Below are 114502 nucleotides of genomic sequence, written 5' to 3' on the forward strand. Positions count from 1 at the left end.
CCCCGATGTGGCTGCCAAGTTCAACCTCGAGGTTGCCGCGAACTGAGTTCGCTGAGAACCACCCCCGTGTTCGACACGGGGGTGGTTTCTCGTTGCCATTTCACGGCCGATTTCGCGATAACTGACCGATAGCCGAAGATCGCTCCCGTGCAGGTCACCGGAGGCGGCCGACGGTCGGCAATCCGCTGACCTCCCGTTATTCGACCTGTGGATGGTTGCGGAAACCGACCGGCAGATTTGTGACTCCAGTCATAGCCTGCACCATCGCTGTTTACCCAACACGCCCGGCCGTTCACCTTGACCGACACGCCGGAACTTCTTTCATCCACAGGTGGAGAGTTGGGTAAAACGGGGCCTAGCAGGGCGTTCCACCGCACTGACCTGGGTTTTCCCCACGTTTTCCACAGGAGCTGCACAACACTGGGTGAACTACCCCCAAGTTATCCACAGTTGTGTGCACATATCGGGTTGGCGGCGCCCGGAAACGTCGCTTAGGTTCGTCGCATCGCCCTGCGCGCGGCCCCGGGAATCACGCAGGCAACCGATTGCTGACATCCGTGTCGGTGCCCGGGAGTACAACGAGTTCATCGATGTGAAACCCCCGGTTCTGCGGGCAGAGAGGACGGTCGATTCTGGTGACTACCACCGGTGACCGCGCGCATACGGACTTCCCGCCCGAGCCCCCCGGCGAGGACTTCGGCCGCCAGCCCCCGCACGACATGGCCGCGGAGCAGTCCGTCCTCGGCGGCATGCTGCTGAGCAAGGACGCCATCGCCGACGTGGTCGAGGTGCTGCGCCCCGGCGACTTCTACCGCCCCGCCCACCAGGCCGTCTACGACACCATCCTCGACCTGTACGGCCGCGGCGAACCCGCCGACCCCGTCACCGTCGCGGCCGGTCTCGACCGCCGCGGCGAGCTCAAGCGCATCGGCGGCCCGCCGTACCTGGTCACCCTGACCCAGACCGTGCCCACCGCGGCCAATGCCGGCTACTACGCCGAGATCGTCGCCGAGAAGGCCATCCTGCGCCGCCTCGTCGAAGCGGGCACCCGCATCGTCCAGTTCGGCTACGCCGGCGCCGACGGCCAGGACGTCGCCGAGGTCGTCGACCGCGCCCAGGCCGAGATCTACGAGGTCACCGAGCGCCGCACCACCGAGGACTTCACCCCACTGGAAGAACTCCTCCAGCCCACCATGGACGAGATCGACTCCATCGCCTCCCGCGGCGGCATCTCCCTCGGCGTCCCCACCGGCTTCACCGAACTCGACGAACTCACCAACGGCCTCCACGCGGGCCAGATGATCATCGTCGCGGCCCGCCCCGGTGTCGGTAAGGCGCTGGCGCTGGACACCCCGCTGCCGACGCCGACCGGGTGGACGACGATGGGCGAGGTCCGCGTCGGTGACGAACTGCTCGACGCCGACGGTCACCCCACGCGGGTGGTCGCGGCTACCGAGGTCATGACCGACCGGCCCTGCTACGAAGTCGAATTCTCCGACGGGACAGTGCTCGTCGCCGACGAGCAGCACCAGTGGCTCACCGACACCCGGGAATCCCGGCGTTCCGCGCAGGAAGCGGCAGCGGGCCGACCGCGGCGCCATCCGGTCGCCCCCGGGGTTCGCACCACCGCCGACATCGCGAACACGCTGCGCTGCACGACCGCGGACCGGCGACTCAACCACTCGGTCACCAACACCCGGCCGCTACAGCTGCCGACGAGGGACCTGCTGGTCCCGCCGTACACCCTCGGCGCCTGGCTCGGCGACGGCACCTCCGCGGCCGCGCAGCTCACCTGCTTCGACCCGGAGATCGTCGCGCGGATCGAGGGCGAAGGCATCGTCACGACGCCCTCGCCGTCCGCGCCCGGCCGCTACCAGCTGACGCTGCCCGCCCCCGAACCGGTGCGGTCGCGTACCTGCGTCGTATGCGGTGACGAGTTCGTACCGTTCACCAGTGAGGTCCGCACCTGCGGCCGTTCCTGCGGTGGGAAAGCGCGATTCGTTTCCGAGCCCGTCCCGGCACCGACCTGCGCCGAGTGCGGGGGTCCGTCGATCGGCCTGCGGCTGTGCCAGGCATGCCGGAACTCGGTGGGCAGTGTGCAGGCGCGGCTGCGCACCCTCTCGGTACTGGGCGACAAGCACATCCCGGTCGAATACCTGCGCGCTTCGGAAGTGCAGCGCCGGGCGCTGCTGGCCGGGCTGCTCGACACCGACGGGACCGTCACGCACGGCGGGTCCGTGCAGTTCGCCGTCACCGACGAACGTCTGTTCCGCGATGTCGAGGAACTCGTCGTCAGCCTCGGTTACCGGTGCGGGGTCACCACCAGGCGGGTCCGCGGCCGGTCCGAACAGTCTTCGACCTGCTACACGCTCACCTTCGCCACCGACGACGAGGTCTTCGGCCTGTACCGCAAGGCGCTGCTGCACAAGGAGCGTCGCGCCTCACACAGCACCGCCCGGTCGGATGCGCGGTACATCGTCGATGTCCGCCGCATCGAATCCGTCCCGGTGCGCTGCGTCGAGGTCGACAACGCCGATCACCTGTATCTGGCAGGCCGCTCGATGGTGCCGACCCACAACTCCACGCTCGGTATGGATTTCATGCGGAGTTGCTCGATCAAGCATGGGATGGCGAGTGTCATCTTCTCGCTCGAGATGAGCCGGACCGAGATCGTCATGCGTCTGTTGTCGGCGGAGGCGAAGATCAAGCTCGGTGATATGCGGTCGGGGCGGATGAGTGACGACGACTGGACCAAGCTGGCTCGGCGGATGAGCGAGATCAGTGAGGCGCCGTTGTTCGTCGACGATTCGCCGAACCTGACCATGATGGAGATCCGGGCCAAGGCGCGACGGCTCAAGCAGCGGCACGATCTGAAACTCGTGGTGGTGGACTACCTCCAGCTGATGAGTTCGGGCAAGAAGGTCGAATCGCGACAGCAGGAAGTCTCGGAGTTCTCGCGACACCTCAAGCTGCTGGCCAAGGAACTCGAAGTTCCGGTGATCGCGATCTCGCAGCTGAACCGTGGTCCGGAGCAGCGAACCGACAAGCGCCCCATGGTGTCCGACCTCCGCGAGTCCGGCTCGCTCGAGCAGGACGCCGACATGGTCATCCTGCTGCACCGCCCCGACGCCTTCGAACGCGACGACCCCCGCGGTGGCGAGGCCGACCTCATCGTCGGCAAGCACCGTAACGGCCCCACCGCCACCATCACCGTCGCCCACCAGCTGCATTTGAGCCGTTTCGTGGACATGGCAAGGGGCTGACGCGGTGCCGCTCGCGGCAAAAGTTGGGACCGACGCGCAACATGTAGGGATGTTGGGACGCGAACCTGCGGTTCTGCAGGTCGATTACAGACGAGCGCAGATTCCAGGCGATGCCGCATGAGCCGGACGAAACTGGCCACCGCCTGCGTCGCAGCGATGGCAATCGCCGGTGCGGCCACTGGGTGTTCGAGCGACGAGCCGACGCCGGCCCCCACCTCGAAGACACCTGGCCCGATCGCGGTGCAGGTGCCATCACTGGTCACTCGCGTGAACCCGGGCAGGGAGCCAGTCACCTTCGACGCCTGCACGTCCTTCGATGACGACGCTGTCGTCCGTGCCGGATTCAATCCCCGCACCCGAGAGCGCGCCGACTTCATCGCCGACACCTACTCGGTGTTCGGGTGCAAGTTCAAGGACGTCCAGAACGGCCGACCTGCCAGGATCCTCACCATCGACATGAGCAACGTTCCACTCCACGAGCAGCCATACTTCGAGTCCGCGGTCGATCGCTTCACGATCGACGGCCGGGAAGCGATATCTATGAGCTGTCCGGTTCCATGAAATCCGGCTCGTGTTTCCTCGCCATGTCGAGCGATCGTGGTTCGGCCGGCGTCCACGTCGAAGCACCACCCGTCTTCCAAACAGGTGATCCGTGCGCCGAGATCAAGAAGATCGCAACGATTTACGCGGACGAGCTGCCAGGCTGACGATCTCGACACTGCACATCGGCTACATCAGATGTCGCCGTCATCCACCCCGTCGAGCACGGAAGTGCGCGCGAAATTCACTGCCGGGGGCTGACGCGGGCCGCGTTGGCTAGCGTGCCCGGTATGGAATCCGCTCCGGGGGTGCACGAGGTCTGTGATCGGTTCGTCGAGGAGTACGCGGCTGCCGATCCGGTGCAGGCGACGTTGTTCGGGACCGCCGGGTTTGAGGGTCGGCTGACCGACTATTCGCCTGTGGGCATCGTCTTCGGGCCGAGGTCGCCCGGAAGGCGCTGGGCAGCATGGCTGCGATCGAACCCGGCTCCGGCAGTGAGCGAGTCGCCAAGGCGGTGTTCTGTGAACGCCTGCGAACAGAACTCGAGGTGCAGGATGCCGGGCTGCGGGCTGCTTCGCTCAATGTGATCGCCAGTCCGGTGCAGGACATCCGGATGGTGTTCGATCTGATGGCCACCGAGTCGGCGGCGGACTGGGTGGTGATCGCCGCGCGGATGGGGCACGTGCCCGACGCTCTTCTCGGGGTGCGGGCTTCGCTGGTGGCGGCGGCCGAGGACGGCCGGGTCTCCGCGCGGCGGCAGCTCGACAAGACCGCCGAGCAGGCCGAGACGTGGGCGGGCCGCCGCGGCGAAGTCGGCTTCTTCACCGGCTTGATCGCAGCAGCTCGCGAAGTGGCGGGTGCGCCGCTGGACGAGCTGGAACGGTCTGCGCGGGCGGCCGATTCGGCCTACGGCGAGTTCGCCGAGTTCTTGCGGAACGAGCTGGCACCGCGTGCGCCCGCCGCGGACGCGGTGGGTGAGCGGACCTATCGGCTGTGGTCACGGTATTTCACCGGCGCCGATATCGATCCGCGGGACGCCTATGACTGGGGATGGCGCGAGTTCTCCAGGATCGAAGCCGAGATGCGCACCGTCGCCGCTCGGATCGCGCCGGGGAAGACCCCGGCCGAAACCGCGGCGGTGCTCGATGCCGACCCGAAGTACGCGGTGCACGGTGCGGCCGAGTTCGAAGCATGGTTGCAGCGCACCGCCGACGCGGCGCTGACGGCATTGCGCGGCACTCATTTCGACATTCCCGCGGCTGCGGGACCGCTGGAGTGCAAGATCGCGCCGCCGGGCGGGGGCGTCGGCGCCTACTATCTCGGGCCGAGCGAGGATCTGCGGCGGCCGGGACGCATGTGGTGGTCGGTGGAGGAGGGCAAGGAGCGGTTCAGCACCTGGCGGGAGGTCAGCGTCGTCTATCACGAGGGGGTGCCGGGGCATCATCTGCACGCGATCACCGTGCTCACGGCGGACGGGCTGAACAGGTATCAGCGCATGTTGTCGTTCGTCGACGGACACGGCGAGGGGTGGGCGCTCTACGCCGAGCGGCTCATGCGCGAACTCGGCTATCTGAGCGATGCCGGTGACCTGTTCGGGATGCTGACCGAACAATTGCTCCGTGCCGCACGGGTGATCGTGGATATCGGCATGCATCTGGAGTTGACGATTCCCGCGGGCACCGGCTTCCACGAGGGCGAACGGTGGACTCCCGAGCTCGGTCTGGAGTTCCTGTTGACCCGCGCCCTGACCGAACCGGCCAGGGCACGTTTCGAGATCGACCGCTATCTGGGCTGGCCGGGGCAGGCGCCCGCGTACAAATTGGGTGAGCGCGGATGGCTCGCCGCCCGCGAGGAGGCGCGGAGCCGTGCCGGGGAATCGTTCTCGCTGAAGGAATTCCACACCCGCGCGTTACGCATGGGCGGCATGGGGATGGATACGTTGCGCGCGCAGCTCGCCGCGAGCGAAGGCTGACGATCACCGGCCAGGCAGTCCGATCGCTACGATCACGTGGGAGGATCGGCCGGTTGCCGGTGACGGAAATCAGGGTGGGGATGAAAACGCTGTTCAGCCCGGTCGTGCCGGTGTATTGGATCGTGTCGGCGCTGGCCGCCGCGCTGTACTTCTCCGGCGTGCTCCGGGTCGCGATGATGCTCGCGCGGTGGGCGGACGAGTCCGTCGCGGTGGTGTTCGGGTTCCTGGGTGGGATGCTGTTCGCGCTGCTCACCTGGCCGCTGGTCCTCGCGATCGTCTGGCAGGCGCGGCGGGCGTATTTGCGCAGGACGGCCGCTTCGGTGATCGCGACGGTGACCGATTCCGGTCACCGGGTGACGCGCGCCAACAACAATCCGTTCGCCACTCATCGCGTGCATATCGAGGCGACGTTCACCCACCCGGAAACAGGGGCCGAACACCGGCTGCGAAAGCGATTCGCGTTGAACGAGTTCCGGCGCTCGACGGCGAAAGAGATGGTGCGGGACTACGCCGTCGGTGCTGAGATACCGGTGCTGGTGCGCGGGCGCGTCGCCGTATTCGATGTGCCGCAGCGGCCGCAGTGGGTCGACCTCTGGTGATTCCGCACTGGGCGCTCACCCGTTCGCGCGGCGGGCCAATTCGGCCCGCATTTGCAGGAATCGGAACAGGCCCGGCCTGCCGATGACGGCCTCGTAGCGATCGACGACCTCGTCCACGAAAGCGGGGACGTCGGCGGCCGGGAGGCGGGCGGTCCAGTCCGCGAAACCGACGGTGCACCAGCGGGTGAAGGCGTCGCGGGAGCCGAAGTCCCATTCCCGGTCGGTGACGGATCGCGCGGTGACTTCGAGGTCGGCGTTCGCCGCGATCGCGGGGAGCGCGTCGGGGTCGATGTGCACGTAGGGGCGCGGGAAATCGGTGAAGGCCGCCGACCACCGCGCGTCGGCGGTGACGGCCATCGCGACGGACTCGACGCTCGGGCGTCGGCCGGCGCAGACGTACTGCACCAGGACCCGTCCGCCGGGGGCGAGCGCGGCGGCGATGTGACGGTAGGCGGTCTCCTGGTCGACCACCCAGTGCAGGGCGTTGAACGAGACGACGAGATCGAATTCGTGGTCGAAGGCCATGGTCGTGACGTCGCCGACCTGGAAATCGACGTTCGTGAGCTGGTCGTCGGCGGTGCGGGCGACCTCGATCATCCGTGGCGACGGGTCGACGCCGAGCACGGAACCTTCGGGGACCCGGGTCGCGATCAGGCGCGACACGTAGCCGTCGCCGCACCCGACGTCGAGCACGCGCTCGGCACCCGCGACCGTGACCGACTCGACCGCCGCCGTCGCCATCGTCCGCTGGAGCGCGCTGATGTGGGCGTAGCCGGCGCCGTCCCAGTCGGCCATCGGCTACGACCCGCCCTGCGCGGGCGCGTCCTGCTTGACCGGCGGGGCGTCGTCGGGCGCGAGGTACGCGCCGATCTTGCGGAACAGCGCGTCACCGCCGTTGGCGTAGCCGCCGGTGGCGCTGAACGCCTCGGGCAGGAAGGTGACGGCGACCGCGATCGCGATCTTCTCCGACGGCAGGTAGGCGTTGACCGCGGCGCCGCCGTAGAACAGCGGGTTCTGGAAGGACCAGTCACCGGTGAGCCAGAGGCCGAGGCCGTAGGTCTGGAAATCGTCGAGCGGGCGGCAGTTGACGCAGCCGGGAACCGCCGTGGTCTTGCCGCGCAGGTCGGTGGTCGTCATCGCCCGGTAGGACTCGTCGGAGAGCAGTTCGCCGCTGCCGATGGCGACGGCGCTGCGTTCGAGGTCGTGGATATCGCTGGTCTGGATGGCGCCGTGGCTGATCGTCCACGACGGATTCCAGTAGGTCGACTCCTCGTAGAAGGGGACATCGGCGGGCAACGAGAAGTACTCGCGGCGCTCCGAGGTGAACGTGTGCAGGACCGGCTCGGGGATATAGGGGGTCAGATTCGGCACGGTGTTCTTCAGGTCGAGCGGGCCGAGCACCTTCTCCTGCAACGCATCCGCGAGCGACTTGCCGGTGACCTTCTCCAGCGCCAATCCGAGCAGGACGTAGTTGGTGTGCGCGTAGGCCCAGTTGGTTCCTGGTTCGAACCACAGGGGGTCGTCGATCGCGAGCGCGAGCTGGTCCTGGGTGGTCCACGCCTTGTACGGATCCGCGTAGGCGATCTCGGCGAATTTCTCGTTTCCGAGCACGAAATCGTGATAGCCCGAGGTCATCTGGGCCAGCTGTCGCAGATTCACGCGGTCGGCGTTGGGAATGTCGGGCAAGTATTTCGAGAGTTTGTCGTCGAGGCTCAGTTTTCCCTCGTCGGCCAGGATCAGCAGGAGCGTCGACACATAGGAGATCGCCACGGCGCCGTTGCGGAAATGCATGTCGGTGGTGGCGGGCACGCCGGTCATCGACTCGCCCCTGGCCGCGGTGACGATCTCCTTGCCGTCGATCGTCACGCGGACGATCACCGACTTGAGGTGCGCTTGCGCCATGTAGTCGTCGACGATCTTCATGATGGCATCGGCTCTGGCCGGGTCATCGCTGGAGAATGTCGGGCGGGCGGTCGCGGTCGAATCCGGCGCGGTGTCGTTCGACGAACACGCGGCCAGCAGACCCAGCGTGCAGACGAACACCAGAACATTCCGAGAAACCGACATTGGTCACCTTCCTGGGTACCTGGAAAATCCGCTTGTTCTGGTGTCCTCCGAAATGTGGTGCGAGCGAACAGCCAATTCTATGGCGACCGCGGCGCCGCGGCGAGACCCCGCGCGGCGCGGTGTCAGCGGGCGCGTCAGCCGGGTGTCAGGGCGGTGTCAGGGCGGCTCGCGACAGTAGTCGCAATCAACGAGCACGAACCGAGAGGGTGATCCCCAATGACCGCACGACACACGAACTCCACCGCCTGGACCGGCATGGTGGCCGTCGACGATACGGAGCTGGCCGTCACCGATACCGGCGGCGACGGGATCGCGGTGCTGTACCTGAACGGGCAGTTCGCCACCCAAGGCTACTGGCGCAAGACCATCGCCGAACTGGGACCGGGGTTCCGGCACATCACCTTCGACGAGCGGGCGCGTGGCAAGAAGTCGAAGCTGTCCGCCGACTACTCCTTCGAGGCCGCCGTGCGTGATGTCGACGCGGTGCTGGCGGCCAGGGGCGTGGAGCGGGCGCTGGTGGTCGGCTGGTCCTACGGCGCCGTCGTCGGCGCGCACTGGGCCGAGCGGAACCCGGAGCGGGCCATCGGCGCGGTGCTGGTCGACGGCGCCTTCCCGTACGACTGGCTCGACGACGCCATGGAGGAGCGGATCCGGACGCTGTTCAAGCGGCTGAGCTGGTTCATGCCGCTGATGCGCCCGACCGGCCTGGCCCCGCGGATGACGGCGGCGCAGCAGGCCGAGAGCAATATCGAGCTGGGCAAGCTGTCGCGGACCAGCGAGCTGGGTCCGGTGCTGGACGCGATCACCGTGCCGGTGCGCTACGTGGTGGCCTCGGGCACCTCGTTCGGCAGCAAGCGCGACGAGCAGGAGAAGATCCGCAGCGGACTCGACGCGGCGACCACCCGCAATCCGAACATCCGGATCGGCGCGAAGGTGCCGAGCAATCACGGTGCCATCCTGCGCAAGGACTTCCGGGCCATCGCGGACTCGGTGCGCGAGGTCGCGGAACTGGACGGGTGACAAGGACGGGATGCGGTGATCTAGTCACAGGTATGACCGCACTACTGCACCAACGGTTCGGCGAGCTCCGCGACACCCTGCCGCACCTGCGACTCGGCACCGGACCGACCCCGTTGCGCCCGCTGCCCGAACTCGCCGTCGGCCGAGCCCAGCTGTGGCTCGCGGACGACGGCGAGTTCGGCGAGGGCGGGTGGGGCGGGAACAAGATCCGCAAGCTCGAATGGCTGCTGCCCGATGCCCGCAGGCGGGGGCGTCGCACGATCCTCACCGTCGGCGGGCTCGGGACGAACTGGGGCTTGGCGACCGCGCTGTACGCCAGGGAGCACGGACTGCGTACCGCACTCGCGCTGGTCGATCAGCCCATCGACGACCATGTGCGCGCCCAGCTGGCGCGGCTCGAACGCAGCGGGGCCACCCTGCATTTCACCCACACCAAGGCGCGCACGATCGCCGCGGTGCCGTACCTGCTGGCACGGCACTCGTCGGGTGGCAAGCCGCCGTACCTGCTGCCCGCGGGTGGGTCGTCGACGGTCGGGGTGCTCGGCTATGTCGAGGCGGCGCTGGAACTCGCCGATCAGGTGGCCGCGGGGGTGGTGCCGGAGCCGACGCACATCGTCACCGCGATCGGTTCGGGCGGGACGGCCGCCGGGCTGCTGCTCGGACTCGAGCTGGCGGGGCTGTCGACGCGGGTGGTCGGCGTGGTCGTCAACGATCAGCTCCGGCTCGACGCGAAGACCCTGCTGCGCTCGGCCCGGCGGACCGCGGCGCTGCTGCGGGCGCGCGGTGCGCGGCTGCCGGAGCTGACGCTGTCCGCCGACCGCTTGATCCTCGTCGAGGACCAGCTCGGCGCCGGCTACGGCCACCCCACCGCGCAGGGCGCGCGGGCCGAGGCGCTGGCCGCCGAGGCCGGCTTGCACCTCGAACCCGTCTACACCGCGAAGGCGATGGCCGCGACGCTCGCGCTCGATGCCGACGGCGCGCTCGGGGACGGCGTCGTGGTGTTCCTCAATACCAACGGACCTCGCTGAGACGCCTAAGTGAACGGCTCCTACCAGCACGAAGTCCGGGAGCCGGGCCGGATGCCCCTGGAATCAGGGGCAACTGATTCCTGTTCGCGGCAGTAACGATCTTCCGAGGTGGGACGACAAAGGTCGTGACAAACGGCCCGTCGGGGGGCCTGCCCACCTGTAGGTCATTCGAACGGGATCACACCATGAATCTGCGCGAGTTCCTTGCGAAACATCGCATCGCTTCGGCTGTCGCCGCACCGGCGGCGCTGGGTGTCGCGGCCATCGTCGCCGCGTCGTTCGCGGTGACGTCGCAGCCCGAGTCCCCCTCCTACCAGCTGACCACCTCGGTGACCGAGTGCCGCGAGATGGTGACCATCTCGGTGGCGGGCCGCAACGACACCCCCGTCGAGGGGACGACGGCGATGCTGCTCGACGCGAACGGCAACCCGCTGCCCGCGGCGCTGTCGGGCGATCACAGCAGTGTGTGGGTCGACCCGGTGGTCAACGCCCCGCGCGACGACCTCGCCGAGGGCCAGTACGCGGCCATCTACATCGCCTACCCGGCGGACATGCGGACCTACGAGGACGCGGTCAACCAGGGCGTGGCCAACACCCAGCAGGTGATGCGCGAGATCTCCGCCGCCTGCCCGGACACCAAGTTCTCCATCGTCGGCTACAGCGAGGGCGCCGACGTGGTGCGCCGCGTCGCCGAGGGCATCGGCAACGACAACCCCGCCGACGGCTACTCGGTGGTCGACCCCGACGACGTGCTCGGCGTGGTGATGTTCGCCGACGCCGGTCGCAAGGCCGGGGAAGGCCCGTTCATCGGCGCCGAGGACCCCTTCGCCAACCCGGACGGCTTCGACCAGAAGTACCAGAACGGGACCAAGCCGGTCTCGGGTCAGGGCGTGACCACCGGCGGCGGCTTCGGCGCGCTGAACGGCAAGATCGCCTCGTTCTGCTCCGAGGGCGACCTCACCTGCGCGGCGCCGGAGAACATCTCGCTGCTCCAGCTGGCCGCCAATGTCGGACGGCAGATCAACGTCGACGACCTGCAGCGCGACGGCCTGACCCCGGCCACCGGCCAGGACATGGCCTTCACCCTCGGCCGGATCGCGATGGCCGCCTTCTCCGACATCGCCGCCAACCCGAACTGGATGGCCAGCGACGAGACCTTCCTCGACGTGCTGCTGAAGGTGTCGGACCCGGACTACAAGCCGGGTGAGACGAAGGCACCGGCCAAGGCCGACACCATCGCGGCCGAGCAGGTCTCGCCGCTGGCGTACCTGCCGCAGAAGGTGTTCAACGAGATCGTCGGGCTGATCGTGACGAACCAGAACACCATCCCGGTGGCGATGAGCGACCCGTACCAGCTGACGCTCGGCCCGAACGGCACCGGTCATCACTTCGACTACTGGCGTGATTCCGACGCCGCCAACGGCAAGCCGATGACCTCGGCCGAGTACGCCGCGGCGTGGCTGACCCACCTGGCCAAGCAGGCGCAGGCGGGCGAGACGGTGAACACCAAGTCGGCGCCGACCGATGCCGACGTGACCGCCGCGCTGGCCGCGCCGACCAAGCCGGCCACGACCACCACCGCGGCGGCGGCGAGTACCACCACGTCGAAGTCGGCGACCAGCACCGCCAAGACGACGACGCCGACCACCACCTCGTCGACCGGAACGACGACCGCGCCGAGCACCACGACGCCGTCGACCACCGCGCCGTCCACCACGACGCAGGCTCCGGAACCGGTGACCAACCAGGCCGAGGCCCCCGCGCCGAAGGCCACCACCACCACGGCGCCCGCGCCGACCACGACGGTGGCACCGACCACGACCGTCGCGCCGACGAGCACCACGACCACCACGGCGCCGGCGAACTGATCTGACCGGACGATCCCCGGTGGGCAGCGTTTTCGTTGCCCACCGGGGATTTTCGTGTCAGGAGGTGGGTTCGGCGACCGGTTCGGGGAGCGCGTCGCGCACCCGCGCGGTCCGCCGGGTGCCGATGATCGATCCGATGACGACCAGCGGGAATCCGATCGCCATGCCGATCGTCAGCGGTTCGCCCAGCGCCGCGACGCCGAGCACGATGGCGACGGCCGGATTGATGTAGGTGATGACGGTGGCGCGCGCAGGACCGACCTCGGCGATGAGCGCGAAGAAGACGAGAAACGCGGTGGCCGTGCAGATCACGGCCAGGCCGAGAATCGACCAGGCGGCGTCGGCGGGGATGTGGGCGGGCCAGGACGCGGCCGTGAACGGGGTGTAGACGAGGGCGGCGAGCAGCAGCGACGCGGTGACGACGCCGAGCGCGGGCAGGTCGGCGAGGGTGCGGTCGTAGATGATCGGGCCGATCGCGTAGCCGACCGTGGTCACCGCGACAGCGGTCAGCGCCATCGGGTCGGTCAGGTCGAGGTCGAGGCCGACCAGCGCGGCGACGCCGGCGAAGCCGATGAGCAGGCCGACGGTGCGGCGGCCGTCGAAGCGGTCGTGGCCGAGCAGGGTCACGATGACGATCGCGATCAGCGGCACCGCCGCGACGAGCAGGCCGACGGTGGAGCTGTGCAGAGTCTTCTCGGCGTAACCGAGCAGCACCCACGGGCCGACGATCTCGATCGCGGTGTAGGCCAGCAGCATTCGCCAGCGGGCGAGCACGCCACGGAAGGCGTTGGTGTACAGGGCGATCGGCAGCAGGAGCAGGCCGCCGATCGCGGTGCGCCCGAAGGCGACGACCACCGGGTCGATGCTCTCGACCGCGATCCGGATCATCGCGTAGGGCACGCCCCAGATCACGCCGAGCGCCAGGAACAGCACCCATCCGCGCTTACTCACCGATCACCACCGTTTCGTTCCGCGGCGAGGTCCACACTCGCCCGGGTCATCCTATGATTTGGCACGGTGGTCGGCCGAGTGGCCGGAGTGACATATTTCGTCAACATCCGGCCACCGCGACTAGACCGCGACGGGCTCCCGGACCGCGGGTGCCTTGGCGCGCGGGCCGCGGGTGGCCGCGATCAGGACGACCAGCCCGGTGGCGGCGAACCCGGCGCCGACCCACAGCGGCGAGACCCAGCCGAAGCCCGCGCCGATCGCCAGCCCCGACAGCCAGACGCCGAGGAAGTTGCCGACATTGAACGCGGCGATGTTCGCCGAGGACGCGAGCGTCGGCGCGGCGGCCGCGTGGTCGAGCACGCGCATCTGCAGGCCGGGCGTCGCGCCGAAGCCGAAGAAGCCCATGGCGGGCAGCAGCAGGAGCGCGGCGAGCTTGTGGTCGGCCAGCAGCGCGAAGGCGACCAGCGCGAGGCCGAGGGCCAGGGTGAGCGCGAGCAGGGTGCGGGTCAGCGCGCGGTCGGCCCAGCGGCCGCCGAACAGATTGCCGAAGAACAAGCCGACACCGAAGAGCACCAGCAGCCACGGGACGACACCGTCGGAGAACCCGGTGACCCGGGTGAGCAGCGGCTCGATGTACATGAACGCGCCGAACATGCCGCCGAAGACGAGCACGGTCATCGCCAGCGAGTACCAGACCTGACCGTTGCGGAACACCGCCAGCTCGGCCCGCAGATCCGGCCGCGCGCTCGCCGCGGGCGCGTCCGGGACCAGCGCGGTGATGCCGGCCAGCGCGACCAGCCCGACGACGGTGATCACCGCGAAGGTGGCCCGCCAGCCCCACTGCTGACCGATGAACGTGCCGAGCGGAACGCCGAGCACATTGGCGATGGTGAGCCCGCCGAACATGATCGAGATGGCGCCGGCCTTCTTCGCGGGCGCCACCAGCGAGGCCGCCAGCACCGCGCCGATACCGAAGAACGCGCCGTGCGCGAGCGCGGCGAGCACCCGTCCGCCGAGCAGCGCCGCGTAGCCGGGCGCCAGCGCCGAGGCGGCGTTGCCGACCGTGAACAGCACCATGAGCAGCTGCAATGCCCGCTTGGGCTGCCACCGGTTGACCACCGGGGTGAGCGCGAGCGCACCGACGACGACCGCCAGCGCGTAGCCGGAGATGAGATAGCCGGCGGTCGGCACGGAGACGCCCATGTCGTCGGCCACCGCCGAGAGCAGACCGGCGATGACGAACTCGGTGAGTCCGATGCCGAAGCCCCCGAGCGCGAGGGCGATGAGACCTAGTGGCATGTGAGCGCTTCCTTCCGTTCTACGCCGATATCACGCGTATGCAACTAACTCTAGGCGACGATAGTTGCACACGCGCTCTATTGCAACCGCCAGCTATACTCGGCCCATGGGTATTGCGGATGACGCCGTCGAGGTGCGGGCGACCGGCTGGCGCACCCTGGCCGCACTGCACGGGCACATCGAGAGCGCGCTGGAGCGCGAACTGGTGCGCGAGCACGAGCTGTCGGTCGTCGAATACACGGTCCTCGACGCGCTGGCCCGCCAGGACGGCTGGCACATGCGCATCTCGCAGTTGGCCCGCGCGGCGGCGCTGTCGGCCAGCGCGACCACCCGGCTGGTGAACCGGCTGGAGGATCGCGGCTTCCTGGTCCGGGTGCTGTGCGCGGACGACCGGCGCGGCATCTACACCGAGCTCACCGAAACCGGAAGGGCCGCCTACGAAAAGGCCCGCCCGACGCACGATCGGGTACTGGAACAAGCACTTTCGGACGCCGAGCAGATCCCCGAACTGGCGCCGCTCGTCGGCTTCCTGCACCGGGTTCCGGCACCCCGCTGACCGCGACACTCCGTACGACATCGCCAGGCAACGCGCCGATCATGGTGACTGTGCGGTGCCTCGGTGCAATGATCGGCGGGTGACTCAGTGGCTCCCACTCCTCGGTTCGCTCGTCGTCGCCGCCGCAGTTCTGGTCGGTGTCATCGCCAACAACCGCACCCACCGCGAGGGCATCGCGGCGGCCGACGAGCGCGGCAGGCAGGCACTCGACGCCGCGCAGCGCAATGTCGAGCTGTCGAACATGGTGGGTGACCAGCGCGATCACGAGGCGTGGCGCCGGGAGGCGGTGCTCGCCGCGGTCGCCGCCATCCTCGAGACCTCGGCCTCGGTGCGCGCCGATCTGACCAGCTGCGGGGAGTGGGACCTCGTCACTGCGGAGGAGATCGACGGCGTCGGCGCCCAGATCCACAAGGTGATCTGGGACCGCCCGACCGCCATGCTGACCCGGCTGCGAGTCGTGGCGCACCGCCGGATCCCGAACAAGTGCGAAGACCTGCTGCGCACCCTGACCGCCGCCCAGCACATCACCATGCAGCGGCTGAAGCTGCACATCGATGTGGAGGCCACGGTCGAGGAGCTGGAGGAGATGGCCTCGCTGTGGCAGAAGGCCATGCGGCACGCGGCCGAGCAGGAGCGGGCGCTGGTGGAGACGACCAGGGTCGAGCTCGGCATCGACATCGCCACCACGAAAGGCCCTGCGGTCGCGCCCGTTCCGGCCCCCGAGCCGCAGGTGGCCGAGCCGGTCGCCGAGCCCGTCGCGGAGACCGTCGCCGATGCGGCCGCCGAGCCGGTCGCCGAAACCTCCGTCGAGGAAGCGCCTTTCGAGCAGCCGGTCGAGGAGCACACCGCCGTGCTGCGCCTGGCCGACGCCGTCGAGCCCCCGGCCGAAGCCCGCCAGGCCGAGCCCGCGAAGGTCTGACCCGAACCCGGAAACACCGCCTGATCTGCGCGACCGTCCAGTTCGCTGGGTGGAGCGCACAACCGTGTCGGACGTGCGGCGGTGTCGCCGTTCACCTGACGCCGGCGGGATGGGGCAGGTAACTTGGGAGGCGGCACGTGATGCGTCACAGTGCCGACCCGACAGCGTGGTCGATCGTCTACAGACTTGCACCGAACCACTCTCGTCAGGGGGCGATCTGTTATGGAGTTCATCGCGCCGTTGGATGCGCTGTTCCTGCTCGCGGAATCCCGTGAGCACCCGATGCATGTGGGCTCACTGCAATTGTTCGAGCCGCCCGAGGACGCGGGGCCGGACTATCTGCGCGAGTTCCGCGAAATCTTGCTCGCCGACAAGACCTTTCGGCCGACCTTCCGCAAGCGCCCCGCCACCTGGCTCGGCGCACCGCAGCTGGCCTGGACCCAGGACGACGACGTCGACCTGGACTTCCACCTCCAGCGCAGCGCACTCCCAGCGCCGGGCCGGATCGAGCAGCTGCTCGACCACGCCTCGACCCTGCACAGCGCCCTGCTCGACCGACACCGCCCGATGTGGGAGATGCATTTCGTCGAGGGCCTGGCCGACGGCCGGTTCGCGCTCTACTCGAAGATGCACCACTCGCTGATCGACGGCGTCTCCGCGCAGCGATTACTGCGGCGCACGCTCACCACCGACCCCGTCGCGACCGAGATCAAGACGCCGTGGAACCTGCCGCGCAAGCAGCGGCCCGACGCGCCGCGCGAGCAGCGCTCCCGGCTGGGCGGACTGCTCGGCGGCCTCGGCTCGGCGGGTTCCTCGACCGCGGCGCTGATGAAGGCGACCCGCACCGGCCTGCTCCAGCAGCAGCTGACGCTGCCGTTCGAGGCGCCGCGCACGCTGTTCAACGTGCCGATCGGCGGCGCCCGCAAATGCGTGGTGCGCACCTGGTCGATGGACCGGGTGAAGCAGGTGAAGAAGGCGACCGGCACCACCGTCAACGATGTGGTGCTGGCGATGTCGGCCGGCGCGCTGCGCGCCTACCTGCTCGAGCGCGACGCCCTGCCGGACAAGCCGATGATCGCGATGGTGCCGATGTCGCTGCGCGACGAGGACGACACCGACACCCAGGGCGTGAAGATCGCGGCGCTGCTGTGCAATCTCGGCACCGATGTCGCCGATCCGCTGGAGCGGCTGCGAGTGGTGAGCGAGTCGACGCGGCGCAACAAGGAGGTCTACCGCTCGCTGACGCCCGCCCAGACACTCGCGGTCGCCGGGGTGATGCTGAGCCCGATGGCGGCGATGCTGCTGCCCGGCTTCGCCTCGATGGCGACGCCGCCGTTCAATATCGTCATCTCGAATGTGCCGGGCGCGCGTGAGCCGCTGTATTGGAACGGCGCGCGGCTGGACGCGAGTTATCCGCTGTCCATCCCGCTGGACGGCCAGGCCGTGAACATCACCCTCACCTCGAATGGCGACAATCTCGATTTCGGTTTGGTCGGCTGCCGCCGCACCCTGCCCGACCTGCATCGACTGCTCGATCACCTGGAGGATTCGCTGACCGAGCTGGAGGCCGCGGCGGCCTGAAAATTGGCCCTTATCGAGCAAAATAGAACGTGTTACAGTTCGGTATGCGTACCGAATTCTGCGAACAGCTCGGCATCGAGTTCCCCATCTTCGCCTTCACGCACTGCCGCGATGTCGTGGCAGCGGTGAGCAACGCGGGCGGACTCGGCGTGCTCGGCGCCGTCGGCTTCACCGCCGAACAGCTCGAAGTGGAGCTGGCCTGGCTCGACGAGCACGTCAACGGCATCTACGGCGTCGACCTGGTGATCCCGTCGAAGTACGAGGGCAAGGGCGTGGAAGGCCTGACCCCCGAACAGCTGGAAAAGCAGCTGGCGCAGATGGTTCCGCAGGGCCATCGCGACTTCGCGCAGAAGATCCTGGCCGACCACGGCGTGCCCGCGCTGCCCGACGGTGAGCACCACAACGAGCTGCTCGGCTGGACCGCGACCACCGCGGGCCCGCAGGTGGACGTGATCCTGAACCACCCGAAGGCGAAGCTGGTCGCGAACGCGCTCGGCACCCCGCCCGAGGATGTCGTCAAGCGCATCCAGGACTCCGGCCGGGTGATCGGCGCGCTCTGTGGTTCGGTCAAGCACGCGATGAACCACAAGGCGGCCGGGCTGGACTTCGTGGTCTGCCAGGGCACCGAGGGCGGCGGCCACTGCGGCGAGGTGTCCTCGCTGGTGCTGTGGCCGCAGGTGATCGAGGCGATCGGCGACACCCCGGTGCTGGCCGCCGGCGGTATCGGCAACGGCGCGCAGGTCGCGGCGGCGCTGGCGATGGGCGCGGCGGGCGCGTGGACCGGCTCGCTGTGGCTGACCGTCGAGGAGGCCAATGTGCCGCCCGCGCAGATGGACACCTACCTCGAGGCCACCAGCCACGACACCATCCGCTCGCGCTCCTGGACCGGCAAGCCCTGCCGCATGCTGCGCAACGACTGGACCGACGCGTGGGAGGACACCGAGAACCCCGACCCGCTGCCCATGCCGCTGCAGATGATGGTCGCCCTCGACGGCGTGAAGCGCGGCCACCGCTACCCCGAAGCGGCCAAGGATGTGAACTTCAACCCGGTCGGCCAGGTCGTCGGCATGATGAACAAGGTCGAGCGCAGCGCCGACGTGGTCAACCGGCTGGTCGAGGAGTACGTCACCGCCTACGACCGGCTGACCAAGCTCAACGGCTGAGCACCGGGGCTCGGGTAACCTTTCAGCTACCGGCTACCCGGCCCCGAAGAACACGACCCCGCACGCCCCGACCTCGCGGAGGGGCAGGCCGACGCAGTCGGCCGTCGCGGCCGTCCCGCCGGTCAGGCGCCATTGCCTGACCGGCGGGACACCAGGGGCCGCGACTCGAGCGCGTCGGCGCTCCGAAACACTGCGGCGGTGACATGGCTTCGGACGGCAAGAGTTCTTCCTGGACGGCGACGCGGCGCAGGGTCGCCCGCGCCATCGCCAGGGTCAGGGCCGACTACGCGGCGGGCGCGCCGTCACCACCGCATCCGGCCGAGCCACCGGTGCCCGCCGATCTGCTGATTCTGCTGTGCCGCATCGGCGTCGCGCTCGTCGGCGCGAGCGAGACCTCGGCGCGGGTGCAGGAGATCCTCGACAAGCTGTCCAGGCGCTACGGCACCGACAACATCCACTTCATGGTGCTGCCCACCGCGGTGTTCGTGCGGGTGCGCACCGCGGAGGGGTCCGCGATCGACATGCTCGACGCCTCGGTCGGCACCCTGCCGCTGGACCAGATCGCCGGGCTCTACCGGCTCATCGATCACATCGAGGCGGACGCGCCGCCGCCGCGGGACGCGGCGAGGGAACTCGACGCGATCCTGTCGGCGAAACCGGGCAGCCCGCCGTGGCTGATCCTGCTCGGCCAGGTGGTGCTGACCGTCGGACTCGGGATGATGCTCAATCCGGCGGCCAGGGCGCTGGTCGGATACGTGGTGCTCGGGCTGGTCGTCGGCGCGCTGACCCAGCTCGCCGACAAGGTCCGGCTGCTGTCACTGGCCCTGCCGGTGATCGCGGCGGCGCTGGTCGCGGTGCTGGCGTTCGGCTTCCCCGGCACGCTCTCGGGTGGGCAGCCCACCCAGTTGGTGATTCCGGCGATCGCCACGCTGCTGCCCGGCGCGATGCTCACCAACGGCACCATCGAGCTGGCGACCGGGTCGATGGTCGCGGGCGCGAGCCGGGTGGTCTACGGCATCAACATGCTGTTCCTGCTGGCCTTCGGGCTCTACGTGGGCATCAGCGTGCTCGGACCGCTGTCGAATCCGACGGTCAGCCAGGCCCAGCTGGGCTGGTGGGCGCCACTGATCGGGGTGCTGCTGATCGGCTTCGGGCACTCGTGGCGCTCGAGCGCGCCGCAGAACTCGGTGGGCTGGTTGCTGCTCGTCCTCTATGTCACCTACCTCGCCCAGTTCGTCGGCAAGACGCTGTCGGGGCCGCTCACGGGCGCCTTCCTCGGCGGCCTGATGGCGGTGCCCGCCGCCTACCTGATCCAGGGGCGCAAGCACGCGCCGCCGCGGCAGGTGGCGTTCCTGCCCGCGTTCTGGATGCTGGTACCCGGCGGCATCAGCCTGACGGGGGTGTCCGAGGTCGTCATGCACACCACCGGCACCACGGCCGCGAGTGGACTCGAGGTGGTGGTGTCCGCGCTTCTGTCGGTGATGTCGATCGCGCTCGGCGTGATGGTCGGCTCGGGTCTGTCCGCGACGCGCACCCCGAATGTGGGCCCGATCATCGATTCGATGCTGCCGCAGGGCAGGCACCTGCCCTGGCAGCATCAGGCCGAGGCCGCCGAGCGTTCCGACCCAGACAGCTGAGGCAATTCGGTCAGGCGGTGGCGGCCGTGGCGTCGGCCGGTGTCGCGCCGACGAGTTCGTCGAACCGGGCGATGACCTTCTCGTGGTAGAGCGCGAACAGGTCCTCGAACAGGGCCAGTTGCGCCTCGGTCGGGTCCGAGTCGGCGTCCCACACCGCGAGCAGCGCGCGCCAGACGAGCACGTGCAGATCGGCGGCGACGGCGAAGTAGGCGGCGACCGCCTCGGGCACCTCGACGACCATGTCGGCGACCGAGTTCAGCACGGCGCGTTGCATGCTCATCCCGAGCACGCCGAGCACCTTGCGCACCAGCGCGATCTCGGCGGTGATGATCCGGACGTGATCGGGCACGCTCTGCCGGGCCATCGCCTCGAGCTCGTCGACGGCCGCGGCCAGCTCGGCGGAGTCGAGGACCTTCTCGGCGGCGGTGTAGCCGAGCAACGCCTCGAGCACGATGCCGCGCTCCACCTCGACGATGTCGGTGAACATCTCCGCGGCGACGGCGGGCGCGGTGACGGAGAACCGGAACAGATGCCGGTAGACATCCATGCCGCCCTCCTCCCGGACGTCGCGGATGGTGAAGCCCTTGCCGCGGCGGGCCTCGACGAAGCCGTAGGACTCGAGCCGGCCCAGGGTGAGTTGCGCGGTGGCCCGGTTCATCCCGAACTCGTCGGCGACCTGGCGGACCGACGGCATCAGATCGCCGGGCCGGTACTCACCGGTCGCGACCCGGCGCGCCAATTCGTCGGCGACGTCGGCGACCACCGTCCGGGATCCCATCGAAACAACACCTCTCGGTCATCATCCGGCTACGTCCCAGACAGTTTATGCGCTCGAACCGCACCCCGCACGTACCAGCGGCGGCTGTGGGGCGGTTCACGTACGACGGCCGATCGTCGATTGGAACCGACCGTACGGCCTGATCGGCAAGCCACCGGCAACACCAGGAATAACCGATCGCACGCGAGCGCACCGGGCAAAACATCAGGCGCCACGGCCCCGCGTGGATCAGACAGCATTGCGCGCCACCATGATTGAATACGCCAGCAACTGGGGAGTTAAACATCTACTGGAGGTTGGCGTGAAAACCACTCGGCTCGCGACCACCGCCGCCGCCGGACTCGTCGTGCTCGCGGGCCTGTCCGGTTGTAGCGACAACAACGACGACCACGCCGCGCCCGCGACGAGCACGACGATGACGACGACCGCACCCACCACCACCCACGCGGACCCCACCGGCACCTCGATCGCGCCGCCGCCATCACCGAGCCCGACACCGTCGCCCGCCCCGGAACCGCCCCCGGTCACCACCACCAGCGATGTCGCGCCCACGCCGGCGCCACTGCCCGTGGACGTGGACTGCGGCCCGGTCACCGACGCGGGCGGGCACAGCCGCACCGTCATCGCGGTCGGCAACGCGGCGGGCCGTCCCGGCTGCACCGTGGCGATCAACGTGGCCACCAGCTACGTCACCACGATCAGCCCGTCGGATTCGGTCGTCGTCGACGGCTGGCAGTGCAACGCCCAGCCCGACGCCGCCACCCCGTCGGTGTGCACCAAGGACGGCCTGGTGATCGCCCTGCGCGCGGATTGATCGCTCAGATCATCTGCTTCTCGCCCATCCAGCGCATGATCGGCCAGCCGAGGGCGACGGGAATCCAGCAGGTCAGCACGCGGTAGAGCAGCACGGCGGGCACCGCGATCTCGGCGGGAACGCCGAAGGCGGCCAGACCACCGATCAACGCCGCCTCGACCGCGCCGACGCCACCCGGTGTCGGCGCGGCCGAGGCCAGTGTGCCACCGATCATGGTGACGATGGTGACCGCGACGAAATCGGTTCCGCCGCCGAAGGCCTCGACGCTGACCCACAGCGCCAGCGCCTGTCCGAGGGTGATCGCGCCGCAGCCGCCGACGATCATCGAGAACCGGACGGGATTGCGGGCCAGGTCGACGAGCTCGCCGAGGACCTCCTTGAGCTGCGGGCGCACCGACTGATTCACCCAGCGGCGCAGCGTCGGCACGAACATGAACGCGCCGATCAGGCCGACCCCGACGCCGGCGGCCAGGTACAGCACGGTCGCGTCCGGCACGATGTGCGCGAGGTTGGTCGACGTGCCCGCCACCACGCTGAAGATGACGAGCAGCACGAGATGGGTGATGACCTGCACCGATTGCTGTAGCGCCACCGCGGCGGTCGCCCGCATGGTCGTCATCCCGGCCTGCTGCAGGAACCGCACGCTCAGCGCCAGCCCACCGACGCCCGCGGGCGTCGTGGTCGCGACGAAGGTGTTGGCCAGCTGTTCCAGGAACAGGTCGCGGAACCGCACGACCCAGTCCGCGCAGGCGCCGAGCGCCACGGCCGCGCCGACATAGGTGAGCGCCGAGATCACCAGGCCGAGCAGCGCCCACCACCAGTTCAGCGTGCGCAGCTGGCTGAAGAAGGTCGGCACCTGGCTGAAGAACGGATACGCCACGTAGACCAGGGCGACCAGCAGCACCAGCTGGATGATCTGGTTGCGGGTGAAGCGGGTGAGCTGTTCGGGGCGGATCCGGTCGTGACCGGTCTGCTCGCGGATCTCCTCGCGCGCGGTCGCCATGACCTTGGTCCACTGCGGCACCGACTTGCGGATGCCGGTCGGCATGGCCGATTTGGTGAGGCGCCGGGCCGCGGTGATCACCGTGGCCTCGCCGAGCACCTCGATCGCCGCCGACACCGCCTCGTGCTTGCCGTAGAGCGAGGTCGTCGCGACCAGCAGCTGGGCGATGTCGGTCTGGCGCTGCGCGTCGGCCGCGCCGAACTCGGCGAAGGCGAAACCGCCGAACAGGGTGTCGCCCTGGTGGACTCGCACATTGTCGGGTTGCAGATCACCGAGGCTGATCTGGTTCTCGTGCAGGCGCAGCAGCGAACGCCACACCCCGGGCAGCACCTGCGCGGACAGCTTCCGGATCGGGGTGCCGTGCGGGACGGTGTGCGCGTACAGCATCCAGCCACGGTCCAGGCCGGCGACGGCGACCTGGTGACAGTCGGCCATGCCGAGGTCACCGATGGCGATGCCCATCAGCGCCCGGTGCTCCACCGCCCGATGCATCGAACCGTGCAGCGGCGCGGTCTCGCTGGAACGGAAGGTGATCCAGCGCCACAGCTGTCTGATCGCGCCGAAGCTGCGCTGATCGCGGCCGTACATCTCGACGACGATCTCGGACTCCGGCCCGTCGACCTCGGTCCCCAGCAGCAGCGGACCGCGCCCGGCGGGCCGGTCGACCCGGAAAGCCCGCACGGTATAGCCGCGCCGGGCCAGCACCCGCACCGCCGCTTCCAGCGGCACCTCCAGCGCCGGGGTGCCGACCAGCCAGACGATCACCGCGCCGACCAGCCAGCCGACCACCAGGCCGAGCATGGCCCGCGCGGGCACCACCGAGCTGACGACCAGGTGGATGGGCGCGAACATCAACAGCAGGAACCACATCCACCGTCGCGGCCGCGGCGGCAACCACGGACTGGAGACGGTGAGCATGGCCGCGAGCATCGCGATCCAACGCGGGTCGTCGAGGAACTGCGAGAGGAAGGTGTCGAAGCGATCCGGCACCGGCATATGCCATTTCGGCGTGGAGATCCCGGATCCGGTGATCGAGAGCGCGAGGACCGCGAACATCCCGGCCGCGGCGTAGCCGGCCAGCAGCTTCCACTGCCTGCGCAACACCAGTTCGATCAGGATCGCGAACGGCAGCGCGAGGATGAGCATGCCGTAGACCAGGTACACCAGGGTGGACTGATCCGGGCTGAGGAAGTCGACGATTCTGGACACCGAACGTTCCAGCGCCAACCACTCCGGCCGGGTGATCAGCGAGCCCGCGATCACCACACCGACCCCGAGCGCGGCCAGCACGACCCGGATGATGTCGCTGGTACGTCGGATCAGCGGCTGCAGGAGACTTCCCGTGACCGGGATCTCCCGACCGTCGACTCGCATGAGCCGCACGATACACACCGACACGCCGTCGACCCGCCGTGACATCGGCCCAATTCCCGGTCACGGTACACCGGGTGAAGCCCGTCACAGACCGTCACATCGCCGGTGCCCGATTCGTCCAGGAAGCAGGGAAACACTCACTCCGCCGGAAGGAACTCCCATGCAGGTTCTGCTCGCAGGCGCCACGGGCGCCATCGGTCGTCCGCTGATCCGCGCGCTGACCGCGAACGGGCACCAGGTCTCGGCCATCGTGCGCAGTCCCGGCGCCCATCCGCTGGTGCGCGAACTCGGCGCCGAGCCGGTCACCGCCGACGTGCTCGATCGCGACGGGCTGCTGCGCGCGCTCGACGGGACCGCGGCCGACGCCGTGATCCACGAGGCGACCGCGCTGCGCGATGCCAAGGTGCAGCGCCGGATTCCCGCCGACGACCCGACCGGTCTGCTGCGCACCGCCGGCACGGCCAATCTGCTCGCCGCGGCCGAGCTGGTCGGCGCGGGTCGCTTCGTCACCCAGTCGCTGATCCTCGGCTACGGCTACCTCGATCACGGTGACCGGCCGCTGACCGAGAGCGATCCGTTCGGGGTGTGCACCGGCGGCGTCGCCGACGAGGTGGTGCGCGCGACCGTCGCGGGCGAACAGCAGGTGCTCGAGACTCCGGGCGTGGACGGCATCGCGTTGCGGTACGGGCTGTTCTACGGACCCGGCGCGTTCAGCGACCTGTTCGCCGACATGATGCGCAAGCGCACGCCGGTCGGGCCGCTCGGGTCCGGCGGCGTCAACAGCTGGATCCACGTCGAGGACGCGGCCGCCGCGACCGTCGCCGCGCTCGAACGCGGCACCCCCGGCCGGGCCTACAACCTGGCCGACGACACCCCGATCACCTGGCGCGAATTCCTCACCGAGGTCGCCAGCAGCCACGGCACGCCCCGCCCGATCCGGCTGCCCGCGTGGCTGATCCGGCTGGCCGTGCCCTATATCGGGGCACTGATGACGGAGACGTCGATGCGGATCTCGAGCGCGCTGGCCCACGAGGAACTGGGCTGGCGGCCGCGCTACCCGAGCGTGGCCGCTGGATTGGCCGCACGCTGAGGTTCAGCGCGGCGCGCGGGCGGTGACGGCGGCGCGATCGTGGCCGGGGATCAGCTCGATGTCCGCGGGCAGCGCGTGCAGGCGGTGCAGGGTCTCGAAGGCGGCGTCGCGATCGTCGTCGAGCAGGTCGCCCGGCAGCGGGGCCTTCTCCCGCAGCAGCTCGACCTGCAGGGTGCTCCACACCGCGTCGCCCGCCAGCAGCACCCGCGACCCGTCGTCGACGGCGAGCAGCACCCCGATGCTGCCCGGCGTGTGCCCGGCCAGGTCGACCAGCACGACCGAGCCGTCACCGAACAGGTCGTGGCTGCGGGTGAAGGTGAGCACCGGCGGTCCGTCGAGGTCGTAGAGGTCGAAGACGCGACCGCGCAGCGGACCCCTGGCGACCCCGAGCGGGGCCTGCGATCCGCCCATCGCCCACTGGTATTCGACGCCGGGCACCCGGATCGGGACCCAGCCGGGCAGCTCGTAGAGCCCGGCGACGTGGTCCCAGTGCAGGTGCGTCGGCAGCACGAAATCGATGTCGGCGCCGGTCAGCTCGTGCGCGGCGAGCACCTCGCTCAGGCCGCGGACCGGCTGATCGGGCGCGACCAGCAGCGGGACGGGGAACGGCAGCTCGGGCAGCACCCGCTCGTGCACGCCCGCGCAGATCGCCGGATCGACCAGGAAGGTGGCCGACGGGTGCCGCACCAGGAAGGTCGACATGGTCAGCGGCGTCGACCGCAGCGTCCGCGCGCCCTCGGCGACGATCGCTGTGGGCGCGGACATCTCGGCCTGGACGAGCGCGGTGAGGGCGACGGTCGCGCGCGCCTTCGGCAGCGGCGCCGACTCGAGCGCGGCCAGGAACGCGTGGTCGGCGGCACGCGGCCACAGCAGCCGCGGCACCGTCGCGACGACAGCGACACAGCAGGCGAGAAGCGTCGATAACATCGTCCTGCGCTCACCCATAGTTGCCACCGTAGGCGATCGCCCACAACCCGACCACCGCGTACTTTTCGGGGCCCGGCGCCCGGATACCGATCGCGCAAACAAACGACAACATCCAGCGACTCTCCCGCTAACCGGACACCAGCGGCGGATGATGATTCGATGGCAGACCAAATCATCCAGGTGCAGTGGAAGGCCACCCCGGAGGAACACGACTACCCGGCCGCCGCCGACTATCTCGAGCTGCTCGGCGACGCGACGGTGGTCGAGGCGATCGTCGCCGATCTCCGCAGCGCGCCGGTGGTCGTGAAGAAGGCGAAGGACATTCTGCGCGCCTCCCAGCTCGAGGCCCTGACCCCGGACAACCCGCACGTGCGCAAGGACCTGCTCAAGATCAACGAGGGCAAGAAGCTCTCGCCGATCCTGCTGGTCCGCGGTGACTGCCGCAAGAACGTGCCGATGCTGATCGCCGACGGGTACCACCGGGTCTGCGCGCTCTACTTCGCCGACGAGAACGCCGAGATCCCCGCCAAGATCGCCGCGATGCCGTGACCTTCGCGACCCTGGCGCTGATCGTCGCGCTCGGGGTGATCGGGCCACTGCTCGCGCTGCCGAAGCGGCTGCATCTGCCGGTCATCCTGGGCGAACTGCTGGCCGGGATCATTTTCGGTACGACGGGTTTGCAGATCCTGGACGCGAGCGATCCGATCTTCATGTTCCTGGCCGACATGGGCTTCGCGCTGGTGATGTTCGCGGCGGGCACGCACGTCCCGGTGCGCGACCCCGCTGTGCGCGGCGCGCTCGGCGCGGGCGTGGTGCGGGCGGTGCTGGTCGGCGTCGTCGCCGCCGTCGCGGGCTGGGCCGTGGCACAGGCCTTCGGCATCGGCCACGCCGCGATCTACGCGGTGCTGATGGCGTCGTCCTCGGCGGCGATGGCGTTGCCGATCATCGACTCGCTGAAGCTGAGCGGGCCGCCGGTCCTCGCCCTCACCGCGCAGGTCGCCATCGCCGACACCGCCTGCATCGTCGCGTTGCCGCTGGTGATCGATCCGGACAACGCGCTGCGGGCCGCGATCGGCGCGGTGGTCGTCGCCGCCTGCGCCGGCGTGATGTTCCTGATCCTGCGGTATCTGGAGAAGACCGGCGCGCGGCGGCAGGTGCACGAGGTGTCGGAGGAGCGCAAGTTCACCCTCGAACTGCGGGTGAGCCTGGTGCTGGTCTTCCTGCTGTGCGGCGTGGCCAGCACGATGCACGTCTCGATCATGCTCGGCGGCTTCGCGGCCGGACTGGCGGTGGCGGGGATCGGCGAGCCGCGGCGAGTGGCCAAGCAGGTGTTCGCGATCAGCGACGGGCTGCTGGCGCCGCTGTTCTTCGTCTGGCTCGGGGCGCGGCTGGATCTGCGCGAGCTGGGCGAGCATCCGGAGTTGATCCTGCTCGGCCTCGTGCTCGGCGTCGGCGCGGTCGTGGTGCATTGGGCTGCGCGCCCGCTCGGTCAGCCGCTGGCCTACGGCACGTTGGCGGCGGCGCAGATCGGGGTGCCGGTCGCCGCGGTGACGGTGGGTAGTCAGCTGGGCGTGCTGGTGCCCGGCGAAGGGTCGGCGATCATGCTGGCCACCCTGTGCACGATCGGTCTCGCGACGATCGCGGCGAGCAGACTGGCGGCGAAGGCACCGCGTAGCGCTGAGTCAGAGTCGCGCTAGTCGGTACGGCCCATCAGTCGATCCGTTTCGCGGCGTTCGCGTTTCGTCGGCCTGCCCGCGCCGCGATCGCGCTGCGGGATCGAGGCGAGGACTTCCTTCGGCGGTGGCGGCGGGCTGCGGTCGATCATGCACTGCGCGGCGATCGGTGGTCCGACGCGCTTGTGGATGATGCGCTCGACCACCACGATGCGTTCGAGTCCGGCGTGCCGGATCCGCACCTCGTCGCCGAGCTTCACCTGCTGGGCGGGCTTGACGGTGACGCCGTTGATCCGCACGTGTCCGGCGCGGCAGGCTTCCGCCGCGGCCGAGCGCGTTTTGAACAATCGAACCGCCCAGGTCCAGGAGTCCACACGGGCCTGGGTGGTGGAACGTTGTTCTGCGGGGGTCACCCCTTAGACGATACGGCGAGCCGTGACGACGTCGTCGGCGCTGAGGTGGGTGTAGGACACCGGGGTGCCCGACTGCACCGCGTTCAGCAGCTGACCGTTGCCCGCGTAGATGCCGACGTGGCCGCCACCGTTGGTGATGACGATGTCACCGGCCTGCAGGTTGTCGAAGGACACCGGCGCGCCGACGTGCGACTGTTCGAAGCTGGTGCGCGGCAGTTCGATACCGGCCTGGCGGTACGCCCACTGCACGAGGCCGGAGCAGTCGAAGCTCGACGGGCCTGCGGCACCCCAGCTGTAGACCGCGCCGAGCTTGGTCCGCGCGGCGTCGAGCGCGACGTTGCCCGCCGACTGCTGCTGCTGGAAGGGGTTGTCGAAGGTGACGCTCGGCAGCTGCGGGGCGGCCTGGCCCTGCGGCGCGACCATCGCCTGAAGCTGCTTCTCCACCTGCTGCGCGGGCTGCTCGAGCTCCGGCGGCAGATCGAAGTTACCGAGGCCGGGAATGTTGATCGTGGCGGCCTGCGAGATCGCGGGCATCGCACCGGTCGTGGCGGCCACCGCACCCATGACGAGGGCACCCTTGACGGAATTCGGCAGACGAGAATCCCGCTGCAAGCTGTGTTTACCCACCGAGACGAGTCTCCCTCTTGCTGCTCCACCACCGGTCGTCGGAATCGCTTGGCGACGACAACTATTCGGCGGTGACTCAATGGCGCCGTTTCTCTGACGAAGCGACAGACTCCACTAAGTCACGAGAAGATTACGGCCTGTGATGGAAGCTGTCCAGCGAAGCACGCAAGTTGTTTTCCCGCATCCGCGAAAGCCCTGAACAAGAGCCTTCTCCCCGGCGTGTCGCCACGGGTCACGAGTCGTTACACCCGCGCGCCGATCGTTATCAGCGGTGTCCGTCGCGGCGGCCGAGCGCCCGTTCCAGCTCGGCGACGCGGGTGCGCGCGTCCGCTAGATCGACCTCCAGCCTGCCGACGGCGATCAGCAGCGGACCCAGCGCCATGGCCGACATCGTCTGCAGATCGTCGGCACCCGGCTCGGAGACGGCGGCGCGCAGGAACACCCGGATCGACTCGGTCAGGTGCGCGTCCGGTGGCAGCCGCAGCGCGTCGAGGTAGGCGGCCGTCGACGTCACCATCGGCTCACCGTGCGCGTTCCGCTGGGGTTCCTCGGCCATGCCGCTCCGTTCGCTGTCGACTCGATGTCTCCGGTTCGCTAGCAGTATCTAGGACACAGCCCAGAGTTACCGAGATTCCCCTGCCGATCCGCGCTACGGTTGTCCGGCATGGACCCCGTGCGCAATCCCTACGCTCCCGGCGCCGGCCAACGTCCACCCGAATTGGCCGGGCGCGATAAGCAACTCGCCGCCTTCGACATCGTGCTCGAGCGGGTGGCCAGGGGCAGGCCGGAGCGCAGCGTGATGCTCACCGGACTGCGCGGTGTCGGAAAGACCGTGCTGCTCAACCAGCTTCGTTCGGCGGCGATCTCGCGCGGCTGGGGCACCGGCAAGATCGAGGCGCGGCCGGACCAGGATCTGCGCAGGCCGCTGTCCTCGGCGCTGCACATGGCGGTGCGCGCGATCGCGATGGCGCATCGCAATCCCGAACACGTCGACGACTTCCTCGGCATCCTCAAGGCCTTCGCCCTGCGCGCCACCGCCGACAAGGGCATGCGCGAACGCTGGCAGCCCGGCATCGACGTGCCGGCGGTGACCGGCCGCGCCGATTCGGGCGATATCGAGATCGACCTGATCGAGCTGTTCAAGGAGGCGGCGGCGCTGGCCGCCGACATCGGCGTCGGGATCGGCATCTTCATCGACGAGATGCAGGATCTCGGCCCGGCCGATGTGTCGGCGATCTGCGGCGCCTGCCACGAGCTGAGCCAGGACGGCGCGCCGCTGATCGTCGTCGGCGCAGGGCTGCCGCATCTGCCCGCCGTGCTGTCGGCCTCCAAGAGCTATTCGGAGCGACTGTTCAGTTATCACCGCATCGACCGGCTCGACCGGCAGGCAGCCGACCTCGCGCTGATCGCCCCGGCCGAGCGCGAAGAGGTGAAGTTCACCGAGGACGCGCTCGACTCGCTCTACCAGAAGGCCGACGGCTACCCGTATTTCGTGCAGGCCTACGGCAAGGCGGCCTGGGACCAGGCACCGGACAGCCCGATCACCGCCGAGGACGTCGAGGTGGCCGCGCCCGCCGCGGAGGAGGAACTGGCGGTCGGGTTCTTCGGCTCCCGGTACGAACGCGCGACGCCCGCCGAGCGCGAGTACATGCGCGCGATGGCCGACCTGGCCGGCGACGACGGCCCGGTCGCCACCTCGGCGGTCGCCGCCGAGCTCGGCCGCAAGCCCGCCTCGGTCTCCCCCGCGCGCGACGGCCTGATCAAGAAGGGCCTGATCTACTCGGCCGAGCGCGGCACGATCGGGTTCACGGTCCCGCACTTCGGCCGGTATCTCCGGAGCGTATAGCTCTCTGCCGCTTTCTAGCAGTTTCGGCAGAAAGTCGAAGAGAACCCTGTCGACGATGATCTACGGATTTCTAGTCTGAGGACTAGAGACACGAAGAATCTCCTGCATAACGGCGAGAGGTCGCCCGGATTCGGTTGCGCATCGGCTGGATAACGCCAGGATTGGCGGGCTAACGGGCCGGAAATCAGAGTCGAAACACTCAGTACGCGGCCTACCTCCCCGGCGGGCCGCGGCCAGCGCTCCAGAACCGCGGGAGGCCGCTATGTCGAAGTCGTTCGCCACCACCGATCTCGTCGGCCGGCGCGCCACCGTCGTCACCGACGACGGTGTGCCGATCGCGGTCCGCACCTTCGGAGCCGCCGACGCCGCGCTGACCGTCGTCTTCGTCCACGGCCACTGCCTGCACACCGAGTCCTGGGCGTTCCTGCGCGAGCACCTGCTCCGGCACTGGGACGCCGAGACCAGGATGGTCTTCTACGACCACCGCGGCCACGGCGAATCCGGCCACGCCGACCACGCGACCTACACCATCGATCAGCTGGCCACCGACCTCGACGCGGTGCTGCGGGCGGTCGCGCCGACCGGACCGGTGGTGCTGGTCGGGCACTCGATGGGCGCGATGGTGCTGCTGGCCTACGCCCGGCTGTTCCCCGCGGCGATCGGCACCAGGGTCGCCGGGATCGGGCTGATCGCGGGCGCGGCGGGCGGGATCACCGAGGTCGGCCTCGGTCGGCTGCTCAACCGGCACGCCGTGGCCTCGCTCCAGCACGCGGTGCTGCGCGCGCCCCGGGTGATGCAGGCCTCGAAGCGCTTCTCGCGCTGGATCTTCGGGCCACTGATCCGCGAGGCGGCCACCGGGACGCGCCGGGTGAATCCCCGGGTCGCCGCGGTCGCGACCGCGATCCTGAACGAGACACCGCTGCTGACGATGTCGGGATTCCTCAGCTCGCTGCTGACCTTCGACGAGGCGCGCACCCTGGCCCGGCTGGGCGACCTGCCCGCGCTGGTACTGGCAGGCTCGGCCGATCTGATGGTGCCGTTCACCCACTCGGTGGTGCTTGCCTCGCAACTGGCGGGCGCCGAGCTGGTGCGGATCGAGGGGGCGGGACACAGCGTCATCCTCGAGCGCGCCGAGGAGGTCGCCGGGTCGATCGCGGCGCTCGTCGAACGTGCCGCGGCGGGGGTCCGCAAACACTACGCGGTCGCGGGCTGAGACCCGGAGTTACCGGACGGCAATCGCGCGATCCGGGCCAACTTCGGGCGCAAACCGAAAAGCTCGGTTATTGTGGTGGAGATCACGTTGTGTGGTGAGTCACACGGCTCGGTGCAGTGCGGCCCGGGAGTTCACGGGCATGCCAGGTGATCCGACGAGTCGGTATGCCCGCCATATACACAGGAGGTAACGATGACACGCAGCGATATCGCGGAACTGCGCTACGCGGTCGGTCAACTCCGGCAATCGATCGGCGCACTGCGCTCCAACTACGGCGACGCGGCCACCGTGCGCCGGCTGGAGAACGACCTGGAGCGGCTCGTCATCGATGCCGAGGAGTTCGAGCAGGCGCCACCGCCGGAGCTCGCCGTCCCACGCAGGTCCGAACCGATCTACGTACCGGACAGCAAGTCCGACGAGGCCGCCTGGATGGGCGCTCAGGACGAGGGCCTGGGTTTCCACTCCCGGCCGAGAACCAAGTAAATAGTCAGACCTGTTCACCGGCGCGGCGGTCCTGCCACCCAGGGTCGCCGCGCCGACCCCTGTCAGGCGCGATGCCTGCCGAACCGGCGCCCCGGACGGACCCCGTGGAACCTGGCACCGCGCGGGGTCTCGGTCGGCTCGTCGGAGTCGGCCGATTCGAACAGCGCCGCGATGCCATGGTCGTGGCCGAGCGCGATCGCCTCCAGGCCGTAGCGGCCGCCGGTGCGGCCCAGCTCGTGCAGCATCGTCGTCATGATCCGCAGGCCGGTGGCGCCGACCGGGTGCCCGAGGGCGATATCGGAGCCGTTCACATTCAGCCGGTCGTGCGGGTCGATCTCCCATTCGGTGGCCAGGGCGAGCACCTCCACCGCGTAGCCCTCGTTGATCTCGAGCAGGTCGACCTCGTCGAGCGAGCAGCCGGTGCGGGCCAGCAGCTTCGCCACCGCGGGCGCCGCGCCGAGCGCCGGGCCCTCGCTGTCGCAGCCCGCGGCGGCCCAGCCCGCCAGGAACGCCATCGGGATCAGGCCGAGGTCGGCCAACCGGTCCTCGGCGACGACCAGGCAGGCCGACGCGCCGAGCCGGTGCGTACTCATATTGCCCACAGTGACGACACCGTCGGCGAGCAGCGGCCGCAGCCCCGCCAGCGTGTGCGTCGACAGGTCGTCGCGCACGCCCTCGTCCCGGCGGATCTGATGCTCGAGCGACCCCGCGGCGACGCCGACCGGCACCACCTCGGCGCCGAACGCGCCCTGCCGCCAGGCCCGCGCCGCTTTCCGATGACTCGCCACGGCGAACTCGTCGGCGGCATTGCGGTCGATGCCGTAGTAGTGCGCCAGCCGTTCGGCGTTGTGCAGACCCTCCCGGCCGCCGGGCAGCCCGGCCCGCGCGGGCGCGCACTCGACGCCACCGGCCACCACCACATCGGCCGCGCCGGTCTGCACCATCATCGCCGCGGTGATCACCGCCTGTAAGCCGCTGCCACCGTGCCGGTCGGTGAGGAAACCGGGCACCGCGAACGGCAGCCCGGCACCGCGCGCGGCCAGCGCGCCGATCGCGGGCACGTCGGAGAGACCGCCGTCGACACAGGCCATCGCGACGTCCTCGATGCGTAGCGGGTCGATCCCCGAACGCTCGATCACGGCCGAGAGGACCGTGGTCGCCAACCACTCGGCGGGCATCCCGGACAGCGCACCGCCCTCCACGCCACTCGGCGTGCGGACGGGCGCCACGATCGCGGCTCTTCTCATCGTCACAGGGCACCACAGGTTTGTTGCACGGGCGTGACCGGCAGTCACGGGAGTTATTGCTGTGACAGAGATCACCGGAGGGTGAAACGGTCGGTTGAGTGAGACCCGGCTCGAGCGGCGAGAACACAGGCGTATGGTGCTCCACATCACAATCCATCGCGGTGGGGAATGATCAACCGCCGCACGGCCTAGATCAGCGAGGCATCCACCGTGAGTGCCGCACCGACCACCAGCCCGTCGTCCGGGACGGGCGTGTTCAGCAAGACGAGGGCCCGCATCGCCGCGCGGACCCTGCGCACCGACCGCTGGTGGCTGCCACCATTGCTCACCGCGATCGGGCTCGGCGCCTTCATCGTCTACGCGACGATCAGATCCTTTGTGCGCACGGCCTATTGGGTGCCGCAGTACCACTATCTGACGCCGTTCTACTCCCCCTGCCTGAGCGACTCCTGCGTCCCCGGCTCGAGCCACTTCGGCACCCCGTTCGGCGAGCTGCCGATGTGGATCCCGCTCGGCTTCGTGGTGCTGCCGTTCCTGCTCGGCTTCCGGCTGACCTGCTACTACTACCGCAAGGCCTACTACCGGTCGGTGTGGTTCTCCCCGCCCGCCTGCGCCGTCGCCGAACCGCACGCGCGCTACACCGGTGAGTCTCGGCTGCCGCTGATCATCCAGAACTCGCACCGCTACTTCTTCTATGTGGCGCTGGTGGTCTCGCTGATCAACACCTACGACGCGATCACCGCGTTCCACGGGGAGACCGGTGGCTTCGGCTTCGGCCTCGGCAACATCGTGCTGCTGGTCAACGTGATCCTGCTGTGGGCCTACACGCTGTCGTGCCACTCGTGCAGGCACATCGCGGGCGGCAGGCTCAAGCACTTCTCCGCCCATCCGGTGCGGTACTGGTTCTGGACCCAGGTCTCCAAGCTCAACACCCGCCACATGGCGCTGGCCTGGACCACCCTCGGCACCCTCGTGCTCACCGACTTCTACGTGATGCTGGTTGCCAGCCAGACCATTTCGGACCTGCGGTTCGTCAACTGAATCGCGTCGACTCCAGGAGCTAGTTCGAATGTCAGATGTGGAACGGCACGACTACGACGTCGTGGTGATCGGGGCGGGCGGCGCCGGGCTGCGCGCGGTGATAGAGGCCCGCGAACAAGGGCTCTCGGTCGCGGTGGTGTGCAAGTCGCTGTTCGGCAAGGCGCACACCGTGATGGCCGAGGGCGGCTGCGCGGCCTCGATGGGCAATGCCAACGAGAAGGACAGCTGGCAGACCCATTTCAAGGACACCATGCGCGGTGGCAAGTTCCTCAACAACTGGCGGATGGCCGAACTGCACGCGCAGGAGGCCCCCGACCGGGTGTGGGAGCTGGAAACCTATGGCGCGCTGTTCGATCGGACGCCGGACGGCCGGATCAGCCAGCGCAACTTCGGCGGTCACACCTACCCCCGGCTGGCCCACGTCGGCGACCGCACCGGCCTGGAACTCATCCGCACCATGCAGCAGAAGATCGTCTCGCTGCAGCAGGAGGACTTCGCGGCCACCGGTGACTACGAGGCCAGGATCAAGGTCTTCGCCGAGTGCACCATCACCGAGCTGCTCACCGACGGCGGCCGGATCGCGGGCGCCTTCGGCTACTGGCGCGAGTCCGGCGGCTTCGTCCTGTTCACCGCGCCCGCGATCGTGCTGGCCACCGGCGGTATCGGCAAGTCCTACAAGGTGACCTCGAACTCCTGGGAGTACACCGGCGACGGCCACGCGCTGGCGCTGCGCTCGGGCGCGACGCTGATCAACATGGAGTTCCTGCAGTTCCATCCGACCGGCATGGTCTGGCCGCCGAGTGTGAAGGGCATCCTCGTCACCGAGGGTGTGCGCGGCGACGGCGGCGTCCTGAAGAACTCCGACGGCAAGCGCTTCATGTTCGACTACATCCCGCCGGTGTTCAAGGGCCAGTACGCCGAGACCGAGGCCGAGGCCGATCAGTGGTTGCGCGACAACGACTCCGCGCGCCGCACCCCCGACCTGCTCCCCCGCGACGAGGTCGCCAGGGCGATCAACGAGGAGGTCAAGGCGGGACGCGGCACCGAGCACGGCGGCGTGTACCTCGACATCGCCTCCCGGATGTCCGCCGACGAGATCGTCCGCAGGCTGCCGTCGATGCACCACCAGTTCAAGGAACTGGCCGATGTCGACATCACCGCCGAGCCGATGGAAGTCGGCCCGACCTGCCACTACGTGATGGGCGGCATCGAGGTCGACCCCGACACCGGCGCCGCGGTGGTGCCCGGATTGTTCGCCGCCGGTGAGTGTTCCGGCGGCATGCACGGCTCGAACCGGCTCGGCGGCAACTCGCTGTCGGATCTGCTGGTGTTCGGCCGCCGGGCCGGACTCGGCGCGTCAGCCTACGTCCAGCAGCTCACCGACCGGCCCGCACCCGCCGAGACCGATATCGAGGCGGCGGCGAAAACCGCTCTCGCGCCGTTCGATCCGCCCGCCTCGGGCACGGGCGAGAACCCCTACACCCTGCACAGCGAGTTGCAACAGACGATGAACGACCTGGTCGGCATCATCCGCAAGGAACACGAGGTGCGCGAGGCGATCGAGAAGCTGGCGCAGCTGCGGGCCAGGTACGCCCAGGTGACCGTCGAGGGCAAACGGCCGTTCAACCCCGGCTGGCATCTGGCGCTCGACCTCGCCAACATGCTGCTGGTCAGCGAATGCGTCGCGGAGGCAGCGCTTTTGCGCACCGAGAGCCGCGGCGGCCACACCCGTGACGACCACCCCGGCATGAACCCGGACTGGCGCAACAAGCTGCTGGTCTGCGCGGTCGACCCGGCCACGCGGGATCGGCAGGTCCCGGCGGTCACCGTCACCCCGGCCGATCAGACACCGATGCGCGATGACCTGCTCGCCCTGTTCGAGCTGAGTGAACTCGAGAAGTACTACACCGAGCAGGAATTGGCCGAACATCCGGCGGCCGGCTCGACCGAAGGAAAGGCGTAGCGATGGGGTACGACGCCCGGTTCCGGGTCTGGCGCGGTGATCTCGACGGCGGTGGCCTGGAGGACTACACGGTGCTGGTGAACGAGGGCGAGGTGGTGCTCGACATCATCCATCGCCTGCAGGCCACCCAGGCACCCGACCTCGCGGTCCGCTGGAATTGCAAAGCGGGCAAATGCGGTTCGTGCTCGGCGGAGGTGAACGGCAGGCCGCGGTTGCTGTGCATGACGCGGATGTCGACTTTCACCCAGGACGAGGTGATCACGGTGACGCCGATGCGCACCTTCCCGATCATCAAGGATCTCGTCACCGACGTCTCGTTCAACTACGAGAAGGCCAGGGAAATCCCGTCTTTCACGCCACCGGCGGATCTGAAGCCCGGCGATTACCGGATGAAACAGGTCGATGTGGAGCGCTCGCAGGAGTTCCGCAAGTGCATCGAGTGTTTCCTGTGCCAGAACACCTGTCACGTGGTCCGCGATCACGAGGACAACAAACCGGCCTTCGCGGGCCCGCGCTATCTGATGCGCATCACCGAACTGGAGATGCACCCACTCGACACCGCCGATCGCCGTGAAATGGCACAGGAGGAAGCGGGTCTGAGCTATTGCAATATCACCAAATGCTGCACCGAGGTGTGCCCGGAACACATCAAGATCACCGACAACGCGCTCATTCCGTTGAAAGAGCGCGTTGTCGATCGCAAATACGACCCGATTGTCTGGCTCGGCAACAAACTGTTCCGCCGGTAGGCGGCGACGCCGCGGGGTACGTGCTCTGCGTACCCCGCGCGTCACTGTCTACAGCACGGCGACAGTCCCCATCGCGACCAGTCCGACCAGTAATCCGATGAACAGCGCCGAGAGAAACGAGCCGGTGAGCACATAGATCCCGATCGCCGACACCGCGAACAGCAGTATGACGATCAGGCGCTCGACCCCGTCCTCAGGCGCCAGCCTCCGGTACCGGGGCGGCATTTTCTTCAACCCTCGGTCCATATACCTGGGCTACCCGCCGTGTCTTGATCCAAACGTGATCAAGGGCGATCGAACTCGCCGTCGTGCACGCCCGCGGTGAACGCGGTCCACTCGCTCGGGGTGAAGATCAGCACCGGACCGTCGGGATTCTTGCCGTCGCGCAGCGCCACGTACCCGTCGGGCAGCATGGCGACCTCGACGCTGCTGCCCTCCCCCGCCGTCCCGGCGCGCAGCCAGGTCGCGCCGGTGGTGTCGATGGTGCGCTTGCTGTTCACCGCGCGCCCAGAGCGCAGGCGAACGCGCCGTTGTCGATGCCCTGGGTGAAGGCGTCCCAGCTCGGGCCGTCGAAGACCAGCGCGGGTCCCGCCGGGTTCTTGCTGTCGCGCACGCCGACGCGTCCGCCGAACAGGAACGCCACTTCGACGCAGTCCTTGCCGGCGCCGCTGCGCGTGCTCTTGAACCAGTGTGCGTCGACGAGATCGAAACTCATGCCACATACTCCTTCGCGACCTGCCGCAGCAGGTGTCTACTCGGTTGAATATCCAGCGCATGACGCTGGAGGCACTCGTGAGCCCGGTCGTACCTTCTGACATCCGCGCGTCGTTCCAGGTAGAGATCGCCGGTGAAGCCTTCGGCGTACACCACCGGTGGTTCGACCGGTTGCCCCTTGCTGTCGGTGCCGAACTCGAGAACCGTGAAAGGTCCGGTGGAGACTCCGAGTGGAACACCGGCGGCAAACGGCAGGATACGCAGTGTCACATTGCTTCGGGTGCTCGCGTCGGCAAGATGTCGCAACTGCGCAGCCATCACCTTTGCATCACCGACGATGCGATGCAATACCGATTCGTGCAGAACCACATCGATCTCGGCGGGCGAATGCTTGCGGGTGATCAATGCCTGCCGTTGCAGCCGTAACGCGACCCGGCGATCGAGCTCGTCGACCGAATCCTTGGGATAGCCCAGTTGATTCAGCGCACGCGCGTAGTCGGCCGTCTGGAGCAGACCGAGGACCAATTCGGACTGATAAGCCCGCAGCCGATGCGCCGAGGCCTCCAAACCCACATAGACATCGAAGTTTTCGGGAATCAGATCGCCGTAGGCGTGCCACCAGCTCTTGACGGCCGCCTGCTGCGCGAGGCCGGTCAGGCCCTCGGCGAGATCGTCCGGGATGCCGTAGATCCGGCACAGCTCGTGGATGTCGATCGTCCGGATCCGGTCGGCCTGGCCCTTTTCCAGGCGCTGCAACGTACTGGCGCCCCATTCCATCAACTTGGCGGCCTCGGCGATGGTCAGACCCGCCTGGGTCCGCCAGTCGCGCAGATAGCGGCCGAGCTGACGGCGCGGCAGCGTCGAGGAGACTCCTGCCGCCGGTCCACCCGCTCCGGTCGATGCGTTCGCTGCCACAGCCCCACTCCTTCTGTGCTCGCAACCCGCCACAGCCCACAGCCCCGCCTATGGCGGTGGATTTCGTCCACTATGGGGAATCCTGCACTCCCCGTTGGATGCCGTGCTGGGAATTCGCCGCTAAATATCGGGATCGGCGCGTACCGGCCGTTAGCCGAACGGTTGCGTGCTCTCCTGGAGACATGCAATTGAGCGATGTGAACATGCATATTGCCGCTGCACTACTCGGTTGCGGCACCGATCCGGGCCCGATGGACGCCGAACAAGCCCATGCCGCAATGCAATTGCACCTCGACTGCACGGTCGACGAGTGCCGGGTCCGCCGCAGGGCGCGCACCACCCTCGTCGACGCCGGGCACTGCGTGCTCGACCAGCGCGCGATCCGCTAGCGGTGCCGGTGGTCGGTGATCGGGGTGCGCGGCCCGAACTTCGGTTTGTGCGCCTGCCCGCTCAGCGCGAGCAGTCGCACCGCGCGGTAGCGATGCGGCCGTAGCGGTTCCAGGTACTCGATCATCGCGTCGTCGTCGATCGGCTCGCCGAGCAGGCTCCAGCCGACCGTGGCGGCGAGGTGGTAGTCCCCGACCGAGAGCGCGTCGGCGTCGCCGAAGGCGCGCTGCGCGGTCTCGGCAACCGTCCAGACACCGATGCCGGGCAGGCTGCGCAGCCGTCGCGCGGCCTCGGCGGGCGACAGCTCCGCGGTGCGTTCGATCGAGTCGGCCACCCTGGCCGCGCGCACGATGGTCTGCGCTCGCTGCGGGCCGACATTGGCCCGGTGGTACTTCCACGACGGGATGCGCCGCCAGGTCTCGGCGTCGGGGGCGACCATCAGCCCCGCCGGCGCGGGCCCCGGCGCCGCGGTGCCGAACTCGCGGACCAGGCTGCGCCAGGCCGCGAACGAGGACTTGGTGTGCACCTTCTGTTCGAGGATCGCGGGCACCAGCGATTCGAACACCAGCCCGGTCCGCAGCATCCGCAGGCCGGGCACCACGCGATGGGCTTCGACCAGCTTGGGATGCTCGGGCGCGAAGTCGGCCAGGTCTTCCTCGAGGCACAGCATGCGGTCCAGCCCGGCCAGGAACTCCGCCGCGCCGGGGCCCCAGGCGCGCGCGTGCGCGCCGTCGCGGCCGTCCTGGACGAGCCGATAGGTGACCACCCCGGTCGGCATCCGGGAGGCGTGCCAGTGCGCGCCCGCAGCGTCGACGTGGTGGCACGGATCGCCGCCACCGCGCCGCAGCGGCACGACGGTGAGCCCGACGTCGAATGGTCGGCTCGACCGGACGGTCCTGGACAGCCCGGCCGTCGTCAGGCCGGGGTCGAGGGTCTGATCGCGCACCAGACCATTGTGCGCGACTGCTATCGCGACGATGCCCATTCGTAATATTCGCCACGTTCACTGCGATGTAGGGCTTGTTGGCAAACAGCCGGCATCCCACAGATGCAGGAGGTACCCCGATGATCACGAACGCACTCAACTGGCTGCTGGCGGCGTGGGGCAGCGGATCGGCGGGCAGCTCGGGGTACCACATCGCGCCAGGCACCTTGCCCGGCGGTAGCTGAGGGTCGCCGGTCAGCCGCCGAGCAGGAACGTCGCCAGGGGCACTCCCCGGACGTTCGCCAGCTGCTCCGCCTGTGTTCGGCAGGAGAAGCCGTCCGCCAGGAACGTCGTCCCGTCAGGGGCGGCGCGCAGGGCTGGGAGCAGGGCACTCTCGGCGACCGCGACCGACACCTCGTAGTGCCCCTGCTGCATGCCGAAGTTGCCGGCCAGCCCGCAGCACCCGGCCAGCTCCTCGACGCTGACGTCCATCGCGGCCAGCAGCTCGCGCTCCGCCGCGAAGCCGCCGACGGCGTGCTGATGACAATGCGGCTGCACCACGACCCGCTCCCCGGTACGCCGTGGCGGCCGCCATCCGGGATGGTCGACCAAGACCTCCGCCAATGTCCGCACCGCGGCCGCGACCCGCGCCGCACGCGGATCGTCGGCCAGGAGCTCCGGCAGGTCGGCGCGGAGCGCGGCAGTGCAGGACGGTTCGAGCCCGACGACCAGTCCGCCCGCGGCCACGTGTTCGGCGAGCGCGTCCACCGTCTTGCGCAGCCGGGCGCGGGCGCCGTCGAGCTGTCCGGTGGTTATCCACGTCAGTCCACAGCAGACCCGGGCCGTGGGGATCCGCACCCGGTAGCCCAGCCCTTCGAGCAATACCGTCGCGGCGATCGCGTTCGCCGGATCGAAGGTGTCGGTGAACGAATCCACCCACAGCATCACCGTGCGATCGCGCACCGGCGAGAACTCGGTCGCAGCGTGCCCGATGTCGGCGGATCCGGCGGCAGCAGGCCCGGCAGCGACGAGCTCGGTGGTCGCGGACGGCGGTGCGTCGCCGGGGATGCGCGAGTTCGGCAGTAGGTGGTGGTGGCGGGTGCGGAACAGGGCCGTGGTGGCGAGGTCGGTGCGGTGGTTGCCGCCCATCTCCTGCCAGATGCGGCGGAACGGGGTCGGTGCGAGGGCGGGTGCCCCGCGGCGGGGATCGATGCCCGCCAGGCGCATGGCGGTTCGCCGGAGCAGGGGGCGGGCGGCGAGCCTGTTGGACAGACGTGGAAAGCGCTGGGCGACAGCCAACCAGCGGGGGAGCCGGCCGAGGATGTAGTGGTCGATGGGGCGGAGGCGGCCGCGGTAGCGGCGGTACAGGGTTTCGGACTTGTAGGTGGCCATGTCGACACCCGCCGGGCAGTCAGATCCACAGGCCTTGCAGGACAGGCACAGATCGAGCGATTCCTCGACCGCCGGTGCGCGCCAGTCGAGTTCGCCGCGCACGACCTCCTGGAGCACGCGAGCGCGGCCGCGAGTGCTGTCCTTCTCGTCCGAGGTCGCCAGATAGGACGGGCACATGAAGCCGCCCGAGGCGCGAGTGTCGGCGCGGCACTTGCCGATTCCCACACACCTGTGCACAGCTGTGGAGAGATCGCCGGCGTCGTCGGCCAACGCGAAACCGCCCGTCGACGTCAGCGGCCTGAGCCCGGCCACGCGCAGGTCGGTGTCCACCGGTGCCGGGGCGACGAGAACACCGGGGTTGAGCACGTCGTCGGGATCGAACAGCGCCTTGAAACCGGCGAAGGCGGCACGGGCGGCGGGGGAGTACATCACCGCGAGGAGTTCGGATCTGGCACGTCCGTCGCCGTGTTCGCCCGAGAGCGATCCACCGTGGCGCACCACGAGTTCGGCGGCGTCGAACAGGAAGGACCGGAAGCGCTGTGGCGCGTCGGCGATCGGGAAGTCGAGGCGGACGTGGATGCAGCCGTCGCCGATATGGCCGTACAGCAGCCCGTCGACCTCGTATTCCGCGGTGAGCGAGGCGAATTCGCGCAGATAGTCCCCGAGCTGGGCGGGCGGAACGGCGGCGTCCTCCCAGCCGGGCCAGGCCGGTCGGCCGTCCGGCGTGCGCCCCGCCAGACCGGCACCGTCGGCACGGATGCGCCAGAGTGCCGCCGCCACCGCTGGATCGGTGACGATGCGATGGTCGTCGGCGTTCGCCTCCCGGCACAGCCGCTCGGCCAGCGCGAACGCTTCCCCCGCGCTCGCCCCCGCCGTCTCGACGAACAGCCACCCGCGCCCGCGTGGCAACTCGGGCACGGTGCCGCGATGGGCGCGGACCCGGTCGACCAGACCGGCATCGATGCCTTCCACCGCGATCGGCCCGCAGCCGGTGACGGCGGCGACATCGTCTGCCGCCGTGGCGATATCGGGATAGCCGAGCACCGTCAGCACGGTGGCGGCGGGCAGCGGGGTGAGGTCGATCTCGGCATCGAGCAGTAGTCCACAGGTGCCCTCGGTGCCGACGAGTGCCTTCGCGATCGACGAACCGCGTTCCGGTAGCAGGTGTTCAAGTCCGTAGCCGGACGCCTGCCGATCGAATCGGCCCAGCTCGGTGCGCAGCACGGCGAGATTGGTCGTGGTGAACCCGGCCAGGCCGGGGACGACGCCTAGATCGTTGCCGAGCACCCGCTCGACGCCCGTCCCGTCGACGACGCGCAGCGACCGCACCCGATCGGAGGTGCGCCCCCAGGCCAGTGCGTGCGGTCCACACGCGTTGTTGCCGATCATCCCGCCCAGCGTGCAGCGGTCCTGGGTGGACGGGTCGGGCCCGAACCGCAGCCCGTCGGGCCGCAGTCGTCGTTGCAGGTCGGACAGCACGACCCCCGGCTGTACCAGGGCCGTGCGCGCCTCGGGATCGACCGCGAGCACGGCCCGCATATGCCTGCTGAAGTCGAGCACGATCCCGCGACCCACGGCATTGCCCGCCACCGAGGTGCCCGCCCCACGGGCGGTCACCGGCAGCCCGTGCTCGCGGGCGAAGACAACGGTCGCGACGACGTCGGCGTCGTGGCGGGGGAACACCACCAGCGTCGGCCGGACCCGGTAGTTGGAGGCGTCGGAGGCGTACTCGGCCCGGCGGCGGACCGACGCGTCGACCGCGCCGTCGACCCGGCCGCGCAGGGCATCGGCCAGCAGCTCCGCACTCCGGTCGTCGTCCACCCGACCAGCCTAATCAGCACCGGCGCACGGCTGAGCGAAGCCGGAGGGACGCCCTGTCCGGCCCACTTTCGCTGTCGGCGGAACGGGCGGCCCCAGGAAAGTATTTGCGATCAACCTTTGTTGAGGTTTTAGTGTCGGTGGGCAGGAGTTCGATGGGCGGGGAGCGAAGAGGAGTACGGCAGTGAGTATCGAATCGGTGGCCTACAGCCAGATGTACCGGCGGATGAACGCGCCCGAGGAGGAGCGGCCGTTCAGCCTGTCCACCGCGCGGCGCATTCTGCGTTTCGCCGAGGCGCACTGGCGCCGGATCTCGGCGTTCCTGCTGCTCAGCATCGTGGCCGCGGTGCTCGGCGTGGCGACGCCGGTGCTCGCCGGTCGCGTCGTCAACGACATCGTCGGCGGCTCGGCGCCGCGCACGGTGGTCCTGCTCGCCCTCGTCATCGCGGGCCTGGCGGTGCTCGACGCCGGGCTCGGCATCGTCATCCGGTGGCTGTCCGCCCGGATCGGCGAGGGCCTGATCCTGGACCTGCGCACCGCCGTGTTCGACCACGTGCAGAAGATGCCGGTCGCGTTCTTCACCCGCACCAGGACCGGCGCGCTGGTGAGCAGGCTCAACAGCGATGTGATCGGCGCGCAGCGCGCGTTCAGCGACACCCTGTCGGGCGTGGTCACCAACCTGGTCACGCTGGCGCTGACGCTGGCGGTCATGCTCAGCATCTCCTGGCAGATCACCCTGCTCGCGCTCGTGCTGCTGCCCGTGTTCGTGATCCCGGCGCGCCGGGCCGGTAACCGCCTGGCCGCCATGCAGCGCGAGGCCGCCCAGCTCAACGCGGCCATGAGCACCCAGATGACCGAGCGTTTCTCCGCGCCGGGCGCCACCCTGGTGAAGCTGTTCGGCAGGCCGAAGCAGGAGTCCACGGAGTTCGCCGTGCGCGCCACCCGGGTCCGCGACATCGGCGTGCGCACCGCCATGCTGCAGACCACCTTCGTCACCTCGCTCACCCTGGTCTCCGCGCTGGCCTTGGCCCTGGTCTACGGCCTCGGCGGCTGGTACGCGCTGCGGGGCAGCCTCGACGCCGGTTCGGTCGTCGCCCTGTCGCTGCTGCTGACCCGCCTCTACACCCCGCTCACCGCGCTGGCCAGCGCGCGCTTGGAGATCATGTCGGCGCTGGTGAGCTTCGAGCGCGTCTTCGAGGTGCTGGACCTGAAGCCGCTGATCGAGGACGCGCCCGGCGCGGCCCCGGTCGCGGACGGTCCGGTCGCGGTGGAGCTGGACGGGGTGAACTTCGGCTACCCCTCGGCCGACAAGGTGTCGCTGGCCTCACTGGAGGACGTGGCGACCCTGGACACCAGGGGCGGGGTCGAGGTGCTGCACGAGGTGTCGCTGCGCGCCGAGCCCGGTCAGCTGATCGCCCTGGTCGGCTCCTCGGGCGCGGGCAAATCGACCATCGCCCAGCTGGTTTCGCGCCTCTACGACGTCGACTCCGGCGCGGTCCGGCTCAACGGCACCGACGTGCGGGAGCTGACCACCGAGTCGATCCAGCGCACGGTCGGCCTGGTCACCCAGGACGGCCACCTGTTCCACGACACGATCCGCGCCAACCTGCTGCTGGCGCGGCCGGAGGCCACCGAGGACGAACTGTGGGACGCGCTGCGCCGGGCCCGCCTCGGCGAGCTGGTCGACTCGCTCACCGACGGCCTCGACACCGTCGTCGGCGAGCGCGGCTACCGGCTCTCCGGCGGTGAACGGCAGCGCCTGACCATCGCGCGGCTGCTGCTCAAGCAGCCCCGCGTGGTGATCCTCGACGAGGCCACCGCCTCGCTGGACTCCACCTCCGAAGCGGCGGTGCAGGAAGCGCTCACCGAGGCGCTGCAGGGCCGGACCGCCCTGGTGATCGCGCACCGGCTCTCCACGATCCGCTCCGCCGACCAGATCGTGGTGCTCGAGCAGGGCCGGATCGTCGAGCGCGGGACGCACGCCGACCTGCTCAACGCCGACGGCCGCTACGCCGAGCTCTACCGGACCCAGTTCGCCGAGGACCCGGTCGCCGTCACCACCGCGGCCTGACCAGCGCGCACGCCGGCCCCGCCCTCAGGCGGGGTCGGCGTGCCGCAGCGCGGTGACGATGGCCAGCGTCGGTGTCCGGCCCGCCTCGGTGTGGCTGAGCATCGCGTACTCGGCCAGCCGCTCGTCACCGGAGGAGATCGCCTCGATGAGATGGCGATGCTCGTCGCGCTGCTCCTCGGTGTCGCGGTCGGCGGTGAGGAAGAACAGCCAGGCCATCCGGGCCAGGATGGTGCGCATCAGCTGGGTGAGCAGACTGTTGCCGGACAGTTCGACGATCGCGCCGTGCAGTTTCGCGTTGGTCTCGGCGATCCGCAGCGGATCACGAGAGTCGGTGGCCACCTGGGCTTCTCGCAGCGCGGCCCGCAGCGGGGCGCTGTCGTGCCCCTGCCGGATGCGGGCGGCCGCGAGCCGGGCGCCGAGCGGTTCCAGCCCGATCCGCACGTCGAACAGTTCCTCGACGGCCGCGCGATCCCAGGAGCGGACGACCGCGCTGCGCCGGGGCAGCGCGCTGACGATGCCGTCGAATTCGAGCAGCGCCAGCGCCTCACGCACCGGCAGCCGCGAGGTGCCGAGCATGGCGGCGACGCGGGCCTCCGGTAACTTCTCGCCTTCCCGGTATACCCCGGTGATGATGTTGCGCCGAAGTTCGTCGTAGATCCGCCGGGTCTGGGAGGTGTCGTCGACGGCTTCCGCCGGGCGACGTTGGTCTCGGGCCACGGAGTTAGTCTACGAATATATCTTTGGTCGACTGTTATTTCGTCTGGTCACGCACCGGCGCACGCCATTCCGCCGCCGTATCCGCGTGCGGGCAATGACTGAAAAACACCTACTGACCACGAAATATATATCTTTTCGACCAGCCCCATCATTCACCGGACCGAAACGTGCGGAACACGAGCGGGATACACCCGAATCCAATTCTGTATACCGATTCATCATCGGCCACAGAGAGGATGCGAGTTGGCCGTCTATCTCCTCCGCCGCTTCGCGCAGGCGGTGATCACCGTTTTCGCCGTCATCTCGCTGGCGTTCCTGCTCGGCAGGCTGACCGGAAGTCCCGCCGCGTCGCTGCTGCCCGAGACCGCGAGCGAGGCCGACATCGCGGCGCTGAACCACGAACTCGGCTTCGACAAGCCACCGCTGACCCAGTTCCTCGACTACCTCACCGGCATCCTGACCGGCGATTTCGGCGACTCCTACCAGCAGACCGGTACTTCGTCGATGTCGCTGGTCCTGCAGCGCCTGCCCGCGTCCCTGCAATTGGGTGTCGCCGGCTTCGCGATCGGCCTTGCGCTGGCCTTCGCCGTAGTGCTCGCCGTTCATCTCAGTGGTCGCTGGTCGCTGCGCGGGGTCGCGCTCGGGATCGGCGCGGCCCGGCTCGCGGTGCCGGACTTCCTGTTCGGATTGCTGCTGGTCCTGGTGTTCTCGGTGACGCTGGGCTGGTTGCCGTCGCTGGCGGGTGCCGATCCGCTGGCGATCGTCATGCCCGCGGTGACCATCGCGACGGCGCAGTTCGTCGTCTACTCGCGGCTGCTGGACAACTCCCTGGTGTCGGAGAGCGCGCAGGACTACGTGCGCACCGCCTACGCGCGCGGCGAGCGCCGGTCGTCGGTGCTGCTGTGCGATGTGCTGCCCAACGCGCTGCTGCCGGTGCTCACCATCTCGGGAATCACGTTGGGCACCTTGCTCGGTGGTTTGGTCATCGTCGAAAACGTCTTCGCCTGGCCGGGTTTGGGTCAGTTGATGCTCGACGCGGTGTTCAACCGGGACTTCCCGGTGGTCCAGTCCGGGCTGGTGGTGATCGCGACGATCTTCGTGCTCGTCAATTTCGGCATCGACGTCCTCTACGGCGTCATCGATCCGAGGGCGAGGGTCCGGTGAGCCGTCCCCGTCACTTCGCCACACTCGCCGGCGGCACGATGATCCTGGCCGTCGTCCTGTTCTCCCTGCTCTATCCGCTGTTCCCCGGCTACGACCCGTACGCGCAGCAACTCGCGTCGGCGTTCGTGCGGCCGTTCACCGACGGGCACTACCCGCTCGGCACCGATTCGCTCGGCCGCGATCTGGCGAGCAGGCTGGCGCTGGCCGGGCGGATCACGCTCGGGCTGGTCCTGGTGATCGTGGTGGTCAACGCGCTGATCGGGATGGCGATCGGCACGGTGTCGGGCTACTTCCGCGGCGTCACCGACAACGTGCTGATGGGCATCGCCGACGTGCAGCTCGCGGTGCCGATGACGCTGGTGATCATGGCCGTGTCGGCCATTCGCGGCCCGAGTACCGCGCTGATGGCCACGATCCTCGGCGTCACCTTCTGGGTCGGCTACGCCAGGGTGGCGCGGTCGGTGGCGCTCGGGCTGTCCGGCCGGGACTTCGTGATCGCGCCCAAGCTGCTCGGCGCGCGGTCGGGCTGGGTGATGCGCAAGCACGTCCTCGGGCATGTCACCGCGCCGGTGCTGATCCTGGCCACCGCCGACCTCGGGAACGTGCTGATCATGATCTCGTCGTTCGACTATCTCGGCCTCGGCGTGCAGCCGCCGACGCCGAGCTGGGGCCTGATGATCACCGACGGGCAGAAGTACCTGCGCCAGGCCCCGTATCTGACGATCGTGCCCGCCGTCGCCCTGCTGCTCGTGATCGGCGGAACCCTGCTGGCCAGCAGGCGATTCACCGACGAGGGGCAGGGGCTGCGCCGGGTCAGGCGGGCTCCGCGCGGCCGTCGCGGCGCTCTCGTGAAGGAGGTTGCGGCATGAGCGCGCTGTTGGAGATCACCGATCTCACCGTGGGCTACACGACGGCCACGGGGGAGCGGGTCGTGCTCGTCGATTCGGTGAGCCTGGCCCTGGCCGAGGGCGAAGTGCTGTGTCTCGTCGGCGAATCCGGGTCCGGCAAGTCGGTGACCATGCTCGCCGTGCTCGGCCTGCTGCCAGCACCGCTGGAGATCTTCGCCGGCAGTGTGCGTTTCCGCGGCGCCGAGCTCGTCGGCGCCGACGACGAGACGCTGCGGCGGCTGCGCGGCGCCGAGCTCGGCATGGTCTTCCAGGACCCGATGACCACGCTCAATCCGGTCCGCCGGGTCGGCACCCAGATCGGTCGCGCGCTCGCGGTCCACCAGCGGCTCGACGCCACGACGCGCAAGCGGCGGGTCGTCGAACTGCTCGCCGCCGTCGGCATTCCGCAGCCGGCCGAGCGGGCGAAGGCCTACCCGCACCAGTGGTCGGGTGGCATGCGCCAGCGCGCGGTGATCGCCATGGCCATGGCCAACGATCCGGCGGTGCTCATCGCCGACGAGCCGACGACCGCCCTCGATGTGACCATCCAGGCCCAGCTCATGGAGGTGCTGGCGCAGGCCCGTGCCCGCAGCGGCGCGGCGATGGTGCTGATCACCCACGATCTCGGGCTGGTCGCCCAGTACGCCGATCGGGTGGCGATCATGTACGCGGGCCGGGTCGTCGAGTCCGGCACCGTCTGGCAGATCTTCGACGACGCCACCCACCCGTACACCCGCGGACTCCAACGCAGTCTGCTCGGGCAGTCCGGCAGCGCGCGTGCCTATGCCATTCCCGGCTCGCCGCCGTCGCCGACGCGACGTCCGGCCGGATGCGGCTTCGCCCCACGCTGCGAGTTCGCCGGGAAGACCGGCGAATGCGACACCACGGCACCGGTTCTCGTGCCGCTGGCCACCGGCCGCGCGGTGGCCTGTCCGCCTGCGGTCGAGTCCGTATCGATCGAACAGGACCTCTCCGCATGACGACGATCGACGAGCCCGAGGACGTGATCCGCGTCGACGGGCTGGAGGTGAGCTTCACCAGCAGGCGCGGGCTCCTCGGCAAGCGCAGGCTCCGCGCCCTCGACGGCGTGAGTTTCGCGGTGCGCCGCGGCGAGACCTTCGGCCTGGTCGGCGAATCCGGGGGCGGCAAGTCGACGCTGGTCCGCACGCTCTTCGGCATCAACACCCCGAGCGCGGGCTCGATCCGCGTCCTCGGCCACGACCTGGCGACCCTGCGCCCGCAGGCCAGGCGCGCGCTGCGCAACCGGGTGCAGCTGGTGTTCCAGGACCCGTACTCCTCCCTCGATCCCCGGATGACCGCGCACGACATCGTCGCCGAGCCGCTGCGGATCGCGGGCGGGTACCGCGAGGAGCGCGTGGTGGAACTGCTCGACCAGGTGGGCTTGGGCCGGGACGCGCTGGCGCGCAAGCCCGCCGAGTTCTCCGGCGGGCAGCGGCAGCGGCTCGGCATCGCCAGGGCGCTCGCCCCGGGACCGGAGGTGCTCGTCCTCGACGAACCCGTCTCCGCGCTGGACGCCTCGGTGCAGGCCCAGGTGATCAATCTGCTGCAGGACCTGCAGGAACAGCTCGGCCTGTCGTATCTGTTCATAGCCCACGATCTTTCGGTGGTGCGCCACCTGTCCGATCGGATCGCGGTGATGCACCTGGGCAAGCTCGTCGAGATCGGCCCGACCGAAGACGTGTTCACCGGCCCGGGGCACCCGTACACGCGGGCCCTGATCGCCTCGGCCCCCGTGCCCGACCCGCACCGGCGCCGCCGCGACACCGCGACGCTGGTGCGCGGCGAACTCCCCGATGCCGCAAACCCACCGAGCGGCTGCACCTTCCGCACCCGCTGCCCCCTGGCGACGCCCGAATGCGCCTCGCACGTACCGGAACTCGAACCACAGGGCCGCACCGACCATGTCGTGGCCTGCCTGCGCCCGCTGGCACGCCCGTCGAAAGGAAACCGATGAAACCGATCACCCGCGGTATGGCGACGGGGCTCGCCGTCCTCGCGTTCACCACCTTCACCCTCAGCGCCTGCGCACCGGCGGGCACCGATACCGCGTCGGCGAAGACGCTGGTCGTCGGCGCGGTGACCGAACCGACGGACGTCCCCGATCCGATCAGCGACGGCTCGCTGGCCGGCTACAACTACTACTTCGCGACCTTCGACCAGCTCGCCCGGTTCGACAGCGAAGGGGTGATCGGGCCGAAGCTGGCGACCGCGTGGGAGCACAACGCCGACTTCACCCAGTGGACGTTCACGATCCGCGACGACGTGAAGTTCCACAACGGTGAACCACTGAAAGCCTCCGACGTCGCGTTCACCTACAACAAGATCAAGGCCACCCCGACCGGCGATCCGGCCACCTACATGGAGATGTTCACCTCCGCCGCCGTCGGTCCCGGCAACACCGTGGTGTTCAGTCTCAATGCCCCGTTCTCCGCGTGGCCGACGATCACCACCGGCGTCTCGATCGTGCCCGAATCCGTCTACACCGCACTGGGTTCGGCCGGGTTCGCGGCCGCGCCGGTCGGTTCCGGGCCGTTCGTCTTCGATCACTACACGCGCGGCGTCGAATACGCCGTCAAGCGCAATCCGGACTACTGGGGCGAGAAGGCGGCGCTCGAGGCGGTCACCTTCAAGACGGTGGCCGACGCCGACGCCCGGCTCAACGGCGTGCAGTCCGGCAGCCTCGACATCGCGCTGATCGCGCCGAATCAGGTGTCGGCCGTCGACGGTGCCAAGAGCGTGCACATCGAGTCGCGGGTCTCCAACGGCGTCACCTTCCTCGGCATGAACGCCACGGCGGGTCCGCTGGCCGACCAGCGGGTCCGCGAGGCGATCGCGCTGTCGATCGATCGCGAGGGCATCGTGAAGACCCTGCTGGCGGGCCGCGCGACGGTCGACAACCAGCTGGTCGCCGAGAACGTCGGCGGGTTCGACCCGAAATACCCTGCGCCGGTGCGGGATACCGCCAAGGCCAAGCAGCTGCTGGCGGCGGCGGGATACCACGGCGCGCCGATCCCGTTCCAGTACGCGACGAACGGGCGCATCCCGCTGAGTTCGGAGATCGCGCAGGCGATCCAGGCCAACCTGGCCGAGGTCGGCATCACCATCACCCTGCAGGGCACCGATCAGAGCAGCCTGTCGCAGATGATCTACACCAAGAAGTCCGCCACCGGGATCTATCTCAACACCTACGCGCCGTCCACCATGGACGGTGACGCGCCCATCGCCTCGATGTTCGGCGGGCAGTGGAACGACTACGCGATGCTGCCGGAGACCCAGGCGCTGGTCGCCAAGACCCGGACCGTCGCCGGGCAGGCCAGAATCGACGTGTACCGCGAGCTGTTCACCCTCAACGACACGAAGGCGCTGCTGATCGGCCTGTACACACCCGACGCCAGCTATGCCGTCGATCCCGCGCTGCGGTGGAAGCCGAGGGCGGACGGGATGATCACCGTCGACGCCGCGACCTTCGGAAAGGACTGAGTCCATGGGAGATTCGCTGCTGCTCACCGACGTGCGCCCGTGGGGCGGCGACCCGGTGGACGTGCTCGTCGAGGACGGGGTGGTCGCCGCGGTGGCCGCCACCGGAACGACGACGACAGCGGCGGAGCGGGTCGACGGCGCGGGCAGGCTCGTCCTGCCCGCCCTGTCCGACGTGCATCTGCACCTGGATTCCAGTCGCCTCGGTCTGCCGTTCCGCGCGCAGACCGGGGCACCGGGCCGCTGGGGCCGGATCATGAACGACCGGGAGCATTGGCGAACGGCCGAGCGCTCGGTGACCGATCGGGCCTCGTTCACCCTCGCCGTCGCGGTCGCCAACGGCGCCACCAGGATTCGCAGTCACGCGCAGGTCGACGCCGACACCGGGCTCGCGAAGCTCGAGGGCGAGCTCGCGGCGCGGGAACGCTACGCCGCGGTCTGCGATGTGGAGATCGTGGCGTTCCCGCAGGTCGGCATTCTGCTCGAACCCGGTGTCGTCGACCTCATGGACGCGGCGCTGTCGGCCGGGGCCGACCTGGTCGGCGGGATGGACCCGTGCGAACTCGACCGCGATCCGGTGCGTCATCTCGACGCGGTGTTCGGGCTGGCCGAGAAGCATCAGGCCGGGATCGATATCCATCTGCACGAGGCAGGCGAGCTCGGGCTGTTCACGTTGTCGCTGATCAGCGAGCGGGTGCGGGCACTCGGGATGACCGGGCGGGTGACCGTCTCGCACGCGCGGTGTCTGGCGAGCGGCCTGCCCGGGGTGCCCGCGGCGATCGAGCGGCTGGCGGAGTTCGACATCGCCCTCACGCACGCGGCGGGCGCGCAGGGCTGGGCGCTGCCGCTGCTCGAGCTGGCCGCCGCCGGGGTGCGGGTCGGTGTCGGGATGGACGGACAGCGGGACTATTGGTCGCCGTACGGCAACGGCGACATGCTCGACCGCGCGTGGCAACTCGCGTTCGTCAACGGGTACGGCTCGGACCAGCATGTGGAACACGCGCTGGCCGTGGCGACCTGGGGCGGGGCGAGCGTGCTCGATCGAAGTCTGCGTCCACTCGATCTGCGCGACCCGCATCCCGGTTTCGCCGTCGGTGATCCGGCGGAGTTCTTCCTGGTCGACGCGGTGAGCCCGACCGCGGCCGTGATGGACCGGCCCGCCGCGCGGACCGTCATCCACCGGGGCGCCGTGGTCACGGTCGATACCGCGATCGAGGGTTTCGAGATCCCCGGCCGTTTCGGCGGAGCAGGGAGCTGACGATGCGACGCAATATCCGGGCACGGCATGTGCTGGCCTATTCGCCCGAAACCACCGATGCTGCCGACGGGCAACCGGACGCCCGGTCGGCGGGCGGGCGCAGGTCGCGCATCTGTGCCGCAGCGGCGGAAGCGGATTCGGCTGCCGGCTCGGCGGACGGGCACGTGCTGCTGACCGATGCCGAAGTAGTGGTGGAGGATTCGCGCATCGTGGCCGTCGGCCCGCGCGGGGCGGCGTCGGCCGACGAGGTGATCGAGCTCGGGAACGCACTGTTGCTGCCCGGTCTCATCGATCTCGACGCGCTCGCCGATATCGACCACACGATTCTGGATTCGTGGCAGTCGCGTGAGCTGGGCCTCGGCCTGCAATGGTCACGTGACTACGCAACGCATCGACGGCGGGCCGTGTTCGATGCCGAGGAGCGGGCGTTCATCCGCGAGTACAGCTTCGTCCAATTGTTGCTGCACGGAGTCACGACGGCGATGCCCATCGCCTCGGAGGTGCACAGCGACTGGGCCGAGACCTTCGACGATGCCGTCGCGATGGCGGAGGCGGCGCAGCGGCTCGGCCTGCGGGTGTACCTGGGGCCCGCGTATCGCTCCGGGGTCAATGTCGTTGACGCGGACGGCACCCGCTCCATCTACTGGAACGAGCGACTCGGCCGCGACGGATTCGACGGTGCGGCACGTTTTCTCGACTGGGCGGCCGAGCGCGGATCCGATCTCGTGCACGGCACGCTGCTCCCGTGCCGGATCGAGTCGCTGACCGAGGAGCTGATGCGGCGCACAGCCGAACTCGCGTCGGCGACCGGCGTCCTGGTCCGCCTGCACGCGCTCCAAGGGTTGCTCGAGCGCGAGTTCATCGTGGAGCGTTTCGCCGCACCACCGCTGGATGTGCTGGCGCTGACCGGTCTGCTCGGGCCGAATCTGCTTATCCCGCACGGTATCTACCTGGACGCACACCCCCGGGTCGACGCGGATACCGACGACGATCTGGCCACGCTGGCCGCGTCGGGAGCCGCGATCGTGCACTGTCCGCTCACCTCGGCCCGGCACGCGGCGGCCCTGGACACCTTCGACCGGTACCGCGCGGCGGGCGTGCGGATCGCCCTCGGCACCGATTCGTTCCCGCCGGATCTGGTGCGCGGCATCGACATCGGCGTCACCATCGCCAAACTGCTCACCCACCGGCTCGACGGCGCGACCTACGCCGACTACCTGACCGCGGCCACCCTCGGCGGCGCGGACGCGCTCCGGCGCCCCGACCTGGGCAGGCTCGCGGTCGGGGCGACCGCCGACCTGGTCGCCTTCCGGCTCGACGATCCGCGCGACGGCGTGCTCGACGATCCGATCCGCACCCTGTGCATGAACAGCACCGGGCGCGCGGCGGACTTCGCCATGGTGGCCGGGCGGATCACCCTGCGAGACGGGGTGATTCCCGGTATCGATCTGACGGCGATGACCCGCCGCGCGCAGGTCCTGTTCGATCGGATGCGCGAGGCGTACTCCGAGCGCGACTACCTGCGCAGACCCGCCGACGAGCTGTTCCCCGCGTCGTTCCCGGCGAAGTAGGCCGCGCGGCGGGCACCGATCAGAACTCGCCCGCGACGCCGATCACCGAGCGACCGGAGTGGGTGCCGTCCTTGATCGACTGCAGCACCGCGCCGACCTCGGTGATCGGGGCGAACGACTCGATCGTCGAGAGATGCTGTGGCCGCAGTTCCTTGCCGAGCGCGGTCCACAGCGCGCGCCGCTTCTCGATGGGCAGGAAGACCGAGTCGATGCCGAGCAGGCTGACCCCGCGCAGGATGAACGGCAGCACGGTGGCGGGCAGTTCGGCGCCACCGGTGAGGCCGCTGGCCGCGACGGCGCCGCCGTAGCCGATGGAGCTCAGGACGTGCGCCAGCGAAGCACCGCCGACGCTGTCCACCGCCGAGGCCCACTGCGCCTTGTTGAGCGGGCGCGGCTTGGCGTCCGGGTCGAGCGGGAGGCGGCCGATGACCTCGTTGGCGCCGAGCTCGGCGAGCAGGTCGCCCGCGTCGGTCTTGCCGGTGGAGGCGATGATCTCGAAGCCGAGGCCGGACAGGATGTCGATGGCGACGGTGCCGACACCGCCGGTCGCGCCGGTGACCAGGACCGCGCCGTCGTCGGGGGTCAGGCCGTTGTCGAGCAGGGCCTGCACGCTCATCGCCGCGGTGAAGCCCGCGGTGCCGATGGTGGCGGCGTCGCGGGTGTCCAGGCCGTCCAGGCGCACCACCCACTCGGCGGGCACGCGCGCGTACTCGGCGAAGCCACCGTTGCGGGAGACGCCGATCTCGTAGCCGTGCGCGATCACCTGGTCGCCCGGGGCGAAATCGTCGGACTCGGACGCGACCACCTCGCCGGTGAGGTCGATGCCGGGCACGATCGGATAGTTGCGCACCACGCCGCCGCGCGGGGTGATCGCCAGCAGATCCTTGTAGTTGGCGCTCGAGTAATGGACCTTGATCGTCACCTCGCCTTCGCCGAGGAAATCCTCCCCGACCTGCTCACGAGCGAGCACGATCCCACCGTCGGATTCACGGGCCACCATCGCGGAGTAATCCATGGGTTCGAGCATACGATCAACGGTCCGGCTCGGGCGGCAGGAGTTCGAGGCGAACGCCCAGCAGGCGGACGGGGCGGTCGAGGTCGAAGCGGTCGATGATGGCCAGGGCCGTGTGGACGATGGTGGCGATGTCGGAGGTCGGCTGGGGGAGTTTCTGCTGCTTGCTGCGGGTGTAGAAGGTCTTGGTGCGGACGGTGACCGCGACGCGGGTGCTGATGCGGTGGTGCTCGATCATCTCCTCGGCGACCTCGGTGGCCAGGCGGGCCACTTCGCGGCGGATCTCGTCGGGGTCGGTGAGATCGTGCGGGAAGGTCTCGGACTTGCTGCGGCCCACCGGGATGCGCGGGGTGGTCGAGAGCTCGGTGTCGCCCTTGCCGTGTCCGAGGACCCACAGGTAGGGGCCGGTGTTCGGGCCGAACTCGGCGGCCAGGCGCTGCCGGTCGGCGGTCATCAGGTCGGCGACGGTGACGATGCCGAGGTCGGCCATGCGCTTGGCGATCCGGGCGCCGACGCCCCACAGCGCGTCGGTGGGGCGGTGGCCCATCAGCTCGGCCCAGTTCGCGGCGGTCAGCTGGAACACCCCGGCCGCGGCGCCAGGATCGTGCTCGGGCTCGGCGGAGGTCTTGCCGGTCGACTTGGCGAACCCGGTGGCCAGTTTCGCGGTGAGCTTGTTGTCGCCGATGCCGACCGAGCAGGTCAGGCCGAGCGCGGTGATCGCGCGCCGGATCTCGGCGGCCAAGCGCCACGGATCGTCGTCGGTGGCGACGAAGGCCTCGTCCATGCCCCAGATCTCGACGGCGCCGGCGACCCGGCCCAGGGTCGCCATGATCTCGTCGGAGGCGACCTCGTAGGCGGCCATGTCGACCGGCAGGAAGACACCCTCCGGACACTTGCGCTGCGCCATCTTCAACGGCATGCCCGCGCGCACGCCGAAGGCCCTGGCCGGATAGGACGCGCAGGTGACGACCTTGCGCGGCTGCGCGGGATCGCCCTCGCCACCGACGATGACCGGCTGTCCGCGCAGCTCAGGACGACGCCGGAATTCCACCGCCGCCTGGAACTGGTCGAGATCGACATGCAGCAGCCACTGGGGCACGGTTGAAGTATTACCGCACGGTACCGACAAAACGGCGCAACCTTCGCACCCGGCGGTGCGGCACTGGCGTACTCGTCACTCACCTTCGGATGGCAATATCCGTAGCGCGCCAACCGATGTCACGACCGAGCTCGAAGAACGGAACACCCGATGCCGACCGAAGCCACCACCCTCGACCTCGACCTGGCCCGCCAGGTACTCGCCGCGCAACCGTTCGCCCGACTCGTCGGCACCGAACTCACGGAATTCGGGGACGGCGCGGCCACACTGGTGATCGAGATCCAGCCCGAGCACGGGCAGCAGTTCGGTTTCGTGCACGGTGGCGTGCTGGCCTACGCGGCCGACAACGCGCTCACCTTCGCCGCGGGCACCGTCCTCGGACCCAACGTGCTGACCGGCGGCTTCACCATCACCTACCTGCGCCCCGCCCTGGGCGAACGGCTGCGGGTGCACGCCACCGTGCTCGGCGCCACCCGTCGCCAGGCGGTCACCCACTGCGACGTCTACGCCGAGACCGAGGGCGAGGAGCCGATCCTGTGCGCGGTCGCGCAGGGCACGACGCGGCGGGTCGAGAAGGACCTCGAGCGGGTCGCCGAGGCGGGCGCCGACGAGGACACCGAGTTCGACGACGAGGACGGGTTCGACGAGGACGACCAGGACAGCTACGACACCGACCAGCTCGCAATCGTCACCGCGGTGCCCGAGGAAGCGCCCGCGCTGCCGCCCACGGTCAGCCGATAGCGATTCCGGACAGCGAACGGGCCGTGCACACGATGGTGTGCACGGCCCGTTCGGTTCGGTGGGTCAGGCGCTGACGGCGAAGCTGCCGTCGGCGGCCGGCTCGGCGACCGGCTCGATGGCGTAGGCCAGGATGTCGGCCACGTCGGCGACGGGACGGACGTCCAGGGCGGCCAGCACCTCGGCCGGGACCTCGTCGAGGTCCGGTTCGTTGCGGGCCGGGATGAAGACGGTCTTCAGTCCGGCGCGCTGGGCGGCGAGCAGCTTCTGCTTCACGCCGCCGATCGGCAGCACGCGGCCGTTCAGCGTGACCTCGCCGGTCATGCCGACATCACCGCGCACCTGACGGCCCAGCGCCAGCGACACCAGGGCGGTCACCATGGTGACACCCGCCGACGGTCCGTCCTTGGGCACCGCACCCGCCGGGAAGTGGATGTGGATGTTGCGGTCGAGGACCTTCGGCTCGATGCCGATCTCCGCCAGGTGCGAGCGCACGTAGGTCAGCGCGATCTGCGCCGATTCCTTCATGACATCGCCCAGCTGACCGGTCAGGGTCAGGGCGCGCTCGCCCTCGGCGGCGTTGGCCTCGATGTAGAGCACATCGCCACCGGCGCCGGTGACCGCCAGACCCGTCGCCACGCCGGGGACGGCGGTGCGTTCCACCGAGTCCGGGGTGAAGCGGGGACGGCCGAGGTAGTCGGTCAGGTTGTCGACGTCGACCACGAGATTCGTCGGCCGACCGGCAGGCTGTGGGCCGGACTCGATGTCGATGACGTTGTCGTAGCCGAGCCCGGGGTCGTACCCGAGCACGGCGCCCGCGCCGAGCGAGCCGTTGTCGACCAGCGTCTGCTCGTCCTGGCGGCCGGCGTCGCCCGCCACCAGGCGGGTCGCCGCCTTGCGCAAGGCTTTCGCCACCAGTCGCTCCATCTGGCGCACGCCCGCCTCGCGGGTGTAGTTCGCCGCGATCTCGCGCAGCGCCGCGTCGGTGATCGAGACCTCCTCGGCGGTCAGCGCGTTGCGTTCCAGCTGCCGGGGCACCAGGAAGTCGCGGGCGATGGCCACCTTGTCGGCCTCGGTGTAGCCGTCGACGGTGATGAGCTCCATCCGGTCCAGCAGCGGGCCGGGGATGGTGTCCATGACGTTGGCCGTCGCGATGAACAGCACGTTCGACAGGTCGAGGTCCAGGTCCAGGTAGTGATCGCGGAAGGTGTGGTTCTGCGCGGGGTCGAGGACCTCGAGCAGCGCCGCCGCCGGGTCACCGCGGAAGTCGGAGCCGACCTTGTCGATCTCGTCCAGCAGCACGACGGGATTCATCGACCCCGCCTCCTTCACCGCGCGCACGATCCGGCCGGGCAGCGCGCCCACGTAGGTGCGCCGATGGCCCCGGATCTCGGCCTCGTCGCGCACGCCACCGAGGGCGACGCGAACGAACTTGCGGCCCAGCGCCTTCGCGACCGACTCACCCAGCGAGGTCTTGCCGACACCGGGCGGACCGACCAGCACGAGCACCGCGCCCGAGCCACGTCCACCGACGACCTCGAGGCCGCGGGCGGCCCGGCGCGAACGCACCGCCAGGTACTCGACCATGCGGTCCTTCACCTCGTCCAGGCCGTGGTGATCGGCGTCGAGCACGGCGCGGGCGGCCGAGACATCGGTGCTGTCCTCGGTCTTCACCGTCCACGGCAGGTCGAGCACGGTGTCGAGCCAGGTGCGGATCCAGCCCGATTCCGGGCTCTGGTCGCTGGCCCGCTCCAGCCTGCCGACCTCGCGCAGCGCCTCGGCGCGCACGTTCTCGGGCAGGTCGGCGTTCTCCACGCGGGCGCGGTAGTCGTCGGCGCCGTCGGGTTCGTCCTCGCCGAGTTCCTTGCGGATGGCGTTGAGCTGCTGGCGCAACAGGAACTCGCGCTGGCTCTTCTCCATGCCCTCGCGGACGTCCTCGGAGATCTTGTCGGTGACCTCGACCTCGGCGATGTGCTCGGTGATCCACTCGATCTGCTTGGTCAGCCGGGTGACGACATCCGGGGTCTCGAGCAGTTCCCGTTTCTGCTCGTTGGACAGGTACGGCGCGTAGCCCGCCGTGTCGGCGATGGCGTCGGGGTTGTCGAGCTGGTTGACGATGTCGATGATCTGCCACGCCTCCCGACGCTGCAGCACCGCGACGACCAGCTTCTTGTATTCGGCGGCCAGCTCGGTGGTCCGCTCGTCGGGCGCCACCTCCTCGACCGGTTCGGCCTCCACCCACAGGGCGGCGCCGGGCCCGGTCACACCGTGCCCGATCCGCGCCCTGCGCTCGGCCTTCAATACGGCGGCGGGAGCGCCACCGCGCATGCGTCCGACCTGCTCGATCGAAGCGACGACGCCGTAGGAGGCGTACCCCTCGTCCAGCCGGGGCGCGACGAGCACGGCGCCGGTCTTCCCGGCCTGCGCGGCGTCGATGGCGGCCTGCGCGGATTCGTCCAATTCGATGGGCACGACCATGCCCGGCAGCACGATCGGATCGGTCAGGAACAGCACCGGCAGGTTCTGAGCTGTAGTCATGTCGACCCTTCCAAAGTTGAGCTTTGCTGACTCAACCCAGTCGGGTACCTGTTTGTTCCGGCCCGTGCCCCGGTTCACTGACGGCGAACATTCGACCGTCCCGACCAGGGCTTGTCCGGACTCCGCCCGGTGTGACAGCATCAGCGCCATGACTGATCGAATCGAGTCCCCCCGCGCCTGATGCGCGACGTGACCGGGACGGAATTGCCCGGATCGCCGATCTCCCTGTTCGACCACGCGATGCGTTTGCATCGAGAATCACCCGATGCGCCGCTGGAGCGGAGCGGAGATCCCTACCCGGATGAGTCGTGGCACGGGCGCGGGGACACACCACCCCGGCCGAAAGATCGACGGACCTTAGGTCTCGACCTCGCGGCCCTGCTCGACGCGCATTTCGCCGATCCCGCCAGCACGCCCGCCGACCTGGCCGACGCGTGTCATCGGGTGCACGTCCCGATGTTCCGGACCGAGCATGTGGTCGCCGCGGCCCGGCGGGTGGAGATCGAGCGGGCCCGCCAGACCGGCCGATGGCTCATCCGGCGGGGCACCGATCGCTGTGCGGTGACGATTGGACTGGCACTGCTCGAAACCGCGCCGGAGGACGGCGACATCCCGCTGTTGCAGACGATCGGGCTGCTGTCGGAGGGTTTCGGTCCGCTCGTGGTGGACACGATGGAGCGTTGCCGGGGCGCATTGTCCGGTCTGCTGTGGCTCGGTGACCGGGTCGATGGTTGGGGCCGCGTCACTGTCGTCAAAAAACTTTGCGCCGCATACGGTGTGCCCGCCCGGGATTGGCTGTTGCGGCGATCGTGCAACGGGGAGTACCACAACCAGTACTTCGCGGCTGAGGTCGCGATTGCGGCCGACCTCGCCGGCGCGATCACCGGCGACGACCCCGATCTCGACCTCGTCCACCACACCGGTGTTCTGTTGTCCGCGATGACCGACTGCGCGGGAACAGGTCTCACGCTCGACGAGTATCCGGCGGCGCCGAACGTCCTGTCGGCGCACTCGAAACACGCGGCACGCCTGACACCGACAACCCATCGCTACGGGAATCTGGCGAACCTCGCCGACTACCTCCGGCGGCCGTCGACACGGGAGTGGCGGGGCCGGGAGCAGGCGATCGACCGGTACCTCACCTTGCTGAACCAGCCGGAATGGGAAGCGACCGCGCGAACCGGCTTGGCGCGGGGCGATTTCCGGGTGCTGTGGCTGCGGCAGGCGGTCGGCGCGCGGCTCGACCTCGCACCCTTCACGTCATGACGGCGCCGGTTTCGCTGTTCGACCACGCGATGCGCCTGCATCGCGAGTCGCCGAACGCGCCGCTGCCGCAAGAGGGGTATCCCTTTCCCGACGATCCGTGGCACGGATTCGGCGCCACCCCTTCGCGTTCCGGGCATTGGAGAGCCGAGGGCATGGCGCTGGCCGCGCTGCTCGACGCGCATTTCGGTGACCCGGCACGGTCACCAGCCGACCTGGCCGCGGACTGCCACAGCGTGCACGTCCCGCCGTATCGGAACGAGCACGTGGTGGCCGCGGCGCTGCGGGTCGACGCCGAGCGGGTGCGGGCGACCGGGCGCTGGCTGGTGCGCCGGGGAACGGACCGGTGCGCGGTGTGGATCGGGCTCGCCCTGCTCGGCACCGTGCCCGACGACGCCGACATTCCGCTGTTGCAGACGATCGGGTTGCTGTCGGATGCCTTCTCGCGGTTGGCCGTCGACGCGTTGGCGCGGTGCCGGGACGGGACCGCCGCGCTGCTGTGGCTCGGCCCACGAGTCGACGAGTGGGGGCGGGAGATCGTGGTCGAGAAGCTGTGCGAGCACCGAGGTTCGACCGTCCGGGACTGGTTGTTGCGCAATTCGTGCCGGGGCAATTATCTCGACGGGTATGTCGCCGGGAAGGTCGCGATCGCGGCCGACCTCGCCACCGCGATCACCACCGACGACCCCGATCTCGACCTCGTCCACCACACCACCGTGCTGCTGTCGGCGATGACCTACTGCGCGGGAGCGGGTCTCACGCTCGACGAGTATCCGGCGGCGGCGCGGGTGCTCGACGCGCACTCGAGACAGGTCGCGCGCTTGGAGCCGTCGACCGATCGCTACCGGTACGTGGGCACCCTGGCCGACTACGTGCGGCGCGCGGAGCCTGCCGGGTGGGAGCGGATGAGCGAGCGCTATCTGGACCTGCTGAACCGGCCGGACTGGGCCGCGTACGCGCCGTGAAAACAACGCCGTCAAACAACGAAGCCTCCCCGGAGTGATCCGGGGAGGCCGCGTTGTGCAGGGGAACCGAGCTAGAGGTTCGTGGTACGGATCTGTTCGGTGGGCGGGTCGTAGGTGCGACGACCGGTGGAGCCACCCGAGCTCAGGACGCCGAGGACGGCGCCGGCGATGAGCAGGATCGCGCCCAGGATGCCCAGGATGATCGGCAGGGTCTTGCCGAACAGGTCGAGCTTGTCGAGGCTCTCCTGGGTGACGGCCATCTGCGCCTCGATGGTGTCCTCTTCGAAGACGAGGTGCGCCTTCAGCGCGGTGACGTCGACCTGGTTGGCGCTGCGGCCGTAGAACAGGTGCAGCTGCTCGCCGCCCTTGATGACCGCGCCGGTCCGCGGCTCCACCCACACCTCGCGGACGTTGGTGTAGAAGCGGAGCATGGTCACCTCGCCGTCGCCCTCGAGGCCCCACTTGGCCGCGGGCAGGGTCAGCTTGCTGGTCGCGGTCGGCGCGACGTCGTGCAGGCTGGTGACCGGGATGGACTGCCGGAACAGGTAGACCGGCATCCCGTTGATCTCCGTCTCCTCGACGAAATCGATCGGGAAGGTGGCGCGGGCGTTCAGGTCGAAGTACGGGTACGACTTCTTCTCGGTGCCGATCGGGAACCGGTACTGCAGGCCCTGGCGGTTGGTGGGATCGGCCACCGACGCACCGGACTTGTCGACGTTGACCGCGATCGAACCGTTGGGCGAGGTCGACACCGGCTCGCCGGTGAAGCGGTCGATGGTCACCCGGTCGACCTTCGCGTCGAGCACGCCGGCGTCGCCGTCGCGGTCGTCGCGGCGCAGGGTCTGGCCGGCCTGGACGGTCATCTCGTCGGCGCCGGACGGCTCCTGGACCGTGAGGAAGCGCTGCGAGGAGACGGGGACGTTGTCCACCTTGGCCGCGCCGTCGGGCGAGACCAGGGACTTCGAGTCGAGCACCATGCTGGGTTCACCCGGCACGCTCTTGGCGATCGTGGTGACCTCGAGGTCCAGCGGGGTCTTGGCGACCTTGTCCACGGTGTAGGTGGGGATCATGACAGCGGCGGCGAGCAGCAGCGCGCCGAGTCCGACGAGAATGCAGGCGATGAGCCTGCGCCCGTTGCTCATCGGCTGCCGTACTGCACGTTGCCCAGCACCGAGGAGCCGGGATCAGCGGTGGTCTCGGGAGCGGGGATCGAATTCTGTTGCGCGCCCGCGGTGATGCCGAGCACGGCAATCACCCCGAGGATCGCGCCGGCCAGGCCACTGACCAGGCCGGGGACGGCAAACTTCATTGAACGAAACTCCAATACGTGGCGTCGGCTCAGGCGACGGAGAAGAACCCGAGGGTCGGGGCGAACGAGCAGGTCCGGTCACCGTCGGCGGTGGTCGTGGTGAGCGAACCGGTGATCACCGCGGCGACCCGCCCCGCGCCGGTGTCGGCGATGGCGGACAGGGTGGCGGGCCCGTCCGGGTTGATCCCGGCCGCGGTGGTGAGCGGCTGGGTGCCCGTCCGCCGGTTGTCCAGGTTGATCCACTGCACCGTCATCGGCGGGTTCTGCACGACGGTCGGCGTCTTGGTACCCAGCGCGGTGAAGACGAAACCGGTCTGGCCCGCGGCGGGCCCTGGCGGCGGCAGCTCGGCCGGGCCGGGTACGGCCAGCGCGGTGCCGACGGAATCGGAGGTCGGGCCGATGCAGCCCTTACCGATGGTCGGGTAGAGGAACTGGGCGATCCGCGGGCCGTCGGACGGCGGGAGCTCGGGGCCGCCACCGCCGCTGCCGTCGAGGAAGGTGATGACCTTCTCGAGGGTCGCCTTGACCTGCGCGGGGATGCCGGGCGTCGCCAGCAGCACGCGGGCCTGAGCCAGGATCGCGGCCTGCGCGCCATCGGCGATGGGGGCGGGCGCGGAGATGGCGCTTACGATCGACGGTGCCAGCGCGGCCAGCGTCTCGGAGGGAACGTTCTCCGCGATCGCCGGGACGCTCGGCTGAGCCGCAGGCCGCGGGGCAGCCATGGTCGACGCCGGTGCGGCGAGTGAGGCACTCACCGCTAGTACGAGAGCGGACAATGCGGTCCGCGAGCCTCGGGTGCGCAGCACTGGTCAGCCGTCCTTCTTTGTGGGGATTGGTTGAAGCAGCCCGGAAATGTAAGTGTGATCCCGGGTTTCAGATACATTGGAGAGGTGACTACAGCGGACAGACGGTATGGGGGTCGTACAGTCGTCGCGCGTAAAGCCGAACGGCGCCAGCGGTTCCTGGAAGCAGCGACGCGAATCTTCGCCGAACGCGGGTACCCGACGTGCTCGCTCGCCGAGGTGTGCGCGGCGGCGGGCCTGTCCAAGCGGCAGTTCTACGAGGAGTTCGAGACCCGCGAGGACGTGCTCATCGCCGCCTACGACCGCATCCAGGACGACGCCGCGGCCGCGGTCGTCCAGGCGGTGGTCGCGCACACCGAACCGGAACCCGCGCTGCGGGCCGGCCTGGGGGCGTATCTGGAATCGCTCGGCTCCGACCCGTACCGCGCGCAGGTGGCGCTGATCGAGGTCGTCGGAGTCAGCGATCGGATGGAGAACCATCGCCGCACGCGCAGGCATGCCTGGTCGGCGCTGATCGAGACGGCGCTGGCGGCCAAGGGGGTGCGGCTGCGCGGCGACGCGGAGCTCACCACCGGCCTGCTCACCGGCGCGGTCAACGGCGTGGCCCACGAATGGCTGCTGCGCGAGTCGCGGCCACCGGTCGGCGAACTGGTCGACCTGCTGACCGCCGCCGCGCTCACGCTGGTCGACTGGGGCTGATTTCGGCGCAACCGTCGGGAGGGTGGCAACATCGCGCACTTGCCGCTCGCTCAACACACTCCCTCTCCGGACATTGTGAGACCGGACGGCTTCACAGTGTGGGACGAGAGTCTGGCATAGTAGTGACCCAGATAGCAACGGCTGGAAAGTTGAGATCGGTATCACCAGGGGTGATGTATTGGTCGAAGGTCCAGACAAGCTCGTGGTGGTAGTGAACCACCACCGGCCGCACACGGTGTCCGGTTCGCCGTTTCGCTCCCGTTTCGAACTGGTCGGCAAACGACCGGCAATCGCCATCGCGGGTGTCAGGACTTCCGCAGGAACCCGGTGATGGTGCCACCGAGCAACCCTGGCGTGCGGTAGGTGAGGGTGCCGTTCGCGCCCATGGTGACCGTCGAGGTCGCGCCGTCGTCCATACAGCCACTAGCGCTCTTGCCGGTGAGTTTCGCCCGGAGGACGAGGCCGTCGGTGGTGGCCTCGACCAGGGTTTCCGAGCGCTCGCAGCGCTCGCCGGAGAGCACGCCGGTATTCGACGCGGTGGCCACCTTCTGCCCGACCTTGCCGTCGTCGATGGTGAGGGTGATGTCGAACTGCACAGGCCCGTCGACAGCCCGCCCCTGCCAGCTCCCCACGAACGCGGCGGGGACGGTCGACACCGGCGCCCCGGTGGCGGGCGGGAGCTCGGAGCCTTGGTTGCTGGTGGAGATCGACGTCGAGTTCGCCGCGCTATTGCCGTCCGATCGGTCGCGCAGCTGGACGCCGATCAGGAACGCGCCCCCGGCGACCGCCAGCGCCACGACCACCGCCGCGGCCACCAGTGCGTTGCGCCCGCGGCGCGCGGGCGGGCGCAACGCCTGCCCGGGCGCGGGAGTACCGCCGGTGATGTCACCGGCGGGCCGACGGACCGTCGCGTACCCGGCCTGCGTCGGCCCACCGCCGGCAAAGGACGTGTGCCCGCCGAAGTTCGCAGCCGTGCCGGACAGCGGTGTCTGCCCGTTGAACCCCGACCCGGACCCTGGCAGCTGGGTTTGGCCGCCGAAGCCCGCAGTCATGCCAGGCGACGACGCCGGGCCAGCGACGCCCGCAGCCATCCCGGGCGACCACGCCGGTCCGCCGAAGCCCGCAGCGGCACCTGGCAGCGGTGTCTGCCCACCGGAGCCCGCGGTGCCGGGGAAGGATGCCTGGCCGCCGGTGTTCGACCATGTCGGGGGGAGCGCTGCGCCGGGTCCGACAGGTGGGTCGGCCGGGCCGGAGTCGAGGTCGAGCAGGGTGACCGCGCGCCTGCTGACGTCCTCGAGCACGGCGGGCGGGAGCCAGCCCGTGCGCTCGGGCAGGCCGATGGCGGTGAGCTCGGCGAGGACCTGCTGCGGGGTGGGGCGGACGGCGGGGTCCTTGGCGACGCAGGCGGCGACCAGCGGACGCAGGCGCGCGGGCACGCCCTCGAGGCGCGGTTCCTCGTAGACGATCCGAAACAGCATCTGCACGATCTCGGCGGTGCCGAACGGGCCGTGGCCGGAGGCGGCGAAGGTCAGCACGCCGCCGAGCGCGAACACATCGCACCCGGGGCCGAGCGGTTCGCCGGTGACCTGCTCCGGGCACATGAAACCCGGTGAGCCGATGACCTTTCCGGTGGTGGTGAGCGCGGTGTCCTCGACGGCGCGCGCGATCCCGAAGTCGACCACCTTGGGCCCGTCGACGGCCAGCAGCACATTCGACGGCTTCAGATCGCGATGCACGATGCCGACGCCGTGAATGGCCACCAGCGCCTCGGCCAGCCCGTGCCCGAGCGCGAGCAACGACGGTTCGGTGAAGGGCCCGAACCGCGACACCGCGTCCGAGAGCGCGAGTCCGGCGACGTAACCGGTGGCCAGCCACGGCGGATCGGCGTCGACATCGGCGTCCAGGACCGGCGCGGTGCAGGCACCGCCGACCCGCCGCGCGGCTGCCACCTCCCGGCGGAACCTGGCCCGGAATTCGGGGTCGCCCAGCAGATCCGGCCGGATCACCTTCACCGCGACCGTGCGGCCGCCCGCGTTGCGGCCCAGGTATACCTTGCCCATGCCGCCGGCGCCGAGGACGCCGAGCAGCCGGTACGCCCCGATCTGGCGTGGATCGTCGCTGCCGAGCGGTTGCATCGCGTGGAGTCCTTCGAATCAGCCGAGTCTGGAGCGGGTTTCGGTCAGCAGGTTGGTGAGCAGGCCGTAGGCGGGATGGGTGTCGTCGAGTTCGGCGACGGCACCGGCGAGGACCTTCTCGGCCTCGGCGGTCCGGTCGAGGTCGAGCAGGATCCTGGCCTGGTCGTAGTCGGCCCGCACCGCCCGATCGATGACGTCGATCGCGCGGAACCCGGCGGCGGCGGCTTCGGCGCGCGGGAGGGCGTCGGGGAAACGATAGGCGGCGTGCAGGATTCGGGCGGCATTGTGGTCGAGCCTGGCCCGGTGCCAGCACAGCAGATCGGCGTCCGGGCCGGTGGCGGCGAGCGCCGCCAGCGCCGCGTCGGCGACCTCGACGGCCGCGACCGCGCCCGCCGAATCACCGGACCAGTGCAGGGACAGCGCGGCGCTGTAGCGGCAGTAGGCGACCCGGATCGGATCGTCGACCCGCGCCGCCACCTCGGCGGCGAGGCGGTAGCGTTCGGCGGCCTCGGCGTCGCGGTCGAGCGCGTCGAGCAGGTCGGCGGTCTCGGCCAGGACATACGCCTCGTCACCGAGATCCTCGACGGACCGGTCTAATTCGATGATCGCGTCGTACACGGCGAGCGCCTGATCGGGCTCGCCGAGCGAGCGGTGCAGACCGGCCAGCAGGTAGCGGCAGCCACGGGCCGCGCCGCCCGCGCCCGCGCCGTCGAGCGCGGTGATCGCCGCTTCCGCCTGCTCGGCGGCATCGAGCAGCTGCCCGGTGGCCCGGTAGGCGATGGCCAGATCCCATTGCGCGTACGGCAGCTGGGGCAGCCCGGCGGGTGCGCCGATCGCGATGGCGGTGAGCAGCTCGCCGACGGCCTCGGCGGGACGCTCGAGGAGCAGCAGGAGATCGCCGCGACGGGCGAACAGGGCCGTCCGGAAACCGACGCGCGTGTCCGCGTCGAGCAGCGGCAGTGCCTCGTCGGTCGCGGCCAGCGCGGCGGCGAAATCACCGGCGGCCCGGTGGATTCCGGCCAGGTAGTACAGCGTGGTCGCGGCCCGGAACGGCAGATTCGCCCGGCGGTAGGCCGAGATCGCCGTCCGTGCCGCGACATCGGCGTCGTCGATCCGGGAGTTGTTCTCGGACAGGAAGAGCCGCTGCTTGGCGGCATCACCGATCAGCTCGTCGTCACCCGAGGCGGCGGCCTCGGCGTCGGCCCGGTCGAGCAGTTCGGGGAGTTCGGCGGCGGCATCGTCGGGCAGCAGGCCACGGTCGTACAGGTCGAGCAGACCGCCGGACAGCCGCAGCACGGCGTTGCCCCGGACCGCTGGATCGGCCGACGCGCCCAGGTGCGCGAGCGACGCGCGCAGCAGCGGTGTCGCTTCGGCGGGATCACCGTGTCTGCACAGGTGCACGCCGAGCCTGCCGAGACCGATCTGGCGGTATTCCTCGTCGCCGGCGGCGGTGTAGTGCTCGATCGCACGGCGCAGCAGGGATTCGGTCGCGAGACAGTCGTCGCCACGGGCGGACTCGCGCGCGAGCACGGCCGCGCGCCTGCCCGCCAGCAGCGGATCGGTGGGCTCGGCGGCCTCGGTCAGGCGCTGGATCAACGCCGTCACCTCGGTGGTGGCATCGCGCTGGAGGCCCGATTCGGCCCGTTCGATCAGCTCGGCGGTGGTCAGCGCGGGGAGTTCGATCGGGGCGGGCGCCTGCTCGACCGGCACCCGGTGCACCGCGGCGGCCGACAGCGGCAGCTGGTCGACGATCGGCGTGCTCGCCAGCACCGTGCGCACCAGCTCGGTCTGGTGGGTGGTGCCGTTGCGCCGGTCGAATCGCGCCGCGATCGCCAAGGCCTCGGCGGCCAGTTCCGCGTGCAGGGCGCGCGCGGTCGATTCGGCCGCGGGGCGGTCGAGATGCGCGGGCCGCCGGACGACGGTGTCGCCGTGGCCCGCGTCCTCGACGGTGCGCAGCAGCAGCGCGGCCGCGGCGGCGAAGTCCATGGCGGCGGACGGATTCGGCGACCGGTCGAGCCAGCCGAGATGCCGGTCGAGCAGTTCCAGGCCGCGGGCCTGGTTGCCGGACAGCGCGCAGAACTCGAGATGCGTGGCGATGGCGCTCACGTCCTGGGGTTTGGTGCGCAGCACCCGGTACGACCTGCGGTGCGCGTCGCGCGCGGCGTCGAGCTGGCCGGTGCGCAGGTAGGGCAGCAGCAGGGCGGTGAGGATCAGCTGGGGTTGCTCGTCGCAGTTCAGCTCGCCACGCAGGACCGGGGCGGCCAGTTCGACCGCCTCCGCGTCCCGACCCCGGCTCGCCAACCAGGTGACCTTGCCGGTCGGGTCGCATCCGGCGCAGTCGGAGTTCTCGTCGCGCGGTGTGGTGCACCATCTTTCGTACCAGCTCTCGGCCTCGGTCAGGTCGCCGAGATGCTTGGCCACGTAGTGCCGGTAGGCGTACACCGCCTGCGGACTCTGGCCCTCCACCCGGTAGCGCTGCTCCATCTGGTCGAGCGCGGCCAGTGCCCGATCCTTGGGCACCTCGGGGAAATTCGTCATCGCGCGCACCGCGAACTTGAAATCCCAGCGCAGCGATCCCGCCACCCAGTCGTCGTAGGCGCCGGGTTCCCGGTCGTAGTCGGCCAGGCAGCGGGCGAACGGGACGAACAGCTTGGCCGGGCTCATGCCCTGCGCGTAGGCGGCGATCAACCGCATCCGGGTGTTGAAGGCGATGTCGGTGTGCCCGCCCGCTTCGGCGTGTCGCAGGACCTGTTCCAGCAGTGCGTCTTTGGCGTCACCGTAGGGCATGTGACCGGCCTGGGCGAGCAGCCGCCACAGGTCGTCGGCGGACTCGGACATCAGAGCTCTCCCTGCGGATCGTGCACTGCCCAGTCGAGCAGCCCGACGAACGACTTGTTCAGCAGCGCGGTGTCGACCGGCCGCATCGGATGCTGGCCCTGGAGCAGCGCCTGGCTGTAGAGCGCCTCGACCGCCATGGTCACCAAGCGGGTGTCGGCGAGCCCGGCGATGCGGCGCACCAGCGGATTACGGTGATTGAGCACCAGCTGCGGCCGGTCGCCGTCCTGACCGGAATCGAAGGCGCCGAGCACATCGGCCCACAGCTCGTCGGCGACCTGGCGGGTGGCCCGCAGTTCGGCGCGATGCTGGGTGTCGCGGTCGAGCAGGTACAGCGCCGACAGCGACGGCGGATCGAACGTGCGCAGCGCGACCTCGCAGTCGAGCCGGTCGAGCACGCGCTGGGCGGTCGTGAGGAATGGCCGCAGCGCGAGTTCGGTGGCCGGGTCGACCAGGTCGAAGTGGGTCGCCAGGGCGGCGGTGTCCAGACGGGTCACCTGGATCTCGGGATCGAGCGCGGGCAGGCGCTCCAGGATCTCGGTGATGTAGGTGTAGCCGCCGTTCACCAGGCCGAGGCCCTGCGCGGCCGCCACCGCGCCGAGCTGGCGGAACTCCTCCACCGACGGCGTGTAGCGCATGCCACCGAACCGGCGGCGGAACTCCGCGAGCGGGATCTGCCCGGCATTGGTCTCCACCGGCAGCCAGCGGTCGACCAGCCGGAGCATGTCGTCGTCGTGCAGGGCCAGCGCCTTCACGCCCAGGTCGTGCACGCGCAGGAAGCGGGCGAGCGCGGCCGGGTCGGCGGTGGACAGCTCCACCAGCCAGTCCCTGATCTGCCCGCCGAGCGACTCCCTGGTGGATTCGAGCAGGTCGTCCTCGTACAGCGCCTCCCGGCTCGCGGTCGGCCGCAGCTCGGTGGTGTCGACGACGCAGCGCACGAAGAACGCCCAGTCGGGCAGCAGCCCGCTGACGCTCTCCGCCAGCAGCATCCGCTTGAGATACACCCGGTGCCCCGCCTTGGCCGCCGGGTTGACCGGCTGCGGGAGCACGAACGCCACCCCGGTGACACCGGATTCGGCACAGCTGAGATCGAAGGTGGCGAACGGCGTGAAGCCGAAGGTGTCCTCGGCGTAGGCGGCGAGCGCGGCCTTGCGGTCGTCGGGAGTGGGGTGGTTCGCCCGCCACGGCACCTCGGGCTCGGTGACCGAGCGCCCGTCGACGGTGACCTCGAACGGCAGCAGGCTGCCGAACAGGGCGGCCAGCTCGGTGACGGTGGCGCCGGTGAGCCACTGCTCGGCGCCGCGCCGGGGCGTCAGGATCACCGTGGTGCCCGGTTCCTCGCGTTCCCGCGAGGCGGGCTCGACCCGGTAGCGGCCGTCGGCGAAGCCGGTCCAGCGCACCGTCGGCCCGCCGCGCGCGGAGCGGGTGAGCACGGTGACCTCGTCGGCCACCAGGAAGCACGAGAGCAGGCCGATGCCGAACTGGCCGAGGAACTCGTGCCTGGCGAAGCCGAGATCGTCGCGTTTGCCGCTGCGGCCGATGGTGGCCAGGAAGGTGTGCACCTCGGCCTCGGTGAGCCCGATGCCGGTGTCGTGGATCCTGATGCTGCCGTCGCCGGTCCGGTCGGCGGTCTCGATCCGCACGCTGAGCTGCGCCGACGGGTCGAGCGTCCGGCGCGCGGTGCTCGCGTCGACGGCGTTCTGCATCAGCTCGCGCACGTACACCCGCGGACTGCCGTACAGGTGGTGACTGAGCAGGTCGACCACACCACGCAAATCGACCTGGAATACCTGTTCCACCACCGGTCCCCTCCGAGCACGAGCACTACTTGCCCGGCCACTGTAACCGCAACTTCGCACCGCGCACCGACCACGATGTCAGGGGCGTGACCTGCGTCAGCGGCGGTCGCGAGCGAGTTCGGTGCGGTTGGTGACACCCAGTTTGGCGAGGATGTTGCGGACGTGGGTTTCCACGGTGCGCTCGGAAAGAACCAAACGCGTGGCGATTTCGCGATTCGTCAGGCCCGCCGCCGCGAGATCGCGGACTTCCCGCTCGCGCGGCGTCAGGGGATCGGCGGACCGGGTGGCGGCGGCGATCCTGGTCAGCAGGGCGTCGGCGGTGGCCAGGCGGTACGGCATGCCGAGCCTGCGGAATCCGGCGGCCGCCCGCTCCGCTTCGGCGCGCGCGGCGGTGAAGTCGGCGCGGGCGAGCTGGGTGCGGGCCAGGCCGAGATGGCCCAGCGCGACGAAGGGCCGCGCGCCGATCCTGGCGTCCATCGCCAGACCGCGCCGGTACAGCTCGACGGCGGCGTCCAGGTGCCCGGCCACGCGGGCGTTGTCGGCGCGGACCCGGGCCAGCGAGCTGACGCAGATCAGCGCGCCGGTGCCGTCGGCGGAGTAGTACCGTTCCTGGCCCGCCAGGGCGCGGTAGACGCGGTCGGCGGTCTCGGCGTCGTCGAGGAGTTCGGCCACCAGGCCGACGCAGAACACGGTGCCCGCCCAGCGCGCGCCGACCTCGAGGGTGTCGGGAAGCTCGCGGAACGGCGCGAACAGGGCCGTGGCCTCGTCGACGTCACCGGCGAGCGCGTGCATCAGCGGTGCGAAGAGCTGGGCGATCGGAATCTTCGGGGCGAAGGACAGCGACTCGACCGCGGCGGTCAGCTCGGCGCGGTCGATGTGGCCGACGATCACCGCGTACATCCCACGGAACGCGTGATGCAGCCCGGCCAGCGAGAAGTCACCGATGGCCAGCGCCAGTTCATAGGCGGCGCTGTCGAATTCGAGGGCGGCGGCGAGCTCGCCGACGAGGACCGCGCGGGTGGCGCGCAGGCGCAGCAGGTGCCACCGGGCGATCGGCAGCCGACGGCGTTCGACCAGCAGCGCGATGTGGTCGAGGGCGCTGTCGAAGGCGGTGAGGTCGCCGCGTTGCAGGCTCGCGTCGGCGGTCCACACGTGTCCCCAGAGCTGGGCGAGCGGCTGTTCGGCGTCGACCGCGATCTCGATCGCCCTGGCGGCCAGGGTGGTTCGCTCGTCGAGGTAGTCGGGCGCGGCCAGGGACAGGTGGCGGGCGTGGATGGCGTCGAGCGCGACATCGGGGTCGGTGGAGTGGGCGGCGGCGCGCATGGCCTGCTCGGACAGCGTCCTGGCCGCCGCGCCCGCGCCGCGATCGGCGGCCGACAGGGCGTGCCTGGCCAGGATCCGGGCGATCAGGTCGTCGTGGGTGCCGGGTTCGAGCTGCCGTAAGGCGCTGGCGCACAGCTGGTCCAGCTGCGTCATCACCGTGGGCGTGGTGACGCCGTGCACCACGAGCGCGGCCTCGGCGAGCAGGTCGGGGCGGGCGGCCCGCTCGGCGACGGCGGCGGCCTGGACGCAGTGCTCGAGGCTGTCGGCGATCCGGCCCGCGGCGAACTCGTCGCCGGCGAGGTCGAGGAGCAGCTCGGCGCGGTCGGCCTCGGCGGCGGTGGCGCCCGCCGCGTCGATCGCCCACTGCCCGAACCGGATCGCCTCCGGGTAGGCCGCGGCGGCCCGTGCCGAGTGGGCCGCGCGCCGCGACCAGCGCAGGCCCGCCGGTGATTCGGCGCCTGCCGCCGCCTCGCGCCACTGCGTCGCGATCGCCCCGGCGACGACGGCGTCGGGGCCGCCACGCGCGGTCAGCGCTTCCGCCGCCACGCGGTGCAGGGCGGACCGGCGCGAGGGTGTCAGGTCGGCGTACACCGCGTCCCTGATCAGGGCGTGGGTGAAACCGGTCGTGCCGTCGTCGAAACGGCGGACGATGCCCGCCGCGGTCGCGGCGTCGATGGCCGCCGGCACCCGCGGGCACACCTGTGCCAGCAGGTCGGCGTCGATGCGTTCACCGAATACGGCGGCGGCACTGAGCACGTCGACGGTGTCCGGCGCGAGCCGGTCGAGCTGCGACAGCACCAAACGGCGCACCGCGGGTACGGACAGCACGTCGCCGTTGTCGGACTCGGCGGCACCGGATTCCAGGACGAGCCGGACCAGCAGCGGATTGCCGTCGGTGCGATCGCGCACCCGCGCGGCGAGGTCGGCGGACAGACCGCGCTGTTCGAGCCAGTAGCGCACCTCCGGCTCGGAAAGCCCCGGTACCGACAGTGATCGGGTATTCGGCAGCCGCAGCCACTCGGACTGGTGCCCGAGCAGGGTCGCCCCCGCCGGTTCGCGCGCCGTGCCGACGATGAGCAGCTCGGCGCGCGCCGTCTCGCCGGCGACGTGGGTGAGCAGCGCCAGCGAGGTCGGGTCGGCCCAGTGCAGATCCTCGAGCACGAGCAGCAGGCCGGTGCCCGCGGCCGCCGCGGTGAGCACGTCGACGACCTCGGTGCACATCCGGAAGCGCTGCGCGGCCGCACCGCCACCGGGTTCGCTGACCGTATCGAGGGCGGCGGCGAGTTCGGGCAGGTCGCGGGCGGCCCGGCGCCACGGCCACAGCGGCGGCATCCCGGCGTCGTCGAGCGCGTTGCCGCGCGCCACGCGCAGCCCCGACTCCGCGGCCAGCTCGACGGCGCGTTCCGCCAGCCACGACTTGCCGATCCCGGCCGCACCACCGACCAGCACGAACCGGCCTGCCCCCGAGGCGGCGGACAGCACCGCCGCGCGCAGCCGCGCGATCTCCTGATGCCGTCCGACGGCCGGAGTCTGCATCGCACAAGTATCGCGCCTACGGCGAAGTTCAGTACTGCGGATACGTACCGGCACTGATCCGGACGCGCCCGCGCGCGGCGATTCTTGAATCACCGAATTCCCCAGGTCAGGAGCTGAAAATCATGTACGCACACCTTGTCTGGTTCGACCGGCCGCGCACGGCGGGCGAACTGGCGGCCGCCGACTTCGCCGCCGCGAACCGCATCCGGCCCGCCCTGGCCACCGTGCCGGGCCTGCTCGAGTACTACGAACTGCGCCGCGCCGACGGCTCCGGCGTGGTGATCGGCATCGGCGAGTCCGAGGAAGCGCTGCACGCGGTGCGCGCGGCCATCCTCGCCACCGAGCTGCTGCCGGACGAGGACCCGGCGCTGCTGCCCGGGCCCGACCGGGTGGAGATCTACCCGGTGCTGCGGCACCACGACACCGCCGCCATCTACGCCGCGGGGGCGACGTCATGAACTGGATCATGCTGGGCGAGCGCGAGCGCACGGACTGGGTCGCCGCGCCGCGACGGTGCACCGCGCGGTTCCGGGTCGGCCACTTCGGGCGGCGGACCGTGCACGGGACGATGCCGGTGCTGGCCGGCCGGCTGACGGTCGGTCCCGCCGGGCAGCCCGAGACGGTCAGCGGGGTCGTCGACCTCGCCGCGGTCGACACCGGCAACGCCCGGCGCGATCGCGATCTGCGCAAGCCGGGGCTGCTGGATCTGGACCGGCACCCGCGGATGAACTTCGTCGCCGACGACATCACGGGCACCGACGGGGAGTGGCGCGTGGCGGGCGTGGCCACCGTCCGCGGCCGGGACATCCCGCTGGTCTTCACCGTCACCCGATTCGACCTGACCGCCGACACCGTGGCCGTCAGCGCGGAAGCCGTGCTCGACCGCAGGGCGATCGGGGTGAAAGCACCGGAATTCCTGATCGGGCGCTGGGTGACGATCGAGGTTCACGTGGTGCTGCGGCCGGGGTAGATACCGCCCTCCGCCGTTGACACCCCGTCGCGACCGGTCAGAATGTGATTGCCTTATCCTCACGTTCTTCACGTTCTTCGCGCGTCAGCACTAGGGGGCTCCACGATGACCACACTGGCCTCCGGACTCTTCATCGATTGGGAAGAGCTGACGGGGCAGTCGAAATTCGTGGTCGAACTGGTGAGCTTTCCGATCTTCTGCGCGGTGGCGGGCTGGCTCACCAACTGGACCGGCGTGCTCATGCTGTTCTGGCCGCTGCATTTCAAGGGCTTCCGGGTACCGATGCTGCACGTCCTGTATCCGTATCTGCCACGCCGGGTCCAGGTGCTGCCGACCTTCTCCGGTGACGGGCGCCAGCTCGGTTTCCAGGGCTTCATCCCCGCCCGCTCCGAGAAGATGGCGAGTATCTGCGTCGACAAGGCGCTGATGCGCATCGGCAGCCCGCGCGATTTCATCCATGAACTCGATCTGGACGGCATCGGCGACTATCTCGCCGAACGGGCCCGCGACCAGGTGCGGCCGATCGTCGACGAGATCATGTACCGGGAGAATCCCGATCTGTGGCGCTCGCTGCCACGACCGGTGAAGCAGGCCGTCTACCAGCGGGTCGACCGGCAGCTGCCCGCGCTGGGCAGGCGCGCGTTCGCGAGCCTCGGCGACAACATCGACCAGCTGCTCGACGTCAAGAACTTCGTGATCAGGTACCTGGAGAAGAACCCGACCATTCTCAAGGACCTCACCACCACCATCGCCGCGCCGGAACTGAAGTTCATGGTGCGGATCGGCCTGCTCGGCGCGCCGTTCGGCCTGGTGCTGGCGCTGTACCTGCACGTGCACTCGCAGATCCCGTTCTGGGGGCTGGTGCCCGCGTGGGTGATCGTGCTGCTGGCCTCGGCCGCGATCGGCGTCATCGTGAACGTCATCGCGATCAAGATGGTGTTCGAGCCGGGCGACCCGCAGCCGCGCTACAAGTACCTGTGGCGCCAGGCCCTGCTGGCCAAGCGGCAGCCGCAGGCGGCGACCGACCTCGCGCACATCCTGGCCTACCAGGTGCTGACCGTGGAGAACCTGTCCAACGAGCTGCTCGATGGGCCGAACGGCGACAAGACCAAGCAGTTGATCGAGCGGGTCGTCGCCGAGGAGATCCAGCACCAGCTCGGCCCGACCGCGTTCATGGTGCGCGCGGCGATCGGGCGGAAAGGGTACGACAACCTCGCCATCTCGGGCGCGGGCGCCGGCATGAGCCTCGCGCCGGAAATGGTCGACGACGAGAAGTTCGTGCTGGAGCAGGCGAAGAAGATCGACGAGTTCGCCGATCGCAAGCTGCAGAAACTCACGCCGGGCGAGTTCATGGAGATGTTCTATGCCGCGGTGGAGCAGGACGCGTGGCTGCTGTACCTGCACGGTGGTGCGCTGGGCGTCGTAGTCGGCGCGGTCCACCTCCTCATCTTCGGCTGGTAGCGGCAAATAACAAGCACGCGTGCTTGCATTTTTCTCGGGCCGCTGAGATTCTGGTGGCGAGGCGCACCTGTACCGGGTCGCGCCACGATCGGCAAGGGAACAGATGGCTGACCTCGCAGCGCTCCTCGACGACTTCGCCGCCGAATGCGCGGATCTGGAAAACCTGGTCGCACCGCTGACCTCCGCGCAGTGGCAGACCACCACCCCCTCGCCCGGCTGGGACATCACCACCCAGATCGCCCACCTGACCTGGACCGACGAAGTCTCCAAGCTGGCCGCCACCGACGGTGACACCTTCGCGAAGCTGCTGGCCGAGGCAGCGCCCAAGATGTTCACCTTCGTCGACGAGGCCGCCGAAGAGGTCGCGCAGACCCCGCCCGCCGAGTTGCTCGTGCGCTGGCGCTCGGGCCGCGCGGCCCTGATCGCCGCGCTGGCCGCCGTGCCCGCGGGCACCAAGCTGCCCTGGTTCGGCCCGCCGATGAGCCCGGCGTCGATGATCTCCGCGCGGATCATGGAGACCTGGGCGCACGGCCAGGACGTCGCCGACGCGCTCGGCGTCGAGCGCACGCCCACCGCCCGGCTGCGCACCGTCGCCCACATCAGCGTCCGCACCCGCAACTACGCCTACACGGTGCACGGGGAATCCGGTCCCGCCGAGGAATTCCGGGTGGAGCTGACCGCGCCCGACGGCAGCCTGTGGACCTGGGGTCCCGAGGACGCGAAACAGCGCGTCACCGGTCCGGCCGTCGACTTCTGCCTGGTCGCGACCCAGCGCAGGCACCGCGAGGACACCGCCCTGGTCACCGAGGGCCCCGACGCCGAACACTGGCTCGGCATCGCCCAGGCCTTCGCCGGTCCGCCCGGCGCGGGCCGCGAAGCAGGCCAGTTCGCCTGACCACACGTTTCGAACAGGCGAGCGTCAGTCTCTGAGCGCCATTCGTGCCGACTGCCCCGGACTTCGTTGGCCGGGGGTTGACCTCCGTGGCAGTCGTGAACGACGCTCGCCTGCTTCGGAGGGGTACCCCGCGGCGCGGTGTGAGAAACAACCGCGACCCCCGGGCACGGCGCTGACCCGCACTGATAGGTCGGTTGTCCAGATGTGGTCCTGATCTCACCGGCGCCGGTGCTAACAACAGCTAGCACCGGCGTACCGTGGAAATCAGCGCGTGGCTTTCAACGATGCGGGCCCCGTTCCCTCGGGTTCACCCACAGGTACAGGAAGGACCGCATCGTGACCGCTCACCGACCCGCTCAGATCGCGCGTCTGTCCGCCACCGTCATCGCCGGCGCCGCCAGCCTCTGCCTCACCGTCGCCGCGGGCGCCTACATCGTCAACCACATGCCCGAACTCGCGCCGCCGCGCGCCGACGACACCGCGGCCCCCGCCGTGCCGCCGGGCTCGGGCCACCACCGCCCCGCCTTCGCCGAGGACTCCGCGCCGCGCGCGACCAGCGATCTCGTCGAGCTCGCGATGTCGACCGAGCGCACGGTGCCCGCCGTGACCAGGACCCCGGTGACCGCACAGCAGTCGGGTGTCGGCGCGACCCCCGACAGCTCGGCGCTGGCCGGACGGCTCAAGATCGGCACCACCTACGTCGGGGCGCAGGTCGCGCCCGCGCGTACCGACACCATCGCCTTCACGGTGGACACCAACCTGGTGACGATCGCGTCGAAATACCTGGGCCTCACCGCCGACCCCGCCGGGGTGACCGCGCTGCGGACCGAACTCGACACCCGCCGCGGTGAACTGGTCTTCGTGCTCTCCGATCCCGGCCTCGGCAGCCACACGCTGCGCGTGGAACGGGTGCAGAAGCCGGGCACCGAGCCGGCGCCGGTCGAGTCGGCGCAGGCCGGCGACGAGACCGCCGCACCGACCACACCTGCCGACGAGGCGCCGACTACCGTCGGCGTGTGAGTTCTGGCGGCACCGGGCGCGGTGCGTACGACTTCTGCGTGCTCGGCGGCGGCATCGTCGGCGTGGCGACCGCGCATCGGCTGCTGACCACCCACCCCGGCGCGAGTCTGGTGCTGGTGGACAAGGAGTCGAGCCTCGGCGCCCATCAGACCGGGCACAACAGCGGCGTCATCCACTCCGGAATCTATTACCCACCCGACAGTTTGAAGGCCCGGCTGTGCCGCGCCGGCGCGCGGTGGACCAAGGAGTTCGCCGCCGCCAACGACATTCCGTTCGAGGTCTGCGGAAAGCTGCTGGTGGCCACCGATTCCGCCGAGCACGCGCGGATGCTCGACCTCTACGAGCGCTCCGTCGCCAACGGCGTCGAGGTGGAAGCGATCGACGCGGCCGAGCTGGTGCGCCGCGAGCCGAGGATCACCGGCGTCGGCGCGCTGTTCGTGCCAGCCACCGGCATCATCGACTACGCGAAGGTGACGGCCGCGCTCGCCGATCAGGTGGTGGCCATGGGCGGGCGGATCGCGCTCGACACCGTCGTCGAGGCGATCAGCGAAACCGATTCCGCCGTCACGATTTCCGGCCCGGCCGCGACGTTCACCGCGCGCACGCTGGTGGTCTGCGCCGGCTTGCAGGCCGACCGGATGGCGCGGATGGCGGGTATCCGCACCGACTTCCGCATCGTCCCGTTCCGCGGCGAGTACTACCGGCTGCCCGCCGAGCGCGCCGAGCTGGTGCGCACGCTGATCTACCCGGTGCCCGATCCCGCGCTGCCGTTCCTCGGCGTCCACCTCAGCCCGACCATCGACGGGGAGCTGACCGTCGGGCCGAACGCGGTGCTCGGGCTGGCCAGGGAGGGCTATCCCAAGGGCAGCGTGAACGTGCGGGACGCGGTCGACGTGCTGCGCTTCCCCGGCGTGCACCGGGTCGCCCGCACGCACCTGCGGACCGGGGCGCGCGAGCTGCGCAATTCGGTGTTCAAGCGGGGCTACCTCGCCGAATGCCGTCGCTACTGCCCGGAACTCACGACCGCGGATCTGCTGCCGCATCGCGCGGGCATCCGCGCGCAGGCCGTGCTGCGCGACGGCACCCTGGTACACGACTTCCTGATCGAGCGGACCCCGCGCTCGATCCACGTGCTCAACGCGCCCTCACCTGCGGCGACGTCGGCGATGCCGATCGCGGAGTACCTCGTCGACCAGCTCTGAGCGGCAATCCGGCAAATAAAGAGGATATTTGTAGTAATTTTGAGCCCATCCGTGATCAGGGAGGGCCGATGGGCCACATCAGGTATGCGTGTGACGTCGGCGCACCCGTCGACGCCGCCTTCGCCTACGCCGCGAACTTCCGCTTCGTCCCGGACTGGATGTCGGGTGTCACCGGCATCGAGCCGGACGGCGAACCCGACCAGGGCCTCGGCGCCGCCTTCGTGCTGAAAGTCCGGCTGTTCGGGGTGATTCCGCTGCGCTCGACCTGCGAGATCACCGAATATCGGCGCAACGCGGTGATCGGGTATACCCTGCGTGGGCGGGTATACGGAACCGTGACACTACGGTTCGATCCGCTCGGCTACGAACGGTCGGTGCTGACCTCCGAAGCCGACTATCCACCACCACGCGGTGTGTTCGGCCGCCTGTGCCACGGCCTCGTCGACGCGGTCGCGAGATCGGCACTGCGCCGGACGGAGTCGCGGTTGCGAAGGGAGATAGAGGCATTCCACGGTACCGATCTTGTCGGCCGCATCGCCTAGGGTGGCGGTCATGATCATCGTGAGCACCGACGGGTCCTGCCTGCGCAATCCCGGTGGTGCCATCGGCTGGGCCTGGGTGAACCACCAGGGCCCGGCGGACAGCGGGGGAGCGGCGACCGGCACCAACCAGATCGCCGAGCTCCGCGCCGTACTGGAAGCCATCCTCGCCCACCCCGGCGCCGAGCCGATGCTCATCGAGAGCGATTCGCTCTACGCCATCAAATGCGCCTCCGAGTGGATCACCGGCTGGCGGCGCAACGGCTGGCGCACCTCCACCGGTGGCGCGGTGAAGAACGTCGAGATCATCAAGCAGATCGATCGGGCCATCACGACCCGCGAGGGCCCGGTGCGTTTCCGCTGGGTCCGCGGGCACGTCGGTAACTATTTCAACGAACAGGCCGACACTCTGGCAGGCGCGGCCGCCCGCGAGGCCGCCGCCCGCCCGGCGCAAGTCGCCGAACCCACCAGACCGCGGACCACGGGGAAGCCGGTCGAGCCGGCGGCGCCGTCCGGGACACTCACCCTGTTCTGAGGCGCCGACGCGACCGGAGTTGGTCCGCACGAAAACGCCTCCGGCGGCAGAGTCGCTCTGCCGCCGGAGGCGTTCGGGATTACTCGTCGATCAGTTGCCCGGCGTCGGCGCGGGCGCCTGCGGGGTCGGCACGGTCTGGCCGGGGGCGCCGCCGCCGGGGACCTGGCTGCCGTTCTTGAGCAGCGGCGAGTCCAGCTTGCTGACCAGCCACTTGCCGTCGTCGGACTTCTCGAGGGTCATCTCGATGGCGAACATCATCCGGTCCGGTTCGGTCTGGGTGAAGTTGGTCCGGTACTGGGTCATGGTGACCATGGCCTTGACGTCCTCGGTGCTGCCCGAGATGTAGGCGCACTGCACGTCCTCGCCGCGGGACTTCACCTGGGCCTGGACCATCGCGCCCTTGAGCGCCTCGCTGGCGTCGCTGAATTCCTTCAGGTAGTCGCCGGTGGCCCCCGCCTTCATCGAGGCGATGTAGCCGTCGAGGTCCTTGGAGTAGTCGTAGTTGGCGAGGATGTTGCCGTAGTCGCAGGCCGCCTTCGTCGACTCCGCGATGGCGTCGAGCTTGTCGCCCTTGTCGCTGCTCTGCAGGAAGAACACCACGGCCGCGGTGGCCGCACCGAGAGCGACCACACCGGCCACACCGGCGGCGATCCAACCCGTCGAGCTCGATTTCCCGGCCGACGCGGGCGCCGGCGCCTGCGCTTCGGGCACGGTCGCCGCCTTCACCGTGGGGGCGTCCGTTTCGGGGGTGGCCGCGGCGCCCTTGACGGTCGCGTCGGCCTTGGCCAGATCGGGCTTATCCGCCGCGGCAGCTTCCTTCTTGCTCTCGGCGTCGTCGCTGGTCATCGAATCAATCCTGCTCTTTCCCGGCACACATATCGCACCGATATCCTTCGTGGGCCCGTGAGCCGGGCCACACGCTCTCCCCAGCGAGTATGCCCGGTCCGGTCCGCGAGGGACCGGGCCGGGCATCAACTCAGTTCACCGGGATGGGTGTCCGCTCGTTGGGATCGACACCGGGGGGCATCTGCGCGCCGTTGTTGGGCACGTTCGGACGCGGCGCGTTGGCCGACCCGCGGATCTGCTGATCGGCGGGCGGGTTCACGCAGTAGTTCCACTTCGGGATCGACCCGTCCTGGACTTCCTCGTTGCGGCGGTACTCGGTGGCGTAGTAGCACGTCGGCCGCGGCCAGATGTCGATGACGGTGTGGAACTCGCCGTCGTGGGCGGGCACCGCGATCGACTCCAGACCCAGCGCCAGCGACGGGAACAGCAGTCGCAGCGCGGGCTGACGCAGCTGCGCCGCCCTGGTGATGGCGACGAAGTTGGCCGCCAGACCGGTGATCGGGTCGGCCGTCTTGTCCAGCACCGCGCCGAGCGCCTCGAACTGCGCCGGCGCGTTGTCCAGCACGCTCTGCAGCTCGGCGTTGGCGTTGTTGAACTGGGTCAGCAGCGCGCCCGAGTTGCTGGTCAGGGTCTGCAGATCCGGCTGCGCGTGCGAGGTGGTCTCGGCGATCACCCGCAGGTTCGCGATGAGGTTCACCGTCTGCGGCAGCAGGTTGTCCAGACCCGCCACCACCAGGCTGACGCCGTTGATCAGGCCACGCAGCTGATCCGGGCCCGCGCCGAGCGCGGTGTCGAGCTCGGACAGGATCGTCTTGAACTGCTGCGGGTTGACCTGGGCGATCAGCGCGCTGGTGTCGTCGAGCACCGCCCACACCGGGGTGGGGGTCTTGATCTGCTCGGGGTTGTACTTGATCACCGCGCCGTCGCCGAGGAACGGGCCGACATCACTCTTCGGACGGAAGTCGATGTACTGCTCGCCCGCCGCCGACAGGGCCGCCACCTGGATCATGGTGTCGACCGGGATCTTGTAACTCTTGTCGATCTGCGCCTTGGCGGCGATCGACTGCCCCTGGTCGATCAGCTCGACCGAGGTGACCTTGCCGATCCGGTGCCCGCGCAGGGTCACGTCGTTGCCCGGCTGCAGACCACCCGACCGGTCCAGGTTGACCGTCACCGCGTACTCCGAGCGCAGCGGGTTCACCCGCATGACGTTGACCAGCAGGTAGGTGGCACCGACGATCAGCACCACGACCAGTGCGGCGTTGGCCAGCAGGATCTTGTTACCGAAGAACTTCTTCGCCTTGCTCATCGGTGGCCTCCCACTCGGCCCTGAACGATCTGCAGCACCTGGATGAAGGTGCCGACGAAGTCGTTCACGTCCTTCAGATCGGGGAACTTGCTGTTGGCCGGATCGGTGAGCAACCCGATGTCGAGGTTGGTCAGCGTCGCGTACGGCGCCAGCGACTTGCCCTGGAACGTGGCGTTCGCGCCGGGCCGGATCGCGTGCAGCTGATCCAGCACGTACCCGAAGTTGTCGCCGGAGGCCGCCAGCGCGGTCATCAGGTTGTCCAGGTTGGTGAGCAGCTCGGAGAGCTGATCGCCGGTGGTGTTGGAGTAGTCGCCGAGCGCGGCGCTGGCCGTGGCCACCTTGGTGAGCAGGTCACCGATCGCCTTGTTGTTCTCGGCGATGGCGCCGATGGCCTGCGGCAGGGTGTCGGCCACCTGACCCAGCTGGGTCTTGTTGTTCTCGATGGTGTTGGCGAGGGTGTTGAACTCGGTCAGCACCGTGTCGACCTTGGCGCTGTTGTTGTTCAATTCGCCGATGACACCGGTCATCTCGGTGATCAGGTGCGACAGGTTGCCGCCCTGCCCGTTGAGGATCGAGCCGAGTTCGGTGCCGAGCCGGCTGAGGCTGGCCACGCCGCCGCCGTTGAACAGCATCGACACCGAGATCAGCAGCTCTTCCACGGTGGCGCCCGCGGAGGTGTACTCGCGGGTGAGCGTGGCGCCGTCCTGCAGCGGCGCGCCCGTGGGAGCGCCGTTCTTCGGCTTGGACAGCGCGATGAAGACGTCACCGAGCGGAGTCGCCTGACGCAGCTCGGCCGTGCTGCCCTGGGGCAGCACGATGTCCTTGCTGATCTGCATGTCGACCTTGGCCTGGAAGTTCTTGGTGGAGATGCCGGAGACCACCCCGACATCGGAACCACCGATCTTCACCTTCGCCTGATCGGGCAGGTTCAGCGCGTTGTCGAACTCCGCGTGGATCGTGTAGGTGTCGCCTTCGGCGCCCGGCTTGGGCAGCGGCAGATCCTCCACGGTGAATCCACACCCGGAGGTGATCGCCACGGTGGCCGTCGCGGCCGCGGCGACCAGCGCGCGGCGGGCTTTCATCGTCATACGTAGGGTCATTTCGTCAGTCCGAGCAGTGCGGCGGTGAGCCCGTAGTCGGGGCCGAAGTCCTGCATGTTCCCGGAGCGGCAGCCGTCGGACTTCATCTGGATCCGCTCACAGAAGACGCTGATCATCTCGCCGGAGAGGGCGGTACCGATCAGGCCGTGCAGGCGGACGAAGCGGCCTTCCTTGTTCATCGCGCCGTCGATGTTCTGCATCAGCAGCGGCACGATGTCGACGATCTCGACCATCGCGCCCGAGTTGGCGCGCAGCTGGTTGGTGACGTTGGTCAGACCGGTCAGCGAGGTCTCCAGCTCGTCGGCGTGCTCGCCGAACATCGTGGAGGTGTTGGCCAGGAACGCGTTCAGCTGATCCAGCGTGGCTTGCAGGCCGGGGGCCTGTTCGGCCAGCAGGCCCGACATGGCGGTGACCCGGTTGCTGAAGTCGCGCACCGACTGGTCGTTGTCGGCCAGCATCGTCGTCAGCTCGTTGAGCTTGATGATGATGTTGGAGATGGCGTCCTTGTTGTCGACACCGATCTTCAGCGCGCTCGACAGGGCGTCGAGGGTTTCGCGGATCTTCTGGCCGTTGCCGTTGAGCACCGGGTAGAGCACCCGGCCCGAGAGCGGGCCGAGTCCTTCCTGGCCCTCTTCCGGCTTGAGCGAGGCGGAGAACTGGTCGATGGTCTTGATCATCGTGTCCAGCTCGACCGGGGTCCTGGTGCGCGCCTTGGGCAGGTGCTCACCGGACTTCATCGACTCACCACCGGTGAAGGGCGGGGTGATCTCGATGTGGCGGTCGGTCACGATCGAGGGGGAGATGATCGCCGCGATCGCTTCCTTGGGGATCTTCACGCCGCCGTCGATGGTCATGTGGACCTCGACGTAGGTGCCCTTGGGGATGATCTTGTCGACCTTGCCGACCGCCAGGCCCAGGACCATGACGTCGTTGCCCTCGTACATGCCTGCGATGTTCTCGAAGTCGGCCGTGATCTTGGTCGACATGCCGAGCGCGTCGTTCACCTGATTGGGCAGCAGCGAGCAGCTGCCCAGGGTCAAGGCGGTGGCGCCGATCATGAGCGATCGGGCCAGCGTCTTGCCGCCGCGGAATCTCGAGGTCAGTTTCATCCTGCGCACCCCTGAATCACCTGAACGAAGCACAGCCAGTTGTCGGGGAACAGCCACGGCAGCGAGACGTCGCCGTAGTTGCCGTTGCCGAGCGCGTTGTTGAAGTAGCGCGCGGTCGGCTGCCCGATCTGCAGCAGCCGGTCGAGGTTGTCCTTGTTCTTCTGCAGACCCTCGGCCATGGTGTTGAGCTGACCGATGGTGCCGCCGAACTGGTTACCGTTCTCGGCGCCGATCTCCTCCAGCTGACGGGTCAGCGTGGCGATGTTGTCGAGCAGCTGCCGCAGCAGGTTCTGCCGCTCCATCACCCGGTTGGCGATGGCCTCGCCCTGGGTGATGACCAGCAGGATCGAGTTGCGGTTGTCGGCCAGCAGCTGGGTGACCCGGTTGAGGTCCTTCAGCAGGCTGTCGACCTCGCTCTTGCGCCGGTCGACGACCTTGGCCAGAGCGCCGACACTGTCGATCGCCTGGGCGACGAGCTGCGGCGAGTCACCGAGCTGGCTGTTGATCGTGTTGAGCGAGGCGGCCAGCTTCTTGGTGTCGAGTTCCTCGAACTTGGGCGTACCGACCTGCACGACATCGGCGATGTTGTACGGCACGTCGGTGTTGGAGCGCGGGATGGTCTTGTTCTTCAGACCCGACCCGTCGCCCGGCTGCAGGTCGACGTAGCGCGCGCCGAGCAGCGTGGCCATCTTGATCGCGGCGTGCGCGTCGGGGCCGAACTTCAGCGACTTGTCGACATCGAGGGTGATCACCACGTGATCGCCCTCGATCTTGGCGCCGGTGACCGTGCCGACCTGCACACCCGAGACCGCGACCTTGTCGCCGGTCTTGATGCCGGCGGCCTGCACGAACTCCGCTTCGATCGACTGCCTGCCGATCCCGATGAACTGGTAGACCGTCGAGCCGACCAGCAGCAGCACGATGACCAGCGAGCCGATCACACCGAGCCAGAAGTTGCGGTTGCCCAGGAAGGTCTTCTTGAGCTTGCTCATCTGCAGACCTCCGAGTGGGAGGTGCCACCGATCTGGCTGAACAGACCGCGCGGGAAGAGCACCCCGTAGAGCGAGACGTCGAGACTGCACAGGTAGGCGTTGGCGTGCGTGCCCTCGGAGGTCATCCGGCCCAGGTCGGCGAGCATCGACGGCATGTCGATCGCGGCCTGGTCGAGCTTGGCGCCGTTGGCCAGCAGCAGGTTCAGCGCCGCGGTGGTCGAGTTCTGCGCCGCCGACAGCTTCGGCTGGATCTTGCCGACCATGCCGACCAGCGAGGTCGTCGCGTCGGCCAGGGTGGCCGTGGACGCCTGCAGCGACTGACCCTGTTCGTAGAGCCCGCCGATCAGCGCCCGGGTCTGGGTCACCAGGGTCTCCAATTCATCCCCTCGCTTGGCCAACCCGGCCATCACGCCGGACAGGTTGGTGATCACGTCGGAGAGAATCGCGTCCCGACGCTGGAAATCCGTGGCCAGCTGCGCGGCCTGGACGATGAAGGACGACAGCGAGACACCGTCACCCTGCAGCGCCTGGATCAGCGTCTCCGACATGGCGTTGACCTCGGCCGGCTCCAGCGCCTGGAACAGCGGCTGGAAACCGTTGAGCAGCGCGGAGATGTCGAACGAGGGCTCGGTGCGGTCGATCGGGATGACCGAACCGCTCTTCAGCTCCTGCGGGCTCGGCGCCGAGCCCGGGGTCAGCGCGACGTAGCGCTGGCCGATCAGGTTCTGGTAGCGGACAAGGGCTTTGGTGTCGTCGAAGACCGTCTGGTCGCTCTGCACGATGAACGACACCTTGGCGTCGTTCTTGCCGTCGAGCTCGATCTTCTCGACCTTGCCGACGCGCACGCCCGCCATGCGGACGTCGTCGCCGGGGCGCAGGCCCAGGACATCGGTGAAGATCGCGGTGTACTTGCGGGTGTCTCCGTCGACCGTGCGGGCGAGCGTATTCCACACGACCACGATGACCAGCATGGAAACGATCGCGAAGATACTGAACCCGATCAGTGGCTTGCGGATGCTCATGCGCCACCCCCGTTTTCGGACACTTGCAGGGTTCCGCCCTTCAGAATCGGACCGAGCAGCAGGAATTCGGATGCCGTCGGCTTACGCCCCAGCAGTTGAGTCATCGCCGCTTCGCCCTGGTAGGAGATCGGCTTGGCGGCCGGGGCCACCGCCGGCTGCGGTGCGTCGGCCGGGGCAGCGGGACCGGCGGCGGGCGCGGGGGCGCCGCCACCGAGCAGACCCGGCAGGCCCGGGATCTGGATCGAGGGCACCAGGCCCTCGAGCGGCGTACCGGCGAACGGCTTGACCTCGGTGCCGTTGGCGGTCTGCATCGGCGCGAGGCCCGGCGTGGTGAGGCCAGGGATGGCGGGCATGCCGGGGATCGCGACCAGCGGCGGCAGGCCGGCGGCCGACGCCAGCGCCTTCGGGCGCACGCTCTCCGGCATCGGCGGGAGGCTGACCTCGGCGGGCGCGGTGAAGCAGCTCGGGCCGAGCAGCTCGCCGTAGCGTGGGCAGTTCGCGACGGTGTTCGGCTTGTACGGGGTGAAGGTGATGCCCGCGTTCCAGACCATCTGCTTGGACGGACCACCGTGCATGGTGGTGTTCAGCGCCGCCAGCGACGGACCGAAGACCTCGAAGGTCTTGGTGATCGAGCTCGGATCGGCGGCCAGCGCGCCCAGGGTCGCGTTCATCCCGACGGTGACTTCCTTGCCGACATCGGGGTTGGTCGCGAACAGGTCGTTCACCTGGTCGGTGGTGGCGCTCGCACCGGCCAGCAGCGCGATCAGCTGATCCCGCTTGGTGGCGATGGTGTTGGCGGTCTGCACCGAGCTGCCGAGCACGTCGAGCAGTTCGGGCGCCGACTGGTTGAGCGCGTGCGCCGAGGCCGCGAAGTTGTCGAGCATGCCGCCCAGGTTCGGGCCGGCGTCGGCGACGGTGGTGAGCCAGTGGTCGAGGCGCTGGATGGTGGAGCCGGGGACCCGGCCGCTGCCGTCGAGCGCCTGGGTCAGGGTGCCGAGCACCCGGCCCAGCTGCACCGGGTCGACCTCGTTGAGGATGTCGCGCACCGTGGTGAGCGTGTCCTGCAGCGCGATCGTGCCCTGGCTGGTGTCCTCGGGGATCTGCGAACCCTCGTGCAGGTACTGATCGGACGCGCCGTTGAAGACCAGCTCGACCGAGGTGACGGCGAACAGGTTGCTCGGCACGACGCGAGCGGTGACGTTGGACGGGATGTCGCCGGCGAACTCGGGCTTGAGCTCGATGTTCACCTTCTGGGTTGCGCCCTTGTCGGTGATCTCGACGTCCTTGACGGCGCCGACGAGCACGCCGCGGAACTTCACATCGGCGTCCGAGGGGAGGCCGTCACCGGTGGTCGTCAGGTTGGCGGCCACGTTGACCTTGGGCACGAAGTAGCCCTGGTACCTCGCCATCAGGAACCCGAGGATCACCGCGAAGACGATGACGCCACAGGTACCGGCGATGTACAGCTGTTTCATCGTGGGACCGCGCCCACTGGGATCGATGATCATCGCGCGCCTACCCCGAGATCCGGATTCCGGGGTTGACGCCCCAGATCGCCAAAGTCATGAACAGGTCGGCGAACACGACCAGGATGATGCACATCTTGATCGCGCGGCCGGCCGCGACGCCGACGCCCTCGGGACCACCCGAGGCGAAGAAGCCGTAGTAGCACTGGATGAACGTCGTGATCATGACGAACACGACCGCCTTGAGCAGCGAGTACAGCACGTCGGTCGGTACCAGGAATTGGTAGAAGTAGTGCGAGTAGGTACCGGCCGCGGTGCCACCTATCAGCTGGACCGTGATCGAGCAGGACACGTAGGCCATCACCAGGCCGATGCAGTACAGCGGCACGATCGCGATGACCGCGGCCATCATCCGGGTGCTGACCAGGTAGGGCAGCGGCCGGATGGCGATCGAGTCGAGCGCGTCGATCTCCTCGGAGATGCGCATGGCGCCGAGCTGGGCGGTGAATCGACAGCCCGCCTGTGCCGCGAACGCCAGCGCCGCCAGCAGCGGGCCGAGCTCGCGGGTGGTGGCGAAGGCCGAGATGGCACCGGTGATCGGGCTCAGGCCGAGTAGGTTCAGCGAGGTGTGACCCTGGATGGCGACCGTCATGCCGCCGAAGGCGCTGATGATCAGGATGACGCCGATGGTGCCACCACCGACGACGATGTTGCCGTTACCCCAGGTGACGTCGGAGAGCAGCCGCCAGACTTCCTTCGGGTACTGCTTGAAGGCCAGCGGAATCGAGCCGACGGAACGCAGGAAGAAGAAGACCTGGTGACCGAGCCGCGCGAGCAGATCGATGGGCGCCTTGCCGACCGCCTTGAGCTGGCGCAGCGGCCGCAGCAGCGGGGGTACATACGTTGATGACATGGCTCAGACCACCTGTGGGGGGAAGACTGCGGCGTAGATCTGGGTGATCGCCACGTTGACACCGAGCAGCATCACCATGGAGCTGACCACCGCCGAGTTCACCGCGTTGGCGACGCCACCCGGGCCGCCGCGGGCGTTCAGGCCGGAGTCGCAGGCGATGATCGCGGCGATGATGCCGAAGATCACCGACTTGAGCAGCGCCACCGCGAGGTCGCGGGTGACCGCGAACGAGGCGAAGGTGCTCATGTAGGAGCCGGGGGTACCCGCCTGGGCGAAGATGTTGAACATGTAGCCGGTGATGAAGCCGACGAAGACGACGAAGCCGCAGAGCAGGAAGCTGACGATCATCGCGGCGCCGAGCCGGGGGGCGACCAGCCTGCGCAGCGGATCGACGCCCATCACCTTCATGGCGTCGATCTCTTCACGGATGGTGCGCGAGCCGAGGTCGGCGCAGACCGCCGAGCCGACCGCGCCGGCGATCATGATCGAGGTGACCAGTGGCGCGCCCTGCTGGATGATGCCGAGGCCGTTCGCCGCGCCGATGAACGAGGTCGCGCCGACCTGACCGGCGACCGCGCCGACCTGGATGGAGACGATCACCGCGATCGGGATGGCCACGAGCAGGGTAGGCGCAGCGGCCACGTTGGCCATGAACGCGCATTGCCGGACGAACTCGTCGAAGGGGAAGCGGCGACGGAAGATCGCGACGATCAACTCCGTGATCGCTTCGAAACCCATCGTGATCTGTCGACCGAAGGTCTCGAGTGACTTCTTCGGATGGTCGTCCCAAAGGCCCTTGGTCCGGTCGACAGCTTCGCTGACTCGTGAACGGGCGGGTGGACTCTCGGTCGACTGCACTGCTTTTACCCCTCTCGACGCCAGGTCATCAACACCCCGACGACTTGTTTGCTTGACGCACCTTACTACGGAGTAGCGCAGAACACACCACCGACATGTGAGCGCTGTCATAGACAGAGGTCACTGTCCAGAACAGCTATGAGTCCTGCCATGTCGGACCATACAGCCCACAATTGTGGCGGTATCGGCGATTGCGTCGGATGTCGTTTTCCCCCTGGATTCCCAGCACTGGCGGCTGCGCCGAATAAATATTGCGGAAAACTGTCATTCATAACGAACCCCCCGACCGAATACTCCGGTAGATCACAGACCGATGGCATAACTGGACAATTGATCATTCCATTGATAGATATCAGCTATCGCCAAGAAGTGCGGCGTGGGCGGGGCGCGCCCGGGACGGAATACAGGCACGATAGGCAGAGCGAATTGATATCGTGCGGGCTTCCGACGTCTGGAGGGACATGTTCACCACACTCGCCAAGGTGGCCAACGCCGCCTTCGCCGTCGCCCTCGGTGCAGCACTGCTCGGCACCGGCGCGGGCGCTTCGCAGGCTCAACCCGGCCCACCGGTGATCGGCGGCGGCTCCGGAATCGTCATCGACAGCATGTTCGAGTGCACCGTCACCACGGTCGGCTACGACGGTGCGGGCAGACTCGTCGGACTGACCGCCGGCCACTGCGGCGACGCGGGCGCGAGCGTCACCGCCGAGGTGGACCGTGGCTATGGCGAGATCGGCCGGTTCGCCTACAGCAACTCCGAACTCGACTACGCGATCATCGAGTTCACGCCGGGGCGGATCATCCCGGTCAACCGGATCGGCAACGTCACCATCACCGGCATCGGCGGGCCCGCCCAGTTCCCGACGATCGTCTGCAAGGAAGGCCGGACCACCGGCAACACCTGCGGCATCACCTGGGGTGACGTCTTCCAGACCAACACCGAGACCTGGGCCCAGATGTGTGTGATCGAAGGCGATTCCGGTGCGCCGGTGGTCGTCGGCTCGACCCTGGTCGGCATGGTGAACGCCTACCTGGCCGTGGCCTGCTTCGGTCCCGAGGTCGGCACGAACATGAGCGCGATCATGAACGACGTCAATGGCCGCGGCGGCGTCGGCGCGGGATTCCATCCCATCTAGCCCGCCTGTTCGGATCGCCGGAAGCACTGCGGGTCGCGTGGATTCACCTCCACGCGGCCCGCTTCATTTCTGTCCGAGGGGCGCCAGCGCCGGACCGTCGGCGCCCGCGCAGTGCGGCAGGCAATCGACCCGGTCGGGTTCCGGCGCGCGACGCGGGACCCGCAGCAGCACTCCCGCCACGACCGCCCCGACCAGCAGCAGCGCCGCGCACCAGCGCATCGCGGTGTCGAAGCCGGCGGCGAAGGCGACCGGATCGTCGAAAGCGCCGGCCAGGCCCGCCAGCCCGGGCAGCGCGGCGACGGCCAGCAGCTGCGCGGTCCTGGCGACGGCGTTGTTGACCCCGGAGGCGATGCCCGCGTCGGCGGTCGGCACCGCGGCCAGCACCGCGCCGGTCAGCGGCGCGACCATGATCGAGAGCCCGAGCCCGAAGATCAGCACGCCGGGCAGGACATCGGTGAGATAGTTCGCGTCGGCCCCGACCCGTTGCAGGGCGAAGACCCCGCCCGCGGCCAGCAGCGGACCCGCGGTCATCGGGATCCGTGGTCCGTGCCGTTGCGCCCAGCGCCCGGCCGGGGCCGACAGCACCAGCATGAGCACCGTCACCGGCAGACTCGCCGCGCCCGAGGCCATCGGCGAATATCCGGAGACCAGTTGCAGCTGCAGGACCAGCAGGAAGAAGACGCCGCCCAGCGCGGCGTAGACGAAGAACGTCACCAGATTCGCGACGGTGAACACGCGTGAGCCGAACAGCGAGGGCGGGACCAGCGGATTCGGGCTGCGCAGCTCGACGACGACGAACAGCGCCAGCGCGACCAGCCCCACCCCGATCAGCACCGGAAGCGCCTCGATCAGCCCGAGCGTGAGCGCCCCGAGCGCGATGGCGACGATCACCGCGCCCGGCACGTCGATCCGCGACGGCGCGTCCGGATCCCGGCTCTCCGGCACGAACCGGATCGCCACCACCGCCACGACCAGCGCCAGCGGCACATTGAGCAGGAAGATCGCGCGCCAGCCGACCAGATCGATGAGCCCGCCGCCGAGCAGCGGCCCGAACGCGCCCGCCACGCCGCCGAAACCGGACCACAGGCCGATCGCGCTGCCCTGATCCTCGTGATCGATCGACGCCGAGATCAGCGCGAGGCTGCCCGGGGTGAGCAGCGCGCCCGCCAGGCCCTGCAGCAATCGGGCCACGACCAGCAGCTCGATATTCATCGCGACCGCGCACAGCAGCGAGGTGACCGCGAATCCGGCCACCCCCCAGACGAACACGCGCTTGCGGCCGAGCCGGTCGCCCAGCGACCCGCCGAGCAGGATGAACGAGGCCAGGGTGAGCGTGTAGCCGTTGACCGTCCACTGCAGACCCGCGACATCGGTGTGCAGCGACTCGCCGATGCGCGGCAGCGCGACCGCGACCACGGTGGCGTCCAGCGACGCCATCGAGGAGCCCAGGATGGTGGCGAGCAGGATCCACCGCCCCGTGGCCGAATTCAGCCGAACCGTCTGGGTCGGGGGCACCTCACCAAACTAGCGCCTCGCGCCGGTCTTTCGCCGGGCTACAGGCTCTGGACGCAGACCACGACTTTGCGCTCGGGGTACTTGAAGCCCGAATCGGCGATATCGGGGCAGTCGTCGACGCTGTCGGTGCCGGTCTTGATCGTGATGACCTTGACCGCCTCGGACCCGGACTCGGTGCACTCGATGCGCTTGGGCTCGTCGCCGCCGACATCCATGCAGCCGCCGACGACCCAGTCGATATCCAGGCACAGCGCGCCGGTCTCGATGCCGTTGAGGGTCTCGGCGTAGAAGTTGTCGCGGTCGCTGACGCAGCCGGTGCTGTTCTTGGCCTTGCCGATGACCTTGTAGTTCGACGACCGGCTGCCGCACGACGCCTTGGCGATGGTGGCGTCGTTGACGGTGCCACCGAGCGCGACGCAATCGCCGACATTGGCCTGGAAGTCGGTGTTGCCGCCCCGGGTCGAGGTCTGCGCGGGTTTGCTCGTGGTCGGCTTGCCCGAGGGTTTGGTGGTGGGGCCGGCGCTGCTGGTCGCCGGGACGACATCGATCGCGGGCTGCGCGTGGCCGTCGATGGTGCCACCGCATCCACTCGCGACGAAGGCGGTCACCGTGATGGCGACCGCGCCGACGAGCCGGCCGATGGACAGGTCTGCAAACACCTACTGTGAATACACCACCGGAGCCACCGGCGTCGACTCCATCCCGATGGTCGGGGTGCTGGGTTACCCTTGGGATTCCGGCCCCCCGGCCGTACCTGCATCAGGAGGTGAACCCGATGGTGGCAGCAACGGCGGGAGATTTCGGCCCCCTGACCCGGCCCGGCGGCACGCCGATCGCGGCGCCGCGCCAAATGCTGGTCGATCCCCGGTTCATCCGGCTGGCCGACCATTTCTTCGGACTCTTCCCGCAGCCCAGCCGTGGCGGCGGCGCGCTGGCCATCTATCTGGACGGCAGGCCGGTCGTCGACATCTGGGCGGGCTGGGCGGCCAAGGATCAGCGCTGGAACGGCGAGAACGTCGCGCTCACCTTCTCCACCGGCAAGGGCGTCGCGGCCACGGTCGTGCACCGGCTGGCCGAGCGCGGCCTGATCGACTACGAGGCGCCGGTCGCGCGGTACTGGCCGGAGTTCGCCGCGCACGGCAAGCACGACATCACCGTGCGCGACGTGCTCTCGCACCGCGCCGGCCTGCACCGCGTGCGCGGGCTGGTGCCGGGCCGCGAGGGCATCCTCGACTACGACAAGGTGGTCACCGCGCTCGCGGAGAGCCCGGCCGACCCGCGCCGCATCCGCACCTCGGGCTATCACGCGATCACCTTCGGCTGGCTGGTCGCCGAGATCGTGCAGCGGGTGACCGGCGACCCGTTCACCACGGTGCTGGAGCGAGAAGTGGCGCAGCCGTTGGGAACCGACGAATTCTGGTTCCAGGTGCCCGCCGCGCAGCGGTACCGGATCGCCAAGATCTTCCCGCACCTGGCACCGCCGGGGATCCGGTGGAACACCGCGTCCTCGGTGCTGTCGTGGGTGCGGCCCGCGCGCGGACTGGCCGAGGCGGGCATGCCGGAGAGCTTCGACGAACTGGTCCGCGACCCCCGGGTGCACGACGCGGTGATGCCGGGCTGGAACGGCGTCTTCTCGGCCAGGGCGCTGGCCAGGCTGTACGGCGCCCTCGCCAACGGCGGTGTGGTGTACGCCGGCGACGCCGAGCACCGGCCCGCGCGTGGCGATGCGCCGGTGCGGTTCCTGCGTCCCGAAACGATCGAGGCCGCGAACGTGACCCAGCAGACCGACAGCCGCGACTACGTCCTCGGCCTGCCGCTGCGCTTCACCCTCGGCTATCACCGGCCGGTGCTGATGACCAAGCAGCAACCGCGACAGGCGTTCGGCCACTACGGAATCGGCGGTTCCGGCGCCTACGCCGACCCGGACCTGCGGATGTCGATCGCGTTCGTCACCAACCGGCTCGGCAACTCCTTCACCGCGCTCGGTGACGCGCGGCTGGCGAAGCTGTCGGCGATCGCCCAGGGCACGGTGCGCCGCCTGCGCGCCGAGCAGACCTAGGTGCCGGTTCGAACCGGCCGCGGGCGCGCGCCGTAGTAACGGGCATGACAGCGCTGAGCCCGGCACCCGCGACCCCACGCTGGTCGGTGCTGCACGGCGTGGCGGCGGGCCGCGATTTCGAGGGCTACCTGCGACGACGCGCGGCACACAGCGATCCGTTCGCGGTCGGCTTCCCCGGCTTCCCGCCGGTGCTGTTCACCGGAACGGCCGACGGCGCGCGCGAACTGTTCCGCGCGCCCGCCGCGCTGCTGACCCCGCCGCGGCCCAATCCGATCGAACCGATGGTCGGCGCCGCCTCGCTGATCCTCAGCTCCGGCGCGCGGCATCGCACCGATCGCGCGCTGCTGGCGCCCGCCCTGCACGGTCCGCGAGTGCGCGCGCTGGCCGGAGTGATCCGGGACGCGACGCTGCGCGAGATCGAGCACGGTTGCGGCACAGCGGGTTCCTGGCAGGTGGGCAGCCGGATCGACGCGCTCGACGCGGCACGGTCCATCACACTGCGGGTCATCCTGGCGGCCGTGTACGGACCCGAGGTCGATCGTGCGCCCGAATATGCCGGTGCCGTCACCGATTTCCTCGCCGCCTTCACCACGCCGCTGCTCGTCGCTCCCGTATTGCGCCGTGGCGTAGCCGGATTCGGGCCGTGGGAGCGTTTCGTCGCCGCTCGCGCCCGACTCGACCGGGTGATCCTGACCGATATCGCCCACCGTCGCCGCACCGGCCCCGGCTCGGGTGACCTGCTCGATCTGCTCCTGGCCACCCGCTACGACGACGGCAGCGCCCTCACCGACACCGAACTGTGCGAGCAGCTGCGGACGCTGCTCGTGGCCGGTCACGAGACGACGGCCACCACCCTGACCTGGGCGCTCTACCACCTGCACCGCGAGCCGGGTCTGCTCGACCGGCTCACCGCCGAACTGGCGACGGCCGGCGACGACCCCGCCGACCTCGCCGCGCTGCCGCTGCTCGGCGCGGTCTGTCAGGAGACGTTGCGCCTGCATCCGGCGGTTCCCATCGTGCTGCGCACGCTGACCGGACCGCTGCGCTGGCGCGGGGTCGACGTGGCGGCCGGACAGACGATCGGCCTCGCCGTCGGCGTCCTGCACAGCGACCCGTCGACGTGGCCCGCGCCCCGCCTGTTCCACCCCGACCGTTTCCTCGACCGCAAGTTCTCGCCGTTCGAGTACGCCCCGTTCGGCGGCGGACATCGCCGCTGCATCGGCGCCACGCTGGCCGAATACGAGCTCCGCATCGTGCTGGCAACCCTGTTGACCACGGTCGGCTTGGCCCTTGACCCCGCGCTGGCCCTGGGCGCCCGCCCCCGGACCGTGCCCCGGAATCTGGCCACCGCGCCGGATCGGCCGATCCGGTTCACCCGTGAACGGTAGTGAACCAGCTCATATCCCGTCACAGCGATGCCTCCTGCCTCGTCCAAGGTGTGTCCACCGCAATCGACGAGGAGTCGAGTCATGCAGTACAGCACCGTTTTCCCCCGGATCGCACTGGTCGTCGCGGTCCTGTTCGGCACCATCGGCGTGGTCGCCGGGCCCGCGGCCGCCGCGCCGGAGGCACGGTTTCCGGGCGGGCTCGCGTCGAACTACGTGGAGACCGACCTGGCGACGTTCCACTACGTCCGCGCGGGGTCGGGGACCCCGGTCGTCCTGATCGCCGGCGGCGGCCTGTGGGGCTACTCCTGGCGCGACGTGCTGCCCGCGCTGGCGGCCGAGCACACCGTCTACGCGGTGGATCTGCCCAGCCAGGGCTACACCGAACCGCGCCGCGCCGACTTCGCCTACGACCTGCCCGCGATGTCGGCGGCGATCGCGAGTTTCCTCGACGCCGTCGGCCTCGCCCGTACCGCGCTGGTCGGGCATTCGTGGGGTGGCGCCTGGAGCATGTACTTCGCCCAGGAGCACCCGGACCGGGTGGCGCGGCTGGTCCTGCTCGACGCACCGGGACTGAATGCCGAGAAGGCACCGGTCACGCCGCTGTTCACCACTCCGCTGCTCGGTGAGCTCGCCACCGAGCTCACCACGCGGTCGTTCTACGCCGAGAACATCCGCGCCACCTTCGCCCATCCACAGCTGGTCACCGACGAGATCGTCGACGCGTACTACCTCCCGTTCGCGCGACCGGCGAGCCGGGCCGGGTTCCTCGCGCTGTGGCGCAATCTCGACTACCGCGTCACCGATGCCGGGCTGCACCGGATCACCGCACCGACCCTGGTGCTGTGGGGTGGCGCCGACACCTGGCTCCCCGCCACCCAGGCCGGCGCGCTCGCCGCGCGGATCCCGGACGCGACCGCGCACGTCCTGCCCAGCTGCGGGCACGCCCTGCACGAGGATTGCCCGGCGCAAGCCGTGCCGCCGCTGAGCGACTTCCTCCGGTAGCGGCCCGCGATTCTCATATCAAAATCAAAATCGGGCGAAATTAGATTTTGAGACAGCGGTACACGGTCGCCCTGGATACTCCGAATCTGGTGGCGATCTCCGGCACCGCCAGCCCGTCCGCGTGCAGGGCCTTCGCCTGCTCGACGAGGTCGGCGGAGAGCTTGGCGGGGCGGCCACCGTTCCGGCCGCGGGCGGGTCCGCGCGGCCGGTCGGCGGCGGGCCCGCCCAGCAGCGCACGGGCACCGTCGAGGATCAGCGGACGCAGCGTCTCCGCGGGCAGATCACGGAACAGCAGGACCGGATCGGCGAGTCCCGCGACCGCCTGCGACGCGCGGACCCGCTCCTCGATATCGGCCGACGGCCCCGCGACCAGCTCGTTGGCCAGCGCGATGGCGGTCCGGAACCGATCGGCGATCGGCGCCTGGACCAGCAGGGTCATGTCCTTGACGAGCATGGTCAGGGTGTGGCGGTGGCGCAGATGCACGTCCACGTAGCCCTCGATGGCCCGCCACCGCACGCGCTCGGGGTCGCCACAGGTCTCGGCCGCGGCCAGCACCGCTTCCAGTTCGTCCAGCAGCGGCACCGTCAGCTGCCGCAGGATCGCGTCCTTGGCGTCGAAGTGGTAGTAGAGCGCGGCCTTGGTGATCCCGACCTCGTCGGCGATGGCCTGCATGGAGGTGGCCCGGTAGCCGCGCGCCGAGAACAGCTCGCCCGCCGCGTCCAGAATTCGCTGCGATGTCGTCAAAGTTACTTACCTATGGTCAGTAGACGGGGTAGATTGCCAACCACGGGTCAGTCTATTGCCACGGGGATGGTCACCATGGGAACCGAAATATCGTTCGACGTCGACGGCACCCGGTGCGCGGGTCGCCTGTATCCGCCCGCCGGCACGGACCGGGTTGCCTGCGTGGTGCTGTGCCACGGCTTCAGCGGCACCATGGACCGGCTGTTCGACTACGCCGAACGCTTCGCCGCCGCGGGGTTCGCGGCGCTGGTCTTCGACTATCGCGGTTTCGGCGCCAGTGCGGGCGAGCCGCGCCAGGTCCCCACCATCGACGGCCAGCTCGACGACCTGCGCGGCGCCGTCGCCTTCGCCCGCGCACACGCCCGCGTCGACCCCGATCGCGTTGCACTGTGGGGTAATTCGCTCGGCGGCGCGCACGCGGTGACGGTGGCCGCCGGTGATCCACGGATCGCGGCGGTGGTCGCCCAGATCCCGTTCAACGGATTCCCGAAGAAGGTCGAGGGCAGGTCCACCGCCGAGAGCCTGCGGCTCCTCGCGGCGATCGTCCGCGATGCCCTGCACGGCGCGCTCGGCCTGCGGCCGTACTACATCCCGATGGTCGGCGCGCCCGGCACGGTCGCCGTCACCACGACCGACGAGGCCGAACAGCACATCCGCACGCTCACCGGCGGCGAGGACACGCTGTGGCGAAACAGCATCGCGCCCAGAGCCCTGCTGACGATGCTGACCCGCTATCGCCCGGCCGAGTCCGCGGCGCTCGTGCGCTGCCGCCTGCTGGTCTGCGCCGCCGCCGACGACCGGGAGACCCCACCGGAAACCAGCCGCGCGCTGGCCGACCGCGCGCCCCTGGGTGAGCTTCGGGTCTACCCGGGCACCCATTTCAGCTTCTACACCGACCCGATGCTCCGCGACCGCGTCGTCGGCGAGCAGATCGAGTTCCTCCGTTCCGCGGTCACGCACCCCACCCGGAACTCCGGGGTGTGAGCGCCGATCGACGCGAGCCAGTTCACAAGTGACCAGTGATTTCGATCACTCGGGGTTTGAGGCTCACAACCTTGTGTTTCACCGGTCGCCGACATCACCGTCGCCGACTCGCCGCCGTGAGCGCGGCGTTTGACGAAAGCCGGTGTATAACAGCGCGTTATGTGACCTGGGACACAGAGTTGCCGGTCCGTTATCGCCGGGAAACGCGGCTGGCACGTTGTCACCCCGGGCGGGTAGGAATGGACGGTCAGGGTCGGGGCGTCGTTACCCCGTGGAGACCCGTTGCGGACTCCGCGTCAATCACGAAGATCTCGCGCCGCCGCAGGCGGAACGAGAGATGGAATGGACGAGAAACCTATGCACTACGAGGCAAATATGCGGCAATCGCGCTGGCTGCGCCGGGGCCTGCTGCTGTCGGCGGCAGTCGCGGCGGCGGGCGCTTTGATCGTCATGCCCGCGCAGGCCCAGCCGACCCTCCCGGGCTCCGGTTCCAGCCAGCCAGCGGTGAACGAGCCGGCGCCGCAGGCGCCGTTCGCCCCGCCGAACATCAACATCGCCGACGGCGAGACTGTCGGCGTCGCGCAGCCGATCATCATCAGCTTCAAGGAGCCGGTCGGCGACCGCGCCGCCGCCGAGAAGGCCATCAAGGTCACCTCGAGCCAGGCCGCGCCCGGCCACTTCTACTGGACCGGCGACAAGCAGGTGCGCTGGAAGCCGAACGAGTTCTGGCCGGCCAACACCGACGTCACCGTCGTGGCAGGCGGCACCACCAGCTCGTTCCGCATCGGTGACGCCTTCATCGCCAGCGTCGACGACAACACCAAGATGATCACCGTGACGGTGAACGGTGAGGTCGTCAAGGAGATGCCGACCTCGCTGGGCAAGAAGGGCTACGAGACCCCGAACGGCACCTACATCGTGGGCGAGCGGTTCGAGAAGATGACCATGGACTCGTCGACCTACGGCGTGCCGGTCACCGACCCCGAGGGCTACAAGCTCGAGGTGGAGTACGCGACCCGCATCTCCAACAGCGGCATCTTCGTGCACGCCGCGCCGTGGTCGGTCGGCCAGCAGGGCTACTCCAACGCCAGTCACGGCTGCCTGAACGTGAGCACCGAGAACGCCAAGTGGTTCCTGGAGAACTCGCGCCGGGGCGACGCCGTCGTCGTCACCAACACCCAGGGCGGCACCCTGAGTTCCGGTGACGGACTGGGCGACTGGAACTGATTCGCTGAACAAAAGCCGAACAATACGATCAATCGCGGTCGTGTTGTTCGGCTTTTTGCTGTACTCGCCCTTGTGCGCCCGATGTTCAGAGCTACGGCGGCCAGGGTTAACCGGCAGTTCGCCATGCGCCGTAAAACTGCCGCGGTGCGAAGCAGTCCAGAGCGGGTCCTCCCCGCACCACGAGGCCGCGGGCTGAAAAGCCGCCCGTGGCAGGACTATGCGCTGTTCCTGGTCCTGGTCGTGCCGAACCTGGTGCTGCTGACGCTGTTCGTTTACCGGCCGCTGGCCGACAACATCCGGCTGTCGTTCACCGACTGGAACATCGCGGATCCTGTTGCCACTCCGATCGGTTTCGACAACTACGTCGAGTGGTGGGGGCGCGAGGACTCCTGGAAGGTCGTCTCCAACACGGTGATCTTCACCGTCGCCGCGGTCGTCGTGAGTATGGCGCTGGGGCTGGCGCTGGCCCTGTTACTCGACCGAAAACTGTTCGGACGCAATGTTGTTCGCTCGGCGATTTTCGCACCGTTCGTGATCTCGGGCGCGGCGATCGGCGTGGCTTTCCAATTCATCTTCGATCCGAGTTTCGGTCTGGTACAGGATGTTCTGCACCGCGTCGGCGTCGACCGTGTTCCGGATTTCTATCAGGACCCGCACTGGGCCCTGTTCATGGTGACGATCACTTACATCTGGAAGAACCTCGGCTATACCTTCGTCATCTATCTGGCCGCCCTGCAGGGCGTGCGCGCGGAGTTGATGGAAGCCGCCGAAATGGATGGCGCGAGCCGCTGGACGACTTTCACCAAAGTGCTTATGCCCCAGCTCCGTCCGACGACTTTCTTCCTTTCGATCACCGTTCTGCTCAACTCGCTGCAAGTCTTCGACATCATCAATGTGATGACCCGTGGCGGGCCACTCGGTAACGGCACGACGACCATGGTCTTCCAGGTGTACGAGGAGTCGTTCCGCAATTTCCGGGCCGGCTACGGCGCCACCGTCGCGACCATCATGTTCGTGGTGCTGCTGGTGGTCACGCTGATCCAGGTGCGCGTGATGGATCGAGGCGAACGGTGAAACACGTAGGACCGCAGACACTCTCGTACCGACGCCGCGAACGCGCCGTCACCGTGCTCGGCTACGCCGCGATGGTGTGCGTGCTGATCCTGGTCGGCGTTCCGCTGTTCTGGATCCTGATCACCTCGTTGAAGGACCGCGCCGACATCTACACCCAGCCCGCGGTGTACTGGCCGCACAGCTGGCACCCGGAGAACTACGGCGAGGCCACCACGACGGTGCCGTTCTGGACCTTCCTGCGCAACTCGCTGATCGTCACCGGTGTGGTGTCGGCGGTGAAGTTCGCGCTCGGCGTGTTCAGCGCGTACGGCCTGGTGTTCCTGCGCTTTCCCGGTAAGAACATCGTGTTCCTGGTGATCATCGCGGCGCTCATGGTGCCCAACCAGATCACCGTCATCTCCAACTACGCGCTGATCGCGCAACTGGGCTGGCGCAACACCTTCCAGGGCATCATCATCCCGCTCTGCGGCGTCGCCTTCGGCACCTTCCTGATGCGCAACCACTTCCTGTCGCTGCCCGGTGAGGTCATCGAGGCGGCCCGGATGGACGGCGCGAACTGGTGGCGGCTGCTGACCAGGGTGGTGCTGCCGATGTCGGGACCGACCATGGTGGCGTTCGCGGTGGTCACGCTGGTCAACGAGTGGAACGAATACCTCTGGCCGTTCCTGATGGCCGACTCCGCCGAGGTCGCCACGCTGCCGGTGGGGCTGACCCTGCTGCAGAACACCGAGAACCCGTCGGTCACCAACTGGGGGCCGGTGATGGCGGGCACCGTGTTGACGATGCTGCCGATCCTCATCGTGTTCCTCGCCCTGCAACGTCACATGATCAAAGGCCTCACCTCCGGTGCGGTCAAGGGTTGATTCTCGAACAGGAGATCCACGTGTCCAGTCAACGATTCCCGGCGCTGAGCCGCCGCGGCTTCCTCGGCCTCACCGGCGCGGCTGCCGCGGGTCTGGCGCTCACCGCCTGCGCGGGCACCGGCGGCGGATCCGGTGACGGCGGCGACGCCAAGACCATCACCTTCTGGTCCAACCACCCCGGCACCTCCAAGGAGCTGGAGCTGGAACTGATCAACCGGTTCCAGGCCAAGTACCCGGAGCTGACGGTCAACCTGGTCGACGCGGGCAAGAACTACGAGGAGGTGGCGCAGAAGTTCAACGCCGCGCTCACCGGTGGTGACCTGCCCGACGTGGTCGTGCTCTCCGACGTCTGGTGGTTCAACTACGCGCTGACCAAGGCGATCGAGCCGCTGGACAGCCACTTCGGCGCCGCGGGCGTGCAGCTGAGCGACTACGTCGACTCGCTCGCCGCCGACTACCTGTTCGACGGCAAGCACTACGCGCTGCCGTACGCCCGCTCGACGCCGCTGTTCTACTACAACAAGGACGTGTGGGCGAAGGCCGGCCTGCCCGACCGCGGCCCGAACTCCTGGCAGGAGTTCGACGAGTGGGGCCCCAAGCTCCAGTCGGTCGTCGGCGCCGACAAGTTCGCGCACGCCTGGGGCGACGCCAAGAACTACCTCGGCTGGACCTTCCAGGGCCCGAACTGGACCTTCGGCGGCGCGTACTCCGATCAGTGGAAGCTGAAGTTCACCGACCCGGGCTCCATCGCCGCGGCCACCTACCTGCGTGACTCGATCAATGTGAAGAAGTACGCCGCGATCCGCCCGCAGATCGCCGTCGACTTCGGCACCGGCGTCGCCGCCTCGACGATCGCCTCCACCGGTGACCTCAAGGGCATCAAGAAGAACGCCGACGGCAAGTTCGAGTTCGGTACCGCCTTCCTGCCGCACCCGAACGGTCCCGGCGTCACCACCGGTGGTGCCGGCCTGGCGATTCCGTCGCGGATCTCGGACGCGCGCAAGGCCAACGCCCTGAAGTTCATCGAGTTCATCACCAACGCGGCCAACACCGCGTACTTCACCCAGAACACCGGGTACATGCCGGTGCGCAAGTCGGCGGTGACCGACCCGTCCGAGGTGGACTTCCTGGCGAAGAACCCGAACTCGAAGGTCGCCATCGACCAGCTCTCGGTGGCCAAGTCACAGGACTACGCCCGCGTGTTCGTGCCCGGCGCCGACCAGATCATCGGCACCGGCTACGAGCAGATCGGCCTGCAGAACGCCGATCCCGCGACCGTTCTCGCGAAGGTCGCCGCCGACGTGCAGGCGATCATCGACCGGCAGATCACGCCCAAGCTGCCGAAGTAGTCACCCCCGCGGGCCGGTGGTCGTGGCGACCACCGGCCCGCCTCGTTCGCAGGAGAATTCGCCATGGCGACAGTGCAGTTCGACGGTGTCACGCACCGCTATCCCGGCGCCGACACCCCCGCGGTCGACGCACTCGATCTCGACATCGCCGACGGCGAGTTCCTCGTGCTGGTCGGACCGTCGGGCTGCGGCAAGTCGACCAGCCTGCGCATGCTGGCCGGCCTGGAATCGGTCGAGGAGGGGACCATCCGGATCGGCGACCGCGATGTCACCGGGCTGCCGCCGCGCGCCCGCGACGTGGCGATGGTGTTCCAGAGCTACGCGCTGTACCCGAACATGACCGTCGCCGAGAACATGGGCTTCGCCCTGCGCAACGCGGGAATGAACAAGGCCGACACCCTCGTTCGGGTCAAGGAGGCCGCGGCCATGCTCGAGCTGGAGGCACTGCTCGACCGCAAGCCGGCCAAGCTGTCCGGTGGTCAGCGGCAGCGCGTCGCCATGGGCCGCGCGATCGTGCGCCGCCCGCAGGTGTTCTGCATGGACGAGCCGCTGTCCAACCTCGACGCCAAGCTGCGGGTGAGCACCCGCTCCCAGATCGCCGCGCTGCAACAGCGACTCGGCACCACCACGGTCTACGTCACCCACGACCAGGTCGAGGCGATGACCATGGGCCACCGCGTCGCGGTCCTGCGCGACGGCACCCTCCAGCAGATCGCCTCGCCCCGGCAGCTCTACGACGACCCGGTGAACACCTTCGTCGCGGGGTTCATCGGCTCGCCGGGCATGAACCTGCTCGAAGCGCCGGTCGTCGACGGCGCCGCCGTCCTCGACGGACTGCGAATCCCGGTGCCGCGCGGTGTGTCCGGTGCCCGGGTGATCCTCGGCATCCGGCCCGAGTCCTGGGCGGTCACCACCGATCCCGAGGGCATCACCGTCGTCGCCGAACTGCTCGAGGAACTCGGCGCCGAATCCTTCGTCTACACCCACGGCGCCGGCACCGACTGGTCCACCCGCTCCGGCAAGATCGTCGTGCGCGTCGACCGCCGCTTCCAGACCGCTCTCGGCGAAACCCTGCACCTGCGCCCGAAACTCGACGAGGTGTTCTTCTTCGACGCGGCGACCGAGATCCGGGTGCGCTGAGGTCGACCGCGCTACGACAGACCTGCCGTGGTGCGGCGGCCGATCGCCGCGTCGAGGGCGCCGAGTTCGGCGAAGACGTCGGTGGCGGCCCAGACGCGGTTGCGTTTGGAGTCGGAGACGACCTCGAGGATGCCGGCGTCGACGAGTCGTTCGATGGCGCGGTAGGTGGCCGAATCGGTGGTCGCGGTGAGTTTGTTCGCGACCGCGATCGTCAGGATCGGGTGCTCGAGCAGGTTCGCGAGCAGGGCCTCGTCGGCGGAGCCGCCGCGCGGGCGGGCGCGGTCGCGCCAGCGCTGGGGGAGCGCGGCCAGGGCGCGGGCGGAGTCGATGGCGGCCTCGCTGGCGTACACCGCCGCGAGCGCCAGGTACACGACGAACTCGTCGGCGGCACCGCCCCGGTAGGCATCCAGCTGCGCGAAGTAGCGCGAGGAGTCGGCGAGCATGACCGAGGAGAAGGGCACCGTCACCCGATCGGTCAGCCCGCGCCTGCGCAGAATCGCGCTCACCAGCGCGCGGCCGATCCGGCCGTTGCCGCTGACGAACGGGTGGATCGAGACGAACTGCGCGTGCGCGATCGCGGCCTGCACGAGGATCGGCAGGTCACCGCGCGCGACGAAGGCGAGCAGATCGGCCACCAAGTCGGGCACCAGTTCCGGAGGCGGGGGGACATACAGCGCGTGCAGCGGGGTGTAGTCGCTGCCGCCGATCCAGGTCTGCGCCGTGCGGAAGCGGCCCGCCTTCTCCCACTCCGGGGCGATCAGCACGCGGTGGGCGCTGAGCAGGTGCGCCTCGGTGATCCGGCCGGTGGCGCCCGCGTCGACCAGGCCGGCCAGGCTGCGCACCGCACTCACCTGTGCCTCCGCCTCGGGCCGGGTCGCCGCGCCACCGAAGGCTTTGCCGAATGCTCGCCAGCCGGCGTCGACGTGCTCGATCCGCGACGACGCGACCGCCTCGGCGCGCAGCAGGAATTCGCGCAGCGACGCCGAATACTGGCCCTGACCCGCCTCGAGATGGGTCACCGCGATCAGCGCGGCCTCACTGGCCGATGTCGTTCGCCTGGAATCGAAGTCGAGATCGGCGATGCGCGGCGGGATGGACACCGCCACCGACTCGGGCGCGGGGCCGGCTCGCGATCCGTCGCGCGCCGTCCAGGGACGCTGCTCGACATGATGAGCAGGCCAATTCATGAGCTATTACTGTACTTTCACTATCCGGAACGCGACTACTTCAGTGGCTATCCGCGTTTGCGGTTGCCGACGCCACCAATGAGCTGGCTACTCGCTGTTGGCATGTCAAGGCTGGATGGGCGTCGTACGGGCTCGGGCGACCGCCTCGGCGATGCCGCCGCGGAAGGGGAGGCCGTGACCGGGCAGGACCAGCTCGGCCGGGACGGACTCGAGGGTGGTGAGCGCAGCCAGCGTGGCGGGGGTGGAGTGGTTGAAGAAGCTCGGAAGTAGCTGTGGTCCTACCGCTTTCGAGGTCGGATGCGCGGTGACGAGGGTGTCGCCGGTCGCGATGGCACCCGCCGCGGGGAGGTGGAAGGCCGAGTGGCCCGAGGTGTGCCCGGGACAGGCGATCGGGACCGGGTTGCCCGGAAAGTCCAGCGCCCCCTCGGTGGGGAAGGGCTGGATGTGCGCGACGGTGTTCTTGCGCAAGCCACCCGCGGCGGTGATCCGCGCGGCCCACCCGATCGTGGCGCGATCGTTGAGCCGCTTGATCACATCCAGCGGAGTGGCCGACTCATGACACTCTCCCCGCGCGTGCCGCACCTCGACGGCACTGGTGTACGCGGGAATCCCGTACCGCCGGTGCAGATGATTCAGCGCCCCGACATGATCGAGATGAGCGTGCGTGAGCAGCACCGCCACGATGTCCTCCGGCCGATGCCCGAGCTCCCGCACCACCCGCTCGATCACCCCGGCATCCCCCAGCCAGCCGGCATCGATCAGCGTGAGGTCCCGCCCGTCCCGCAGCAGCACCATATTCACATCGGTGCCCCGAATGGTGAACACCTCGTCACCAACTTGCTGGTAGCGCACTATATCTCCGTCATCTCGGCTCCGCGATCAGACTATCCGGCCACCCACCAGCGCACCGAGATCGACGGTCAGCGGGAACGGTGTGGTCACCGCGACCGACCCCGTCGCCCGCGGGGTGATCCGGTATTCGCCGTCGTCCAGGGTGTACACGGTCAGCCCCACCGCGGCGGGGTCGAGGATATCGATGACCCAGTAGTGACCGATCGCGTTCGCCGCGTACTCACCCGCCTTGATGGCGTAGTCGCGCACCGCCGACTCCCCGGAGGTCGCGATCTCGATCGCCACCACGATCTGGTCGGCACGGACTCGCTGCTGCTCACCCACCTCGACACTCGCGACGACCACATCCGGAACCCGACGGGGCGAGCGCCCGATCAGTTCGGCCTCCAGCTCGGCGAACGCTTCCAGCCCCGCGGGCAGCTGACTGTCGAGCTGGCCGAGCAGACGCTTGATGGCGCGGCTGTGCGGAGCCGCCGGACGCGCGTTCACGAGCAGGAAACCATCCTCGATCTCGTAGCGATGAGTCGTATCGATCGGCAGCGCGTCGAACTCCGCGGCCGTGATCGGCCGCCCGCCCGCTGTCGACGCCGTCTCCACCATCGTCTTCACCTCGTCTCCTCAGCCGCGATGCGTCGAGAGCCCCATCATCGCACCTGGTGGGCGGACCGGGCCGCTACCAGATCGTCACGCGTTCGGCGGGGGACAGGTAGAGGGTGTCGGTGGGGGTGACGTCGAAGGCTTCGTAGAAGCTGTCGATGTTGCGGACGACGGCGTTGCAGCGGAACTCCGGTGGGGAGTGGGGGTCGACGGCGAGGCGGCGGATGGCTTCCTCGGGGCGGGCCTTGGTGCGCCAGACCTGGGCCCAGCCGTAGAAGACGCGCTGCAGGCCGGTGAGGCCGTCGATAACCGGCGGTTCGGTGCCGTCGAGGGAGATCTTGTAGGCGGCCAGGGCGATCGACAGGCCGCCGAGGTCGCCGATGTTCTCGCCGATGGTGAACTCGCCGTTGACCTTGTGCTCGTCGGCCAGGTCGGCCGGGGAGAGCACGCTGTACTGGTCGATCAGCGCCTTGGTGCGCTTGCCGAACTCGGCGCGGTCGGCGTCGGTCCACCAGTCCTTCATGTTGCCGTCGCCGTCGTACTTGGCGCCCTGATCGTCGAAACCGTGGCCGATCTCGTGGCCGATCACCGCGCCGATACCGCCGTAGTTGGCGGCGTCGTCGGCGTTCATGTCGAAGAACGGCGGCTGCAGGATCGCGGCCGGGAAGACGATCTCGTTCATGCCGGGGTTGTAGTAGGCGTTGACCGTCTGCGGGGTCATGAACCACTCGCCACGGTCCACCTCACCGCCCAGTTTGCCCAGATCACGGTCGTGATCGGCGGCATAGCCGCGACGATAGTTGCCGACCAGGTCGGCCGGGTCGACCTCGACCGCGGAGTAGTCGCGCCAGGCATCGGGGTAGCCGATCTTGGGGGTGAACTTCTCCAGCTTGGTGAGCGCGGCGGCGCGGGTGTCCTGGCCCATCCACTCCAGGTCGGTGATGTTGCGGCGGTAGGCCTCCTGCAGGTTGGCCACCAGCTCGACCATCCGCGCCTTGGCCTGCGGCGGGAAGTGCTCGGCCACATACAGTTTGCCGACGGCCTCGCCCAGCAGCTCCTGCACCAGCGAGACACCGCGCTTCCAGCGCTCGCGGTTCTCCTGCGCGCCGGTGAGGGTGCGGCCGTAGAAGTCGAAGTTCTCCGCGACGATCTCGTCGGTCAGGTAGGGCGCCCTGGCGCGCAGCACCTGCGCGACGGCCCAGTCCCGCCAATCCGCCTGCGGCACTGCGGCCCACGCCTGCGCGAAGGCCCGCACGTAGTCGGGCTGACGCACCACGAGCTCGGCGAACAGCTCGGTCCCGCTCCGGCCGAGACCGGACGCGACGGCGTCCACCCAGGCGGCCCAGTCGAATTCGGGATTCGCGGCGGCCAGCTCGGCGAGAGTGGTGAGGTTGTAGCTCTTCTCGGCATCGCGACGGCGCACCACGTCCCAGTGGCCCGCGGCCAGGGTGCGCTCCAGCTCGAACACGCGGCGGGCCGCGTCGGCCGGCTCGGCGGGGACCAGGCCGGCCAGCGCCGGATCGGCGGCCGCGACGGTGAACATCTTCGCGAGATGGGCCTGGTAGGCATCGCGGATCTCGGCGAATTCGTCGGAGCGGTAGTACGACTCGTCCGGCAGGCCGATACCCGACTGGGTGGCGTGCACCAGGTAGCGGGTGGAGTCCTTGTCGTCGGTGTCGACGTAGTAGCCGAGCGCGCCGCGCACACCGGTGCGCTGCAAGCGGCCGAGCAGCGCGGCGAACGCGCTCGGTCCGTCGACCTCGGCGATCTCGCGCAGTTCGGCGGCGATCGGCGAGAGACCAGCCGCGGTCACGGCGTCGGTGTCCATGAAGCTGGAGTACAGGTCACCGATCTTGCGGGCGTCGGCGTCGTCGGACGCGTTCGCCGCGCTGTCCTGGATGATCGCCTGCACGTCGAGCTCGGCCTGGTCGTACAACGTCCGGAAGGCGCCGTCCACCGCGCGGTCGGCCGGGATCTCGTACCCGGCCAGCCACTGCCCGTTGACGTGCGCGAACAGGTCGTCCTGGACCCGCACCTCCTGGTCGCGGAAGGACAGATCGATACCGGAGGGACTGATCGGATCGGAAGTCACGCGCTCCAGTATGCCGACAACCGCCGACGCGTGCGGCGGCCTCGGACGAGGCTGGGCCGCGGACCGGCGCCTGCTTCAGGCGCAGACGAACTCGTCGTCGCGGACACCGGCCACGAAGGCCTCCCATTCACCGGCGGTGAAACGGAGCAGGACGTCGTCGTGGCGGAGGGTGGCCGAGCCGTCGGGGGCGACCCGGGCGACCAGGTCGGGGTGGCGGCGGGTGCTGAGCAGGCAGTGCAGGAACGCGGTCCACAGGGCGGTCTCGACGGTGATGATCGGCTCGTCGAGGCCGGCGTTGTTCGGGTCGCGACGGAATTTGCTGTCGCGTATCTGGACGATGTCGCCGTCGAATCGGACCTCGACACACTGGTTACCGTTGTTGGAGCGTGACGAAGTGAACCAGCCGTGATCGGCCGGGCGGCGACGAGCGGTGGTGGACATACCCCGAATCTTACACGCTGGCATAGTCCCTGATCAGGGCGAGAGATTCGGCGCGGGAAAGGGATTGCTCCCTGGCGCGCACGTAGGCGAAGCCTAGATCGCGCACCTGCTCGGCATCGTCGACCGGGCCACCGAAGACGGCGCTCTCGGCCCACGCGAAGGTAGGTAGCTGATCGCTTGCGAAGTCGATCAGATGGAAGCTGGAACCACCGAGCACCGCCCCTTCGGGAGCGCTGAACGGGATCACGCGCACATCGACGGTGTCCAGTTCACGCATCAGCTCCACCAGGTGCCGCAACTGCCCCCGCAGCACCTCGGCGCCGCCGGTCTGCTGACGCAGCGTCGCCTCGCCGAGGACCGCGGTGAGTTCGAGCGGCTCCGGCCCGCGCAGCCGCTGCTGGCGGCGCAACCGGATCGCGACCAACTGGTCCACCTGGACCGGCCGGATCATCACATCGGCGCTGATCAGGGCACAGGCGTAGGCCTCGGTCTGTAACAGGCCGGGCACGAGCAGGCTGTCGTAGCTGCGGATGCTCTGCGCGCCCGCCTCCATGCCGTAGAGGCGTTGCAGTTCGGGACCGATCAGCGCCGAGGCCGTGGTCCACCAGCCGCGCTGCTTGCTGGTCTCGAGCAGCGCGAGCAGTTCGGCGCGCTCGTCGGCGGTGACATCGAGGACGTCGAGGACCGGTTCGATGGTGGTCCGGGTGAGGACCCGCCTGCCCTTCTCCACATGCGACCAGTTGGCCGGGGTGAAACCGACGCGACGGGCGAACCCGGCCGAGTCGAAGCCGCGCTGTTCACGCAGTTCGCGCAGGCGCAGCACCAGTTCCCAGCGCGCGGCGGTCGGCGAAACGGGGGACATGTCCGAATATGCTACGCCGACAGACACGCCAGCTACTGACTATTGTCAGCGTGGTTGTGCGGGATTACGCTGTGTAGAACGGCAATTTTCCCTTAGGTCCTGCCGTTATGAAAAAGTTTCCCGCTCCACCCGTTCGTGATGAAACGCTCCCATCCAGTCGAGCGAATCCACAGCTACATCGAGTCAGCGTCGACAGAGACGAGGTCGTGATGAGCACGTCGCGCACAGATGACAAAGGCGGGTATACCGCGGCCGAGGAGTACTCGGCCACCCAGGATGCGCTGGCGCGCTGCCGTCACTACCGCAAGCACAACGGGCTCTACGGTGTGGTCGACTCGACGCTGGGCCGGATCATGCTGGAGATCGGCGCGGTCGGGGCGGTGGTCATGCCGTCGACGCTGGGGGAGCGGGTGCGCGGACTGCTGATCGGCCGCGGACAACGCTGCGGGCCGATCATTGCCCATCCCCGCTCCGGCCGCTGGACCTTCCTGACCGGCCCCACCGACAATTCCTATCTGGACACCGTGCTGTTCGCCGACCTGTTCCGGGTGTGCGCCTCGGTGGCCTTACCCGGCAGCGAGATCGTGCTGCCCTCGCCGGCCGACGAACGCAGCGGCTACCGCACCTGGATGCAGGAACCCGACGGCGACTACCGGCCCGATTTCGCGCAGATCGTCGCCGCCACCCGCACGAACGCCAGGTCGGCGGCGCTGCTGCGAGAGCCCGGCTCGGCCTGAGTCCTACTGCCCGCCCAGGCGCGCGTGCATCTCCCAGATCAGGACCTCGGCGTCGCCGTGCGGTCGCACCAGCTGCCCGCCGGAACGGGTCAGCCGCACCGCGTCACCCTGCGCCAGCGTGCCGACGCCTTCCAGCTCGACCTCGCCGCGCGCCACGAAGACATGCAGGTAGGGGGCATCGGGCAGGGTGACCCCCGGACTGTCCGCCGAGAGCCGCGCGACGTGCATGGCCGCGTGCGAGGAATTGATCGCGATGGCGGTGCGATCGCGGTAGCGGGGTAACCCGGAGGCGACCGTCACCAAGCCGCCGCCCGCGAGCTCGTCGTCGATCTCGAGCTGCTGATAGCCCGGATCGACCCCTGGCTCGTCGGGCACCACCCACATCTGGACGAAATGCACCGGTTCGTCGTGCTCGGGCAGCGCGCCGTCGAGGCGCCACGAGTCGTTCTTCTCCGAGTGCAGGATCCCCGTGCCGGCGCTCATCCGCTGGGCCAGGCCCGGGTAGATGATGCCGTTGTGGCCCAGCGAATCCTGGTGCACCAGGCTGCCGCCGAGCACCCAGGTGACGATCTCCATGTCCCGGTGCGGATGGGTGTCGAAGCCCTCCCCGGGCAGCACCACGTCCTCGTTGTTCACCAGCAGCAGCCCGTGATGGGTGTTGTCGGGGTCGTAATGCTCGCCGAAGGAGAACGAGTGTTTGGAATCGAGCCATGAGATCCGGGTCTTCATCCGGTCACCACCGCGGTGCAGTTCGATCCGCGGTGTCGTCGATGTGGACATACGTTCCTCCTGCTCGCACCCGTACCGCCGCCTCAATTCTGGCACCACTATTCTCACGAGGTGTCGACTCATCGCCTTGACGGCTCGAATCCGGCGGATGAGTCACCGGCCTCGCTGCGACATCTGCTGCGCGAGAGCCGCGGTGTCTTCCGGCGGAATCCGCAGATGCCGCGCCTGGCGCTGCTGCGGCTCGCGGCCCAATTCGGTGACGGGATGTTCCAGGCCGCGCTCTCGGGCGCGATCCTGTTCAACCCCGAGCGCGAGACCGATCCGCTGGCGATCGCCGCCGGTTTCGCGGTGCTGCTGCTGCCGTACTCGCTGCTCGGGCCCTACGCGGGCGCGCTGCTCGACCGCTGGGACCGGCGCAATGTCCTGCTGACCGCCAGCATCGCGCGGGCGGTGCTGATCGGGCTGGCCGCGATCGGGCTGTTCGCCGGGATCGGCGAGACACCGCTGCTGCTGCTCGCGCTGGCGACCGTCGGGATCAGCCGATTCGTGCTGGCCGGGGTGTCGGCGGCGCTGCCACGGGTGCTCGAACAACGCTGGCTGGTGCCGATGAACTCGGTGCTCGCGACGGTCGCCTCGGTCTGTGCCGGGGTCGGCGCCGCCGCGTCGGTGGCGGTGATCGCGTTGCTCGGCGCGGGCGACTCCGCGTCGGCGGTCGCGGTGGCGCTGAGCGGGATCGGTTCGGTCGTCGGCGCGGTGCTCGCGGCGGGCTTCCGGCGCGGTGTGCTCGGGCCCGAGAGTGGTTCGGCCAGTTCGGAGAGCACGGTGCACGCGATCGCCACCGGTCTGCGCACCGGCGCGGCCGCGGTCTGGCACGCGACGCAGGTGACGACGGCGATGATCGGCATCGGCGCGCACCGCATCGTGTTCGGCATGAACACCCTGATCATGGTGCTGGTCCTGCGCCAGCCCGCGGGCAACGACGAGATGAGCGGCGGACTGGTCGGATTCGGCGTCGCGATCGGCTTCGCGGCGGCGGGCATGCTGCTGGCCGCGATCCTCGCGCCGGTGCTGATCCCACGGCTGGGCAGGCCGCGCACGGTGCTGCTCGGCCTGGTGACCGCGGTCGTCGTGCAGTTGACGCTGGTCACCCCGATCGCGCTGGCGACCGGCGCGGCCGTCGACAACGCGCACCGCCTGCTGCTGGCCGGCGC

General features: G+C 69.3%; 102 protein-coding genes and 1 pseudogene (2 of these 103 cut by a window edge). 56 read left to right on the plus strand and 47 right to left on the minus strand.

What is annotated here, in order from left to right:
- From rplI to AB0L91_RS11370, 5 genes are all read left to right on the plus strand, one after another.
- Positions 1 to 46 carry the 3' portion of a 50S ribosomal protein L9 gene (gene rplI / locus AB0L91_RS11350; RefSeq protein WP_355275146.1) on the plus strand. The gene continues 407 nt to the left of window position 1, outside the view, so only the last 46 of its 453 coding nucleotides appear in the window; its start codon lies beyond the left edge, outside the window; it ends in the stop codon at positions 44 to 46.
- A 589-nt stretch (positions 47 to 635) separates the two neighbouring features.
- Complete coding sequence (gene dnaB, locus AB0L91_RS11355; protein ID WP_365009151.1) at positions 636 to 3263, plus strand: replicative DNA helicase; 2628 nt, start codon at positions 636 to 638, stop codon at positions 3261 to 3263.
- 117 nt (positions 3264 to 3380) lie between these two features.
- Positions 3381 to 3824: a DUF3558 family protein gene (locus AB0L91_RS11360; protein ID WP_365009153.1), complete on the plus strand. Its 444-nt coding sequence runs from the start codon at positions 3381 to 3383 to the stop codon at positions 3822 to 3824.
- Positions 3825 to 4269: 445 nt separating this feature from the next.
- Positions 4270 to 5775, plus strand: a complete 1506-nt coding sequence (locus AB0L91_RS11365) for a DUF885 domain-containing protein (protein ID WP_365009155.1) — start codon at positions 4270 to 4272, stop codon at positions 5773 to 5775.
- 80 nt (positions 5776 to 5855) lie between these two features.
- Positions 5856 to 6374 (plus strand): hypothetical protein, encoded by a 519-nt coding sequence (locus AB0L91_RS11370; RefSeq protein WP_365009157.1) that lies wholly within the window; start codon positions 5856 to 5858, stop codon positions 6372 to 6374.
- Between the two features lie 15 nt (positions 6375 to 6389).
- On the opposite strand, the gene AB0L91_RS11375 is transcribed toward AB0L91_RS11370, so the two are convergent.
- A complete protein-coding gene (locus AB0L91_RS11375; protein ID WP_365009159.1) occupies positions 6390 to 7169 on the minus strand; it encodes a methyltransferase domain-containing protein in 780 nt (259 codons plus the stop codon).
- Positions 7170 to 7172: 3 nt separating this feature from the next.
- Complete coding sequence (locus tag AB0L91_RS11380) at positions 7173 to 8441, minus strand: serine hydrolase domain-containing protein (protein WP_365009161.1); 1269 nt, start codon at positions 8439 to 8441, stop codon at positions 7173 to 7175.
- A 216-nt stretch (positions 8442 to 8657) separates the two neighbouring features.
- On the opposite strand from AB0L91_RS11380, the gene AB0L91_RS11385 reads away from it, so the two are divergent.
- From AB0L91_RS11385 to AB0L91_RS11395, 3 genes are all read left to right on the plus strand, one after another.
- On the plus strand, positions 8658 to 9461 hold the full coding sequence (locus AB0L91_RS11385; protein ID WP_357341999.1) for an alpha/beta hydrolase: 804 nt from the start codon (positions 8658 to 8660) through the stop codon (positions 9459 to 9461).
- A gap of 32 nt (positions 9462 to 9493) precedes the next feature.
- Positions 9494 to 10489 (plus strand): pyridoxal-phosphate dependent enzyme, encoded by a 996-nt coding sequence (locus AB0L91_RS11390; RefSeq protein ID WP_365009163.1) that lies wholly within the window; start codon positions 9494 to 9496, stop codon positions 10487 to 10489.
- A gap of 185 nt (positions 10490 to 10674) precedes the next feature.
- Positions 10675 to 12357: a cutinase family protein gene (locus tag AB0L91_RS11395; protein WP_355275162.1), complete on the plus strand. Its 1683-nt coding sequence runs from the start codon at positions 10675 to 10677 to the stop codon at positions 12355 to 12357.
- Positions 12358 to 12414: 57 nt separating this feature from the next.
- On the opposite strand, the gene AB0L91_RS11400 is transcribed toward AB0L91_RS11395, so the two are convergent.
- Both AB0L91_RS11400 and AB0L91_RS11405 read right to left on the minus strand, forming a co-directional pair.
- On the minus strand, positions 12415 to 13308 hold the full coding sequence (locus tag AB0L91_RS11400; protein ID WP_365009166.1) for a DMT family transporter: 894 nt from the start codon (positions 13306 to 13308) through the stop codon (positions 12415 to 12417).
- A gap of 120 nt (positions 13309 to 13428) precedes the next feature.
- Positions 13429 to 14607 (minus strand): MFS transporter, encoded by a 1179-nt coding sequence (locus AB0L91_RS11405; RefSeq protein ID WP_365009168.1) that lies wholly within the window; start codon positions 14605 to 14607, stop codon positions 13429 to 13431.
- Between the two features lie 106 nt (positions 14608 to 14713).
- Here AB0L91_RS11405 and AB0L91_RS11410 point away from each other — a divergent pair, with 106 nt between their 5' ends.
- The 5 genes from AB0L91_RS11410 to AB0L91_RS11430 all read left to right on the plus strand — a co-directional run bounded on the left by AB0L91_RS11410 (position 14714) and on the right by AB0L91_RS11430 (position 20463).
- Positions 14714 to 15163 (plus strand): MarR family transcriptional regulator, encoded by a 450-nt coding sequence (locus AB0L91_RS11410; protein ID WP_357341991.1) that lies wholly within the window; start codon positions 14714 to 14716, stop codon positions 15161 to 15163.
- Between the two features lie 79 nt (positions 15164 to 15242).
- Positions 15243 to 16082 (plus strand): hypothetical protein, encoded by an 840-nt coding sequence (locus AB0L91_RS11415; RefSeq protein WP_365009171.1) that lies wholly within the window; start codon positions 15243 to 15245, stop codon positions 16080 to 16082.
- A gap of 222 nt (positions 16083 to 16304) precedes the next feature.
- The gene (locus tag AB0L91_RS11420) at positions 16305 to 17663 is read left to right on the plus strand and encodes a wax ester/triacylglycerol synthase family O-acyltransferase (RefSeq protein ID WP_357341988.1); all 1359 of its coding nucleotides are present in this window, start codon (positions 16305 to 16307) and stop codon (positions 17661 to 17663) included.
- 44 nt (positions 17664 to 17707) lie between these two features.
- Positions 17708 to 18826 (plus strand): nitronate monooxygenase family protein, encoded by a 1119-nt coding sequence (locus tag AB0L91_RS11425; RefSeq protein ID WP_355275173.1) that lies wholly within the window; start codon positions 17708 to 17710, stop codon positions 18824 to 18826.
- Between the two features lie 203 nt (positions 18827 to 19029).
- Positions 19030 to 20463, plus strand: coding sequence for a threonine/serine exporter family protein (locus AB0L91_RS11430; protein ID WP_365009175.1), 1434 nt, complete (start codon positions 19030 to 19032; stop codon positions 20461 to 20463).
- A gap of 10 nt (positions 20464 to 20473) precedes the next feature.
- Here the strand turns inward: AB0L91_RS11430 and AB0L91_RS11435 are convergent, their stop codons facing one another.
- On the minus strand, positions 20474 to 21241 hold the full coding sequence (locus AB0L91_RS11435) for a GntR family transcriptional regulator (protein ID WP_365009177.1): 768 nt from the start codon (positions 21239 to 21241) through the stop codon (positions 20474 to 20476).
- Between the two features lie 301 nt (positions 21242 to 21542).
- Here AB0L91_RS11435 and AB0L91_RS11440 point away from each other — a divergent pair, with 301 nt between their 5' ends.
- Positions 21543 to 22055, plus strand: a complete 513-nt coding sequence (locus AB0L91_RS11440; RefSeq protein ID WP_365009179.1) for a hypothetical protein — start codon at positions 21543 to 21545, stop codon at positions 22053 to 22055.
- Positions 22056 to 22059: 4 nt separating this feature from the next.
- On the opposite strand, the gene AB0L91_RS11445 is transcribed toward AB0L91_RS11440, so the two are convergent.
- A complete protein-coding gene (locus AB0L91_RS11445; RefSeq protein ID WP_365009182.1) occupies positions 22060 to 24432 on the minus strand; it encodes a lysylphosphatidylglycerol synthase transmembrane domain-containing protein in 2373 nt (790 codons plus the stop codon).
- A gap of 160 nt (positions 24433 to 24592) precedes the next feature.
- Here AB0L91_RS11445 and AB0L91_RS11450 point away from each other — a divergent pair, with 160 nt between their 5' ends.
- Complete coding sequence (locus AB0L91_RS11450) at positions 24593 to 25522, plus strand: NAD(P)-dependent oxidoreductase (RefSeq protein ID WP_365009185.1); 930 nt, start codon at positions 24593 to 24595, stop codon at positions 25520 to 25522.
- Between the two features lie 3 nt (positions 25523 to 25525).
- Here AB0L91_RS11450 and AB0L91_RS11455 read toward each other — a convergent pair whose 3' ends face one another.
- The gene (locus AB0L91_RS11455) at positions 25526 to 26467 is read right to left on the minus strand and encodes an MBL fold metallo-hydrolase (protein ID WP_365009187.1); all 942 of its coding nucleotides are present in this window, start codon (positions 26465 to 26467) and stop codon (positions 25526 to 25528) included.
- 141 nt (positions 26468 to 26608) lie between these two features.
- Here AB0L91_RS11455 and AB0L91_RS11460 point away from each other — a divergent pair, with 141 nt between their 5' ends.
- Entirely contained in the window at positions 26609 to 26998 is a 390-nt protein-coding gene (locus tag AB0L91_RS11460; RefSeq protein WP_218718383.1) for a hypothetical protein, read from the plus strand.
- Positions 26995 to 28146, plus strand: coding sequence for a cation:proton antiporter (locus AB0L91_RS11465; protein WP_365009188.1), 1152 nt, complete (start codon positions 26995 to 26997; stop codon positions 28144 to 28146). The genes AB0L91_RS11460 and AB0L91_RS11465 overlap by 4 nt, the downstream gene beginning before the upstream one ends.
- Here AB0L91_RS11465 and AB0L91_RS11470 read toward each other — a convergent pair.
- From AB0L91_RS11470 to AB0L91_RS11480, 3 genes are all read right to left on the minus strand, one after another.
- Complete coding sequence (locus AB0L91_RS11470; RefSeq protein ID WP_365009191.1) at positions 28143 to 28535, minus strand: RNA-binding S4 domain-containing protein; 393 nt, start codon at positions 28533 to 28535, stop codon at positions 28143 to 28145. The genes AB0L91_RS11465 and AB0L91_RS11470 overlap by 4 nt on opposite strands.
- A gap of 3 nt (positions 28536 to 28538) precedes the next feature.
- Positions 28539 to 29099 carry a C40 family peptidase gene (locus AB0L91_RS11475; RefSeq protein WP_355275443.1) on the minus strand — a complete coding sequence of 187 codons (561 nt, stop codon included), beginning with the start codon at positions 29097 to 29099 and terminating at the stop codon, positions 28539 to 28541.
- Between the two features lie 328 nt (positions 29100 to 29427).
- The gene (locus tag AB0L91_RS11480; protein ID WP_355275186.1) at positions 29428 to 29718 is read right to left on the minus strand and encodes a hypothetical protein; all 291 of its coding nucleotides are present in this window, start codon (positions 29716 to 29718) and stop codon (positions 29428 to 29430) included.
- 108 nt (positions 29719 to 29826) lie between these two features.
- Here AB0L91_RS11480 and AB0L91_RS11485 point away from each other — a divergent pair, with 108 nt between their 5' ends.
- From AB0L91_RS11485 to AB0L91_RS11495, 3 genes are all read left to right on the plus strand, one after another.
- Positions 29827 to 31008 carry an AAA family ATPase gene (locus AB0L91_RS11485; protein ID WP_357341975.1) on the plus strand — a complete coding sequence of 394 codons (1182 nt, stop codon included), beginning with the start codon at positions 29827 to 29829 and terminating at the stop codon, positions 31006 to 31008.
- 262 nt (positions 31009 to 31270) lie between these two features.
- On the plus strand, positions 31271 to 32221 hold the full coding sequence (locus tag AB0L91_RS11490; RefSeq protein WP_365009195.1) for an alpha/beta hydrolase: 951 nt from the start codon (positions 31271 to 31273) through the stop codon (positions 32219 to 32221).
- A 192-nt stretch (positions 32222 to 32413) separates the two neighbouring features.
- The gene (locus AB0L91_RS11495) at positions 32414 to 32704 is read left to right on the plus strand and encodes a hypothetical protein (RefSeq protein ID WP_071930967.1); all 291 of its coding nucleotides are present in this window, start codon (positions 32414 to 32416) and stop codon (positions 32702 to 32704) included.
- Between the two features lie 62 nt (positions 32705 to 32766).
- On the opposite strand, the gene AB0L91_RS11500 is transcribed toward AB0L91_RS11495, so the two are convergent.
- The gene (locus AB0L91_RS11500; RefSeq protein WP_357341971.1) at positions 32767 to 33951 is read right to left on the minus strand and encodes an acetyl-CoA acetyltransferase; all 1185 of its coding nucleotides are present in this window, start codon (positions 33949 to 33951) and stop codon (positions 32767 to 32769) included.
- A 210-nt stretch (positions 33952 to 34161) separates the two neighbouring features.
- Between AB0L91_RS11500 and AB0L91_RS11505 the strand changes: the two genes are divergently transcribed.
- The 3 genes from AB0L91_RS11505 to AB0L91_RS11515 are packed head-to-tail and all read left to right on the plus strand — an operon-like array spanning position 34162 to position 37704.
- Positions 34162 to 34992, plus strand: a complete 831-nt coding sequence (locus tag AB0L91_RS11505; protein WP_355275193.1) for a hypothetical protein — start codon at positions 34162 to 34164, stop codon at positions 34990 to 34992.
- 28 nt (positions 34993 to 35020) lie between these two features.
- The gene (locus tag AB0L91_RS11510) at positions 35021 to 36955 is read left to right on the plus strand and encodes a fumarate reductase/succinate dehydrogenase flavoprotein subunit (protein ID WP_365009201.1); all 1935 of its coding nucleotides are present in this window, start codon (positions 35021 to 35023) and stop codon (positions 36953 to 36955) included.
- Between the two features lie 2 nt (positions 36956 to 36957).
- Complete coding sequence (locus AB0L91_RS11515; RefSeq protein ID WP_357341967.1) at positions 36958 to 37704, plus strand: succinate dehydrogenase/fumarate reductase iron-sulfur subunit; 747 nt, start codon at positions 36958 to 36960, stop codon at positions 37702 to 37704.
- Between the two features lie 48 nt (positions 37705 to 37752).
- Here AB0L91_RS11515 and AB0L91_RS11520 read toward each other — a convergent pair whose 3' ends face one another.
- The 4 genes from AB0L91_RS11520 to AB0L91_RS11535 are packed head-to-tail and all read right to left on the minus strand — an operon-like array spanning position 37753 to position 39333.
- The gene (locus tag AB0L91_RS11520; RefSeq protein ID WP_355275199.1) at positions 37753 to 37950 is read right to left on the minus strand and encodes a hypothetical protein; all 198 of its coding nucleotides are present in this window, start codon (positions 37948 to 37950) and stop codon (positions 37753 to 37755) included.
- Between the two features lie 38 nt (positions 37951 to 37988).
- A complete protein-coding gene (locus tag AB0L91_RS11525; protein ID WP_218718372.1) occupies positions 37989 to 38204 on the minus strand; it encodes a DUF397 domain-containing protein in 216 nt (71 codons plus the stop codon).
- Positions 38201 to 38419 (minus strand): DUF397 domain-containing protein, encoded by a 219-nt coding sequence (locus AB0L91_RS11530; protein WP_218718371.1) that lies wholly within the window; start codon positions 38417 to 38419, stop codon positions 38201 to 38203. Before AB0L91_RS11530 ends, AB0L91_RS11525 begins: the two co-directional genes overlap by 4 nt.
- Entirely contained in the window at positions 38416 to 39333 is a 918-nt protein-coding gene (locus AB0L91_RS11535) for a helix-turn-helix transcriptional regulator (RefSeq protein ID WP_355275202.1), read from the minus strand. The genes AB0L91_RS11530 and AB0L91_RS11535 overlap by 4 nt, the downstream gene beginning before the upstream one ends.
- Before the next feature lie 203 nt (positions 39334 to 39536).
- Here AB0L91_RS11535 and AB0L91_RS11540 point away from each other — a divergent pair, with 203 nt between their 5' ends.
- Complete coding sequence (locus tag AB0L91_RS11540) at positions 39537 to 39722, plus strand: hypothetical protein (protein ID WP_316573056.1); 186 nt, start codon at positions 39537 to 39539, stop codon at positions 39720 to 39722.
- On the opposite strand, the gene AB0L91_RS11545 is transcribed toward AB0L91_RS11540, so the two are convergent.
- A complete protein-coding gene (locus AB0L91_RS11545; protein WP_365009206.1) occupies positions 39719 to 40666 on the minus strand; it encodes a DNA-3-methyladenine glycosylase 2 family protein in 948 nt (315 codons plus the stop codon). The two genes, AB0L91_RS11540 and AB0L91_RS11545, sit on opposite strands and share 4 nt — an antisense overlap.
- A gap of 234 nt (positions 40667 to 40900) precedes the next feature.
- Entirely contained in the window at positions 40901 to 43858 is a 2958-nt protein-coding gene (locus AB0L91_RS11550) for an FAD-binding and (Fe-S)-binding domain-containing protein (protein ID WP_365009208.1), read from the minus strand.
- A 181-nt stretch (positions 43859 to 44039) separates the two neighbouring features.
- Here AB0L91_RS11550 and AB0L91_RS11555 point away from each other — a divergent pair, with 181 nt between their 5' ends.
- A complete protein-coding gene (locus AB0L91_RS11555) occupies positions 44040 to 45926 on the plus strand; it encodes an ABC transporter ATP-binding protein (protein WP_365009209.1) in 1887 nt (628 codons plus the stop codon).
- Positions 45927 to 45950: 24 nt separating this feature from the next.
- Here the strand turns inward: AB0L91_RS11555 and AB0L91_RS11560 are convergent, their stop codons facing one another.
- On the minus strand, positions 45951 to 46643 hold the full coding sequence (locus AB0L91_RS11560) for a GntR family transcriptional regulator (RefSeq protein ID WP_218718368.1): 693 nt from the start codon (positions 46641 to 46643) through the stop codon (positions 45951 to 45953).
- 243 nt (positions 46644 to 46886) lie between these two features.
- Here AB0L91_RS11560 and AB0L91_RS11565 point away from each other — a divergent pair, with 243 nt between their 5' ends.
- Genes AB0L91_RS11565 through AB0L91_RS11595 form a run of 7 tightly spaced genes read left to right on the plus strand, consistent with a single transcriptional unit; the run spans position 46887 to position 55021 of the window.
- The gene (locus AB0L91_RS11565) at positions 46887 to 47807 is read left to right on the plus strand and encodes an ABC transporter permease (protein WP_365009212.1); all 921 of its coding nucleotides are present in this window, start codon (positions 46887 to 46889) and stop codon (positions 47805 to 47807) included.
- On the plus strand, positions 47804 to 48676 hold the full coding sequence (locus AB0L91_RS11570) for an ABC transporter permease (RefSeq protein WP_365009215.1): 873 nt from the start codon (positions 47804 to 47806) through the stop codon (positions 48674 to 48676). Before AB0L91_RS11565 ends, AB0L91_RS11570 begins: the two co-directional genes overlap by 4 nt.
- Entirely contained in the window at positions 48673 to 49674 is a 1002-nt protein-coding gene (locus AB0L91_RS11575) for an ABC transporter ATP-binding protein (protein ID WP_365009218.1), read from the plus strand. The genes AB0L91_RS11570 and AB0L91_RS11575 overlap by 4 nt, the downstream gene beginning before the upstream one ends.
- Complete coding sequence (locus AB0L91_RS11580; RefSeq protein ID WP_357341957.1) at positions 49671 to 50669, plus strand: oligopeptide/dipeptide ABC transporter ATP-binding protein; 999 nt, start codon at positions 49671 to 49673, stop codon at positions 50667 to 50669. Before AB0L91_RS11575 ends, AB0L91_RS11580 begins: the two co-directional genes overlap by 4 nt.
- A complete protein-coding gene (locus tag AB0L91_RS11585) occupies positions 50666 to 52195 on the plus strand; it encodes an ABC transporter substrate-binding protein (RefSeq protein ID WP_365009222.1) in 1530 nt (509 codons plus the stop codon). The genes AB0L91_RS11580 and AB0L91_RS11585 overlap by 4 nt, the downstream gene beginning before the upstream one ends.
- 4 nt (positions 52196 to 52199) lie before the next feature.
- Positions 52200 to 53450 carry an amidohydrolase family protein gene (locus AB0L91_RS11590; RefSeq protein WP_365009223.1) on the plus strand — a complete coding sequence of 417 codons (1251 nt, stop codon included), beginning with the start codon at positions 52200 to 52202 and terminating at the stop codon, positions 53448 to 53450.
- Between the two features lie 2 nt (positions 53451 to 53452).
- Entirely contained in the window at positions 53453 to 55021 is a 1569-nt protein-coding gene (locus AB0L91_RS11595) for a chlorohydrolase family protein (RefSeq protein WP_365009225.1), read from the plus strand.
- A gap of 19 nt (positions 55022 to 55040) precedes the next feature.
- Here the strand turns inward: AB0L91_RS11595 and AB0L91_RS11600 are convergent, their stop codons facing one another.
- On the minus strand, positions 55041 to 56036 hold the full coding sequence (locus AB0L91_RS11600; protein WP_365009227.1) for an oxidoreductase: 996 nt from the start codon (positions 56034 to 56036) through the stop codon (positions 55041 to 55043).
- 16 nt (positions 56037 to 56052) lie between these two features.
- Positions 56053 to 57132: a DNA polymerase IV gene (locus AB0L91_RS11605; protein ID WP_365009230.1), complete on the minus strand. Its 1080-nt coding sequence runs from the start codon at positions 57130 to 57132 to the stop codon at positions 56053 to 56055.
- A gap of 150 nt (positions 57133 to 57282) precedes the next feature.
- Here AB0L91_RS11605 and AB0L91_RS11610 point away from each other — a divergent pair.
- A pseudogene (locus AB0L91_RS11610) lies at positions 57283 to 57690 on the plus strand (PaaI family thioesterase); the annotation flags it as partial.
- A 246-nt stretch (positions 57691 to 57936) separates the two neighbouring features.
- Here AB0L91_RS11610 and lon read toward each other — a convergent pair.
- Entirely contained in the window at positions 57937 to 60408 is a 2472-nt protein-coding gene (gene lon, locus AB0L91_RS11615) for an endopeptidase La (protein ID WP_365009232.1), read from the minus strand.
- A 180-nt stretch (positions 60409 to 60588) separates the two neighbouring features.
- On the opposite strand from lon, the gene AB0L91_RS11620 reads away from it, so the two are divergent.
- Positions 60589 to 61674: a hypothetical protein gene (locus AB0L91_RS11620; RefSeq protein ID WP_365009234.1), complete on the plus strand. Its 1086-nt coding sequence runs from the start codon at positions 60589 to 60591 to the stop codon at positions 61672 to 61674.
- Entirely contained in the window at positions 61671 to 62636 is a 966-nt protein-coding gene (locus AB0L91_RS11625; protein ID WP_365009236.1) for a hypothetical protein, read from the plus strand. The genes AB0L91_RS11620 and AB0L91_RS11625 overlap by 4 nt, the downstream gene beginning before the upstream one ends.
- A 71-nt stretch (positions 62637 to 62707) precedes the next feature.
- Here the strand turns inward: AB0L91_RS11625 and AB0L91_RS11630 are convergent, their stop codons facing one another.
- From AB0L91_RS11630 to AB0L91_RS11640, 3 genes are read right to left on the minus strand one after another with little or no spacing between them, the layout of a single operon-like run.
- Positions 62708 to 63778, minus strand: a complete 1071-nt coding sequence (locus AB0L91_RS11630; RefSeq protein ID WP_357341940.1) for a DUF3068 domain-containing protein — start codon at positions 63776 to 63778, stop codon at positions 62708 to 62710.
- On the minus strand, positions 63775 to 63945 hold the full coding sequence (locus AB0L91_RS11635) for a DUF2613 domain-containing protein (protein WP_218718357.1): 171 nt from the start codon (positions 63943 to 63945) through the stop codon (positions 63775 to 63777). The genes AB0L91_RS11630 and AB0L91_RS11635 overlap by 4 nt, the downstream gene beginning before the upstream one ends.
- Before the next feature lie 29 nt (positions 63946 to 63974).
- Positions 63975 to 64751 (minus strand): hypothetical protein, encoded by a 777-nt coding sequence (locus AB0L91_RS11640; RefSeq protein WP_365009238.1) that lies wholly within the window; start codon positions 64749 to 64751, stop codon positions 63975 to 63977.
- 84 nt (positions 64752 to 64835) lie between these two features.
- On the opposite strand from AB0L91_RS11640, the gene AB0L91_RS11645 reads away from it, so the two are divergent.
- A complete protein-coding gene (locus AB0L91_RS11645; RefSeq protein ID WP_365009241.1) occupies positions 64836 to 65447 on the plus strand; it encodes a TetR/AcrR family transcriptional regulator in 612 nt (203 codons plus the stop codon).
- A 305-nt stretch (positions 65448 to 65752) separates the two neighbouring features.
- On the opposite strand, the gene AB0L91_RS11650 is transcribed toward AB0L91_RS11645, so the two are convergent.
- The 4 genes from AB0L91_RS11650 to AB0L91_RS11665 form a co-directional block, all read right to left on the minus strand.
- Positions 65753 to 67582 carry a protein kinase gene (locus AB0L91_RS11650; RefSeq protein ID WP_365009244.1) on the minus strand — a complete coding sequence of 610 codons (1830 nt, stop codon included), beginning with the start codon at positions 67580 to 67582 and terminating at the stop codon, positions 65753 to 65755.
- Between the two features lie 18 nt (positions 67583 to 67600).
- On the minus strand, positions 67601 to 70420 hold the full coding sequence (locus AB0L91_RS11655) for a hypothetical protein (RefSeq protein ID WP_365009246.1): 2820 nt from the start codon (positions 70418 to 70420) through the stop codon (positions 67601 to 67603).
- Positions 70420 to 72219 (minus strand): HSP90 family protein, encoded by a 1800-nt coding sequence (locus AB0L91_RS11660; protein ID WP_355275243.1) that lies wholly within the window; start codon positions 72217 to 72219, stop codon positions 70420 to 70422. The genes AB0L91_RS11655 and AB0L91_RS11660 overlap by 1 nt, the downstream gene beginning before the upstream one ends.
- A 93-nt stretch (positions 72220 to 72312) precedes the next feature.
- Positions 72313 to 75075, minus strand: a complete 2763-nt coding sequence (locus tag AB0L91_RS11665; protein ID WP_365009248.1) for an AAA family ATPase — start codon at positions 75073 to 75075, stop codon at positions 72313 to 72315.
- A gap of 122 nt (positions 75076 to 75197) precedes the next feature.
- Between AB0L91_RS11665 and AB0L91_RS11670 the strand changes: the two genes are divergently transcribed.
- The 8 genes from AB0L91_RS11670 to AB0L91_RS11705 all read left to right on the plus strand — a co-directional run bounded on the left by AB0L91_RS11670 (position 75198) and on the right by AB0L91_RS11705 (position 81697).
- Entirely contained in the window at positions 75198 to 75533 is a 336-nt protein-coding gene (locus tag AB0L91_RS11670; protein WP_357341928.1) for a hypothetical protein, read from the plus strand.
- Entirely contained in the window at positions 75530 to 76045 is a 516-nt protein-coding gene (locus AB0L91_RS11675) for a YceI family protein (RefSeq protein WP_365009250.1), read from the plus strand. The genes AB0L91_RS11670 and AB0L91_RS11675 overlap by 4 nt, the downstream gene beginning before the upstream one ends.
- Before the next feature lie 105 nt (positions 76046 to 76150).
- Complete coding sequence (locus AB0L91_RS11680; protein ID WP_357341926.1) at positions 76151 to 77506, plus strand: hypothetical protein; 1356 nt, start codon at positions 76151 to 76153, stop codon at positions 77504 to 77506.
- A 103-nt stretch (positions 77507 to 77609) separates the two neighbouring features.
- Positions 77610 to 78401 carry a TIGR03084 family metal-binding protein gene (locus AB0L91_RS11685; protein ID WP_357341924.1) on the plus strand — a complete coding sequence of 264 codons (792 nt, stop codon included), beginning with the start codon at positions 77610 to 77612 and terminating at the stop codon, positions 78399 to 78401.
- 336 nt (positions 78402 to 78737) lie between these two features.
- Positions 78738 to 79421: a hypothetical protein gene (locus tag AB0L91_RS11690; RefSeq protein ID WP_365009253.1), complete on the plus strand. Its 684-nt coding sequence runs from the start codon at positions 78738 to 78740 to the stop codon at positions 79419 to 79421.
- Complete coding sequence (lhgO, locus tag AB0L91_RS11695; RefSeq protein ID WP_357341922.1) at positions 79418 to 80623, plus strand: L-2-hydroxyglutarate oxidase; 1206 nt, start codon at positions 79418 to 79420, stop codon at positions 80621 to 80623. The genes AB0L91_RS11690 and lhgO overlap by 4 nt, the downstream gene beginning before the upstream one ends.
- A 68-nt stretch (positions 80624 to 80691) precedes the next feature.
- Positions 80692 to 81165 carry an SRPBCC family protein gene (locus tag AB0L91_RS11700; RefSeq protein WP_355275258.1) on the plus strand — a complete coding sequence of 158 codons (474 nt, stop codon included), beginning with the start codon at positions 80692 to 80694 and terminating at the stop codon, positions 81163 to 81165.
- Between the two features lie 10 nt (positions 81166 to 81175).
- Positions 81176 to 81697 carry a ribonuclease H gene (locus AB0L91_RS11705; protein WP_355275260.1) on the plus strand — a complete coding sequence of 174 codons (522 nt, stop codon included), beginning with the start codon at positions 81176 to 81178 and terminating at the stop codon, positions 81695 to 81697.
- A 90-nt stretch (positions 81698 to 81787) separates the two neighbouring features.
- On the opposite strand, the gene AB0L91_RS11710 is transcribed toward AB0L91_RS11705, so the two are convergent.
- The 9 genes from AB0L91_RS11710 to AB0L91_RS11750 all read right to left on the minus strand — a co-directional run bounded on the left by AB0L91_RS11710 (position 81788) and on the right by AB0L91_RS11750 (position 91312).
- Positions 81788 to 82543 carry a hypothetical protein gene (locus tag AB0L91_RS11710; protein ID WP_357341921.1) on the minus strand — a complete coding sequence of 252 codons (756 nt, stop codon included), beginning with the start codon at positions 82541 to 82543 and terminating at the stop codon, positions 81788 to 81790.
- Between the two features lie 130 nt (positions 82544 to 82673).
- A complete protein-coding gene (locus tag AB0L91_RS11715) occupies positions 82674 to 83852 on the minus strand; it encodes an MlaD family protein (RefSeq protein WP_355275263.1) in 1179 nt (392 codons plus the stop codon).
- Complete coding sequence (locus AB0L91_RS11720; protein ID WP_365009258.1) at positions 83849 to 84940, minus strand: MCE family protein; 1092 nt, start codon at positions 84938 to 84940, stop codon at positions 83849 to 83851. The genes AB0L91_RS11715 and AB0L91_RS11720 overlap by 4 nt, the downstream gene beginning before the upstream one ends.
- An 8-nt stretch (positions 84941 to 84948) precedes the next feature.
- On the minus strand, positions 84949 to 86061 hold the full coding sequence (locus AB0L91_RS11725) for an MlaD family protein (protein WP_365009260.1): 1113 nt from the start codon (positions 86059 to 86061) through the stop codon (positions 84949 to 84951).
- Complete coding sequence (locus AB0L91_RS11730) at positions 86058 to 87053, minus strand: MCE family protein (RefSeq protein WP_365009262.1); 996 nt, start codon at positions 87051 to 87053, stop codon at positions 86058 to 86060. The genes AB0L91_RS11725 and AB0L91_RS11730 overlap by 4 nt, the downstream gene beginning before the upstream one ends.
- Positions 87050 to 88075, minus strand: a complete 1026-nt coding sequence (locus AB0L91_RS11735) for an MCE family protein (protein WP_355275271.1) — start codon at positions 88073 to 88075, stop codon at positions 87050 to 87052. Before AB0L91_RS11735 ends, AB0L91_RS11730 begins: the two co-directional genes overlap by 4 nt.
- Positions 88072 to 89550: an MCE family protein gene (locus AB0L91_RS11740; RefSeq protein ID WP_365009265.1), complete on the minus strand. Its 1479-nt coding sequence runs from the start codon at positions 89548 to 89550 to the stop codon at positions 88072 to 88074. Before AB0L91_RS11740 ends, AB0L91_RS11735 begins: the two co-directional genes overlap by 4 nt.
- Positions 89551 to 89590: 40 nt before the next feature.
- Complete coding sequence (locus AB0L91_RS11745) at positions 89591 to 90454, minus strand: ABC transporter permease (RefSeq protein WP_355275275.1); 864 nt, start codon at positions 90452 to 90454, stop codon at positions 89591 to 89593.
- Positions 90455 to 90457: 3 nt separating this feature from the next.
- A complete protein-coding gene (locus AB0L91_RS11750) occupies positions 90458 to 91312 on the minus strand; it encodes an ABC transporter permease (RefSeq protein WP_355275277.1) in 855 nt (284 codons plus the stop codon).
- A gap of 461 nt (positions 91313 to 91773) precedes the next feature.
- Here AB0L91_RS11750 and AB0L91_RS11755 point away from each other — a divergent pair, with 461 nt between their 5' ends.
- Positions 91774 to 92448, plus strand: a complete 675-nt coding sequence (locus tag AB0L91_RS11755) for a serine protease (RefSeq protein ID WP_355275279.1) — start codon at positions 91774 to 91776, stop codon at positions 92446 to 92448.
- 63 nt (positions 92449 to 92511) lie between these two features.
- Here the strand turns inward: AB0L91_RS11755 and AB0L91_RS11760 are convergent, their stop codons facing one another.
- Positions 92512 to 93963, minus strand: coding sequence for an MFS transporter (locus AB0L91_RS11760; protein WP_365009268.1), 1452 nt, complete (start codon positions 93961 to 93963; stop codon positions 92512 to 92514).
- A 38-nt stretch (positions 93964 to 94001) separates the two neighbouring features.
- Positions 94002 to 94622, minus strand: coding sequence for a hypothetical protein (locus AB0L91_RS11765; RefSeq protein WP_365009271.1), 621 nt, complete (start codon positions 94620 to 94622; stop codon positions 94002 to 94004).
- Positions 94623 to 94813: 191 nt separating this feature from the next.
- Between AB0L91_RS11765 and AB0L91_RS11770 the strand changes: the two genes are divergently transcribed.
- The 3 genes from AB0L91_RS11770 to AB0L91_RS11780 all read left to right on the plus strand — a co-directional run bounded on the left by AB0L91_RS11770 (position 94814) and on the right by AB0L91_RS11780 (position 98412).
- On the plus strand, positions 94814 to 96022 hold the full coding sequence (locus AB0L91_RS11770) for a serine hydrolase domain-containing protein (RefSeq protein ID WP_365011263.1): 1209 nt from the start codon (positions 94814 to 94816) through the stop codon (positions 96020 to 96022).
- A gap of 44 nt (positions 96023 to 96066) precedes the next feature.
- Positions 96067 to 97410: a cytochrome P450 gene (locus tag AB0L91_RS11775; protein WP_365009273.1), complete on the plus strand. Its 1344-nt coding sequence runs from the start codon at positions 96067 to 96069 to the stop codon at positions 97408 to 97410.
- Between the two features lie 81 nt (positions 97411 to 97491).
- On the plus strand, positions 97492 to 98412 hold the full coding sequence (locus AB0L91_RS11780; protein ID WP_365009276.1) for an alpha/beta fold hydrolase: 921 nt from the start codon (positions 97492 to 97494) through the stop codon (positions 98410 to 98412).
- Positions 98413 to 98452: 40 nt separating this feature from the next.
- On the opposite strand, the gene AB0L91_RS11785 is transcribed toward AB0L91_RS11780, so the two are convergent.
- The gene (locus AB0L91_RS11785; protein ID WP_365009279.1) at positions 98453 to 99157 is read right to left on the minus strand and encodes a TetR family transcriptional regulator; all 705 of its coding nucleotides are present in this window, start codon (positions 99155 to 99157) and stop codon (positions 98453 to 98455) included.
- A gap of 75 nt (positions 99158 to 99232) precedes the next feature.
- On the opposite strand from AB0L91_RS11785, the gene AB0L91_RS11790 reads away from it, so the two are divergent.
- The 6 genes from AB0L91_RS11790 to ugpC all read left to right on the plus strand — a co-directional run bounded on the left by AB0L91_RS11790 (position 99233) and on the right by ugpC (position 105794).
- Positions 99233 to 100141, plus strand: coding sequence for an alpha/beta fold hydrolase (locus AB0L91_RS11790; RefSeq protein WP_365009282.1), 909 nt, complete (start codon positions 99233 to 99235; stop codon positions 100139 to 100141).
- Positions 100142 to 100516: 375 nt separating this feature from the next.
- A complete protein-coding gene (locus tag AB0L91_RS11795) occupies positions 100517 to 101368 on the plus strand; it encodes a L,D-transpeptidase (protein WP_365011265.1) in 852 nt (283 codons plus the stop codon).
- Between the two features lie 144 nt (positions 101369 to 101512).
- On the plus strand, positions 101513 to 102442 hold the full coding sequence (locus AB0L91_RS11800) for a sugar ABC transporter permease (RefSeq protein WP_357344135.1): 930 nt from the start codon (positions 101513 to 101515) through the stop codon (positions 102440 to 102442).
- Positions 102443 to 102513: 71 nt separating this feature from the next.
- On the plus strand, positions 102514 to 103305 hold the full coding sequence (locus AB0L91_RS11805) for a carbohydrate ABC transporter permease (protein WP_355275449.1): 792 nt from the start codon (positions 102514 to 102516) through the stop codon (positions 103303 to 103305).
- Positions 103306 to 103325: 20 nt separating this feature from the next.
- Positions 103326 to 104654: an ABC transporter substrate-binding protein gene (locus AB0L91_RS11810; protein ID WP_357341905.1), complete on the plus strand. Its 1329-nt coding sequence runs from the start codon at positions 103326 to 103328 to the stop codon at positions 104652 to 104654.
- Between the two features lie 63 nt (positions 104655 to 104717).
- Complete coding sequence (gene ugpC, locus AB0L91_RS11815; protein WP_365009285.1) at positions 104718 to 105794, plus strand: sn-glycerol-3-phosphate ABC transporter ATP-binding protein UgpC; 1077 nt, start codon at positions 104718 to 104720, stop codon at positions 105792 to 105794.
- Between the two features lie 11 nt (positions 105795 to 105805).
- Here ugpC and AB0L91_RS11820 read toward each other — a convergent pair whose 3' ends face one another.
- From AB0L91_RS11820 to AB0L91_RS11845, 6 genes are all read right to left on the minus strand, one after another.
- Positions 105806 to 106981: a Fic family protein gene (locus AB0L91_RS11820; protein WP_365009287.1), complete on the minus strand. Its 1176-nt coding sequence runs from the start codon at positions 106979 to 106981 to the stop codon at positions 105806 to 105808.
- A gap of 105 nt (positions 106982 to 107086) precedes the next feature.
- Complete coding sequence (locus AB0L91_RS11825; RefSeq protein ID WP_365009289.1) at positions 107087 to 107806, minus strand: MBL fold metallo-hydrolase; 720 nt, start codon at positions 107804 to 107806, stop codon at positions 107087 to 107089.
- A gap of 54 nt (positions 107807 to 107860) precedes the next feature.
- Positions 107861 to 108433, minus strand: a complete 573-nt coding sequence (locus AB0L91_RS11830; RefSeq protein WP_365011267.1) for a Uma2 family endonuclease — start codon at positions 108431 to 108433, stop codon at positions 107861 to 107863.
- A 73-nt stretch (positions 108434 to 108506) separates the two neighbouring features.
- Complete coding sequence (locus AB0L91_RS11835; protein ID WP_365009291.1) at positions 108507 to 110522, minus strand: M13-type metalloendopeptidase; 2016 nt, start codon at positions 110520 to 110522, stop codon at positions 108507 to 108509.
- 75 nt (positions 110523 to 110597) lie between these two features.
- Entirely contained in the window at positions 110598 to 110963 is a 366-nt protein-coding gene (locus AB0L91_RS11840; protein ID WP_365009294.1) for a DUF397 domain-containing protein, read from the minus strand.
- A gap of 10 nt (positions 110964 to 110973) precedes the next feature.
- Positions 110974 to 111825 (minus strand): helix-turn-helix transcriptional regulator, encoded by an 852-nt coding sequence (locus AB0L91_RS11845; RefSeq protein ID WP_365009297.1) that lies wholly within the window; start codon positions 111823 to 111825, stop codon positions 110974 to 110976.
- 209 nt (positions 111826 to 112034) lie between these two features.
- On the opposite strand from AB0L91_RS11845, the gene AB0L91_RS11850 reads away from it, so the two are divergent.
- On the plus strand, positions 112035 to 112562 hold the full coding sequence (locus AB0L91_RS11850) for a hypothetical protein (RefSeq protein WP_218722251.1): 528 nt from the start codon (positions 112035 to 112037) through the stop codon (positions 112560 to 112562).
- A 3-nt stretch (positions 112563 to 112565) separates the two neighbouring features.
- On the opposite strand, the gene AB0L91_RS11855 is transcribed toward AB0L91_RS11850, so the two are convergent.
- A complete protein-coding gene (locus AB0L91_RS11855; protein ID WP_357341893.1) occupies positions 112566 to 113342 on the minus strand; it encodes a pirin family protein in 777 nt (258 codons plus the stop codon).
- A 165-nt stretch (positions 113343 to 113507) separates the two neighbouring features.
- Between AB0L91_RS11855 and AB0L91_RS11860 the strand changes: the two genes are divergently transcribed.
- Positions 113508 to 114502 carry the 5' portion of an MFS transporter gene (locus AB0L91_RS11860; protein WP_365011269.1) on the plus strand. 268 nt of this gene lie beyond the right edge of the window, so only the first 995 of its 1263 coding nucleotides appear in the window; it begins with the start codon at positions 113508 to 113510; its stop codon lies off the right edge, out of view.

The organism is Nocardia sp. NPDC051833 (genome assembly GCF_040681225.1).
In the GTDB taxonomy this organism is placed as follows: domain Bacteria; phylum Actinomycetota; class Actinomycetes; order Mycobacteriales; family Mycobacteriaceae; genus Nocardia.

Coding starts and splice junctions, on each gene's coding strand:
- AB0L91_RS11710 (WP_357341921.1), bottom strand. CDS start 82,543: ATGACCAGCGACGACGCCGAGAGCAAGAAGGAAGCTGCCGCGGCGGAT.
- AB0L91_RS11665 (WP_365009248.1), bottom strand. CDS start 75,075: ATGCAGACTCCGGCCGTCGGACGGCATCAGGAGATCGCGCGGCTGCGC.
- AB0L91_RS11490 (WP_365009195.1), top strand. CDS start 31,271: ATGTCGAAGTCGTTCGCCACCACCGATCTCGTCGGCCGGCGCGCCACC.
- AB0L91_RS11855 (WP_357341893.1), bottom strand. CDS start 113,342: ATGTCCACATCGACGACACCGCGGATCGAACTGCACCGCGGTGGTGAC.
- AB0L91_RS11715 (WP_355275263.1), bottom strand. CDS start 83,852: ATGAGCAAGGCGAAGAAGTTCTTCGGTAACAAGATCCTGCTGGCCAAC.
- ugpC (WP_365009285.1), top strand. CDS start 104,718: ATGGCGACAGTGCAGTTCGACGGTGTCACGCACCGCTATCCCGGCGCC.
- AB0L91_RS11435 (WP_365009177.1), bottom strand. CDS start 21,241: ATGGGATCCCGGACGGTGGTCGCCGACGTCGCCGACGAATTGGCGCGC.
- AB0L91_RS11395 (WP_355275162.1), top strand. CDS start 10,675: ATGAATCTGCGCGAGTTCCTTGCGAAACATCGCATCGCTTCGGCTGTC.
- AB0L91_RS11515 (WP_357341967.1), top strand. CDS start 36,958: ATGGGGTACGACGCCCGGTTCCGGGTCTGGCGCGGTGATCTCGACGGC.
- AB0L91_RS11475 (WP_355275443.1), bottom strand. CDS start 29,099: ATGGGTGCGGTGGCCGCCACGACCGGTGCGATGCCCGCGATCTCGCAG.
- AB0L91_RS11370 (WP_365009157.1), top strand. CDS start 5,856: ATGAAAACGCTGTTCAGCCCGGTCGTGCCGGTGTATTGGATCGTGTCG.
- AB0L91_RS11735 (WP_355275271.1), bottom strand. CDS start 88,075: ATGAGCATCCGCAAGCCACTGATCGGGTTCAGTATCTTCGCGATCGTT.
- AB0L91_RS11365 (WP_365009155.1), top strand. CDS start 4,270: ATGGCTGCGATCGAACCCGGCTCCGGCAGTGAGCGAGTCGCCAAGGCG.
- AB0L91_RS11375 (WP_365009159.1), bottom strand. CDS start 7,169: ATGGCCGACTGGGACGGCGCCGGCTACGCCCACATCAGCGCGCTCCAG.
- lon (WP_365009232.1), bottom strand. CDS start 60,408: ATGACTACAGCTCAGAACCTGCCGGTGCTGTTCCTGACCGATCCGATC.
- AB0L91_RS11805 (WP_355275449.1), top strand. CDS start 102,514: ATGGTGTGCGTGCTGATCCTGGTCGGCGTTCCGCTGTTCTGGATCCTG.
- AB0L91_RS11520 (WP_355275199.1), bottom strand. CDS start 37,950: ATGGACCGAGGGTTGAAGAAAATGCCGCCCCGGTACCGGAGGCTGGCG.
- AB0L91_RS11390 (WP_365009163.1), top strand. CDS start 9,494: ATGACCGCACTACTGCACCAACGGTTCGGCGAGCTCCGCGACACCCTG.
- AB0L91_RS11720 (WP_365009258.1), bottom strand. CDS start 84,940: ATGACGATGAAAGCCCGCCGCGCGCTGGTCGCCGCGGCCGCGACGGCC.
- AB0L91_RS11405 (WP_365009168.1), bottom strand. CDS start 14,607: ATGCCACTAGGTCTCATCGCCCTCGCGCTCGGGGGCTTCGGCATCGGA.
- AB0L91_RS11495 (WP_071930967.1), top strand. CDS start 32,414: ATGACACGCAGCGATATCGCGGAACTGCGCTACGCGGTCGGTCAACTC.
- AB0L91_RS11380 (WP_365009161.1), bottom strand. CDS start 8,441: ATGTCGGTTTCTCGGAATGTTCTGGTGTTCGTCTGCACGCTGGGTCTG.
- AB0L91_RS11510 (WP_365009201.1), top strand. CDS start 35,021: ATGTCAGATGTGGAACGGCACGACTACGACGTCGTGGTGATCGGGGCG.
- AB0L91_RS11460 (WP_218718383.1), top strand. CDS start 26,609: ATGGCAGACCAAATCATCCAGGTGCAGTGGAAGGCCACCCCGGAGGAA.
- AB0L91_RS11780 (WP_365009276.1), top strand. CDS start 97,492: ATGCAGTACAGCACCGTTTTCCCCCGGATCGCACTGGTCGTCGCGGTC.
- AB0L91_RS11775 (WP_365009273.1), top strand. CDS start 96,067: ATGACAGCGCTGAGCCCGGCACCCGCGACCCCACGCTGGTCGGTGCTG.
- AB0L91_RS11620 (WP_365009234.1), top strand. CDS start 60,589: ATGCGCGACGTGACCGGGACGGAATTGCCCGGATCGCCGATCTCCCTG.
- AB0L91_RS11500 (WP_357341971.1), bottom strand. CDS start 33,951: ATGAGAAGAGCCGCGATCGTGGCGCCCGTCCGCACGCCGAGTGGCGTG.
- AB0L91_RS11790 (WP_365009282.1), top strand. CDS start 99,233: ATGGGAACCGAAATATCGTTCGACGTCGACGGCACCCGGTGCGCGGGT.
- AB0L91_RS11480 (WP_355275186.1), bottom strand. CDS start 29,718: ATGGCCGAGGAACCCCAGCGGAACGCGCACGGTGAGCCGATGGTGACG.
- AB0L91_RS11700 (WP_355275258.1), top strand. CDS start 80,692: ATGGGCCACATCAGGTATGCGTGTGACGTCGGCGCACCCGTCGACGCC.
- AB0L91_RS11830 (WP_365011267.1), bottom strand. CDS start 108,433: ATGGTGGAGACGGCGTCGACAGCGGGCGGGCGGCCGATCACGGCCGCG.
- AB0L91_RS11850 (WP_218722251.1), top strand. CDS start 112,035: ATGAGCACGTCGCGCACAGATGACAAAGGCGGGTATACCGCGGCCGAG.
- AB0L91_RS11840 (WP_365009294.1), bottom strand. CDS start 110,963: ATGTCCACCACCGCTCGTCGCCGCCCGGCCGATCACGGCTGGTTCACT.
- AB0L91_RS11445 (WP_365009182.1), bottom strand. CDS start 24,432: ATGCGAGTCGACGGTCGGGAGATCCCGGTCACGGGAAGTCTCCTGCAG.
- AB0L91_RS11730 (WP_365009262.1), bottom strand. CDS start 87,053: ATGAGCAAGCTCAAGAAGACCTTCCTGGGCAACCGCAACTTCTGGCTC.
- AB0L91_RS11845 (WP_365009297.1), bottom strand. CDS start 111,825: ATGTCCCCCGTTTCGCCGACCGCCGCGCGCTGGGAACTGGTGCTGCGC.
- AB0L91_RS11540 (WP_316573056.1), top strand. CDS start 39,537: ATGCATATTGCCGCTGCACTACTCGGTTGCGGCACCGATCCGGGCCCG.
- AB0L91_RS11425 (WP_355275173.1), top strand. CDS start 17,708: ATGCGTACCGAATTCTGCGAACAGCTCGGCATCGAGTTCCCCATCTTC.
- AB0L91_RS11385 (WP_357341999.1), top strand. CDS start 8,658: ATGACCGCACGACACACGAACTCCACCGCCTGGACCGGCATGGTGGCC.
- AB0L91_RS11650 (WP_365009244.1), bottom strand. CDS start 67,582: ATGCAACCGCTCGGCAGCGACGATCCACGCCAGATCGGGGCGTACCGG.
- AB0L91_RS11485 (WP_357341975.1), top strand. CDS start 29,827: ATGGACCCCGTGCGCAATCCCTACGCTCCCGGCGCCGGCCAACGTCCA.
- AB0L91_RS11755 (WP_355275279.1), top strand. CDS start 91,774: ATGTTCACCACACTCGCCAAGGTGGCCAACGCCGCCTTCGCCGTCGCC.
- AB0L91_RS11430 (WP_365009175.1), top strand. CDS start 19,030: ATGGCTTCGGACGGCAAGAGTTCTTCCTGGACGGCGACGCGGCGCAGG.
- AB0L91_RS11630 (WP_357341940.1), bottom strand. CDS start 63,778: ATGAGCAACGGGCGCAGGCTCATCGCCTGCATTCTCGTCGGACTCGGC.
- AB0L91_RS11360 (WP_365009153.1), top strand. CDS start 3,381: ATGAGCCGGACGAAACTGGCCACCGCCTGCGTCGCAGCGATGGCAATC.
- AB0L91_RS11745 (WP_355275275.1), bottom strand. CDS start 90,454: ATGTCATCAACGTATGTACCCCCGCTGCTGCGGCCGCTGCGCCAGCTC.
- AB0L91_RS11675 (WP_365009250.1), top strand. CDS start 75,530: ATGAACTGGATCATGCTGGGCGAGCGCGAGCGCACGGACTGGGTCGCC.
- AB0L91_RS11795 (WP_365011265.1), top strand. CDS start 100,517: ATGCGGCAATCGCGCTGGCTGCGCCGGGGCCTGCTGCTGTCGGCGGCA.
- AB0L91_RS11655 (WP_365009246.1), bottom strand. CDS start 70,420: ATGTCCGAGTCCGCCGACGACCTGTGGCGGCTGCTCGCCCAGGCCGGT.
- AB0L91_RS11530 (WP_218718371.1), bottom strand. CDS start 38,419: ATGAGTTTCGATCTCGTCGACGCACACTGGTTCAAGAGCACGCGCAGC.
- AB0L91_RS11455 (WP_365009187.1), bottom strand. CDS start 26,467: ATGGGTGAGCGCAGGACGATGTTATCGACGCTTCTCGCCTGCTGTGTC.
- AB0L91_RS11590 (WP_365009223.1), top strand. CDS start 52,200: ATGGGAGATTCGCTGCTGCTCACCGACGTGCGCCCGTGGGGCGGCGAC.
- AB0L91_RS11820 (WP_365009287.1), bottom strand. CDS start 106,981: ATGAATTGGCCTGCTCATCATGTCGAGCAGCGTCCCTGGACGGCGCGC.
- AB0L91_RS11575 (WP_365009218.1), top strand. CDS start 48,673: ATGAGCGCGCTGTTGGAGATCACCGATCTCACCGTGGGCTACACGACG.
- AB0L91_RS11740 (WP_365009265.1), bottom strand. CDS start 89,550: ATGAAACAGCTGTACATCGCCGGTACCTGTGGCGTCATCGTCTTCGCG.
- AB0L91_RS11635 (WP_218718357.1), bottom strand. CDS start 63,945: ATGAAGTTTGCCGTCCCCGGCCTGGTCAGTGGCCTGGCCGGCGCGATC.
- AB0L91_RS11585 (WP_365009222.1), top strand. CDS start 50,666: ATGAAACCGATCACCCGCGGTATGGCGACGGGGCTCGCCGTCCTCGCG.
- AB0L91_RS11410 (WP_357341991.1), top strand. CDS start 14,714: ATGGGTATTGCGGATGACGCCGTCGAGGTGCGGGCGACCGGCTGGCGC.
- AB0L91_RS11770 (WP_365011263.1), top strand. CDS start 94,814: ATGCTGGTCGATCCCCGGTTCATCCGGCTGGCCGACCATTTCTTCGGA.
- AB0L91_RS11600 (WP_365009227.1), bottom strand. CDS start 56,036: ATGGATTACTCCGCGATGGTGGCCCGTGAATCCGACGGTGGGATCGTG.
- AB0L91_RS11625 (WP_365009236.1), top strand. CDS start 61,671: ATGACGGCGCCGGTTTCGCTGTTCGACCACGCGATGCGCCTGCATCGC.
- AB0L91_RS11705 (WP_355275260.1), top strand. CDS start 81,176: ATGATCATCGTGAGCACCGACGGGTCCTGCCTGCGCAATCCCGGTGGT.
- AB0L91_RS11580 (WP_357341957.1), top strand. CDS start 49,671: ATGACGACGATCGACGAGCCCGAGGACGTGATCCGCGTCGACGGGCTG.
- AB0L91_RS11450 (WP_365009185.1), top strand. CDS start 24,593: ATGCAGGTTCTGCTCGCAGGCGCCACGGGCGCCATCGGTCGTCCGCTG.
- AB0L91_RS11685 (WP_357341924.1), top strand. CDS start 77,610: ATGGCTGACCTCGCAGCGCTCCTCGACGACTTCGCCGCCGAATGCGCG.
- AB0L91_RS11725 (WP_365009260.1), bottom strand. CDS start 86,061: ATGAAACTGACCTCGAGATTCCGCGGCGGCAAGACGCTGGCCCGATCG.
- AB0L91_RS11595 (WP_365009225.1), top strand. CDS start 53,453: ATGCGACGCAATATCCGGGCACGGCATGTGCTGGCCTATTCGCCCGAA.
- AB0L91_RS11680 (WP_357341926.1), top strand. CDS start 76,151: ATGACCACACTGGCCTCCGGACTCTTCATCGATTGGGAAGAGCTGACG.
- AB0L91_RS11420 (WP_357341988.1), top strand. CDS start 16,305: ATGGAGTTCATCGCGCCGTTGGATGCGCTGTTCCTGCTCGCGGAATCC.
- AB0L91_RS11670 (WP_357341928.1), top strand. CDS start 75,198: ATGTACGCACACCTTGTCTGGTTCGACCGGCCGCGCACGGCGGGCGAA.